Genomic DNA, 115,343 nt, shown 5'->3' on the forward strand with positions numbered 1-115,343 from the left:
CGATTTTGAAGTGTCAACCATCTCCCCGAACACCCGTCAGCTATGTCCCCGGGCTGAACACTGCGCTCGCAATGACGGAGGAGAGAGCGTTTACTCTGTCGCCACCCGCCGGCAGTGCTCCCACGCGGCGTGGATCAGGTTTTCGCTCGCCTCCGGGGTGCGGAAGGCCGAGTGCGCGGACAGCGTCACGTTCGGGATCGTGGTCAGCACGTGACCGGCGGGCAGCGGCTCGGTGTTGAAGACGTCGAGGCCGGCGTGGCGGATGTGGCCGGAACGCAGGGCGTCGATCATCGCGGCCTCGTCGATGATGGCGGCGCGGGCGGTGTTCACGAAGATCACGCCCTTGCGCATCTGCGCGATGCGCTCGCGCGACAGGAAGCCGCGGGTCTCGTCGTTGAGCAGGAGGTGCAGCGAGACGACATGGCTCTGCTGCAGCAGCGTGTCGAGGTTGACGAAGTCGACGCCCGGATGGCTCTTCGGCGAGCGGTTCCAGGCGATCACCTTCATGCCGCTGCCCGACGCGATGCGCGCGACCTCGGCGGCGATGCCGCCGAAGCCGATCAGGCCGAGCGTCTTGCCGGTCAGCTGCATGCCGTCGTCGCGCAGCCAGTTGCCGGCGCGCATCTCGCGGTCCATCTGCGCGATGCCGCGCGCCGAGGCCCACATCAGCGCAATGGCGGCTTCGGCAACCGCCGTGTCGCCATAGCCCTTGATCAAATGCACGGTGATGCCGAGCTGGCTAAGCTCCTCGGGGTTCATGTAGCTGCGCGCGCCGGTGCCGAGAAAGACGACGTGCTTGAGGCCCTTGCACTGCTTCGCGACCTCGGTGGGCAGGGCGGTGTGATCGACCACGCCGATCTCGGCGCCGTCGAGGATCGCCGGCCAGTCCTCCGGCTTGATGTCGGGGTTGAGATGCACGCGCATCTCGGGATCGCCCGATTTGCGCTGCCGCTCGAAGATCTCGGCCAGCGAGTCGTTGGCGTCGATGAATACTCCGCGCACGGATACCTCCTAGTTGTCCTGCCTGGCTAGTGCGGCAACAGAGGCGAACTCCCTCCCCCCTTGTGGGGGAGGGTTGGGGAGGGGGTAGCCCCGGGCGACACCGCCGTTGTGGACCCCCACCCCCGACCCCTCCCCGCAAGGGGGAGGGGAGCCCAGCGTGCCCGCGCTATTCAGGCTTGTGATTGATCATTGATATTGGAGTAGATTGAAGCAGTAGATCACGACGCCACGCCCGCCAGCGACAGGACGGTGTGCAGCAGGACATTCGCGCCGGCGGCGCAGTCGGATTGCGTCGCGTCCTCGAGCTCGTTGTGGCTGATGCCGTCCTTGCAGGGCACGAACACCATGGCGGCCGGCATGATCGTGTTCAGATTGCAGGCGTCGTGGCCCGCTCCCGACGTGATGCGCCGGTGCGAATAGCCGAGCGTGCCGGCGGCGCGCTCGACGGCATCGACCAGCTTCGGATCGAAATGCGTCGGCGGCTTGCGCCAGACCTGGTCGATCGCGATCTCGACGCGGCGCTTCTTCGCAATTTCACCCGCGGCCGCGCGCAGGCTGGCATCGAGTGCGTCCAGCGTATCGGCATTGGCGCTGCGGCAATCGATGGTGAAGGCGATCTCGCCGGGGATCACGTTGCGCGAGGGATTGGCGATGACGGCCTCGCCGATGGTCGCGACCGCGTTCGGCCCGAGCTTGATCGCGATCTGCTCCAGGGTCAGCGCAAACTCCGACAGCGCCAGCAGCGCGTCGCGGCGCAGCGGCATCGGCGTCGAGCCGGCATGGCTCTCGAAGCCCGTGACCTTGCCGTCGTACCAGAACACGCCCTGGCCGTGGTCGACCACGCCGATGGTCTTGTTCTCGGCCTCCAGGATCGGACCCTGCTCGATGTGCAGCTCGACGAAACCGGAGAATTTCTGCGTGCCGACGGCCGTCGCGCCGCGATAGCCGATCTCGTCCAGCGCCGCGCCCACGGTCATGCCTGCGGCATCTGTCCGCGACAAAATGTCCTCGACCGTGAAGTCGCCGACATAGGCGGCCGAGGCCATCATGGCCGGCGCGAAGCGCGAGCCTTCCTCATTGGTCCAGTTGACGATGCACAGCGGCGCGTCGGTCTCGATGCCGGCGTCGTTGAGGGTGCGGATCACCTCCAGCGCGCCGAGCGTGCCCAGAATGCCGTCGAACTTGCCGCCCGTGGGCTGGGTGTCGAGATGCGAGCCGAGCCCGACCGGCGGCTTCGCCATGTCGCGCCCCTTGCGAAGTGCAAACATCGAGCCGAGCGTGTCGACGCGCACTTCGAGCCCGGCATCCTCGCAGGCTTTCCGGAACCAGTCGCGGACCTGCTTGTCCTCCTGGCTCAGGGTCAGCCGCCGCACGCCGCCCTTCGGCGTGGCGCCGAACCTGGCGGTCTCGTGGATGCTGTCCCAGAGGCGGGCGGAATCGATCTGCAGATTGGTGACGGCGCGGCTCATGCTTGAATTCCCTGTACTCCGGCATCCTGTCCATCGCGCGCCGCGACGAGCCCGTCAACCGATGCAGAGGGATGGCTGGCCGTCTGCGCCGTCCGGACTGCGAGCTCGGCGACGCGCTCGATCGCGATCATCTCGGGCGACGACAGCCAGCTCGCGGTGAAGGTCAGCGGTGGAATCCTCAGGTCCGTCTTCAACTCCTGCAGGCGGCCGCTCTCGATCTCGTTGGCGACGATCGCGGCCGGAATGACGGCGACGCCGAGCCCCTCGACCGCCATGTGGATCACGGTCGCCAGCGAGGCGCTGGCGTGCAGCCGCATCGGCGGCAGATGCGGGCGGTTGAACAGCGAACGCACATTGTCATAGGGCTGGGTGTTGCGCGGAAAGGTGATGATCGGAAACCGCGCCATCTGCTCGGCGGTGACCACGCCCGTGCCGAAGCCGAGGGCAGGGCTGGCGAGGAAGCTGATCGGATAGTCGCACAGCACGCGGCTGCGGATGCCGGACTCGGAGGGCGCGCCCAGCGCGAAGGCGAGCTCGATCTCCTGCGCCAGCAGGCGCGCGTGCAGATGGGGCGTGACGTCGACCTCGATCTCCAGCGACAGATTCGGATAGCTCTCGTTGACGCTCTTGATCAGCCGCGGCAGCCAGTCGTGCACGATGGTCTCGGCGACGCCGAGCCGGAGCACGCCGCGCATCGCCGAGCGGTCGCCGACCTCGGCCAGCATCTCCGCGCGCAGGCCGATCAGCTTCTCGGCATAGACCAGCATCTGCCGGCCGCTCGCGGTCGGGGACGCCACGCGATGATCGCGGTTGAGCAGCTTGACGCCGAGCTCGCGCTCGAGCTGGGCGATGCGCTGGGAGATGGCGGGCTGGGTCGTATTGAGGCGCTGCGCCGCGCCGCGGAAGCTGCCAAGCTTCACGACCCAGAGGAAGGTCTCGATGGAACGGAAATCCAGCATCGCGCCCCGCTCGGATCAATTCGTCTTATCGATCCTGATTAAAAACGAAGATTAGACTTTATAGCATGGCTGATGTTCAGTGAGTTTGTCGAGATATTAGGCAAGTGGCACAAATGACTGTTTCTGCGGCAGTGCAGCAATCAGCCGGCGAGACGGATCTTCTCCCGAGCCATCGGGCCCGCCTGGACTATCGCGCGGGCAGGGGCTGGAGCACGGCGGGCGTCGCCAACGGCTTCGTCCAGGGCAATCTGGCTGTTATCCCCGAGCAGTACGCCGGCGCCTTCCACCGCTTCTGCCAGCTCAACCCGAAGCCGTGCCCGATCATCGGCATGTCCGATCCGGGCAATCCTTTCATTCCGGCGCTCGGCGCCGATCTCGACATCCGCACCGACGTGCCGCGCTATCGCGTCTGGCGCGATGGCGAGATGGTCGAGGAGCCGACCGATCTCATGGCGCATTGGCGCGACGACCTCGTCGCCTTCGTGCTCGGCTGCTCGTTTTCCTTCGAGGAGGCGCTGATGGCCGACGGCCTGCCGATCCGCCACATCGAGCAGGGCTGCCGCGTGCCGATGTATCGCACCAACATCGCCTGCACGCCGTCGGGGCCGTTCGCGGGGCCGATGGTGGTGTCGATGCGTCCGTTCAAGCCGGCGCAGGCGATCCGCGCGGTGCAGATCACGACGCGCTTTCCCGCCGTGCACGGCGCGCCGGTGCATCTCGGCCATCCCGACCAGATCGGCATCGCCGACATCAGCAAGCCGGACTACGGTGACCCGGTGCCGGTTGGCGCCGACGAAATTCCTGTCTTCTGGGCCTGCGGGGTGACGCCGCAGGCGGTCATCGCTGCGGCCAGGCTGCCCTTCGCCATCACCCACGCACCGGGCCTGATGCTGATCACCGATCTCAGGAACAAGGATCTCGCCGTCCTCTAATCAGGCAGCCATGCTGCTCATTGAGCCTTTACCGTCGACCTCAACCGCTTCATCGATGCGCTTTCATCAGAGGATCTTGCCATGACCATCACGCGCCGAAACGTCCTGCTTGGAGCCACCGCCGCCGCTGCGCTCGGTCCGATCGCCGCCCGCGCCCAGACGTCGGAAGTGAAGATCGGCGTCATCTATCCGTTCTCCGGCGCCAGCGCCCAGATCGGCGTCGACGCGCAGCGGGCGTTCGAGACGGCGGCCGAGATCATCAACGGCAAGTTCGACTACGACCTGCCGCTGGCCCGTACCGAGGGTCTGCCGGGCCTCGGCGGCGCCAAGATCAAGCTGGTGTTTGCCGACCACCAGGCCGACCCGCAGAAGGGCCGCGCGGAGGCCGAGCGCCTGATCACCCAGGAGAAGGTCGCAGCCGTCATCGGCTCCTATCAGAGCGCCGTCGCGGTGACGGCGAGCCAGATCTGCGAGCGTTACCAGATTCCGTATCTGTCGGCCGACAATTCCTCGCCGAGCCTGCATCGCCGCGGCCTGAAGTATTATTTCCGCGCCGCCCCGCATGACGAGATGTTCTCGCAGGCGATGTTCGACTTCTTCGACGCGATGAAGAAGAAGGGCACCAAGATCGACACGCTGGCCCTGTTCCACGAGGACACCATCTTCGGCACCGATTCGAGCAATGCTCAGCTCAAGCTCGCCAACGAGCGCGGCTACAAGATCGTCGCCGACATCAAGTACCGCGCCAACTCGCCGTCGCTGTCGGCCGAGGTGCAGCAGCTCAAGGCCGCCAATGCCGACGTGCTGATGCCGTCGAGCTACACCACGGACGGCATCCTGCTGGTCAAGACCATGGCCGAGCTCGGCTACAAGCCGAATGCGATCGTGGCGCAGGACGCCGGCTTCTCCGAGAAGGCGCTGTATGACGCGGTCGGCGACAAGCTCGAAGGCGTGATCTCGCGCGGCTCGTTCTCGCTCGACCTCGCCGCCAAGCGGCCGATGGTCGGCAAGATCAACGACATGTTCAAGGCCAAGTCGGGCAAGGACTTCAACGACTACTCGTCGCGCCAGTTCATGGGCCTGATCGTGATGGCCGACGCCATCAACCGCGCCAAGTCCACCGACGGCGAGAAGATCCGCGACGCGCTGGCCGCGACCGACATGCCGGGCGAGCAGACCATCATGCCGTGGAAGCGGGTGAAGTTCGACGAGAACGGCCAGAACAACGACGCCGATCCGGTGCTGCTGCAATATGTCGGCGGCAAGTTCGTCACCATCTTCCCGACCCAGGCCGCGGTGGCCCAAGCCACCTGGCCGATGAAGTAAGCGTCTTCGGCCCGAGGGGCGGGGAGACCATGGCGGAGCATCTGTCGTGCTCCGTCATTGCGGGGAGCGCAGCGACGAAGCAATCCAGGGGCCGCAAAGAAGGTCTGGATTGCTTCGCTTCGCTCGCAATGACGGGGAGCAAGTGAAGTGACAGCAGAAACAATCATCCAAAGTCTCGCCAGCGGCCTCTTGATGGGCCTGCTCTACGGGCTGATCGCCGTCGGCCTGGCGCTCATCTTCGGCCTGATGGACGTCGTGAACTTCGCCCACGGCGAGTTCCTGATGATCGCGATGTACGCGACCTTCTTCCTGTTCGCCTATTTCGCGCTCGATCCGCTGCTGTCGGCGCCGATCGTCGCCGCTGCTCTCTTCGTGTTCGGCGCGGTGGTCTATCTTCTGATTGTCAGATTTGCGGTCAGGGCGAAGGCCAATACCGGCATGGTGCAGATCTTCTCCACCTTCGGTCTCGCCGTGCTGATGCGCGGTGTCGCGCAGTACTTCTTCACCCCTGACTATCGCAGCATTCCGCACTCCTGGCTGGGCGGCAAGACGATCTCGATCGCCGGCATCTATCTGCCGCAGCCGCAGCTGGTCGGTGCCCTCATTGCGATCGCCGCCTTCGCCGGCCTGTACTTCTTCATCCACCGCACCGATTTCGGCCGCGCGCTGGAGGCGACGCGTGAGGATGCCGGCGCGGTGGCGCTGGTCGGCATCGACAAGAACAAGGTGTTCGCACTCGGCTGGGGCCTTGGTGCGGCGCTGGTCGGCCTTGCCGGTGCGGTCATGGCGATCTTCTTCTATGTCTTTCCCGACGTCGGCGCGTCGTTCGCGACCATCGCCTATGTGACGGTGGCGCTCGGCGGCTTCGGCAGCGTATTCGGCGCCTTTGCCGGCGGCATCGTGGTGGGCCTCGTCGAGGCCATCACCACGCTGATCCTGCCGCCGTCGCTGAAGACTGTCGGAATCTACGGGGTCTATCTCCTCGTCGTCTTCATCCGCCCGCGCGGCCTGTTCGGATCGATCTGATGGACAAGGCATTCATCCAACGCCGTCGGCGCGACCTCGTCCTCGCCGCCTTCCTTGCGGCCATCGCCGCCGTCGTGCCGTTCTTCGTCAAGGACGTCTACGTCCAGAACATCATGGTGCTCACCCTGATGTACGCGGCGCTGTCGCAGAGCTGGAACATCCTGTCCGGCTATTGCGGCCAGATCTCGCTCGGGCACGCGCTGTATTTCGGGCTCGGGGCCTACACCACCGCAATTCTGTTCACCAAGTTCGGCGTGCTGCCGTGGTTCGGCATGCTCGCCGGCGGTCTGATCTCGGCGCTGATCGCCATGGCGCTCGGCTATCCCTGCTTCCGGCTCGGCGGCCATTACTTCGTCATCGCGACCATCGTCATCGCCGAGATCACGCTGCTCTTGTTCCAGAACTGGGATTGGGCGGGGGCGGCACTCGGCATCGACATTCCGGTGCGGCGTGACTCGTGGCTGACCTTCCAGTTCACCCGCTCCAAGCTGCCGTACTTCTACTTTGCACTCGTGCTCGCCTGCGTCGCCTGGTTCGTGACCTGGTGGCTGGAGGATTCGAAGTGGGGCTATTGGTGGCGCGCGGTGAAGGACAACCCGGTCGCCGCCGAGAGCCTCGGCGTCGACGTGTTCAACTCCAAGATGGGCGCGGCGGCCGTCTCGGCCTTCCTGGTCGCGATCGGCGGCAGCTTCTATGCGCAGTTCGTGTCCTACATCGATCCTGAAAGCGTGATGGGATTCCAGTTCTCGCTCTTGATGGCGCTCCCGGCCGTGCTCGGCGGCATCGGCACGCTGTGGGGACCGATGCTGGGCGCGGTCATCCTGATCCCGCTGACCGAGTTGACCCGCTCCTTCATCGGCGGCTCCGGCCGCGGCGTCGACCTGATCGTGTATGGCGGCCTGATCGTTGCGATCTCGCTGGCGCGGCCGCAAGGTCTGGTCAGCCTGTTCTCCCGCAAGCCGAAGCCGGCCGTTCAGCCCGCGAGAGAGGCGGTGGCGTCATGACCGCGCTGCTGGAAACCCGTAAAATCACCCAGCGCTTCTCGGGCCTGACCGCCAACTCCGACGTCTCCATCAAGGTGGGGCATGGCGAGATCGTTGGCCTGATCGGTCCGAACGGCGCCGGCAAGTCGACCTTGTTCAACCTGATCGCCGGTGCGTTCAAGCCGACCGAAGGCGCCATCATCTTCAACGGCGAGGACGTCACCGCGCTGCCAGCCGCCGAGCGCTGCCAGCGCGGCATCGGCCGCACCTTCCAGGTGGTGAAAAGCTTCGAAAGCATGACGGTGATCGAGAACGTCATCGTCGGCGCGCTCGTCCGCACCACCAACATGCGCGAGGCGCGGCGGAAGGCGCATGAGGTCTTGGAGTTCTGTGGCCTCGGCGCCCGCGCCGATGTGCTCGCCAGCGATCTCGTGCCTTCGGAAAAGCGGCGCCTGGAAGTGGCGCGTGCGCTCGCCACTGAGCCGAAGCTGCTGCTGCTCGACGAGGTCCTGACCGGCCTGACGCCGGTCGAATCACAAAAGGGCGTCGAGCTCGTGCGCCGCGTGCGCGACACCGGCATCACGGTGCTGATGGTCGAGCATGTCATGGAGATCGTGATGCCGCTGGTCGATCGCGCCATCGTGCTCGATCTCGGCAAGGTGCTGATCGAAGGCAAGCCCACGGACGTCGTCCGCGATCCCAAAGTCATTTCCGCCTATCTCGGAGACCGCCATGCTGTCGGTGCGTGACATCACCACCGCCTATCAGGGCCTGGTTGCGATCTCGAATATCTCGATCGATGTCGAGAAGGGCGAGATCGTCTGCGTCGCCGGCGCCAATGGCGCGGGCAAGTCGACCTTGTTGAAGTCGATCGCCGGGGCCGAGCGGCCGCGTGCCGGCAGCATCACCTTCGACGGCAGCCGCATCGACGGCATGGCGCAGCACCTGATCACGGCCAGGGGCATCGCCTATGTGCCGGAGAACCGCCGGCTGTTCCCGCGGCTCTCGGTGCGCGACAATCTGCGGCTCGGCAGCTATCTCTATCGCGGCGAGGCCAACCGCGAGGAGCCGCTCGACTTCGTATTCACACTGTTTCCGCGGCTGTCCGAGCGGCTCGAGCAGCGCGCCGAGACCTTGTCCGGCGGCGAGCAGCAGATGCTGGCGATCGGCCGCGCTCTGATGACCCGGCCGCGGCTTCTGATGCTCGACGAGCCGTCGCAGGGCATCATGCCGAAGCTGGTCGACGAGATCTTCCAGGCCGTCAAGCGCATCCGCGACGCCGGCATGACCGTGCTGATCGTCGAGCAACGCATGGCCGAATGCCTGGAGATCGCCGACCGCGCCTACATCCTCCAGACCGGCCGCGTGCTGATGCAGGGCACGGCAGCGGAGATCAGCGGCAACAAGGATGTGCGGAAGGCGTATTTGGGGCTGTGAGGCGATATGTTCAATTGCCTGCTCTGCGTCGTTGTGTTCGCGGCGCGTAGCGAAGCCATCTAGAGTCCCGTCCGAGGCCCCTGGATCGCGTCGCTGCGCTCGCGATGACAGCGTTCGTGGAAGGCGCGGTGTCCGCCACAACCGTCATTGCGAGCGCAGCGAAGCAATCCAGGGGCCAAGGCAAAGGTCTCTTTGGCTAGGATGTCGAGCAACAGCGGCGACTTTTCGGTCAGCCGCCGCGGCTACACCATCCCCTTGCCGGCATCCGAGCCTTGCCGTCGCTGCCGCGCCTGCAGCACCAGGATCACCGACAGCGCGGCGAAGATCACGACGAAGGACACCGCCGATGTCAGCGTGCCCAGCGCGTAGATGTCGGGCTTGGTGACGGTCGTCGTCAGGCCCTGCAATTCCAGCGGAAGCGTATTCACCGAGCCGATCGCCTGGCTGGAGCGGGCGAGTTCGTCCCAGGACAGGGTGAAGCCGAACAGGCCGATGCCGACCACGGATGGCAGGATGATCGGCAGCACGACGTGGCGGAAGGTCTGCCAGGGCGTCGCGCCGAGGTCGCGTGCGGCTTCCTCCAGCCGGCCGTCGAAGCGGTTGAAGATCGCGAACATGATCAGGAGTCCGAACGGCAAGGTCCAGGTCAGATGCGCGCCGAGGCCCGAGGTGAACAGGCCCATCGCGGTGGTGTAGCCGTCTGCGAGCCAGCCGAGCCCGACATCGGCGCCGTGCTTGTTGACGAAGTCGTCGATCAGCCGGAACTCCAGCGCGATGCCGAGCGAGGTGATGATCGAGGGCATGATCAGGCTGGCGATCGCGGTGTAGAACAGGATCGAGGCGCCACGGAACGGCTTGCGGAACGCCATGCCGGCGGCGACCGAGAGCACCACCGTGATCACCATCACCACCAGGCCGAGCGCCAGCGAGCGCTTGAAGGCGGCGCCGATGTCGACGATGCCGCCACCGGAGAACACCTTGCCGAACCAGGTCAGCGACACCCCGTTCATCGGAAACGTCAGGCCGCCATCCGGTCCTTGGAACGACAGGATGTAGATCGCGATCATCGGCCCGTACAGGAACAGCACATAGACTGCGAAGAAGGCCGCAAGGATGTAGAAGGAGCGGGGGCGCTTGTCTCCCATCTCAGAGCTCCTTGCGCACGTCGACGATCCGCGTCAGCGCGGAGATGATGATGATGGTGATGCCGAGCAGGATCACGGCATTGGCCGCGGCGGCCGGGAATTGCAGTGCCGACAGCCGGGACTCGATGATCTTGCCGGCGGAGGCGATCTGCTGGCCGCCCATCACGCCGATGGTGACGAAGTCGCCCATCACGATGGTGATGACGAAGATCGAGCCGATCACGATGCCGGGCTTCGACAGCGGAATGACGATGTTGACCAGTGTCTGCCAGCCCGATGCGCCGGCGTCATAGGCGGCCTCGATCAGGCGCTTGTCGATGCGGATCATCGAATTGAAGATCGGCACCACCATGAAGAACGTGAACAGGTGCACCAGCGCCAGCACCACCGAAAATTCGGAGAACAGCAGCCATTCGATCGGTTTGTTGACGATGCCCACACCTTGCAGGCCCTGATTGACGAGGCCGTTGCGTCCCAGCAGCGGGATCCAGGCGATCATCCGGATCACGTTGGAGGTCCAGAACGGGATCGTGCACAACAGCGACAGCACGATCTGCCAGGTCTTGCTGCGAACGTGGAAGGCGAGGAAATAGGCGACCCAGAAGCCGATCATCAGCGTCAGGCCCCAGGTCAGCAGGCACAGCTTCAGCGTCTTCAGATAGGTCTTCAGGATCGTGCACAGCTCGGGCAGGTTCGCGACGCAGCCTTCGAAGGTGTCGGTATAGCCGCGGAAGCTGAACGCCGGGATCATCTCATATTCGTTGTAGTCCCAGGCGCTGACGACGACGACGAGCACCAGCGGCAGGAGGAAGAACAGCGCGAATACCAGCATCATCGGGCCGGCCTGCAGCCAGGCGATCGAGCGCTGGGTCAGCTTGCGGAAGGTGCTCTCCGCGGGCGCGATGGTGTCGGGCGAACTGTCGATCGTCACGGCCACGGAGATACCTGTCGTCAAGTCGCGGATGAACGGCTGAGAGGGTCTGCCGCGCCCACGAATGTCGCGGGCGCGGCAGCAATGGCGATCCCATCAGGCGGCGATGAACTCGTTCCACTTGCGGACCATGTAATCGTTCTCGTCCATGACGGCGTTCCAGCAGACGACGTTGCCCATGCGGTCCTCGTAGGAGCCGCCGTCGCGCACGGCGCCGGCCTTTTCCATCAGGGTGCCGTCGGGGGCCTTGATGTCGTTCTTCGCCGGCTTGCCTTCCATCCAGTAGCCCCACTCGTCCTCGGTCATGTTGGCCTTGGCGGTGGAGAGCACGGCCGAGTAGTAGCCCTGGCGGTTGAGATAGGCGCCGGCCCAGCCGGACAGGTACCAGTTGACGAACTCATAGGCCCAGTCGAGCTTCGGGCTGCCGCCCACCGCCTTGGAGACGCAGAAGCCCGAGGCCCAGGAGCGATAGCCTTCCTTGAGCGGCTGGAACACGCAGGGGATGCCCATCGAGCGCACCTTGGTGACGGCCGGCGACCACATCGACTGGATCACGGTCTCACCCGAGGCCATCAGGTTGACGGACTCGTTGAAGTCCTTCCAGAACGCGCGGAACTGGCCGGCCTTCTTGGCCTCGGTCAGCACCTTCATCGTCAGGTCGATCTCGGCCTTGGTCATGTTGCCCTTGTCGGCATATTTGTATTGGCCGGTCGCCTCGACGACGAGGGCGGCATCCATGATGCCAATCGAGGGAATGTTGAGGATCGAGGCCTTGCCCTTGAATTCGGGGTTCAGCAGCTCGGCCCAGGAGTTGATCGGGCGCTTGATCAGGTCGGGGCGGATGCCGAGCGTGTCGGCGTTGTAGACGGTCGGGATCAGCGTGACCCATTCGGTCGGGGTCGCCGAGAAGGTCTTGGAGTTGGCGCCGTCGAGATAGAGCACCTTCCACGGCGCGGTGCCCTGGCCGCCGATCTTCTTGCCATTTGGCAGCTCGCCCTTGGTGAAGACGGGCGTGATGTTGTCGAATTCCTTGATCTTGCGCGCGTCGAGCGGGAAGATGTTGCCCGACGGCACCAGCTTCTTGAGCGAGAAATATTCGGTGTCGAGCACGTCGAAGGAGTTCGGCTGGGTGATGACGCGCTTGGTGACGTCGTCGGTCGTCGCGGTGATGTATTCGATCTTGATGCCGGTGTCGGCGAGGCACTTCTTGGAGATCTCGTCGCCCTCGTTCACCGCGGTGCCGAGATAGCGCAGCACCTTGGCATCGGCGGCGTGGACGTAGGGCGCGCTGAGCAGCGTGCCGGAGCCGGCGAGACCGGCAACGCCCGCCGCGCCCTTGAGCAGCGAGCGGCGGCTGATGGATGTCGTCTTCGATCGATCAGTCATGATCATCTCCTTGGGAAAGAACGAGCAAACGAAAATCAGGTGACCAGCTCCGCAGCCGGAGCGGCTGCGGCAGGGCGGGGCGTCAGTGCGTCAGCGAAGGCCATGTTCCAGGTGACGACGACGCGCTCGCCGATGCTGTGGGTCTGTGCATCGAACTGATCGTCGCTGAGCTGCGCCGAGATCTCGGGGCCACCGTCGGTCGCGACCGCGACCAGCACATAGGTGCCCTGATATTCGATCTTGCTGATGGTGCCGGGCACCACCGGGCCGTCGATCGCCGCATTCGGCGCCTTGAGCTGGATGCGGTCGACGCGCACGGCGAAGGTCTCGCCGTTCAGCGGGATCACGTTGTGGCCGCCGATGAAGCGGGCGGCGAATTCGGTGCGCGGATGATTGAAGATGTCGCGCGGGCTGCCCTGCTGCTCGATGCGGCCGCCATTCATCAGCACCACGAGGTCGGACAGCGCCATGGCCTCGTCCTGGCCATGGGTGACGTGGACGAAGGTGAGGCCGAGCTCGCGCTGCAGCCGCTTCAGCTCGGCGCGCATGCGCAGGCGCAGGAACGGGTCGAGCGCCGACAGCGGCTCGTCGAGCAGCAGGATCTGCGGCGAGGTGATCAGCGCACGGGCCAGCGCCACGCGCTGCTGCTGGCCGCCGGAAAGCTGCGCCGGCAGGCGGCCGGCATAGCTCTGCATGTCCACCAGCTCGAGCAGCTCGCGTGCCTTGGCGTGGCGCTCGGGCTTGGACACGCCTTTCATCTTCAATGCAAACGCGACGTTGTCGATCACCGACAGATGCGGAAACAGCGCATAGGACTGGAACATCATCGCGGTGCCGCGTCCTGCGGGCGGCAGCTCGGTCACGTTCCTGGCGCCGACGATGATGTCGCCCGACGTCGCGGATTCGTGGCCGGCGATCATGCGCAGGGTGGAGGTCTTGCCGCAGCCGGACGGGCCGAGCAGACAGCAATAGGAGCCGGCGGGAATCCGCAGGTCGATTGCGTCGACGGCGGTGACGTGACCGTACATCTTCGTCACCTTCACCAGTTCCAAGCTCGCGCCCGCCGCCATCCGCCCTCCGTCGTCCTGTCCCGTGTCGGTCATGATCGCAGCTCGCTCCGTCGGGCGCGCGCGATCCGGCCCGTCTGATGTCTGCAACGGATATGCCAAGGGTCGCCGTGGGCGCGGAGCAGTGCGCGAAGATTGCGCGCTGGATGAGATGCGTATGCAACGCTCGAAAGGGCATTCCCCGGTCCCGGCGTCAGTCCGCTCAGATGGGCCGCCGATCCGGCCAAACAGCCGCGCCCACGCCGATGTGGAGGCATTTTGCCCTGTCCTTTCGTGCTCCGGGCGTGCTCAGCGATAGGCTGCAATCGATGGTGGAAGAGCGGGGCGCATCCTCGCGCCGCGGCAGCGATGAGCTGCCGGTGTTGTCCTTGCTCGACCGATCCGTCCCTGATTGCTACCGAAGTCGCACTTTGCCTGAATATTAGGCATCGTTGTCCTCCCGAGGCAAGGCAGCTTGATGAGCGACAAGGCGGCGCAGGCTACCTCGCATGCAGGCCGGGCTGGCGGGACGCTAGATCCGCCGTGCCCGCGATCTCGCCTGCGCGGCGGCCACCAGCATGCGCTCGGCAATGCCGCGCAGCTCGCTGACCGCGATCGGATCAGAGGCGGCGAACGCGTCATAGGAGTCGGCTGCGATCGGAAACCAGCGATAGAAGCGGGCCTCCTCGTAGAGCACCCGGGCAGCGGCATCGATCTCGGCCGGCGTTGTTGCGAAATATTGCATGCCCATCCATCCGCCGGCGGATCAGTGATGATCGTTGTGATCGGGCAGGGTGAGGCCGAAGACTTTGACCAGATCGTCGACCTGCTGCGGCGACAGATGACGCGGGTTGAGCCCGCGCAGCAGCAGATAGAGCTTTGCGGTCTCCTCGAGCTCCTCCATCGCGAACACGGCGGCTTCCAGCGTGTCACCGGACACGACGGGCCCGTGATTTGCGAGCAGCACCGAGGCGTATTTGCCGGCGAGACCCTTGATGGCATCGGCTACCGCGGGATCGCCCGGACGATGATAGGGCACCAGCGCGGTCTGGCCGCAGCGCATCAAGTAATAAGGTGTCAGCGGCGGCAGCGCGGCGCGCGGATCGATCTCCGGCAGCATCGAGATCGCGACCGAATGGGTCGAGTGCAGATGCACGACGGCGCGCGCGGCGTCGCGCGTCTGGTACAGCGCCGTGTGCAGCGGCACCTCCTTGGTCGGCGCATCGCCCGAGACCAGTCGCCCCTCGGCATCGAGCCGCGACAAACGGGCCGGATCGAGGAAGCCGAGCGAGGCATTGGTCGGCGTCACCAGCCAGCCGCCATCATCGAGCCGCACGCTGATGTTGCCGGACGACCCCGGCGTCAGTCCGCGCTCGAACAGCGAGCGGCCGAACCGGCAGATGGCCTCGCGAATCGCAGTTTCCGCCACGGGTCTTTCCTCGCATGTCGCTGTTTTGCCGCTTTGTCTCACGCTTTGGCAACGCGGCCAAGCCGTGATACCCAGAGTGCAGTCCGGGGCAACCGGACATTCTCCGGGAAACGCTTCAGGGATCTGCCGCATGCCGTCGCCATCGCAATTGAACGTCGCCGTGATCGGGCTTGGCTCGATGGGATTCGGCATGGCGACCTCGCTGAAGCGCGCAGGCTTCGAGGTGACCGGATGCGACGTCTCGGCGGACGCGGTGGCGCGTTTCGTGGCCGACGGCGGCAAGGGCGCGACGACTCCCGCCGAGGCGGCTGATGGCGCCGATATCGTGGTCAGCGTCGTGGTCAATGCGGCGCAGACGGAAGCCATCCTGTTCGGCCCGGGCGGTGCTGCCGAAACCATGCCGAAGGACGCCGTGTTCGTCTCCTCCGCGACCATGGATCCTGACGTTGCGCGGCGGCTGGCGAAGCAGCTCGAAGCCACCGGCCGGCACTACCTCGACGCGCCGATCTCCGGCGGCGCGCAGCGCGCCGCGCAAGGCGAGCTGACGATCCTGGCCTCGGGCAGCGCGGCGGCGTTTGCCAAGGCGCGGCCGGCGCTCGATGCGATGGCGGCCAAGCTCTATGAGCTCGGCGATGCCGCCGGGCAGGGCGCTGCGTTCAAGATGATCAACCAGCTTCTCGCCGGCGTTCACATCGCTGCCGCCAGCGAGGCCATCGCCTTCGCCGCCAAGCAGGGTCTCGATATCAGAAAGGTCTATGAGGTCATCACCGCCTCGGCCGGCAATTCCTGGATGTTCGAGAACCGCATGCCGCACGTGCTCGACGGCGACTACACGCCGCGCAGCGCGGTCGAGATCTTCGTCAAGGACCTCGGCATCATCCAGGACATGGCACGCAGCCATCGTTTTCCGGTGCCGGTCTCGGCCGCCGCGCTGCAGATGTTCCTGATGACGTCGGCCGCCGGCATGGGCCGCGACGACGACGCCTCTGTGGCGCGGATGTATGCGCAGGTCACCGGCACGACGCTGCCGGGCCCCTCCAAGTAGCAGCACGACGAGTCTTCACGCCATGCCCCGCTTCGCCGCCAATCTCTCGATGATGTTCACCGAGCATCCGTTCCTCGACCGCTTCGCGGCCGCCGCCAAGGCCGGCTTCACTGCGGTCGAATTCCTGTTTCCGTATGACCATCCGGCCGAGGAGGTCGGCCAACGGCTGCACGGCAACGGCCTGACCCAGGCGCTGTTCAACCTGCCGCCCGGCAATTGGGATGCCGGCGAGAGGGGCTTTGCGGCGCTGCCGGAGCGCTTCGACGATCTGAAGGCGAGCCTCGAGACCGCGCTGCCCTATGCCATGGCGACCGGCGTGAAGCGGCTGCACATGATGGCGGGGATCGCCGAGCGCAGCGATCCGAAGGCGGTGGAGGCGTACTACAAATCGGTCGCATGGGCGGCCGAGTTCTTCGCGCCCCACGGCCTCGACGTCGTGATCGAGCCGATCAATCCGCGCAACGTGCCCGGCTACTTCCTCAACGATTTCGACTTCGCCCGCGACCTGATCCGCGAGCTGAAGATTCCGAACCTGAAGCTGCAGTTCGACATCTATCATTGCCAGATCATCCATGGCGACGTCACGATGCGGCTGCGCGAGATGATGGACATCATCGGCCACATCCAGATCGCCAGCATTCCCTCGCGCAACGAGCCCGACGGCGAGGAGCTCAACTATCCGTTCCTGTTCGCGGAACTTGACCGGCTCGGCTATGCCGGCTTCGTCGGCTGCGAGTACAATCCGCGCGGCCGCACCGAGGACGGGCTCGGCTGGTTCGCGCCCTACAAGGGAGTGAAGCCGTGAGCCTGAAGCTCGGCTGCATCGCCGACGACTACACCGGCGCCTCCGATCTCGCCAACACCCTGACCCGCGCCGGCCTGCGCACGGTGCAGACCATCGGCGTACCGGCTGATGACCTCACGCTGCCCGAGGTCGATGCCGTCGTGGTGTCGCTGAAGAGCCGCTCGATTGAGGCGTCGCTTGCCGTGGCCCGCTCACGCGAGGCCGACACATGGCTGCGCGCACGAGGCGCCGACCACGTGCTGTTCAAGATCTGCTCGACGTTCGATTCCACCGACGCCGGCAATATCGGTCCTGTCATGGACGCGCTGGCGGGCGATGCCGGTGAAACGATCGTGCTGGTGACGCCGGCGTTCCCGGAAACCAGGCGGACCGTCTATCAGGGCAACCTGTTCGTCGGCGGCGTGCCGCTCAATGAGAGCCCGCTCAAGGATCATCCGCTCAACCCGATGCATGACGCCAATCTGGTGCGCGTGCTCGGCCGGCAAAGCCGACGGAAGATCGGTCTGGTCGATCTCGCCACCGTGGTGCATGGGCCGGAGGCGATCAGCCACCGGCTGCAGGAACTGGCCGGGCAGGGCATGGGTGCCGCGATCGTCGACGCCGTGTTCGATGCGGACCTGACCGCGATCGGTGCGGCCGCCTTGAAGAGCCGGGTCTCCGTCGGCGCGTCCGGCATCGGGCTCGGTCTGGCGCGCGCTTTGGTCGAGGCCGGGCGCGTGCATTCCCACGGCTTGGCGCATCACGCCGATGCCCCCGTCGGCGGCTTGGCCGCCTGCCTCGCCGGCAGCTGCTCGCAGGCGACGTTGCAGCAGATCGCGCAGGCCGAGACCATCATGCCGGTGCTGCATCTCGATGCGGCGGGTCTGGTCGCCGGTCCGGACGAGACGCAGCGCGCGCTCGCCTGGGCGCGTGAGCGCATCGCCAAGGGGCCTGTGCTGATTGCCTCCAGCGCGACGCCGGATCAGGTCAGCGCGCTGCAATCCAGGCACGGCCGCGAGGCGGCGGGGCACGCCATCGAGCAGGCGATGGCCGATCTCGCCGAGGGGCTGATCCAGGCCGGCGTGCGGCGGTTGATCGTCGCCGGCGGCGAGACCTCGGGCGCTGTCGTTGATCGGCTGGGGATTCCCGGCTTCCTCGTCGGTCCGGAGATCGCGGCCGGCGTGCCCGTGCTTCGCACGATCGGCGCCGATGCAGGCGACATGCTGCTGGCGCTGAAGTCCGGCAATTTCGGTGGGCCGCAGTTTTTCGCCGACGCGCTCGGGCTGATGCGCTAACTGCGCGTCAGCCGACTCCCGGCTGCGTCGGCCCGTGCCGGATTTTGGAACGACGTGCTTGGCCTCGGTCCCGATCTCATCATCTGCTTAGTTTGTGAGCCGTCGCTCGGCGCGGCAGCGCCGTCGTGCCGCCATAAGCATCGGGACGCACACTGAAAAAGCAGAAGTTTTTTGCGTGTAATGCCCGATAACTCCCGTAAATTAACGGTCTCTAGGGACCTCACCGCTATACCTCCAGTACGGACCGTCGCGTGACGCGTTCATCTGTGGGTAGGGCAATGAAACTGAATCGGATCGGCTACAAACTCGGGCTCGCTGGCGCCATCGGCGCATCTCTCGCCGTCGGCATGATCGCTAACCAGTTGATGGCGGAAAGAGCGGTCAACCACGCCAATCAGCAGGCCGAGCGCGCGCGGCGCGTCGTCGAGAGCGTGCTGTCGGCCAGCATCAACATGCAGCAGACCCAGCTCGGTGGCCGTTCGGCACGGCTGGCGCGTGCGCCGGCCGAGGCAGAGAAGGCCGCCGCCGACATTCAGCAGTTCTCGACCGGGATGGTGACGGACATCGACGCCGCACTCGCCAACGTGTCGACCGCCGACAATCGCGCCCGGCTGACCCGGATCAAGGAGCTGATGACGAGCTATGCCGCAGGAGCGGTCGATCTCGCCGAGGCGCAGAAGAAGTTGCTGACGCAGATCGAGAAGCGCAGTGCTGTCTCCAACGACTGGAACACCAGCCTGAAGGCGCTGCTCGCCTCGCCGTCGCTGCCGAAGCTCGCCTTCCGCGAGCGGGTCGAGCGCCAGCTTCACGCTGCCGATGCCAAGTTGAACTACATGCGGTCGCAGGCCTGGCGGTTCGGTATGACTGGCGATGCCGCGACGATCCTGACGGTGAAGCAGACGGTGCCGGGGCTGAAGAGCTCGCTGACCGATGCCCGCATGCTGGCCGACGACCGCGAGATCCAGGCCACGATCACCAAGCTCAATGGCCTCGCCTCGGACTTCGTCGCCGCGAACGACGAGGTGGTGAAGACCGAGGGGATCAAGGAGGCCGTGCTGCGCGACCGCACGCTCATCTATCTCCGCGAGGCCGGCGAGCTGATGTCCTCTGCGATCCAGGACGCGCGCGCGCGCAACGCGAGCGCGCGGTTCGAGGCAGACCAGGTCGCCGCGCAGGCGAGCTATATCACGCTGTTTGTCGGATTGGCGGTTCTGTTGTCGGTGATCGGTTCGGTCGTGTTCTCGTTCCTCGGGATCGCGCGGCCGTTGACGCGGCTGAACGCGGCGCTCGGCGAGATGGCGCGCGGCCGGCTCGACATCGCCATTCCCGGCGCATCGCGGGGTGACGAAATCGGCGATCTCGCCAAGACCGTAACGGTGATCCGTGGCAATGCGGAGGAGAAGGCGCGCGCCGAGGCCGAGGAAAAGAGCGCGCAGGACGCGATCACGGCGCGCCAGCGCAAGGCCGACATGCAGCGGCTGGCCGAGCAGTTCGAAGCCGCGGTCGGCGAGATCGTGAACACCGTCTCGTCGGCCTCGAGCCAGCTCGAGCAGTCCGCCACCACGCTGACCCAGGCCGCGACGCGCTCGCAAGGCTTGACGACGGCGGTTGCGTCCGCCTCGGAGGAAGCCACGACCAACGTCCAGTCGGTGGCGTCTGCGACCGAGCAGATGGCCTCGTCGGTCACCGAGATCAGCCGCCAGGTGCAGGAATCGGCGCGCATCGCCAACGACGCCGTCGGCCAGGCCCGCACCACGACCGGGCGCGTCAGCGAGCTGTCCAAGGCTGCCACCCGCATCGGCGACGTCGTCGAACTGATCAACACGATTGCCGGCCAGACCAACCTGCTGGCGCTCAACGCCACCATCGAGGCCGCACGCGCCGGCGACGCCGGCCGCGGCTTCGCGGTCGTCGCCTCGGAGGTCAAGGCGCTGGCGGAGCAGACCGCGAGGGCGACTGGCGAGATCGGCCAGCAGATCTCGAGCATCCAGGTCGCAACGCAGGAGTCGGTCAGCGCGATCAAGGAGATCTCCTCCACGATCGAGAAGCTGTCGGAAATCTCCTCGACCATCGCAGCCGCCGTCGAAGAGCAGGGCGCGGCGACGCAGGAGATCTCGCGCAACGTCCAGCAGGCGGCGCATGGCACGCAGCAGGTCTCGTCCAACATCGCCGACGTCGAGCGCGGTGCGGCCGAGACCGGGTCGGCCTCGGCCCAGGTGCTCTCAGCGGCACAGGCGCTGTCCGGCGACAGCAACCGTCTCAAGCAGGAGGTCGCGAGCTTCCTCGGTTCGGTGCGGGCGGCGTAACGCCGAGACGCGGAAGCGGCCAACTCGGATTGCGCAGGGGATTAAAAGGCCGGAGCATCGAACGCTCCGGCCTTTTGCGTTGTCACGCGTTGCATCGACGCCGGGAAACTAACCTGCGTAGTCAATCTGCGTTTTTAACTTGTGTTAAGAATCGGCGCGTAGGGTCCGGACGTTCGCGGCCAACGCGCAGTCGAGTCCCACGGGCAGACGGCGCTTCTCTCGTTCGGTCGCATGGCACGAGACGACGCGTCGCACGGCAAGCCGGAGCGCGTTACCGATCTGGACGGGCAACGATCAGTTTTCGATCGTTGCTCCGTATTTGCACGGACATCGTCTTAACCAGACTTAATATTGGGTTCCGTAGCTTCCACGCGTGGGCTGCGGGCCCGTTTGCGTGACGACGAGGGCGAGCCCCCCGACCGTCGACGTGATCTGTCCCCGAGCGCCCCAAGCATGAGTCGCGCCCGTGGAGACTGACATGTCGTTTGCAATGCCTCATCGCCTCAAGCTCACCATCGGGATCAAGATCTACGCCCTGATCGGTCTGAGCTTCCTCGGTCTGATCGGCCTGACTGCCTTCAATTCCCGTGAGCTCGCTGCCGGCCTCAAGCAGCAGAAGCAGCTTGAGCTGCGGCATCTGACCGAGCTCGCGCTCGCCATCTTCGCCGAGGAGCATGCTGCCGCGCAGAAGGGGACGATCTCGGTCGCCGACGCGCAGAAGCGCGCTCTGGAGCGCGCCTCCCAGCTCCGCTATGGCGGCAACGAGTATTTCTTCGTCACGGACATGACCGCGAAGATGCTGATGCATCCGATCTCGACCAAGCTGATCGGGCAGGACGTCGCGGACATGAAGGATCCGAACGGCAAGAAGCTGTTCCAAGAGATGATCGACGTGGTTCGCCAGCATGGCCGCGGCTTCGTCGACTACGATTGGCCGAAGCCCGGCTCCGAGACGCCGCAGCCCAAGCTCACCCATGTCGCAGGCTTCGCACCCTGGAATTGGCTGGTCGGGACCGGCGTCTATATCGATGACCTCTCGGCTCAGGCCTGGGCCTCGACGCGGCAGTCGTTGATGGCGGCCGGGATCGTGCTGCTGATCCTGCTCGTCGTGTCGACGCTCGTCGGGCGCGGCATCACCAGCCCTCTGCATCGCATGACCAGCGCGATGAAGAGCCTCGCCGGCGGCCGTCTCGACGTCGAGGTCCCCGGCGTAGGACGCGGCGACGAGATCGGCGAGATGGCCGGCGCCGTCGAGGTGTTCAAGAGCAATGCGGTCGCACGTCACGCGCTGGAAGCGGAGCAGAAGGAAGCCGAGCAGCGGGCGCTGGCCCGCCGCAAGGCCGACATGCACAAGATGGCCGACGACTTCGAAAGCGCCGTTGGCGAGATCGTCGAGACGGTCTCGTCGGCTTCGTCCAGACTGGAAGTCTCGGCGGATACCTTGAGCAAGACGGCGGTCCGCGCCGGCGAGCTCGCAACCACGGTGGCGGCTGCGTCGGAGGAAGCGTCGACCAACGTGCAATCCGTCGCCTCGGCCACCGAGGAGATGACGTCCTCGGTCACCGAGATCGGCCGCCAGGTGCATGAATCGGCGCGCATGGCCAACGAAGCGGTCGAGCAGGCGAAGAAGACCAACGAGCGGGTGAGCGAGCTGTCGCGCGCGGCGAGCCGCATCGGCGACGTGGTCGAGCTGATCAACAGCATTGCCGGGCAGACCAATCTGCTGGCGCTGAACGCCACGATCGAGGCGGCGCGTGCCGGCGAGGCGGGGCGGGGCTTCGCCGTGGTCGCCGCCGAGGTCAAGGCGCTGGCGGAGCAGACCGCCAAGGCGACCGATGAGATCGGCCAGCAGGTGGCCGGCATCCAGGCGGCGACACAGGAATCGGTTGCGGCGATCAGGCTGATCTCCGGCAGCATCGAGCGGCTGTCGGAGGTTTCCTCGACGATTGCAGCCGCTGTCGAAGAGCAGAACGCCGCGACCAAGGAGATCTCGCGCAACGTGCAGCAGGCGGCGCACGGCACGCAGCAGGTCTCCGTCAACATCACCGACGTGCAGCGCGGCGCCACCGAGACCGGCTCGGCCTCGACCCAGGTGCTGGAGGCGGCCCAGGGGCTGTCGACAGACAGCAACCGCCTCAAGCGCGAGGTCAGCCGCTTCCTGCAGACGGTCCGCGCGGCCTGACAGGCCGCGGCAATCTCACTAGCTCAATCAACGATCCGACCAGCGTGTCTCAACGAGTTCAAATCCCGTCATGATGGCCTTCCTTGACCTCCGGCCCCGCCACGAGGTGGTGAACCGGATGCGATCGCTCGCGACTTCCTCGGTGATCATCCTCACCCTCATGCTCACGACCTCGGTCGGTGCCGCGCCCGGCGACAACCTCGCCGTCGTGCGCGACCTCGGCGGCAGGATCGGTCCCGCCATCGGAGCGGCCCTTGCCTGCAGCGAGATCCCTCGGCCGCGGATCCAGGCCATCATCGGCAAGTTCCAGGCCGTCATCCGGGAGGTGTCGAGCGACGACGGCGATCGCAACGAGCTGACGCGCGAGTTCGACCGCTCCATCGCCGACGGTCGCGCGGCCGTGGCGAGTGGCCGCCAGGACTGCCGGCGGGCCGAGCTTCAGCTCGCAGACATCGAGCGATCGATCGGCGCGCCCGCAACGGCGGCCGGCGCGCTGCCGGACTCTGCGCCCTCCATCGCTGCGGCTGGTGCGACGAGCGCCGTGCCTGCTCCATCGGTTCGCGGCGTCACGGAGCGCGACATCACGTTCGGCAGCGTCTTGCCACTGTCGGGCGCGAACAAGGAATCGGGCCGGCTGCTCAAGGTCGGCATCGAAGCCGCCTTCAACCGCGCCAACGACGCCGGCGGGGTCAATGGCCGGATGCTCAAGCTCGTCGTCGCCGATGACGGCTATGATCCGAACCGCACGCTCGACGCCATGAAGCAGCTCTACGAAAAGGAGCGCGTGTTCGGCTTCGTCGGCAGTTTCGGGACCGCGACGGCGGCCGTCGCGATCCCATATTCGCTCGAGCGCCGGATGCTGTTCTTCAGCCCCTATACCGGTGCGAACGTCTCGCGCCACGATCCGCCGGACCGCTACGTCTTCAACTATCGTCCGAGCTATTCGGAAGAAGCCGATGCGCTGGTCCGTTACCTGGTGAAGCTGCGCCGCGTGCCGCCACGCCAGATTGCGCTGTTCGCGCAGGACGATTCGTTCGGCGATGCAGGCTTTGCCGGCGTGGCAAAGGCGTTTCGCGTCCTCGGCCTCAGCGACGCCGCGATCCTGCGCGTCAACTACACCCGCAACACCGTCGATGTGGAGCCGGCGATCAACCAGCTCAAGGCCCAGAAGGTGCCCGTCCGCGCGGTCATCATGGTCGCGACCTCGCGCGCGGCGGCGAAGTTCATCGAAAAGGCGCGCGACGCGCTTCCCGGCGTCCTCTTCGTCAATGTGTCGGCGGTCGGCGCATCGGCGCTTGCCAATGAGCTCATGCTGCTCGGTTCGCGCTACGCGGCCGGGGTCGTCGTGACCCAGACCGTTCCCGCCGTCTCCGGCTATTCGAGCGTGGTGCTCGACTACAAGGCCGCGCTGGCTCGACACTTCCCCGGCGAACCGCCGGACTACACCTCGCTCGAGGGCTACATCGAGGCGAGTATCCTGGTTCAGGCCCTGAAGCAGGCCGGTCCGCAGCTCGATACCGAGCGGCTGATCGATACGCTGGAGTCGATGCGCAACATCGATCTCGGTCTTGGCGCCTCGCTCAACTTCGGCCCCGCCGAACATCAGGCCTCGCACAAGATCTGGGGCACGGCGCTCGACGAGACCGGCGCCTATCAGCCGATCGAGCTGGAATGACGCGGCTATCGCCGGGGTGCAGCGCGGCTCCGGCGAGACCGGCTCGGCGTCGTCCCAGGTGCTCTCGGCGGCGCAAATGCTGTCCGGCGACAGCAACCGACTGAAGCTCGAGGTTGGACGTTTCCTGGACACCGTGCGCGCAGCCTGATCCCGGCGCGCAGATCCCGACCAGACCAGGGCGTGGCCGCGAGGCCGCGCCCTTTTTTCGTGGGCCGGTCGGCGCGGATGGCGGGCGAGGCAGCCGGCCAGGCGCGCGGGACCACCGATCGCCTCGGCGGGCTGTCGAAGGCCGCGACCCGCATCGGCAAAATCGTCGAGCCGATCAACATCACCGCCGGCCGAACCAACCTGCTGGCGCTCTTGCGCTTCCTGCAAACGGTTCGCACCGATTGATCCAGTTTCCTGCATCAACGGCGGCAACATGGTTGGGCCGTTCTGTCTGGCTCGTATCGAGGAGACACGCCGGCGACAGGTCTTGTGAGATTGCGGCCGTCCGTGAACGGGGTCCAGCGACCCGTATTTCAACGGTTGCGGCATTTTATCTTAGGTTAATCGGCGACTGCGACAATCGATGCATCGTTTGCAGCAAAATTAGTCATGCCGATGCCGGCATGACTCGCGGCCATCATCGTCGATTGAAAGACTCGCCATGCGTAAGAATTTGCCCGTCACCAACGTCGAGTATCCAATCACGGATGACACGCTGATCGTGTCCAAGACCGACACGAAGGGCAAGTTGACCTTCTTCAACCAGGATTTTGTCGATGCGGCCGGCTTCACCGAAGCCGAGCTGATGGGGCAGCCGCACAACATCGTGCGTCATCCGGACATGCCGCCTGAAGCTTTCGACAATCTCTGGACCACGCTCAAGGCCGGCCGTCCCTGGGTCGGAGCGGTCAAGAACCGCCGCAAGAACGGCGACTATTACTGGGTGCTGGCGACGGCGTCGCCGATCTGCAAAGACGGCCAAGTCGTCGGCTACACCTCGGTGCGCACCAAGCTGCCCGCCGACCAGCGCGCAGAGGCCGAGCAGGTCTATGCGGCGATCCGCGAAAAGCGGCCACATGGTTACAAGATCGACGACGGCATCGTCCGCCGCCGCTCGGTGTTCGACCATCTCTCGATGTTCACCGGCACGATCGCGGCAAGGCTGCGAACGCTGGTCGGATTGCAGACGCTGTTCCTGCTCGTGCTTGGTGTCATCTCGTTCGGGGAGGGCGGGCTCGCCGGAATGACCGCCGTGGCGATTGCTGCCACCGGTGTCGTGCTGTGTGGCCTGGTCGGGCTGCGCACAATGAACGTGATCGTGGCGCCGCTCGATCATGTGAACGAGACGATGGAAAGCATCACCCAGGGCAAGCTCGACACCCGCATGCACATCGAGCGCGACGACGAGATCGGCCGCGCCTTGCGTAACCTGCAGACCGTCCAGACGATGGTGCGGTTCAACGCCAGGGAGCTCGGTGAGCAGGAGCGGCGAGCAGCCGCCTCGCGCAAGCGGGAGATGTCGGAGCTCGCCAACAGTTTCGAAGGCGCCATCGGCAACATCGTCAATACGGTGTCCTCGGCCTCCAGCGAGCTCGAGAGCTCGGCCAACTCGCTGTCGAGCACCGCCGTGCGAGGGCAGGAGCTTTCCACCACCGTCGCCGCGGCCTCCGAAGAGGCGTCGGCCAATGTTCAGGCCGTCGCCTCGGCGACCGAGGAACTCACTTCGTCGGTCCGTGAGATCAGCCGCCAGGTGCAGGAGTCCGCGCGCATCGCCTCCGATGCGGTCGAGCAGGCACGCCGCACCAATGATCGTGTCGGCGAGCTGTCGAAGGCGGCGACCCGCATTGGCGACGTCGTCGAACTGATCAACACGATCGCCGGGCAGACCAATCTGCTGGCGCTCAATGCCACTATCGAGGCCGCGCGGGCGGGCGAAGCCGGCCGCGGCTTTGCCGTCGTCGCCTCCGAGGTCAAGGCGCTGGCCGAACAGACCGCCAAGGCGACCGGCGAGATCGGCCAACAGATTTCTGGCATCCAGGGGGCCACGCAGGAGTCGGTCGGCGCCATCAGAGAGATCTCGACGACGATCGAGCGGCTGTCGGAGATCGCCGCGACGGTGGCGGCCGCGGTCGAGGAGCAGGGCGCAGCAACCGCCGAGATCTCGCGCAACATCCAGCACGCCGCCGCAGGTACACAGCAGGTGTCCGCCAACATTTCCAACGTCCAGCGCGGCGCCAGCGAGACCGGCGACACCTCGGGGCAGGTGCTCAGCGCCGCGCGCCAGCTCTCCGGTGATAGCCAGCGTCTCAAGCTGGAGGTCAGCCGCTTCCTGCAATCGGTTCGCGCCGCCTGACCCAAGACATTGACGAAGCCGAGGACAGCGGCCGAGATTGGCCGCTGTCGCATCCGATAGTCGAACGACACAGCCCTAACGATAGCCGCGGACAGAGCCGACGATGCCCCCGCGAACCACGTCGACGCTCATGCGTGCGCCGTTCGTCAGGCGGCGCCCCGCTCGACCGGATCATCCCCCACCGTTGCAGACTCCCCACACCTGACGCCCCGGCCAGAAAGGCCGTTGTCGCGCCATAATCCCGCTAAGGTGCGGAGATTAACTTGTGTTAGGCATTTATTCAACCGACGGTATATTTGAGTGGCAGGCAATGTGATTGCGGGTGGTTTTTCGCGAAGGACCCTGGTGCTATCGGCCGCGACGGCCGCGGCTGCCTTGGGTCTCGATGCGGGACTAGCCGTCGTTGCCGCCAAGCCGCACCGCCGCACTGAGGATCCCGCACGCGGCTATCGCCGGATCACGATCGGCGAGGCGGAGGTGATCGCCCTCTACGACGGCGTGTGGGAAAAGCCGCACGAGGCCGGCTTCATCAGCAATGCCAGCATCAGCGACGTGAAGGACGCACTGCGCGCCGCTGGTCTGAGCCCAGCCTTCGTCCCGGTCCCGATCTCCACCTTCGTGGTGCGGCTGAAGGGCAAGACCGTGCTCTGCGATGCCGGCGGCGGTGGTCAGGTGCAGGGCTACAATTCCGACTCGATCTTCGTTTCGGGTCGCATGCTGGACAATCTGAAAGCAGCCGGCATTCGCCCGGAAGACATCGACACCATCCTGATCTCGCACTTCCATCCCGATCATATCTTCGGCCTGCTCGGCGAGAACACCGACGCGCCGGTGTTTCCCACCGCCGAGATCATCGTGGCTGCGGCCGAGTACAAATTCTGGACCGATGCATCTCTGACCAGCCGGCTGCCGCCGTGGCGGCAGGCGCTGGCGCGCCGCATCCAGAGCGTGATCCCGGGCTGGAAGAACGTGCTGCCGGTCGAGGGCGAGGACGAGGTGGTGCCCGGCATCCGCTTCGTCAGCGTCCCCGGTCATACCCCGGGGCACACCGCGTTTCATCTCGGCTCCGGAGCGGAGCAACTGATGATCTCCGGCGACACCGCCTATGTGCCGGCGTTGTGCCTGCGCCATCCGGAATGGCACGGCGCCTATGACCAGGACGGCGCGGCTGCCGAGGTCAGCCGGCGCAGATTGCTCGATCGTATCGTTGCAGAAAAGATGTTGGTTTGTGGATCTCATTTTCCGTGGGCCGCGTTCGGTCGGCTCACCCGCGATGGCGCCCATTATGCGCTCGACCTGCTCCCCGCGTGATCCCGGACCGGCCTCGGAAGAGAGGTTCGGGATCGCGCCATGACGACGCATTATGAGGTGCTCGGCGTATCGCCGCGGGCCGATCTCGACACGATCAAGCGGGCGTTCCGCCAGGCCGCCAAGGCGCACCATCCCGACCTCCGGGGCAGCGCCGATGCGGCGTCGGAGCATCAGCTCAAGCTGATCATCGTCGCCTACAACGTGTTGCGCGACGCGGGCCTGCGTGCCGAATACGACGCCCATCTCGCCTCCGAGCGCGACCGCGTCCGCCGCGAACGCTGGGACGCCATCCTGCAGTTTACCGCGGCGACCGCCGTGCTGAGCGCGGTCCTGATCGGCCTCGAGATTCTGCTGTTGCCCTCCGCCGGTGACTGGATGAGCAGGCAGGCGACGCGCTCGATCGTGACACCGTCGCCGCAGGCCCGATCGGGGCCGCAGCGCAAGGTCGCAGGTGAGACCGTCCCGGCGCCTGCCGTCCAGGATGCGACCGGAGCCGTGCTCCCGGTGCCGCCTCCGGCGGCGGAGGCCCCCGCGCCGCCTCCGCCGGCAGAGCCGAAAGCGGCAGAGCCGGTCGTCCCGGCTGCGCCGATGACCGCCGCATCCTTGGTGAAGCGCGCGATGGACCGCAGCCGACAGGGCGATCTCGAGGGCGCCGTCGCCGATTTCGACGAAGCAATCCGGCTCGCGCCCCGCAATGCCGATCTCTATCACTACCGCGCCAAGGATCTGGTCCGCATGGGCCGCTTCGACCGGGCGCTTGGCGATTATGAGCGGGCGATCCGGCTGGATCCGCACAACCCGATGCTGTTCCACGATCGTGGACTTGCGTTCCAGCGTAAGGGAGATCTCGACGAAGCCCTTGTCGATCTCGACCACGCCGTGCGCATGGGCTTCAGCGATGCCGCAACGTACAGCGACCGGGGCACGGTGTGGCTGGCAAAGGGGCACTACGACCGCGCGCTCGCCGACTTCAACCAGGCGCTCAAGCTGGATCCGGAATTGGCGGTCGCGGCCGCCCGGCGTGACGAGGCGCTCGCGCGCAAGCGCGACCAGCAATTGGCGGGCGACGACAGCGCGCCTCCGGCGGCTGCGGAGACCACGGGCACGGTGCCTGCCAACGTGAAGCCCAGGCGAAGTGGGCGCTGAGCGCCGGCCCGTGATCCGCACTCCGACATCCAGGACGCGGCGGGCAGCGTTGTGCTCACACCTGTCGGCGCGACCGTTCCATCGCGCGGCGGTTTGCGATCCAGGAGCGCGCCATGAGCGTCTACGTGTCCGTCACCGGCTTCCGCTCGCATCGCGGCCTCACGCGGCGGGCGCGATTCTGGTGGCACACGCTGCGCGCCGTCCGCCAGGCGCGTGCGGCTCCCGGGAATCTGCGCGTCGAGCTTCGTCCGGTGAATGGCATCTATCACACGCTGACGGTCTGGACCGACGAAGCCAGCATGCGCGCCTATGTCAGAAGCGGCGCGCACCGCCGCGCCATGATCGGCTTCCGCGACCTCGGTGGCGGCAGGACGCTCGGCTTCGCGGCGGAGCGCGATCCCGATTGGGAGACGGCCTATGCGCGCTGGCAGCACGAGGCGCGGGAGGTGTGAGTCGACGGAAGCGAACTAATTCGTCCGCCACTCCGGCACACCATCGGCGACCATCGTGATCGTGCCGAGCGCGCCGACCGGCGACCGGTCCTGATCCATCAGCCGCGCCAGCGTGGCTGCGTCCTGCGCCGGCACGCGCGCCAGCGTGCGCGTGTCCTGCTCGGTGCGCAGCATCACCACGCCATGCTCGACTTCGCCGTTGCGATCGAACAGCGCGGTGAAGCTCTCGACCCTGCCGCCGCCGCCGGCCTCGCTGACGAACTCCGGCGCGGCGGCGCGATGCCGATCGGCCTCGGCCTGCACGCTCACCTCCTGCGACAGCGATGACGGCGGCTCGCGCGAGATCACCAGCGCATGATGCTTGGTGACGAAGCCGCCCTGGCCGTACAGCAGGCCGCGCCTGGCGCCGCCGCGCAGCCGCCGCACCATCGCGCAGGCGGCATGCGTCATGTAGGTGTTGAGCGGCGCGCCGAAGAAGGTCAGCCCGCCGGTGACGGTCGGCTCCACGTCAGCGCCGAGGCCGAGGATCCGCCGCGCCATCTTCGGCACGCAGGGAAAGCAGCTGTAGAGCTCAATGACGTCGAACGCCGCGCCGTTGCCGCCGACGATGTTCATCGCGGCCCGCAGCACGGCGTTCTGCGGATGACTTTCGGCGAACTGATCGCGCGTGAGGTAGTCGCGCGGATCCTCCGCCGATGCGCCGCCGAGCGGATAGATCATGCGGCTGTCGGCAATGCCCGCCGCACGCGCCTTGGCCAGGCTGGTCAGGATCAGCGCCGCGCCCATGTTGACCATGGGATTGGCGACCATCAGCTTGGTGTAGGGCCAGGCGATCGGGCGGTTGTCGGCCGACGGAGTCGTGATCTCCTCGGGCGCGAAGTGCCGCTTCAGCCAGGCGTTGGGATTGTAGGCGGCAACCGCGGAAAAGCGCGACCACAGCTCGCCGGATTCGGCGAGCGCCTGCCGCGTCGTCTGGCCCCATTTGGTTGCGCTCGCGACTTCGTAGAACGGATAGACCGTGACCGGACGGAACACGCCGAGCTTCACCGCCAGCGGCTTCTGGAATGCAGCGCCGCGCTTCGGCTCCTCGACGTCATGCGCGAACGGCGTCCACGGCAGGGTCACGCCGGCGCGTTCGGCCTTGGTCGCCGTCGATTGCGCCTCGGCGCCGCAGACCACTGCGACCTCGCATTCGCCGCGCGCGATGCGCAAGGCGGCCTCGTGCAGCAAGCGGATCGGGCTCTCGCCGCCGACGGGACCGTAGTGGCAGTGCGCCGGGCTCACGCCGAGCCGCTGCGCGAGAAGCTGCTCGGGATCGCGGTAGCGCCAGCTCAGGAAGTTGACGACGTCGAGCGAGCCGGTGTCCTGGATGAGCTTGGCGCCCGCGTCATTTTCCGCGCGGCGGATCGCCTGTTCGAGCAGCGCCAGCGGCTCGAGACCGTCGCCGATGTCCTTGGGGCGATCGACGATCTCGCCCACGCCGACGATCACGGGAATGCGGTCGGGGGGCAGGGGACTTGCAGTCATCGGCGTTTCCAGGAGCCGGCCCGCGACGGACCGTCATTGTTGTCTTGTCTCCGTTCTGTCATCGCAGGTTCGACCGCGCAATGCAGAAAATGCTGATGGCGCCCGCGCGCAGCGTGGCTTCCGCTCGACGGCATATGCGCCTAAAACGCTCGCTCCTGACGCTCACGCCGGAGTCTGCCGTGTCTGAACAGAACAGCTATGTGCCGCCCAAGGTCTGGACCTGGAACAAGGCCAGCGGCGGCCGCTTCGCCAACATCAACCGGCCGATCGCAGGTCCGACGCACGAGAAGGAATTGCCTGTCGGTCGTCATCCCTTGCAGCTTTATTCTCTGGGAACGCCGAACGGCGTAAAGGTCACAGTGATGCTCGAGGAGCTGCTGGCGCTCGGCCACAGCGGCGCCGAATATGACGCCTGGCTGATCCGGATCGGCGAGGGCGATCAGTTCGGTTCGGGCTTCGTCGCCATCAATCCCAATTCCAAGATCCCGGCGCTGCTGGATCGCAGCGGGCCGGAACCGATCCGCGTGTTCGAGTCCGGCGCGATCCTGGTCTATCTGGCCGAGAAGTTCGGCGCCTTCCTGCCGACCGAGCCGGCCAAGCGCGCCGAATGCCTGTCCTGGCTGTTCTGGCAGATGGGGGCTGCGCCCTATCTCGGCGGCGGCTTCGGCCACTTCTATGCCTATGCGCCGACCAAGATCGAGTATGCCATCGACCGCTTCGCGATGGAGGTGAAGCGCCAGCTCGACGTGCTCGACCGCCGCCTGGCCGAAAGCGAGTATCTCGCCGGCCCCGACTACACCATCGCCGACATCGCGGTGTGGCCGTGGTACGGCGCGCTCGCCAAGGGCCTGCTCTACGAAGGCGGCGAGTTCCTCTCGGTGCAGGACTACAAGAATGTCCAGCGCTGGACCGACCAGATCGCGCAGCGTACCGCTGTGAAGCGCGGCCGCATGGTCAACCGCGTCTCCGGCGATCCCAAGAGCCAGCTCCACGAGCGCCACGACGCCAGCGACTTCGAGACCAAGACGCAGGACAAGATCGGGCAGGGCACGTAGTTGCGCGTGTGGGGTGCACAAAGGAGCGGCGAGCTCATCGCGGCGTGCAACAACCGTGGAGCGCGCCGTGCCCAACGTCATCCCTCGCCGGCGCCGTCGGTGGGCACGCGCCGCCTGACGGCCCCGATTGCCCGCCCCTGCGGTTCGATGCACGATTGCTCTTGTTGCACGTGCGAAGTCTCGGCCGTTGCCGCGCTGCGATGCTATGATTGCGGACGTTCGCGGCTTTTCTCGCAGTGAGAGAATGTGCAACGATCAATTCGCAGCGGCCGTGCATGCCGCTAGATTTCGATGAGAGCCGGCGGTGATGACCGCGGGTTCAAAACGACCACTCCGGAGGGAGTTGCATGATCGACAGACGTGATCTGCTCAAGGGAGCAGGGCTGGCGGCGCTGCTGGGCGGGTTTGGCGCGACTCGCGCGCTGGCCGAGGACACCGTGACGTTGCCCTTCGCCAACGGCGAGCGCCCGCTGGTGAAGTATCCGCAGAAGCGGCCGATGATCGGCCTGACCAGCCGGCCGCCGCAACTCGAAACGCCATCCGGGGTGTTCAATGACGGCGTGATCACACCGAACAATGCCTTCTTCGTCCGCTATCATCTGGCGGGCCTGCCTTACGATCTCGATCCGGACAGGTTCACGCTCGCGATCAAGGGGAAGGTCGACAAGCCGCTCAAGCTGTCGCTCAAGGACATCCGGAAGATGAAGGCGACCGAGATCGTCGCCGTCAACCAATGCTCCGGCAACAGCCGCGGCTTCTTCGAGCCGCGCGTCGCAGGTGGCCAGCTTGGCAACGGCGCCATGGGCAATGCGCGCTGGCGGGGCGTGCCGCTCAAGACCGTGCTCGACATGGCGGGCGTCCAGGCCGGCGCCAGACAGGTCACCTTCGGCGGCATGGACGGACCGGTGATCGACAAGACGCCGGACTTCGTCAAGGCGCTCGACCTCGATCACGCCATGAATGGCGAGGTGATGCTGGCCTACGGCATGAACGGCGAGGATCTGCCGTTCCTCAACGGCTTTCCGCTGCGCCTGATCGTGCCCGGCTATTACGGCACCTACTGGGTCAAGCACCTCAACGAGATCACCATCATCGACAACGTGTTCGACGGCTTCTGGATGAAATCGGCCTATCGAATTCCAGACACGCCGAACAACGCCGTGGAGCCCGGCACCACGCCGAAAGCGACGATCCCGATCAACCGCTTCACGGTCCGCTCGTTCATCACCAGCCTGGCCGATGGCGCGAAGCTCAAGGCGGGCAGGGCGATGCTGCGCGGCATCGCATTCGACGGCGGGGCGGGAATCAAGCAGGTCGCGGTCTCGACCGACGGCGGCAAGACCTGGACCGACGCCAAGCTCGGCAGGGATCTCGGGAAATATTCCTTCCGCGAGTGGAAGCTGGCGGTGAAGCTTGCCGCGGGATCCCACGATCTCAAGGTGCGTGCCACCAGCAACTCCGGCGAGACGCAGCCGGAGACGCCGCGCTGGAATCCGGCCGGCTATCTGCGCAATGTCATCGAAACCGTCCGCGTCACGGCGGCCTGAGGAGCAGCACCCATGCAGCGGACGTTTTTCCTCGTCGCCACGCTAGCCACCGGACTTGGCTGCCTTGCGGGCAGCCCCATCGCCCTGACCGCGGCGCCAGTCAACTACCAGGTTCCGCAGGAGACTGCCGCCTTCAAGCCCGGGCCCGATCTCGCCGTAGTGCAGGGCAACTGCACGGCCTGTCACTCCTCCGACTACATCAAGACGCAGCCGCCGATGCAGAACAAGAAGGAGTTCTGGCAGGCCGAAGTCACCAAGATGATCAAGGTTTATGGCGCCCCGATCGACGCTGCCGATGTCGGCAAGATCGTCGACTATCTCGCCGCAACCTACTGACGCCAGGGCCCGGCGGCCAGGGCGTTCAGCCAGCGCCCTTCGCCGGCGGGAAATCCATCCGGTCGTCGGTGCGGCAATAGCGGTCGGCGAACATGCGCCCGACAGGATGGAACAACTCCATCTCGACCCGCATCTTCTCGGTGTCCCACAATTCGTCACGGATGTGGAAGGCGAGGCCTTCGCCGAGCACCAGCACGCGATCGCCATTGACGTCGATGAGCTGCCAGGTCTTGCACTCCATCGCGAACGGCGCCTCCGCCAACCGCGGAACGCCGATCATCCGGGACGGTGTGAGCTTGAGCCCAAGGTGATCCGGCTCGCCGATCTCGGGCGGAAAGTCGCCGCCGGTCTCGTGCATCGCCTGCGCCAGGGGCTCGTCGGTGATGTGGACCACGAACTCGCCTGAGCTGCGGATGTTGACCAGCGTGTCCTTGATCCGGCCGTCCGGCCGCAGGTTGATCGCGAACACGCACAGCGGCGGGTCCTCGCCGAGCACGTTGAAGAAAGAGAACGGTGCGGCGTTGACCACCCCGGTCTCGCCTCTCGTCGTAACCCAGGCGATCGGCCGTGGCAGCACGAAGGAGGTCAGGATCTTGTAGCGCTCGCGCGGGCTGAGATCGGTGGCGAGGTATTCCATGTAGAGGCCTCTGATGCGTCGGTTCCCCGACCGTAGTGGGCCGCGACGCGATCCGGAAGCCAATAAAGCGGGCAGGGGTGCGCACCTCGGCGTCGTCGCGGGAAATTCCATGTTTCCGGGAACGGCTCCGCCAGCGCCACGTTCGGACAGCACGGCAACTACAAATGGAGGTCGCCCATGAAACCAATGATCAGTCTGATGGCTTGCGCATTCGTCGTCTCGGCCACGTCAGCGCTGGCGCAGGGCAGCCCACAGACCACGCCGCCGCCGAGTGCGCAGAATTCCGGAGCAGGCATCCAGGGCGCGCCTGGCAACAAGAACGGACCGGGCACTGAGACGAAAGGCGGCACCGTCGGCTCGTCCACGATCAACCGCCATAATCCGGACGTCAGCGCTCAGGACCCGTCGAACATCAAGGGCATGCCGGGGAATAAGAACGGCCCACCGGCCAAGAAACCGCAGGACTGACGCCTGCGATGGCAGCTGCGCGATTGCGCGGCTGCCATCGCACGCCAGCGCTGAGGTGTCGTCAGATCAGGGCAGGGCCGCTGCGCCGTTGGTCACGATCAGATTGTCGGTGTCTGCCGGGGCCAGTTCGCTCGTCGCATCGCCGCCGAGATATTTGTCGAGCGTCGCCTGGATCCGTTCCCGCGCCGTGTAGGGGCCGCGGTCGCTCATCCAGGTGTGCTGGAACTCGGTCTTGATGATGTCGATGCCGCTCTTCTTGTCGACATGCGTTGGCAGAACGCCGGGGTCGGTCTTGAACTGCGGATCATCCGAGCGGAACGACAGGATCTTGAGCTTGTCCCTGATGACGAAAGGAACGCGCAGATTGTCGAGCGTCACCACCTGCGAGACGATGTTCGGATGCTCCTTGGCGAAATACATCGCGGTATCGCCGCCATTGGAGTGGCCGACCAGGGTCAGGTGATCGTAGTCGGCATTCGGATGACGCTTCTTCATCTCGTTCAGCACGCAGAGGATGTTGGCCTCGCCTTTCCGGTAGACGTCGAGCCGGCCGACATAAGGCATCCCGACCTTGGTGACGAGCGGCGGATCAGTCGGAAGGTCCTGCTGGACGCTGGCGACAAGGTAGCCGCGCGCGGCGAACACGTTCGCGAGGAAGGAGTACTCGGTGTTCTTCACTGTGTTGCCGTTGCTGATGATGGCGACCGGCAGCCGCCACAGCCCGGCATTGGCCTTCATCTCGTAGTCCTTGCGCACGGCGACATCGACATTGATCGACCGCTGCCGCGCGGCATCGAAGAACTCGCGGCTTTCGTGCTGAATGCCCCATTTGGCCATTGCAAAGTAACCGGCCACAGCCAGGGCAGACACACAGGCCAAAACCGTCACACCGCGCTTCATGGTATCCTTCCTTGGACGTCTCTCCGTTATGTGATGGAAGACAACGCCCGGGTCACGGGGGTGTGGCAGCCAGGGGTGGATTAAATTTCCGAAATCTTGCAGTGCAGCACGGGAACAATCCGCGGTTGGTGAACCGGCGCGCCGGCTCACCTCCCACTGCGAGGAGTCAGAATGCGGTATAGCCGCCGTCGATCACGAGGCAGTCTGCGGTGTGATAGGACGACGCCTTGCTCATGAGGTAGACGGCGATGCCGCCGAAATCCGACGGCTCGCCGAAGCGGCGCACCGGGATACGCGGCATGACGTTGGCAACGAACTTCTCGTTTCCCATGATGCCTGCGGTCATGTCGCTCTTGATCCAGCCAGGCAGGATCGCATTCGCGGTGACGCCGTGGCGTGCGAGTTCGACGGCGAGCGCGCGGCACAGCGCATTGATTGCCGCCTTGGTTGCCGCATAGTGCTCGTTCCGCGCGGTGCCGAACAGCGAGGCGAGGCTGGAGGTCGCGACCAGGCGGCCGAACGGATCGCCGGCTTCGGCGCGCGCGGTCATGTGCTTGGCGGCGGCCTGGAAGGCATGGAAGACGCCGTCGAGATTGGTCGCGAACATTGTGCGCCATTCCTCCTCGCTGCGCTCGATGAAGGGCTTGCGGCCGCCGCCGCCGATGCCGGCGTTGGCAAAGCAGCCGTCGACGCGACCGAAGGTGTCGAGTGTCGCCTTCATCGCCTCGTTGACGGAAGCAGGGCTTGTCACGTCGCAGACATGGGTATCGACCCTGCCGGGCCCCGCGGCCATCGACGCCGCAGCCGCCTTGTTCTTCTCGGCGTTGCGGCCCCAGATCGAGACGTTGCAGCCACTGGACGCAAGTGCCTGGGCGATTCCGAGGCCTATGCCTCCATTGCCGCCGGTGACGACGGCCACACGGCCGGTGAGGTCGAACATGCTCATGGGGTTCTCTTGGGCGTTTCCGTGATGATGTGAGCGCGCTGCGCGCCGCTTCGGTTATTGGGATGATCCAACCATGGACAAGCGAAGCGCAAAAATCAAATATGCTGACAGAACCATGCCGCGCTTCAAATTTCCGCGGCGAAGAATGCACTGACCGAAAAGCTCTTGAGAGGAAAACATGCAGTTCAAGCACGTCACGCTCGATTTCGACGGGCCCGTCGCCGTCCTCACGCTCGATCATCAGGAGGTCATGAACGCGGTCTCGATCGACATGCTTGGCGGGCTCGCCGAGGCGCTCGACGAGATCGAGGAGAAGAAGGCCGAGGTGCGCTGCCTGGTCGTAACCGGCGCGGGGCGAGCGTTCTGCACCGGTGCCAATCTGCAGGGCCGCAATGCGCAGGCGAAGCCCGGCCGCAGCAATGCGGGCGCCGCGCTCGAGACGGCCTTTCATCCGTTCCTGCGCCGCTTGCGCAATCTGCATTGCCCGATCGTGACGTCGGTCAACGGCCCGGCCGCCGGTGCTGGCATGAGCTTCGCGCTGATGGGCGACATGATCCTGTGCGCGAAGTCCGCGTATTTCCTGCAAGCCTTCCGCCGCATCGGTCTCGTTCCCGACTGCGGCTCGACCTGGCTGTTGCCGCGCCTCGTCGGCAAGGCGCGCGCGATCGAGCTGTCGCTGCTCGGCGAGAAGCTGCCGGCCGAGACGGCGCTGCAATGGGGCCTCGTCAACCGCGTCTATGACGATGCGGCCCTCAAGGAGGAAACGATGAAGCTCGCGCGCGAGCTCGCCAACGGGCCGACGGTGGCGCTGGCGCAGATCCGCAAGCTTTATTGGGACAGCCCGGAGAACTCGTTCGAGGAGCAGCTCAACGCCGAATTCCAGTCGCAGCGCATCGCGGGCGGCACGTCGGATTTCAAGGAGGGCGTCACCGCGTTCCTCGAAAAGCGCCCGGCCAAGTTCAAGGGCCAATGATCGAGGCCGAGCTGTCGCGCTGCGTCGCCTCGTTCATGCCGGGGGCGACTGGCGTGCGCGGCGCCGCGAGACTCTCCGGCGGGGCCAGCCAGGAGACGTGGCGCTTCGACATCGTCCATCCCGGTGGTGATGTCGGCGCCATCCTGCGCCGCTCGCCGAAGGGCTACGGCGCCGCGCCCGGGCGTGCCGCCGGGCTCGACAACGAGGCGGCGCTGATGCGGCTCGCTTGTGCGGCCGGCGTGCCGTCGCCCGAGGTACTGCACGTGCTACGGCCGGAGGACGATCTCGGCGCCGGTTTCATCATGCGCCGCGTCGAGGGCGAGACCATCGCGCGCAAGATCCTGCGCGATGCTGAATTCGCCGAGGCGCGGCCGCGCCTCGCGCGCCAGCTCGGCGGCATCGCTGCCGGCATCCACGGGATTCGACGCGAGACGCTGCCCGCGTTGCGCGAGATGAACGCGACCAGGGAGATCGCGGAGCTCGCGCGCGAATATCAAAGCTTCGACTGGCCGCGCCCGGTGTTCGATCTCGCGCTGCGCTGGCTGTCGCACAACGATCCCGGCCCCTCGGCGGAGGTGACGCTGGTGCATGGCGATTTCCGCAACGGCAATCTCATCATCGGCCCCGACGGGGTGCGCGCTGTGCTCGACTGGGAGCTCGCCCATCTCGGCGATCCCATGGAGGATCTCGGCTGGATCTGCGTCAACTCCTGGCGCTTCGGCGAGATCGACAAGCCCGTCGGCGGCTTTGGCTCGCGCGAGGAGCTGTACGCGGGCTACGAGGCCGCTGGCCGCAAGGTCGATGCCGGCAGGGTGAAGTTCTGGGAGGTCATGGGCACGTTGCGCTGGGGCGTGATGTGTTGCGGCATGATGCAGCGGTTTCGCTTGGGTCCCGACCACTCGATGGAGCGCGCCATGATCGGCCGCCGCGCGTCGGAGACAGAGATCGATCTGCTGCGGCTGCTGGCGCCGAGAGGAGAGGGCTGATGCAGGACGAACCGACGCCGACGGAGCTGGTGAAGGCGGTCGCGGATTTCCTGCGCACCGACATCGCGCCGCTGATCTCCGGGCACCCGGCGTTCAAGCTGCGCGTGGGAATCAACGCGCTCGATCTGGTGGTGCGGCAGTTGACGCAGGCTGCTCCGGCGGATGCCGCGGAGCACGCGCGGCTGAAACAGCTATTGAGACGAGACGGCGACTTGCTCGAACTGAATCGTGTGCTTTCCGAGCAGATCGCCAGTGGTGCCGTCGATCTCGGCACGCCGGGACTGAAGGACCACCTCTGGCAGACCACGCTCGACAAGCTCGCTGTCGATCAGCCCAACTACGCGTCCTACAGGCGCGAGGCGGGGAGGGGCACCAGCGATGCTTAGCTCTCCGCCGTCATTGCGAGGAGCGCCAGCGCCGAAGCAATCCAGACTGCTTCGGCGGTGGGACTCTGGATTGCTTCGCTTCGCTCGCAATGACGGCGGCGGGAGCTGGACAGGCGTTGCGATCACCTCGGCCGTCGTCCCGGGGCGCGACGCAGTCGCGAGCCCGGAATCCAGACTCCCGTTCGTGGTCACGGATTCCGGGCGCGCGCTCCGTGCGCCCCGGAATGATCGCCTTGGCGATGCGCTACCGCCCCAGCCATTTCGGCGGCCGCTTCTCCGAGAACGCCTTCGGCCCCTCAATGTAGTCCTGCGACTGGATCATCGCCTGCACCGCCGGGTAGTCGCGCTGCTCGGTGATGGCCTGCTCCAGCGACACCGCGAGGCCCTTCTCGATCGCCTGTTTGGAGGCGCGGATCGACATTGGCGAGTTCTTGGCGATGGTCTCGGCCCAACGCTCCGCGGCCGCCAGCGCCTCGCCCTGCGGTACGACCTCGTTGACGAAGCCGAGCTCGTGGCCCTCGCGGGCGCCGACATGGCGGCCGGTCAGGATCATGCCCATCGCGCGCTTCATGCCGATCTGGCGCGGCAGCCGCTGCAGCCCGCCGGCGAGCGCGGCGAGGCCGACGCGCGGCTCGGGCAACGCGAAGGTCGCATTCTCGGAGGCGATGATCAGGTCGCAGGCCAGCGCGATCTCGAAGCCGCCGCCCATCGCAACGCCGTTGACGGCCGCGATCAGCGGCTTGTCGCAATCGAAGCGCGAGGTCAGTCCGCCGAAGCCGCTTTTGCCCCAGCCGCGCGCGCCGCCGGCCGCCTGCCATTTCAGATCGTTGCCGGCGCAGAATGCCTTGTCGCCCTCGCCGGTGACGATCGCCACCCATTGCTCGGGATCGGCGGCGAAGCCGTCGAACACGCGCTCGAGCTCGTAATGCGCCTCGATGTGCAGGGCGTTGTAGACCTCGGGGCGCGCCAGGGTGACGATCGTGATCGGCCCCTTGCGCGTCACTCTCGAAAACTTCAGCTCCATCGGCCGTTCCTCCTGTTTTCTGATTGGCTGTCGCGCATCAGCTTAGCGCCTGCGCAGGTGTCGCAGTCATCCAAATACGCAACGGCGCTGCGCGCCACAAGCGCGCGACGGGAGGTCGCGCCCATCAGGACCAAGAACAACAACGAAACGCACAGGGAGACACGCCATGGATTTTTCCTTGCCGAAGGAATTGGTCGCCTACCTCGACGAGCTCGATCGCTTCATCGCCGCCGAGATCAAGCCGCTGGAGCAGGCCGACGACAACATCCGCTTCTTCGATCATCGTCGCGAATGGGCGCGCACCGATTTCGAGAATGGCGGCCTGCCGCGGCATGAGTGGGAGCAGCTGCTGCGCAAGGCCAAGGATCGTGCCGACGCGGCCGGGCACCTGCGCTTTGCGATCCCGAAGCGCTACGGCGGCAAGGACGGCTCGAACCTCTGGATGGCGGTGATCCGCGAGCATTTCGCGTCGAAGGGCCTCGGCCTGCACAACGACCTGCAGAACGAGCACTCGATCGTCGGCAATCTGCCGATCGTCACCATGCTCGACCGCTATGGCCGCGACGACCAGAAAGCGATGATCGACGGCTCGATCACCGGCAAGTACCGCATCACGTTCGGTCTCACCGAGCCGCATCACGGCTCGGACGCAACCCACATGGAAACCAAGGCGGAGCCGGCCACCCGCGACAACGTCAAGGGCTGGCTGATCAACGGCGAGAAGATGTGGACCACGGGCATGCACGTCGCCACCCATTGCGCATTGTTTGCGCGCACCTCGGGCAAGGACGGCGATGCCCGCGGCATCACCTGCTTCCTGGTGCCGGCCAAGACCGAGGGTGTGAAGGTCGAGGAGTATCTCTGGACCTTCAACATGCCGACCGATCATCCGCGGGTCAGCTTCACCGACGTGTTCGTGCCGGAGGATGCGCAGTTCGGCGAAGTCGGTCGCGGCCTGTCGCTGGCGCAGTGCTTCGTGCACGAGAACCGCATCCGGCAGGCGGCGAGCTCGCTCGGTGCGGCCGTATTCTGCATCAATGAGAGCGTGAACTACGCGCGTGAGCGCAAACCGTTCGGGAAGGCGCTGGCCGAGAACCAGGCGATCCAGTGGCCGCTGGTCGAGCTGGCGACGCAGGCCGAGATGCTGCGGCTGCTGATCCGCAAGACCGCCTGGGAGATGGACCAGCTCACCCAGGCGCAGGTCGAGCACACACTCTCCGACAAGGTCTCGATGTGCAACTACTGGGCTAACCGTCTGTGCTGCGAGGCGGCCGACCGCGCCATCCAGGTTCATGGCGGTATGGGCTACTCGCGCCACAAGCCGTTTGAGCACATCTACCGCCACCACCGCCGCTACCGCATCACCGAAGGCAGCGAGGAGATCCAAATGCGCAAGGTGGCGGGCTTCCTGTTCGGGTATATGGGGGTGAACAAGAGGTGAGGCGGTTGTAGTTGGAAGGCGGCCATCGTGAGCGTCAGCCAGCAATCCAGACCTTGTTGTTTGGCCCCTGGATTGCTTCGGCGCAAGGGCGCCTCGCAATGATGGCGTGGAAGGAGCGTACCCTCTCTCCACGCCATCGCGAGCGTGGCGAAGCGATCCAGAATGTCTCAGCAAGCACCTCGTTCTTGATCAATTCACCTGCCGATCCTTGCCCGCCCAGTACGGGTCGCGCAGATTCCTTCGCAGGATCTTGCCGGACGGGTTGCGCGGCAGGGCGTCGAGGAAGTCGACGCTCTTCGGCGTCTTGAAGCCGGCGATGCGGGTGCGGGTGAAATTGATGATGTCGGTCTCGGTGGCGCGCTTGCCGGGCTTCATCACGACGATCGCCTTGACGGCCTCGCCCCATTTCTCGTCGGGAATGCCGATCACGGCGGCCTCGGCGACATCGGGGTGGTCGCAGATCGCGCTCTCGACCTCGGCCGGATAGATGTTCTCGCCGCCGGAGATGATCATGTCCTTGATGCGGTCGTGGATGTAGACGTAGCCGTCCTCGTCCATGTAGCCGGCATCACCCGTGCGCAGCCAGCCGTCCTTGCCGAGCGTGCGTGCGGTCGCCTCCGGCAGGTTCCAGTAGCCGGTCATGTTGGAGCCGGAGCGGGTGGCGATCTCGCCGACCTGCCGCGGCGGCAGCGGGTTGCCCGAGGGATCGATGATCGCGACTTCGACGCCCGGCAGCGGCTTGCCGGCCGAGCGCATCCGCTCCAGCCCTTCGACGTGATCCTCGGGCGGCAGCGCGATGATGGTGCCCGTGGTCTCGGTCATGCCGTACATCTGCACGAAGCCGCATTTGAACACCTCGATGCATTCCTTCAGCAGCGCCGCCGGGATCGGCGAGGCGCCGTAGAGCATGTATTTGAGCCGCGAGAAGTCGACTTGCCGCGCTCGCGGCTGCCGGACCACGAACTGCATCGCGGCGGGTACCATGAACAGCTTGGTGATGCCGGACTGTTCGAAGAAGTCGAGGATCTTCGTGGGATCGAACTCGCGCGCGATCACGCCGCGGGCGCCGTGGTAAAGGCTCATCAGGCCCCAGCCGGAGCCGCCGATGTGGAAGATCGGCATCGCGATCAGCGAGACGTCGTCGGTCGTCCATTTATTCCAGTCCGGCTTCTCCTCGGGATTGCCGGTGTTGACGAGGTTGAGGAAGTTGGCGTGCGACAGCATCGCGCCTTTCGGCTTGCCGGTGGTACCGGAGGTGTAGAGCTGCAGCGCGATGTCCTTCGGCGTGATCGCCTCGCCGGGAGCGTCGGCGCTCTGCGCGTCGCGCCAAGCCGTGTAGTCCTGCCATTCCGGCGCGCCGCCTTCGGTGGTGATGATGTGCCGCACGCTCGGAATCTGGTCGCGGATGTTGCGGATCATCGTGATGAACTCGGGACCGACGAACAGGGCAGGCGCCTTGCAGTCCTCGACGATGAAGGCGACCTCGGGACCGGCGAGGCGCCAGTTCACCGGCGCCATCACGACGTTGGCCTTCATGGCGCCGACCAGCAGCTCGAAATAGATGTCGCTGTTCTTGCCGAAATAGGCGATTCGCTCATGCGGCTTGATGCCGATCGCCTTCAGCGCGTTGGCAACCTGGTTGGTCTTGCGGTCGAATGCGGCGAAGCTGGTGAGGCGGCCTTCGAACTCATAGGCGGTGGCGGAGCCAAGCGCTTCCGCCTGCCTGCGCACGACGTCGACGAGCGTCGACGCTGCCGTCGTGACGGACATGTTTCCCCTCCGATTGCGTCTTGTTCTTTGTTCGATGTCTTGTCGTGGTCCTCGCCCCGGATTGCGCCGGAGCAAGCATCTCTCGATCAGTCTACAGGGAGCAGGTCGCCGATCAACAGGGTGATTGCGCCATCAGCTCGTGCGCGTCGCGCGATCCTTTTCGTTCTGCGCCTTGATCGACTCCTTGGCCTTGGTCCAGTCGTCGTCGCTCCAGTCGCGCAGCTGATAGAAGTTGCCGCCCATCGCCAGCGCCTGGGCACCGTCCATCGCGATGGTCTCGCCGTTGATCCAGTTGCAGCCGCCGGAGATCAGGAACACCGCGAGGTTCTGCAGCTCCTCCATGGTGCCGACGCGACCCATCGGGTTCATGGCCTTGGTCCGCGCGCCGGCCTCGTCACCGGGCTTGATGCGCTTGCTCATGCCTTCGGTCGGGATTTCGCCGGGTGCGATGGTGTTGAGGCGGATGCCGTAGCGGCCCCATTCAGTCGCGAGCGACATCGTCATGGCGTGGATCGCCGACTTGCTCATCGCCGAGGGCACCACGTAAGGCGAGCCGTTGCGCACCCAGGTCACCGTGATCGACACGACGTTGCCCGGCTGCTTCGCGGCGATCCAGCGCTTGCCGACGGCGTGCGTCACGTAGAACGTGCCGTGCATCACGATGTTGGCGACGGCATCGAAGCCGCGCGGGCTCAATTCCTCGGTGCGGGAAATGAAGTTGCCGGCCGCGTTGTTGATGAGATCGGTGAGACCGCCTTCCTGGAAGATGGCCTCGATCATGTCCTCCACCGCCATGGCATTGCGGATGTCGACGCCATGGCTGGTCACACGGCCGCCGTAGAGGTCCATCAGTTCGGTCGCGGTCTCGTCGCAGACGATTTTCCGCCGGCCGCAAATATGCACTTCGGCGCCGAGTTGCAGGAAGCGCGCAGCCATCGCTTTGCCAAGGCCCGTGCCGCCGCCGGTCACCAGAATGCGTCGACCTTCGAGGAGATTGTCCTTGAACATGGGAGTTTCCGCCTGACATGTTGTGAGTTAATTGGTCGATTGACTAAATCGCTCCGACAGCCTTCTGTAAAGTCACAAAGACATCCGTAGGGAGACCGCTCGATGGACAACCGCCTCGCGATCGAGATCAAGGACGGCGTCGCCGATGTTCGCCTGGTTCGCGCCGACAAGATGAATGCGTTGGACATGGAGATGTTCGAGGCGCTGGTCGCGGCGACCGACCGGCTGTCGAAGGAGAAGGGCCTGCGGGCGGTGGTGCTGTCCGGCGAGGGCCGCGCCTTCTGCGCTGGCCTCGACATGGGCCGCTTCGCGGCGATGAAGGATTCCGGCGGCAACGGCATACCCGGCGGCGAGAAGCGCGACCTCACCATTCGCACGCACGGCAAGGCCAACTTCGCGCAGCAGGCGGTATGGGGCTGGCGGCAGTTGCCGGTGCCGGTGATTGCTGCAGTGCATGGCGTCGCCTATGGCGGTGGCTTCCAGCTCGCACTCGGCGCCGACATGCGCTACGTCGCGCCGGACACCAAGATGTCGATCATGGAGATCAAGTGGGGTCTGGTGCCCGACATGGCGGGCACGCCGATCCTGGCCACCCTGATGCGCGACGACATCCTGCGCGAGTTGACCTACACGGGCCGGGTGTTCTCGCCGGAGGAAGGCCAGTCCTACGGCCTCGTCACCCGCATCTGCGCCGATCCGCGCGCGGCTGCGCTGGAGACCGCGCGTGAGATCGCGGCCAAGAATCCGGATGCGATCCGCGCCGCCAAGCGGATGCTGAACAATCTCTCGGTCGATCCGGGGCCGGCGCTGCTCGCCGAATCGGTCGAGCAGCAGAAGCTGATCGGCAGCCCGAACCAGCTCGAATCGGTGCGCGCCAACATCGAGAAGCGCGCGCCGAAGTTTGCTGACTGAGTCCGTCATTCCGGGATGCCCCGAAGGAGCAGGCCCGGAATCTCGAGATTCTCCGGTGCGCAACTGCGCACCTGAGTTCGATGCTCCGCGCAAAACGGCTCCGCCGTTTTCGCGGCGCATCGCCCCGGATTGATGGCGGAAACTCAAACCGATGCCAGATCGGATAACAAAGAAAATGGAAACGTCCTCCCTGTTCTGCGGCATCATCTCCGGCGGGCGCCGGCGCAGCCACGCCGAAATCGCCGACCGCGCCGCGCGGATCGCCAGCGGCCTCGCGCAACTCGGCGTACGCCAGGGCGATTGCGTCTGCATGCTGATGCGCAACGACATCGCCTTCATCGAGGCGGCCTATGGCGCGATGCGGCTGGGCGCCTATGGCGTGCCGGTGAACTGGCACTTCAAGCCGGAGGAGATCGACTACATCCTCAAGGACTCCGCGACGCGCGTGCTGATCGGTCACGCCGATCTGCTGCATCAGCTTCGCGGCCTGATTCCACCCGGAGGCACCGTGCTCAGCGTGCCGACGCCGCCGGAGATCCTGTCCAACTACAAGATCGGCGCGGATCTGCTCGCAACACCGGAGTTCGCGACCGACCTGGAAAGCTGGCTGACACAGCAGAGCCCGTACGAGGGGCCGCAGGTGCCGCAGCCGCAGAACATGATCTACACCTCCGGCACGACCGGTCATCCCAAGGGCGTCCGCCGCAATGCGCCGACGGTGGAGCAGGCCGCCTCGGCCGAGCGCATGCGCGCGTTGATCTACGGGCTGAAGCCGAACGCGCGCGCGCTGCTGCCGGGGCCGCTGTATCATTCGGCGCCGAACGCCTTCGGCCTGCGGGCGGGCCGGCTCGGCGGCGCGCTGGTGCTGATGCCGCGTTTCGAGCCGGAGGCGTTTCTCGACGTCATCCAGACAGAGCGGATCGATACCATCTTCATGGTGCCGACCATGTTCATCCGGCTGATGAAGCTGCCGGAGGAGGTTCGCCGCCGCTACGACGTCTCGTCGTTGCGCCATGTCATTCACGCTGCCGCGCCGTGCCCGGCCGACGTCAAGCGCGCGATGATCGACTGGTGGGGGCCGGTCATCTACGAGTTCTACGGCTCGACCGAATCCGGTGCCGTGACCTTCGCGACCTCCGAGGACGCGCTGCGCAAGCCCGGCACCGTCGGCAAGGTCTCGCCGGGCGCGGAGCTGCGCTTTCTCGGCGAGGACGGTCGCATCCTGCCGCAGGGCGAGATCGGCGAGATCTATTCGCGCATCGCGGGCAATCCGGATTTCACCTATCACAACAAGCCGGAGAAGCGTGCCGAGATCGACCGCGACGGCTTCATCACCTCGGGCGATGTCGGCTACATGGATGCCGAGGGCTACGTCTTCCTGTGCGACCGCAAGCGCGACATGGTGATCTCTGGCGGCGTAAACATCTATCCCGCCGAGATCGAAGCCGTGCTGCATGCCGTGCCCGGCGTGCATGATTGCGCCGTGTTCGGCATCCCAGATGCCGAGTTCGGAGAAGCCCTGATGGCCGTGGTCGAGCCGCAGCCGGGCGTGACGCTTGACATTGGGGAGATGAGGGCCCGGCTGAGAGCGTCGCTGGCCGATTACAAGGTGCCCAAGCACATCGAGATCCACGAGAAGCTGCCGCGCGAGGACTCCGGCAAGATCTTCAAGCGGCGGCTGCGCGATCCCCATTGGGAGCAGGCGGGGCGGAAAATATGATGATGGGCCCGCACTTGGCGGCGAAGGGAGGCGAGACCGACATTGAATAGGGCAGGCGACGCCTCTTTCTTGATCTTGCGCTGCGGTATAGATACGGCAGACTGACCCGTAAATGGGCAGCTGCTGGAGAGCGCATCCATGTCGCCGCAAGCCATGACAGAGGAAATCCGTCCCAACCGCGCCGCCGAGGCGCAGGCCATGGAGGAGGACGCGCGGCTCCGGGACGATATCCGGCTGCTCGGCCGCATCCTCGGCGATACCGTCCGCGACCAGGAAGGCGCCGAATTGTTCGACCTCGTCGAGCGCATCCGCCAGACCTCGGTGCGCTTCCACCGCGACGAGGACCGCCAGGCGCGGCGCGAGCTGGAGCAGATCCTCGACGGCATGACGACGGCTGAGACGGTCCGCATCGTCCGCGCCTTCAGCTATTTCTCGCACCTCGCCAACATTGCCGAGGACCAGAACAACATCCGACGCATGCGTGCCAGGAGCGACTCCAATGGCGGGGCCGGCATGCTGGCGGCGACGCTCGCTCACGCAAAATCCGCCGGGTTCGAGGCTTCCGATCTGCGCAAGTTCTTCTCGACGGCGCTGGTCAGTCCGGTCCTGACCGCGCACCCGACCGAGGTGCGGCGCAAGAGCACGATGGATCGCGAGATGGAGATCGCGATGCTGCTCGACCGCCGCGAGCGGATGCAGTTGACGCCGGACGAGCGCGAGGCCAATGACGAGGCGCTGCGCCGCGCCGTGCTGACCTTGTGGCAGACCAACCTGCTGCGCCGGACCAAGCTGACGGTGCTCGACGAGGTCACCAACGGCCTGTCGTTCTACGACTACACGTTTCTGCGTGAGGTGCCGCGTCTGCTGTGCTCGCTCGAGGATCGGCTCAATGACGGAGCGGAGGTGGCAGGCGATCTCGCCTCGTTCCTGCGAATGGGGAGCTGGATCGGCGGCGACCGGGACGGCAATCCGTTCGTCACCGCCGAGGTGATGCGCGGGACGCTCAAGCTGCAATCCAGCCTGGCGCTGCACTACTATCTCGAGGAACTGCATCTGCTCGGCAGCGAGCTGTCCATCGCCGCGCATCTCGCCGATGTCTCCGAGGAGCTGCGTGCGCTGGCCGAGCGCTCGCCGGACACGTCGCCGCATCGTCGCGGCGAGCCATATCGTCTGGCGGTGTCCGGCATCTATGCGCGCTTGGCGGCGACGGCGAAGAAGCTCGGTATCCAGATCAGCCGGCTTCCCGTGGCGGCGGTGGCGCCTTACGACAGCGTCAAGCAGATGCAGGATGATCTCGACGTGCTGCATCACTCGCTGATCGCCAACAATGCCGAGGTGATCGCCCGCGGGCGGCTGCGGCTGCTGCGGCGTGCAGTGGATTGCTTCGGCTTCCATCTGGCCCGGCTCGACATCCGCCAGAATTCGGCGGTGCACGAGCGCACCGTCGCCGAGCTGATCGACACCGCGATGCCGGGCATGTCCTACATGGCGCTGAGCGAGGATGCCAGGGTCGGCCTGCTTGTCAGCGAGCTGCGCAATGCGCGGCCGCTGGTGTCGCAATTCGTCAAGTACAGCGACGAGACCGTCGGCGAGCTCGCGCTGTTCCGCGCGGCCGCCGAGGCGCACGCGACGTTCGGTGCCGACGTGATTCCCCAGTGCATCATCTCGATGTGCAAGGGCATGTCGGACATGCTCGAGGTGGCACTGCTGCTCAAGGAGGTCGGCCTGATCGACCCTTCGGGCCGCTGCGCCGTCAACATCGTGCCGCTGTTCGAGACGATCGAGGACCTGCAGGCGTCCAGCGGCATCATGGACCGCATGCTGGCGCTGCACGATTACCGCCGCCTGGTCGACAGCCGCGGCGCCGTGCAGGAGGTCATGCTCGGCTATTCCGACAGCAACAAGGACGGCGGTTTCGTCACCTCGGGCTGGGAGCTCTACAAGGCGGAGATCGGCCTCGTCGACATCTTCGAGCGCCACGGCATCCGGCTCAGGCTGTTCCACGGCCGCGGTGGATCGGTCGGCCGCGGCGGCGGACCGAGCTACGACGCCATCATCGCCCAGCCGGGCGGCGCGGTGAACGGCCAGATCCGCATCACCGAGCAGGGCGAGATCATCTCCAGCAAATATTCCAACGCCGAGGTCGGACGTAACAATCTGGAAATTCTCGCCGCCGCGACGCTCGAGGCCAGCCTGCTGCATCCGCGGCAGCCGGCGCCGAAGCGCGAATATCTCACCGCGATGGACCGGCTCTCGGAGCTCGCGTTCAAGGCCTATCGCGGCCTGGTCTACGAGACCGACGGCTTCGTCGACTATTTCTGGGCCTCGACCGTCATCAACGAGATCGCGACCTTGAACATCGGCAGCCGCCCGGCCTCGCGCAAGAAAACCCGCGCGATCGAGGACCTGCGTGCGATCCCCTGGGTGTTCTCCTGGGCGCAGTGCCGGCTGATGCTGCCGGGCTGGTACGGCTTCGGCAGCGCGGTCGAGACCTGGATCGCGGAAAATCCGGAGCAGGGCATGCCGTTCCTGCGCGAACTTTATCAGGAATGGCCGTTCTTCCGCATGCTGCTGTCGAACATGGACATGGTGCTCGCCAAGAGCTCGATCGCCATAGCCTCGCGCTATGCCGAGCTGGTCCCGGACGAGGCCCTGCGCGAAAAGATCTTCGGCCGCATCCGGCGCGAATGGAATCTGGTGATCGAGACTTTGCTCGACATCACGGGGCAGGAGCGGCTGCTGCAGGGCAACCCGCTGCTGGAGCGCTCGGTGCGCAACCGCTTTCCCTATCTCGATCCGCTCAACCACGTGCAGGTCGAGCTGCTCAAGGAGCATCGCGCGCAGAACCCGGACGAGCAGGTGCTGCGCGGGATTCAACTAACGATCAACGGCATCTCGGCGGGGTTGAGAAATACGGGATGAGGGCGAGTGGCGAGTAGCGAATAGAGGGTCTATTCGCTACTCCCTATTCGCCATTCGCTATCTTCAGGGCTTCAGCGCACCCTGCGCACTCGTATAGACCGCATAGAGCGACGTCGAGCCGCAGATGTAGAGCCGATTACGCTGCTGGCCGCCGAAGCACAGATTGGCGACGGTTTCCGGAATGTGAATCTTGCCCAGCAACGTTCCGTCCGGGGCATAGCAACGTACGCCGTCCTCGTTCGGATCGCCCCAGCCGACCGAGCACCAGACCCGCCCGTCGCGATCACATCGGACGCCGTCGGAGATGCTGGGCTTAGGCATTTCGGCGAAGACCTTGCTGTTCGTCAGCTTGCCGGCGGCGTGATCGACGTCGAACACGCGGATATGCGCGGGATTGTCGGGCCCGTCAGTGAAGCCAGTGTCGATGACGTAAAGCTTCGTTTCGTCGGGTGAGAAGGCGAGCCCATTGGGCTCGACGAAGTCGTCGGCAACGACCTTGACCTCTCCCGATTTCGGATCGACCCGATAGACATTGTGCTTGTCCTGCTCGGGCGCCGCCTTGAGGCCCTCATAGAAGCCACCGATGCCGTAGACCGGATCGGTGAACCATATTGCGCCGTCGGCCGCGACCACTGCATCGTTCGGCGAATTCAATCGCTTTCCATTATAGCTGTCGGCGATGATCGTGATCGAGCCATCGAGCTCGGTGCGAGTGACCCGCCGACCGCTATGTTCACACGTGATCAGCCGTCCTTCTCGATCGATGGTGTTGCCGTTGGAATTCATCGACGGCTGCCGATAGACGCTGAGGTGACCATCGTCCTCGGAGAACCGCATGATGCGATTGTTCGGGATGTCGCTGAACAGCAGATAGCGACCGGCGGCAAAATAGACCGGGCCTTCGGCCCAGCGCATTCCGGTCGCGACGCGTTCTACGGCCATCGTGCCCGCGAAGGCAGGAAACTCCGCCGGCCCGAATGACAGCTTGGGTTTTTTCGACGACTCCAGGTGAGAGTCCGGATAGCGGCTGCCCGGCAAGGGACCGAGAGGCAGCGGATCTGTCGAGATTGTCGGTGCCCCGGTCTGGCCGAAGGGCGTGACGGTTGCAGCCGATGCTGACGTCACGGTTGCCGCGGCAGCGGCGAATGCCGCGGCTCCTTTCAGCAATCTGCGCCTGTCGAAGCCATCTGCTCCGACCAGCGAGTTCTGCGCGACGTCGTGTCGTGGAGTCGTCATATGTGTCCTCCCATTTTTTTGTTGGGAGGCGACCATACGACAGAATCGTGGCGACGTGCGGGTCGTCTCGATAAAAAACAACTTGAGAGTGTGTGCGCTGCGAATGGACTTTGCGCGCTGCAAATCTCAGATCGGGTCCCAGCCGAACACGTCGGCGGAACGATCGAGCTTGTAGAACGACGGCTTCAGTGCCGGCATGCCATGCTCCGCAATGGTCTGCGGCGTCCAGCCTTCGCCGCGGTGCACCGAGCGCAATGGGCGCGACTGGCTCATCAGGAAGATCTCGTTCATGCGAACGGCGAAGATCTGGCCGGTGACGTCTTTCGAGGCATCGCCGAGCAGATAGGCGACGACGGGCGCGATCTTCTCGGGCCCCATCCGCTTCATGCGTTCGACGCGTTCCTTCTCGGCCTCGGTCTCCGCCGGGATGGTGCCGATCATTCGGCTCCAGGCAAACGGCGAGACGCAATTGGAACGCACGTTGAAGCGGCCCATGTCGAGCGCGATCGACTTCGACAGGCCGACGATGCCGAGCTTCGCCGCGGCGTAATTGGCCTGGCCATAATTGCCGATCAGGCCCGAGGTCGAGGTGAAATGGACGAAGGAGCCGCTCTCCTGCTCGCGGAACAGCCGCGCGGCGGAGTGAGCGACATAGAACGACCCCATCAGGTGGACCTTGATGACGGCTTCGAACGCCTCGATGCTCATCTTGTGGAAGATCATGTCGCGCAGGATGCCGGCATTGTTGACCACGCCATCGAGCTTGCCGAAATGGTCGGTGGCGGCCTTCACGATCCTGCTGGCCGGGATCGCCTCGGACACGCTCTCGAAATTCGCCACCGCCGTGCCGCCGCGCTTCTTGATTTCCTCGACCACTTCCTCCGCCGGCGCTGCGCTGGTGCCCGAGCCGTCGGAGGCGACGCCGGGATCGTTGACCACGACCTTGGCGCCTTCGGCGGCGCACAGCAGCGCGATCTCGCGGCCGATGCCGCGGCCGGCGCCGGTGACGATGACGACTTTGTCCTGGAGCGATTTGGTCATGAGAGGCTCTCCTTAGCGTGATGTGCTGTTCATCCTGCCCCGTTTGCGTCAGGGCTATTGCATTTGACGAGACAGCTCAGATCAGCCGGGCTGCCTGCCGATATGTTGCTCCGTCATGCCCGGGCTTGTCCCGGGCATCCACGTCGTTCCGAGGGCGCCGGACGACGTGGATGGCCGGGACAAGCCCGGCCATGAAGACAAAACGAAAGAAAGCGACCGGAACGGCGAGCGTCGTTACCTCTCGTTGGTGAAGATGATCGTCCCCGACGCGGCGAACATGCCGCCGACGCCGTGGCACACCGAGATCTTGGCTCCGGGTACCTGCGCCGGGGCGATGCCACGCATCTGGCGCACGCTCTCCTGCAACGCATACATGCCGTACATGCCCGAATGCATGTAGGACAGGCCGCCGCCATTGGTGTTGAGCGGCAGCTTGCCGCCGGGCCGTGTGTGACCGGCTGCGATGAACGGCCCGGTCTCCTCATGCGGCATGAAGCCGAGATCACCGAGACCGAACAGCGGCAGATGCGCGAACGCGTCGTAGATCATGAGATGGTCGACGTCGGCATGGCCGATGCCGGCCTCCTTGAAGGCGAGGGGGCCCGCGACCTTGAAGGCACGCGATGAATTGAACGTCTCCATCTGGCTGACCATCGGCGTCTCCACGCTTTCGCCGGTGCCGAGAACATAGACTGGCCTCTGCGGAAAATCCTTGGCGCGATCGGCCGAGGTCAGGATCAGCGCGCCGCCGCCATCGGTGACGAGGCAGCATTGCAGCAGCCGGAACGGGTAGGCGATCATGCGCGAGTTCAGCACGTCCTCGACGGTGATCGGGTCCTTCATCATCGCGCGCGGGTTCTTTGCCGCCCATTCGCGCTGTACGACGGCAACCATCGCCAACTGCTCATGGGTGATGCCGTACGTCTTCATGTAGCGCAGCACGGGGATCGGGAACATGCTGGGCGGCCCGTAGACGCCGAACGGCGCCTCGAACTGGCCCTGCAGGCTGTCCGGCGGGATCGAGCGCGGCAGCTTGCCGATCATCGATTTGCCGCTCTCGGCGTGGGTGATCAGCACGGTCTTGCATAGGCCGGCCTCGATCGCAGCCGCGGCGTGGCGGACATGCAGCATGAAGGAGCAGCCGCCGACCGAGGTGCCATCGACCCAGGTCGGCGTGATGCCGAGATAATGACAGATCTGCTGCGGCGTCTCGACCGCGGTGGCGAAGCCGTCGATGTCCGACAGCTTGAGCCCGGCATCGGCGATGGCATTCAGCGCCGCGTCCGCATGCAGCTGGATCTGCGACATCGTCGGGATGATTCCGAGCTCGGTGGTCTCGGCCGCGCCGACCACGGCCACCTGGTTTCGACGCATGGCGCTATCCTTTCGCCGGCCGGAACAGGGGCAGGGTGATCTGCTCGTCCATTTTCTCGAATGTGACTTCGAGGGCCATGTCGAGCTCCAATGCCTCCGGTGTCTGCGGGCAGCCCGTGATGTTGCTCATCATGCGCGGGCCCTCTTCGAGCGCCACGACGGCAATGGCGTAGGGCGGCGTGAAGCCGGGCGCAGGGGGACGATGGTTGATGACGTAGCTGTAGAGCGTGCCTTTGCCCGTGGCCTTGAAGACGCTGACCTTGCGGCTGGCGCAGGCCGGACAGAATGGGCGCGGCGGGAAGTAGACGTGGGCACAGGCGTCGCAGCGCTGCAGCCGCAATTCGCCGGCGCGGGTACCGTCCCAGAAATGCTGCGTCTCGGGTGTCGGTTTGGGGCGTGCACGCATAGGCTCGGCCATCCCGGTTGATCCTCCCTGCGGCGGGCTCCGTCGCCCGCTCCTTTGCATCCGTGATGCGCCATTTGACGCAGACGCGTCAACGGTCCATCACGCCACGCATGCGGCCCTCCGGGAGGCGCAGAGGTGTTTGGACGGCAATTGCCGCCTGATGAAAATTGGTCTTTGATGCTGGGAGTATGATCGGAGCCGAGATGAAGCTGCGTGACATCGCCCATTCCAGAACCGGCGACAAGGGTGACACCTCGAACATCTCGGTCATCGCCTACGACCCCAAGGATTACCCGCTGCTGCTCGCACAAGTCACGGCCGAGCGGGTGAAGGCGCACTTCGCCGGCATTGTCCAGGGCGAGGTGGTCCGCTATGAGCTGCCCAACATTGCGGCGCTGAATTTCGTGATGAGCCGGGCGCTCGGCGGCGGGGTCACCCGGTCGCTCGCGCTGGATGCGCACGGCAAGTCGCTGAGTTCCGCGCTGCTCGATCTGGACATCGCGGCCGATGCCGCAGACACGCGATAGGATGCCATGACCGTTTCGAATCCGACCCTGGCCGCGCTGGCCGACGATCTCGCCGCCGGTCGCACCACGTCCCGCAAGCTGGTGGAGGAGTGTCTCGCCCGGATCGCCGATCCCGCCGGTGAGGGCCAGCGCGCCTTCATCCATGTCGACAAGGAGGCCGCGCTGGCGGCGGCCGACGGCATGGACGCGCTGCGCAAGGCCAATGCGGCGCCGTCGCCCTACGCCGGCATTCCGGTCTCGATCAAGGACCTGTTCGACATCAAGGGCCAGGTCACCCGCGCCGGCTCGAGGGCGCTGGAGGATTCCGCGCCGGCCGAGGCCGATGCGCCGGCGGTGGCGCGGCTGCGCCGGGCCGGCTTCGTCGTGATCGGCCGCACCAACATGACCGAGTTCGCCTATTCCGGCATCGGCATCAACCCGCATTACGGCACGCCGAAGAGCGCCTGGAAGCGCGACGTCGGCCATGTGCCCGGCGGCTCGTCGTCGGGCGCCGCGGTCTCGATCGTCGATCGCATGGCCTATGGCGCGCTCGGCACCGACACCGGCGGCTCCTGCCGCATTCCCGCGGCCTTCAACGGCATCACGGGCTACAAGCCGACGCAGGCCCGCGTGCCGCTCGACGGCGGCGTGCCGCTGTCGACCACGCTCGACAGCTTTGGGCCGCTCGCCAACACGGTCGCCTGCTGTGCCGTCCTCGATTCCGTGCTGGCCGACGAGCCGGTCCGCCCGCTCGCGTCGCGCCCGGTGAAGGGTTTGCGGCTTGCGGTGCCCACCACGGTCGTGCTCGACGAGCTCGATGTCGAGGTCGCCGAGACCTTTGAGCGGGCGCTGCAGACGCTGGCGAAGCAGGGGGCGCTCATCGAGCGTATCGAATTCCCCGAGTTCCTCGACGTCGGCCTGATCGGCATGAAGGGCGGTTTCGCCGCCGCGGAGAGCTATGCCTGGCACCGCTTCCTGCTGACAGCCAAGGGCGACGTCTACGATCCGCGCGTGTCCGTCCGCATCATGCGCGGCGAGGCGATCACCGTGCCGGATTACATCGAGATGCTCAACGCGCGCCGCTCGCTGGTGAAGCGCGCCGCTGCACGCATCGCGCCCTACGATGCGCTGGCGATGCCGACCACGGCCAACGCGCCGCCTGTCATCGCCGATCTCGCCGACGACCAGGCCTTCGCCCGCGAGAACATCCGCGCTTTGCGCAATTGCACCTTCATCAACATGATCGACGGCTGCGCCATCTCGCTGCCGGCGCACCGCCACGGCGAGGTCCCGGTCGGCCTGATGCTGGCGCAGTCCGGCGGCCACGACCGCAAGCTGCTGGAGATCGCGGCGGGCATCGAGGGCGTGGTGCGGGGCTGAGTAGGGAAAGAGCCCGGCGTTCCGACGCCGGATGGGAACCTGTCGTCGTTACGGTATCATCGACATGGATGCTACCGGAAATCGGGTGGTGCCCCGCTGGCCACTCCGTAACACTGTCGTCATTCCGGGATGCGCGCCCTTGCGCGCAGGCGCGGAATACATAACCACGACCGTGCGTATGGATTCCGGGCTCGTCGCTTCGCGCCGCTCCGGAATGACAGCTGGAATGTCCGAATGACCAGGCTCAAACAGGCTGCGCTCGACATCGATACTCCCGCCGCGATCGGGATCGACCAGCTCGATTGGGCGATGGTCGAACGCGATCTCGATTCCAGCGGCTGCGCCGTGTTGACGCAGCTGCTGTCGTCGGAGGATTGCCGCGCCCTGGCGGCGCTCTATCCGGACGACCGGCACTTCCGCAGCCGCGTCGTCATGGCGCGGCATGGTTTCGGCCGCGGCGAGTACAAATATTTCAGTTATCCGCTGCCCGATCCGATCGCGCAGTTGCGGCCGCGGCTCTATTCGCATCTGGTCGCGATCGCCAACCGCTGGAATGCGACGATGGGGATCGACATCCAATATCCCGCCGAGCACGACGACTTCCTGGCGCGCTGTCATCAGGCCGGCCAGACGCGGCCAACGCCGCTCTTGCTGCAATATGTCGAGGGCGACTACAACTGCCTGCATCAGGATCTCTATGGCGAGCACGTGTTTCCGCTGCAGGTCGCGATCCTGCTGTCGGAGCCGGGGCGCGATTTCGAGGGAGGCGAGTTCGTGCTGACCGAGCAGCGGCCGCGCATGCAGTCGCGCGCCGAGGTGGTGCCGCTCCGGCAGGGCGATGCGGTGGTGTTCGCGGTCCACAATCGCCCGGTCCAGGGCACGCGCGGCAGCTACCGTGTCAACATGCGTCATGGCGTGAGCCGGCTGCGTTCCGGCCGGCGGCATACGCTCGGCGTGATCTTTCACGATGCGAAGTAGCATATGACGGATCTGTTCGATGGATTTGAGATCGCCGGACCGGCGCGCGAGCCGCTCGCGCCCGGCGCGGTGCTGCTGCGTGGTTTTGCGCAGCCACATGCGACGGAGCTTCTGGCCGCGATCGAGGCGATCACCGCGCAGGCGCCGTTCCGCCGGATGATCACGCCCGGCGGGCACCAGATGTCGGTGGCCATGACGAATTGCGGCTCGGTCGGCTGGGTGACGGACCGCAGCGGCTATCGCTACGATCCCGTTGATCCAGACAGCGGACAGAGGTGGCCGGCGATGCCGCCGCTGTTGCGACAGCTCGCCGAGCAGGCGGCGAGCGAGGCAGGCTTTGCCGCCTTCGCGCCCGATGCCTGCCTGATCAATTGCTACGAGCCCGGCGCCAAGATGTCGCTGCATCAGGATCGCGACGAGCGCGACGTCGGCGCGCCGATCGTCTCGGTGTCATTGGGCCTTCCCGCGACGTTCCTGTTCGGCGGCCTCAAGCGCTCCGACAAGACGCAACGCTATCGGCTGGCCCATGGCGACGTCGTCGTCTGGGGCGGCCCGGCGCGGCTCGCCTTTCACGGCGTCGCGCCGCTCGCCGATGGCGAGCATGCTCGGCTCGGCCGCCGGCGCATCAACCTGACGTTCCGCCGCGCCCGATAGTCCTGGCCGCTCTGTGACGTTCCTCATTTTGCAGCGGGCATCCCTGGCTCTATGCTGCGCCCGGGAGAGGGGCCATGAGCACTGTCGAACTTGCGGACGAGCGGGCGCCTGCGGCGGCGCGAATAGGACTTCACCTTGCGCTGCTGCAGCTGGTGTTCACGCTGCTGTGGACGACCTACGTGATCTATCTGCCGAAGCTCGCCGCCCAGGCCGGCATCGCGCCCTCCGCCGTCGTTCTGATCCTGATGCTGGACCAGGCGATCTTCACATTGTCCGATACCGCGATGGGACTTGCGGCCGATCGCATCGGGCGCGCCGCCGCGCGGTTCGGTCTCTTCATCGGCCTGCTGACTGCGGTATCCTGCGCCGCCTTTGTCGCGCTGCCTTTCGTGGCGGCGTCCGCAGGTCCAGCGGTCTTCATCGGACTGATCGCGATCTGGGCGCTGACCTCGTCGGTCTTGCGCGCGCCGCCCTTGACGCTGCTCGGGCGCCATGCGGCCCGGCCGGCCATTCCGTTCCTGGCAGCGCTGGTCATGCTCGGCTATGGCGTGGCCGGCGCCGTGTCGCCCTATCTCGGCGTGATCCTGCGCGACTACGATCCGCGCCTGCCGTTCGTCATCTCATCGGCCGTGCTGCTGCTGACGGCGCTCGGTCTCTCGCGCATTCCGCAGGATAGCGGTCGGGCAGCGCAAGCAGCGGCCAAGCTCGAGCCCAGGCCACTGCGGGGACTGCCCCTGCTGTTCATCGGCGCCATGGTGATCCTCGCGCTCGGCTACCAGCTGCATTTCAGCATCAACAGCTCGGCCTTCTATCTCCGCTTCGCCAGGCCGGAGGACCTTTCCTGGCTGATGCCGGTGTTCTGGATCGGCTTCAACCTCGTGCTGTTCCCGGCCAGCGTGGTCGTCAAGCATCGCGGCGGGCTCATCGTGATGGGATTCGCCGGTCTGCTCGGTGCGCTCGCGATCGTGATCGCCGAGCTCGCGGGCGCATTGACCGTGCTGATCGTGGCGCAGTTCATCGCCGGGGCGGCCTGGGGCTGCATGATGATGAGCGCCATTTCCGCGGCGCTCGCGATCGGGACGAACGGCGCCGAGGGCAAGGTGACCGGGCTCGTGTTCTCGGCGCTGGCGCTGGCAACCTTCGCGCGGATCGCTGCCGTCGCCGGCGGTCTGCAGAAGTTGCCAGACTATGCGCCGCTGGTGCAGTGGGCGCCGGTCGCGTGCTGGCTCGTGGCCGGCGCGGGCCTGCTGGCGATGGCCGCCGCCGGATTGCAGGGACGCCGCGCGTCCCCGCCGTGAGGTCGATCAGATCCCTGGAGGCTTCGACGGATGGATGAAGGCCCAGGGCGAGACCTCGGAGTCGCGCGGCACCTCGATGTCGATCAGATATGGCCCGCCATGCGCCAGCGCCGTCTCGAGCGCGGATTTGAACTGATCGGGTGACGTGACCTTGCTGGCGGCGACGCCGAAGGATTCGGCGAGCGTGACGAAATCCGGATTGACGAGATCGGAGGCGACGACGCGGCCGTCGAAGCGCTCACGCTGGTCGCGCCGGACATTGCCATAGGAATTGTTGTTGAACACCAGGGTGACGACGCCGATGTTGTATTGCACGGCAGTCGCCAGCTCCTGCACGGCGAACATGAAACCGCCATCGCCGGTGATCGCGATCACAGGTCTGTCGGGATGCGCCACCTTGGCACCGAGCGCGGTGGGAAAACCCGCGCCGAGCGTGCCCTGATAGCCCGAGGTGATGAAGGTGCGCGGCTCGTAGACGGGAAAGCCGTACCAGGAGGCGAAGCCGACCTGCGACAGTTCGTCGGTGACGATGGCGTCGCGCGGCAGCACCTCGCGGAGCACGTTCAGATAGGCCATCTGCGGCTGTACCTTCTGGATCTCCTGCAAGGTCGCTGCGGTGACCTCCCGGATCGCGGCGCGGCGTCCCGAGCTCTTGCGGTACCCCGCCTTGCTCACAGCAGCGACGAGCGCGGCCGTGCCCGCCTTGGCATCGGCGACGATGCCGGCGTCGACGATCAGGCGCCGCATCTCCACCGGGTCGATGTCGATGCGGATCGACTTCAATCCATCCGGCTTGAACGGCCAGCGGAACGTGGTCGGCAGCTCCATGCGGGTGCCGATGCCGATCATCAGATCGGTCGCCGGCCAGAGCTTGTAGGCAGCAGCCATCGTCAGTCCGAGCTCGTGTGCATTGGAGACGATGCCGCGCCCGGACCGGAAGGCGACGACCGGCGCGTCGATCATCTCGGCGAGCTCGAGGATGTCCTCGCGCGCCTCGATTGCGCCTGAGCCGACGAAGATCATCGGCGCCTTCGCGGACGTGATCAGCCCGGCCGCCTTGGCGATGCGGTCGGGATCGGGCTGCGGCGGCGCGAACCGTGCCAGCGGCATCGCCGCGGCGGTGGCCGCCTTCTGCGTGAACACGTCCCACGGCATCTCGAGCGCAGCGGGGCCGCGCCGCCCCGACATCATCTCCTGGAACGCGCGCGCGACCTGCGTCGGCGCGCTGTCGGGGTATTCGATGCGCTCGGCCCATTTGACGAAGGTGCGCAGGGTCGCGAGCTGGTCCGGCATCTCGTGCAGATGGCCGCGGCCGCGGCCGAGATAGTCGGTCGGCACCTGGCCCGTGAGACAAAGCACCGGTTCGTTGCAGCCGAAGGCGGTGAGCAGTGCCGCGCCGGCGTTGAGCACGCCGGGACCCGGCACGACGCTGAACACGCCGGGCCTGCCGCTGGCGCGGGCATAGCCGAACGCCATGTAGCCGCAGGCCTGTTCGTGGCGGGCGCCGACGACCTTGAGCTGCGCCTGGTGGAAGGCATCGAACAGGCCATAGACCTGCGCTCCAGGCAGGCCGAACACGGTGTCGACGCCGTGGGCGACGAGCCCGCTGACGATGGCTTCGCCGCCGGTCATGGTGGTCATGCTGACATTCCGTTGCTGACTTTACAGAGCTTCGTCGACGACGCCATTGCGCAAGGTGCCGACGCCCTCGGCTTCGATCTCGACGACGTCGCCGGGCTTCAGATAACGCGGCGGATCGAACCGTGCACCGGCGCCGGTGGGCGTGCCCGTCACGATCACGTCACCGGGGACGAGCGTGGTGAAGGTCGAGATGTAGTTGATGAGGTAGCGGAAGCCGAAGATCAGCCGTGAGGTGCGGTCGTCCTGGCGCAATTCGCCATTGACGCGCGTCGTCAGCCGGATATCGGCAATCTGGCTCTCATTCGTGTAGGGCACGATCCAAGGCCCGAGGCTGCCGGTCGAATCGAAGTTCTTGCCTTGGGTGACGTTGAACTTGGCATGCCGCACCCAGTCGCGGATGGTGCCCTCGTTGCAAAGCGTGAGTGCGGCGATGTGATCCAGCGCCTGGGCCTCCGGGATGTGACGGCCGGCCTTGCCGATGATCAGCACGAGCTCGCCTTCATAGTCGAGCTGCGGCGAAGCGCAGGGACGCACCAGGGGCGTTTCATGGCCGACGAAGGAGCGCGGCGTCCGCATGAACATCGACGGATATTTCGGCGCGTCCTGGCCATCCTTGTATTCGGCATTCCGGTCCGGATAGTTGACGCCGATGCAGATGATCTTCTCCGGCGAGGGGATCGGCGGCTGCCAGGTGATCGCGTCGAGGCCGTGATCCGGCGACAAGCCGGCTGCAGCATCGATCAGCCGGGGCAGGGCGCCGGCGGCAATCGCCTCGCGCAGGGTCGGATAGTCCTTGGCAAAGCGCGCGGAGAGATCGACGAGGCCGGTGTCGGTCACGAGCCCGTAGCGGACCGAACCATCGACGGCATAGGTGGCGAGGCGAGGGGAGGTCATGGGCAGTTCTCCTTAGACGCCGAGCCGCTGGATCTTGTGGGTGCCGCGCGCGAGCGAAACGTGCTTGGTCTCCATGTAGAAGTCGAACGAATAGTCGCCGCCGTCGCGGCCGATGCCCGATGCCTTCATGCCGCCGAACGGGGTTGGCAGGTGGCGGACATTCTCCGAGTTCAGCCAGATCATGCCGGCTTCCAGCGCGTCGGCGACGCGCAGCGCGCGGCCCATGTCGCCGGTCCAGACATAGCCGGTGAGGCCGTATTGCACGTCATTGGCGACCGCGATCGCGTCAGCCTCGTCGCGGAACGGGATCACGGTGAGGAACGGCCCGAACACCTCTTCTTGCGCCACGCGCATGGTCTGGCGCGCGCCGGTCACCAGCGTCGGCTCGACGTAGTGCCCGCCGCCCGGGCCGTCGAACCGCTTGCCGCCGACGGCGATGATCGCACCGTCCTCGCGTGCAACGTCGACATAGGAGCAGACCTTGGCGAGATGCCGCTCGTGGATCAGCGGCCCGATCTCGGTGGCGGGATCGAGCGGATGACCCACTTTCAGCGCACGCACGCGCGCCGCAAGCTTGGCCGTAAAGGTCTCGGCGATACTCTGCTGCACCAGCAGGCGGCTGGATGAGGTGCAGCGCTCACCGTTGAGCGAGTAGATCATGAACACGACGGCATCGAGCGCGCGGTCGAGATCGGCATCGTCGAACACGATCACCGGGTTCTTGCCGCCGAGTTCGAAATGCACCCGCTTCAGGGTCGGTGCGCCCTGCGCCATGATCGCAGATCCCGTCGAGCTCTCGCCGACGAAGCCGATTGCCTTGATCGCGGGATGCTCGGTCAGCGCCTTGCCGGCCTCCTCCCCGAAGCCATGAACGGTGTTGAGGACGCCGTCGGGAATGCCGGCGTCCTTGGCGAGCTTGGCCAGCCACTGCGCCGTGATCGGCGACCATTCCGCCGGCTTGTGTACGACCGTGCAGCCGGCCGCGAGCGCCGGGGCGATCTTCCAGGTCGACAGCATGAACGGCGTGTTCCATGGCGTGATCACGCCGACCGGGCCGATCGGCACCCGCGTCGAGATGTTCCAATGCTCGTCGCTCGGCGTACTCAGGCCGTCACGCGCCTCGGTGCATTTGTCGGCGAAGAAGCGGAAGTTTTCCGCCGCGCGGACCGCGGCTTTGGCCATGAAGCGATAGGCCTGCCCGGTGTCGATGCATTCGAGCACGGCGATGTCGTCGGCATGATCCTCGATCGCGTCGGCCACGCGATGCAGCAGCTTGCGCCGCATCGCCGGCGCCATGTCGCGCCAGGATCTGAAGGCGAGTGCGGCCGATGTCGCCGCGCGGTCGATGTCCTCTGCATTGCCGCGAGCGACCTTGGCCAGAACAGTGCCGTCGATCGGGGACTTCGTCTCGAACGTCGCGCCCGAGATCGCCGGCACCACCTTGCCGTCGATGAAGTGGCCGATGCCCTCGTCCTTCAGCTTCGCGAGCAGGGGAGCGGCACGGTCGAGATTGGCCTTGTAGATGTCGGTCTTGGGGGTGGCCTTATCCATGGGATGCCTCCGCTTTCAGGGCGTCGTGGATGTTGTTGCGCTTCCAGCTGGTCGCGGCGTCGTTGATCTGCATGTCGAAGGACAATGCGAACTTGGTGCTTGCGAAGACCGGATCGAGATACGCCGAGAGTGCCTTGAAGACGTGCTCGCCGGCCTTCTGCCGTGCCGCGAGGTCGCGGCCTTCGCCGAGCCGCAGCAGCATGGCGAGGAAGGCGGAGTTGGGCTTGCCGTCGGCGATCGCGTAGTGCTCGCAGCGGATCGCGCGCACGCGGATGCCGCCGATCGGAAAGATCCCGGTCTCGCTGGCGGCCTTGCGGACCACTTCGCAGACGTTGGCCATCACGACAAAGGCGTCGAGATTGGCGGAGTATTCGATGCTGAAATGCGGCATGATGCGGTCGCTCCGGGGCAGGCTTCAGGCGAAGTAACAGCTCACCGTCCCATACGGGCCGTAGTCGGCCTGGATCGTGTCGCCCTTGCGCGCCTCGATCGGCCGGATGAACGAGCCGGCAAGGACCACCTGTCCCGGCTCCAGCGCGAATCCACTTGCCGCGATCTTGTTGGCGAGCCACGCAACGGCCGTTGCCGGGTTGTTCAGCACGCCGGCGGCCAAGCCGGTCTCTTCCAGTTGACCGTTCTTATAACAGAGTGCGCCGATCCAGCGCAGGTCGGCATCGAGCGGCCGCAGCGGCCGGCCGCCGAGCACGATGCCGGCATTGGCGGCGTTGTCGGCGATCGTATCGAAGATCTTGCGGGTCGCCTTGGTCGCGGGATCCACCCGCTCGATCCGCGTATCCAGGATCTCGAGTGCCGGCACCACGAAATCCGTCGCGTTGAGTACGTCGAACAAGGTGCAGTCCGGTCCAGACAGACGGTGCTTCATGACGAAGGCAAGCTCCGCCTCGATACGCGTCGCGATGAAGCGGTCGGACGGCACCAGCCCGCCATCGGCAAAGAACATGTCGTCGAGCAGCACGCCCGAATCCGGTTCATCGATGTTCAGCGCGCTCTGCATCGCCTTCGATGTCAACCCGATCTTGTGACCCTTGATGACGCGGCCCGCGGCCACCTTGATGCTGATCCAGGCTTCCTGGATCGCATAGGCATCTGCGATGGTGATATCGGGAAACTCCTGCGACAACTGCCTGATCTGGCGGCGGCTCTTTTCGGCCTGATCCAGGCGTAAGGCGCAGCTATGAATCTGGTCGCTCGCAAGAGGCATGGTCTATCGCTCAGAAAAGAGATGGCGGCAGATGATTAACATGTTAAGTTTCAGTCGGCAAACCGAAAGGACGTTTGCTGCAGTGCAAATGTTCAGAATGGCCCACGGGAGATTGAGGAGATTGATGTGAGCGAGACCAGGGCCAAGGTCGCCAGGCAGGCTGCGAAGGAAGCGCGCAAGGTGCCGATGCGCGACTTCTCGCAGTCGCTGCCGATGGCCTTGTTGCGGGCGCGTGAGGCCGTGATGCGGCAGTTTCGCCCCAATCTGCGACAGCACGGCCTGACCGAGCAGCAATGGCGTATCTTGCGCGCGCTGGCGGCGGTCGATGTGATCGAGGTGACGGAGCTGGCGAGGGTCGCGTTCCTGCTCGGGCCCAGCCTGTCCCGCATCCTGCGCGATCTCGAGGCGCGCGGCCTGATTCAGCGCGAAGTCGATAGCCGCGACATGCGCAGGGGCGTGTTGTCGATCTCGGCCAAGGGCATGAAGCTGATCGCACAGGTCGCGCCGAGCTCAGAGGCGATCTATGCATCGATTGCCAGCCGGTATGGCGCCCGCAAGCTTGCCGCATTGCACAAGATGCTGGGCGAGCTGGAGCAGAGCATCGGCGGCGATCTCGACGCCTCCGACGACGGCGATGGCTGATCTGCCGCGGACCAAGCGCAATGACGCGGTCTCATGCTTGGCAGGCCGTTCGGCGTTTTGATAAGAAGCGATGCAGTCCAGCGGAGAGGGCGTGCGTCGCAGGCATGGCAAACCATGCTAACTCTGTTTTCGCATGCTGATCGAACCCGCGAGTTGTCATGGTCACTATCAAGGTTGCGCATCTCATCGATTTCGTTGCCGACGTCTTTGAACACGCCAATTCCTCGCCGGAGGAGGCCCGCCGGATCGCGACCTATCTGACGACGGCCAACCTGACAGGGCATGACAGCCACGGTGTGATCCGCGTGCCCGTCTATATCCGTTGGCAGAAGATGGGTTCGATCGTGCCCAACCAGACCGCAGAGGTCGTGGTCGACACCCCGTCGCTGGTGGTCGTCGACGGCAAGTTCGGCTACGGTCAGACCGTGACACCACAGGCCGTGAGGATCGGCATCGAGCGTTGCAAGAAGGGCGGCTTGGCTGCGTTGGCGCTGCGCAATTCCGGCCATCTCGGCCGGGTCGGCGACTGGGCGGAAATGGCCGCCGCCGAGGGGCTCGTCTCCATTCATTTCGTCACGGCCGCAGGTTCACTGCTGGTGGCGCCCTATGGCGGAGTCGAGAAGCGGTTCTCCACCGCGCCATATTGTGTCGGCATTCCGCGCCAGGGAAAGGATCCCATCGTGCTCGATTTCGCGACCTCGATCGTGGCCGAGGGAAAGGTCTTGGTGGCGAGCCGCGGCGGCAAGAAGCTGCCCAAGGGCGCCTTGATCGATGCCGACGGGACGCTCAGCGAGGATCCGGCGGTGCTCTATGGACCCTATGAGGCCGAGGGGACGCGCGACCACACCAAGGGGACGGGAGCGATCCGCGCCTTCGGCGAGCACAAGGGCTCTGGTCTCGCCTTCATCTGCGAGCTGCTCGGCGGCGCCTTGACCGGCACCGGGGCGACGTCGGCAAATCGGCGCTTTGCCAACGGCATGCTCGCGATCTACATCGACCCGAAGGTGGTCGATCCGGCGAGCTTCTTTGATGGTGAGATCAGCCGCTATACGGATTTCATCCGGGCGACCAAGCCGGTCTCCGGCGTTGATCAGGTGCTGGTGCCGGGCGATCCCGAGCGCAAGATGCGGGCCGAGCGTACGGCCAATGGCGTGCCCTTGCCCGATGACACCTGGGCGGCAATAGTGAACACGGCACGCGAAGTGGGTGTCAGCGAAGCGAGCATTCAGCGGGCGACATCGTGAAATCAGTGTGACTGCGGGTGGTGCGAAGCATCCATGCTCAGATTGAGCGGGATTGCATTGCGTTGCGCCATCGGCGAGAACGAATTCTAACGAGACGGATCGGTTGAACAACAAGGGAAGGAAACGCAGTCGTGGCGAACAATAAGGTCAAGCAACTCTGGGCCGAAGGCAAGACGGTGGTGAATGCCTGGCTCGCGATCCCCTCGGGCTTCTCCGCGGAGGTCGTGGCTCAGTGCGGCTTCGACAGCGTCACCGTGGACATGCAGCACGGGGTGCAGGACTATCTGTCGATGGTGCAATGCTTCCAGGCCATGCATGGCCATCCGGTCACGCCGATGGTGCGCGTGCCGTGGAATGAGCCCGGCATCATCGGCAAGGTGCTCGATGGCGGCGCCTATGGTGTCATCTGCCCGATGGTCAACACAGCGCAGGAAGCGCGCAACCTCGTTTCCTATTCCAAATATCCGCCGAAGGGTGTGCGCTCCAACGGTCCGATCCGCTCGGGCATGTATGGTGGTGCGGGCGAGTATCAGAAGACGGCCAACGACGAGATCGTGCTGCTGCCGATGATGGAGACCAGGACCGCGGTCGAGAACATGGAAGCCATTCTCGATGTCGAAGGCATCGACGGCGTCTATATCGGGCCCTCCGATCTCGGCTTTTCCTATGGCCTGGTGCCGAAGCTCGATCGTGACGAGCCGGAAATCCTCAAGATCTATGAGAAGATCGTGAAGGAGTGTGGCAAGCGTGGGCTCAATCCCGGCATTCACTGCAGCGGCGCCGAGGGTGCGGTCCGCGCCATCAACATGGGCTTCAAGCTCGTGACCTTGTCGAACGAGGTCGGCCTGATGCAGGTCTATGCCCGCCAGCAGGTCGCGCAGACCCGCAAGGAATCCGGCGGCAAAGCGTAACGAGAAAGGCGAATGGCGAGGAGGGCGTAGCGAACGGGGATCCGTCCATTCGCTATGAGCCGCTCGCCATTCGCATATGTGTTCGCGATCGACGTATTGATACGAGAGAGACAGCCATGGCTCCCACCCCCGTCATCCGTCTTCATCCCGAGGACAGCGTCCTGATCGCGCGCGCCAGCCTGCCCCCGGGGCTGTCGATCGCCGATGGGGTCACCACGACCGACCGGATTCCGGCCGGTCACAAGGTCGCGGTGCGTCCGATCGCACAGGGCGAGCCCATCCGCCGCTACGGCCAGATCATCGGCTTCGCGACCGCGCCGATCGCGCCCGGGCAGCACGTTCATACGCAGAACTGCGGCATGGGCGATTTCGCCAAGGACTACGCCTATGGCGTTGACGTGAAGCCGACGCCGAATTTCGATCTTCCGGCGACGTTCGAGGGCATTCGCCGGCCCGATGGCCGGGTCGCGACCCGCAACTACATCGGCATTCTGACCTCGGTGAACTGCAGCGCGCATGTCGCGGGCCTCGTTGCCGACGTGTTCAAGCGCAATCCCTTCACCGGTGACGATCCGCTCGCCGACTTCCCGAACGTCGACGGCGTCGTGGCGCTGACGCACAAGACCGGCTGCGGCATGACGCTCGACGAGCCGCTGAAGCTGCTGCGGCGAACCCTCGGCGGCTACGCGCGGCACGCGAACTTCTCTGCGGTGATCGTGCTCGGCCTTGGTTGCGAGGCCAATCAGATCGGCGGATTGATGGAGGAGCAGAAGCTCGCCGGCCGCCTGCGCGCCATGGACATCCAGGAGGTCGGCGGCACCCGCAAGACCGTCGAGGCCGGCATCGCTTTCGTCAGGGAAGCGCTCACCGACGCCAACAGGGTCAAGCGCGAGACGGTTCCGGCCAGCGAACTGACGGTCGCCCTTCAATGTGGTGGGTCCGACGGCTATTCCGGCATCTCGGCCAATCCGGCGCTCGGTGCGGCAAGCGATCTGCTGGTGCGACATGGTGGCACAGTGATCCTGTCGGAGACGCCCGAGACCTACGGCGCCGAGCATCTGCTGACGCGCCGCGCAGTCAGCCGCGACGTCGGCGAGAAACTCGTCTCCCTGATGCGCTGGTGGGAAGAGTATACGGCGCGCGAGGGCGCGGAGATGAACGCCAATCCCAGCCCGGGCAACAAGGCCGGCGGCCTGACGACGATTCTCGAGAAGTCGCTCGGCGCGATGGCCAAGGCCGGCAGCACCAATCTGGTCGACGTGCTGCATTATGCGGAAGCCGTCACCAAGAAGGGCTTCGTGTTCATGGACACGCCCGGTTACGACCCGGTTGCGGCGACGGGGCAGGTGGCCGGCGGCGCCAATCTCGTCTGCTTCACCACCGGCCGCGGCAGCGTGTTCGGCTGCAAACCGGCGCCGTCCATCAAGCTCGCGACCAACACGCCGATGTACAAGCGGATGGAAGACGACATGGACGTGAATTGCGGCACCATCCTCGACGGCGAGGAGACGGTGCAGGAATGCGGCCAGCGCATCTTCGAATTGATGTTGAAGACCGCCTCGGGGCAGCCGACCAAGAGCGAGAGCTTCGATTTCGGCGGGGCCGAGTTCGCGCCCTGGGTGCTCGGCGCGACGATGTAGCTGGATCACTCAGCTATTCGGCGGCACCTATCTGGGCTGCGGTCCGGTGCCCCGGCATCTGATCGCAGCTGAGATCGCAAGTTAACTGAGACTGGATCGCAACTGAGATCAGATGACAGGTGAGCGCGCCGCCATGGGCTGGCCGTCGTGGGCAGTCCGTCATGGGCTGGCCCTGCCGACGCTCGCGCGACAGCGGCGCCGAGCAATTTACCGCTGGTGGCCCAGGCCGATGCCGAGCGCCAGAGCCTTCTGACGGAGCGAGCCTTCGGTCCGCTTCATCGCCTTGGCGATCTTGGCGACCGGGGTCTTGGACTTCGAGTGCTGCTTCAGCAGCTTGATGTCGGCGGGCGTGTAGGGTTTCCGCGCCAACTTCTTGGTAGCTGCCTTCTTAGCTGTCTTCGCCACTTGATTCTCCTTTTGGCAATGATGGTCCTAAATAGCATGTGTAGTCGAGCTATCAAGCGATTGCGGCAAATGCAACGCTATTAGTTCTTGTTAGTTCATTATTCGGGGTTAATCCCTGCTTTGACGTGCTGGTCAATCTTCCGTGAGCGCCTGCGCGCCGTCCTGTGGACAACTCTTGCCGACGCGGCTGGAGTGGTTGTTTGTTCCTCTCTCGTTCTTTGGGCCGGCCGGATTTGGGCGCGCAGCGGTCGGAAAGGCGACCGGTGCGTGCATCGGAAGCACCTGATGGGGGAGGATCAGCTCCTGGACGGTGCCAAATGCCGCCTTTCGGGCTTAGGATAGTTCAATAGGCAGCTCTGCCCTTTGTTAGTGCTTGATCCATAAGCACGGCAATGATCTGCTCAAAAAAGTTGCTGGAGCGCCGAAACCTCGTGTCAATCTACGTCGCATTACATCACGTCACTCATTACAAATATGATCGTCCGGTCGAACTGGGCCCGCAGACCATCCGCCTGCGTCCTGCACCACATACCAGGACCCCCGTGCTGAGCTATTCGCTCAAGGTCACGCCGCCCAACCATTTCGTGAACTGGCAGCAGGATCCGCAAGGCAATTGGCTGGCCCGCTACGTTTTCCCCGAGAAGGTGAACGAACTCAAAATCGAGGTCGACTTCACGGCGCAGATGACCGTGATCAATCCGTTCGACTTCTTCGTCGAGCCTTATGCCGACAGTTTTCCCTTCGCCTATCCGGAGGGCCTCAAGGTGGAACTGGCGCCCTATCTCGAGACGATCGAGCCGGGGCCGTTGTTCGCGGAATACTTGAAGTCGATTCCCCGCGATGCGGACAACACGGTCAACTATCTCGTCGAACTCAATGCGCAGTTGCAGAAAAAGATTCGTTATATCATCCGGATGGAGCCTGGCGTTCAAACGCCGGAGGAGACGCTGTCGTCGGCCGCCGGCTCCTGCCGCGACTCGGCGTGGCTGCTGATCCAGACGCTGCGGCATCTCGGGCTCGCCGCCCGCTTCGTCTCCGGCTATTTGATTCAGCTTCGTCCCGACATCGATCCGATCGAGGGGCCGGTCGAGGTCGAGAATGATTTCACCGATCTGCATGCCTGGGCCGAGGTCTATCTGCCCGGCGCTGGATGGATAGGCTTCGACGTCACCTCGGGCATGCTGGCGGGCGAAGGACACATCCCCGTTGCTGCGACTCCCCACTATCACTCGGCCGCGCCGATCAGCGGCAGTGCCGGAGTTGCCGAGGTCAACTTCAACTTCGAGATGAATGTGAGGCGCATCCGCGAAGCGCCGCGGATTACCCGGCCATTTTCGGATGAGGCGTGGGACCGGCTCGACCGCCTCGGCGAAGCCGTCGATGCCGATCTCGCCGAAAACGACGTGCGCCTCACGATGGGCGGCGAGCCGACCTTCGTGTCGATCGACGACATGGAATCGGCGGAGTGGAATACGGCTGCCGTCGGCCCGGCCAAGCGCGGGCTCGCGGACAGCCTGATCCGGCGTCTGCGCGCGCGTTTCGCGCCCGGTGGCCTGCTGCATTACGGACAGGGCAAGTGGTATCCCGGCGAAAGCCTGCCGCGCTGGGCGTTCGGACTGTATTGGCGCAAGGATGGTGAGCCGATCTGGCGCAATCCGGATCTGATCGCCAGCGTCGATGGCCCGCGCAGGGCGACGATCCAGGATGCGGAGCGTTTCCTCGACACGGCCGCCGAGACGCTCGGGCTCGAACCGGACTACGTGCTGCCCGCGTTCGAAGATCCCGCGCATTGGCTGCAGAAGGAAGCCGCACTGCCCGAGAACGTCGATGCGCTCGACTCCAAGCTCGCCGATCCCGAGGAACGCGCGCGGATGGCGCGGGTGTTCGATGAAGGGCTGCACATTCCGCGCGGCTTCGTGCTGCCGATCCAGCGCTGGAATGCACAGCCGCGGCGCTGGCGCAGCGAGCGCTGGGGCCTGCGGCGCAAGCGGCTGTTCCTGATTCCCGGCGACTCACCGCTCGGCCTGCGGCTGCCGATCGGCTCGCTGGCCCACATTCCGCCGGAGGATTTCCCGTACATCCACGAGCAGGACCCGATGGAGCAGCGCGGGCCGCTGCCGATGTTCACGCAGGGGCGTCCGGTGATCGTGCCGCAGGTACCGCCGCTGCCGAAGCTCCATCGCGCGCCGAAGCCGCAGCAGGACGTTCAGTATCAGTACTGGGGAGGGCTCGGCGTCCGCACTGCGATGTCGGTCGAGATCCGCGATGGCATTCTCTGCGTGTTCATGCCGCCGGTCGAAACCATCGAGGACTACCTGGAGCTGGTCGCAACGGTCGAAGCGACGGCCGAGTCGATGCAGATCAAGGTTCACGTGGAGGGCTATGCACCGCCGTTCGATCCGCGCATCGAGGTCATCAAGGTCACGCCCGATCCCGGCGTGATCGAGGTCAACATCCAGCCGGCCGCGAGCTGGCGGCAATTGGTCGACATCACTTTCGGGCTGTATGAGGATGCCGAGAAGGTGCGGCTCGGCGCCAATCGCTTCCTGATCGACGGCCGCCACACCGGCACCGGCGGCGGCAATCATGTCGTCGTCGGCGGCAGCTCGCCGCAGGATTCGCCCTTCCTGCGTCGCCCCGATCTGCTGAAGAGTCTCGTCCTGTATTGGCAGCGGCACCCGTCGCTGTCTTATTTGTTCTCCGGCATGTTCATCGGGCCGACCAGCCAGGCTCCGCGCATCGATGAGGCGCGCCACGACAGCCTTTATGAGCTCGAGATCGCGCTCGCCAACGTGCCTCGGATCGGGCAGAGCGTGCCGCTGTGGCTGGTCGACCGGCTGTTCAGGCATCTGCTCGTCGACATCACCGGCAATACCCACCGCTCGGAGATCTGCATCGACAAGCTGTACTCGCCGGAGGGACCGACGGGCCGGCTCGGACTCGTGGAGTTCCGCGCGCTCGAAATGCCGCCCGATCCGCGCATGTCGCTGGCGCAGCAGCTTCTCATCCGTGCGCTGATCGCCAAATTGTGGCGCGAGCCGCAGGACGGCCGGTTCGTGCGCTGGGGCACGGCGCTGCACGACCGCTTCATGCTGCCGCACTTCATCTGGGAAGACTTTCTTGATGTCCTGGATGAGCTGCGGTCGTCCGGCTACGACTTCTCGCCGGAATGGTACCAGGCGCAGCTCGAATTTCGCTTTCCGACCTTCGGCCGCGTGCAGCATGGCGGCGTGACCCTGGAGCTGCGGCAGGCGCTGGAGCCCTGGCACGTGCTGGGCGAGGAGGGCGCCGCGGGCGGCACCGTGCGCTATGTCGATTCCTCGGTCGAGCGACTTCAGGTCAAAGCCGAAGGTTTCATCGAAGGCCGCCACCTCATCACCTGCAATGGTAGGAGGATGCCGATGACCTCGACCGGACGGTCGGCGGAAGCGGTGGCGGCGGTTCGTTTCAAGGCATGGCAGCCGGCCTCCGGCCTGCACCCGACGATCCCGGTGCATGCGCCGCTGACCTTCGACCTGATCGACACCTGGAACGGCCGTTCGCTGGGCGGCTGCGTCTATCACGTCGCCCATCCCGGCGGCCGCAACTACGATACCAAGCCGATCAACTCCTACGAGGCGGAGGCACGGCGGCTCGCCCGCTTCCAGGATCACGGCCACACTCCGGGACGAATCGCGCTGCCGCCGGAGGAACGCACAAATGAATTCCCGATGACCCTCGACTTGCGCAGGCCGCTCCTGCATTGATGGCACGGAGTTTGTGCGGAGGACCAGGGTATGGACGGCTCGAGCGGCCAGGACCAGGGAGCGAGCGCCGCCGGTCGGCCGGCGGCACGTTCTCCGCTGCGCCGGGCCGAGCATTGGGCCCGCGACTATGCCCGGCTCCCCGGCATCCCCGATGAGTTCATCGGGGCCGACGGCCGTCCGCGACCGGTCTGGACCCGCTTTGCCGAGACCTTCGCCGCACTCGCGCCGAGTGACATCGAGCGCCGCTTCGCCTCCGCCGATCGCCATCTGCGCGAAGCCGGCGTCACCTATCGCTCGCCGGGCGACAACGCCGAGCGATCGTGGCCGCTGAGCCATCTGCCGCTGCTGATCGACGAGTCCGAATGGGCGCAACTGTCCCAGGGCATCGTCCAGCGCGCCGAACTGTTCGAACGGGTGCTGCAGGACATCTATGGCGAGGGACGGCTGGTGGCGAGCGGCGCGCTGCCGGCAGCCGCCGTCGCCGGGTCCAGCGAATATCTGCGCCCGGTCTGCGGCGTCAAACCGCCCGGCGGCCGCTTCCTCAGCATCTACGCCGCCGATATCGGCCGCGGGCCCGACGGCGGCTGGTGGGTGCTCAACGACCGCACCCAGGCGCCGTCCGGCATGGGCTATGCGCTAGAAAATCGGCTCGTGCTGTCGCGCGCCTTCTCCTCGATCTACAAGTCCATGAACGTGGAGCGGCTCGCGCCGTTCTTCGAAGCATTCCGCGATGCTCTGCGCGCCAGCGCCGATCGTGACGAGCCGCGCATCGGCGTGCTCACGCCGGGCATGTTCAGCGAGACCTATTTCGAGCACGCGACGCTGGCGCGCTATCTCGGCTTCCTGCTGGTCGAGGGCGACGATCTCGCCGTCAGCGGCGACCGCGTGCACATCCGCACCGTCGCCGGCCTGAAGCGCGTCGACGTGCTGCTGCGGCGGCTCGATTCCAACTCGCTCGATCCGCTCGAACTCGATGCCGGCTCGCGACTCGGCGTCGCCGGCCTGATGGACGTCGTGCGCAAGGGCGGTGTGGTGATCGCCAACATGCCGGGTTCTGGTGTGCTCGAGGCGCGCGCGCTGCTCGGCTTCCTGCCGAGCCTTGCGCGGCGCGTGCTCGGTGAGGATCTCAAGATCCCGCACATCGCGACCTGGTGGTGCGGCCAGAAGTCCGCACGCGACGAGGTGCTGTCGCGGCTCGAGGAGTTCGCGATCGAAGGCGCCTATGGCCGCGCCGTGCCGGGCTTCGCAAGCAGCGGTCCGGTGCTGGCTAGTGAGCTCTCGGCCGCCGAGCGCGAGCGGCTGCGTGCTGCGATCAGCCAGCGCGGCATCGATTATGTCGGCCAGGAGGTGGTGCGGCTGTCGACCACGCCGGTGTGGGAGGACGGTCGGATCGCGCCGCGGCCGTTCGTGCTGCGGGTGTTCGCGGCCGCCACGCCCGACGGCTGGACCGTCATGCCCGGCGGCTTCTGTCGCATCGCCGACAAGCTCGATGCGCGCGCGGTGTCGATGGGCGACGGCGCGCGCGCCGCCGACGTCTGGGTGGTCGCCGACAAGGCGGTGGCGGCGCGCACCTTGCTGCCGCGCTCCGACAACGTGCGGATACGCCGCATCGCCGGCGTGCTGCCGAGCCGCGCCGCCGACAATCTGTTCTGGCTCGGACGCTATCTGGAGCGCGCCGAGGCCACCGTGCGGCTGATCCGGGCGCTCGCAGCCCAGCATCGTGATCCCGGCAAGGGATCGCCGGCGCAGCTCAACACCTCCGAGCGCATCCAGCGGCTGTTGCTGGCGTGGGGCGCGGTTGAGCAGACCTCGCGCAGCAAGGGATTCCAGGTGGCGGCCGAGGCCCTGCAGGCCGAGGCGCAGTTCGGCTCGGCGCTGTCGCTGCTCAGATCGGCTCAGCGCACCGCGACCTCGCTGCGCGAGCGCCTCTCGCCCGACGCTTGGCAGGTCATCACCGAGATGCCGAATCGCCTGGCGCAGGAGGCCGAGGATGAGGACGCCGTCGTCAGCATCGCCGAGCTCACGCTCGACCGGCTTGCGAGCTTCGCCGGCCTTGCCCAGGAGAACATGAACCGCGCCGCCGGCTGGCGCTTCCTCGACATGGGGCGCCGCGCCGAACGCGCCATCAACACCGCGCGGTTCGCGCGCCAGTTCGGCTATGACGAGGCGACGCCCGAGGATCTCGACGTCCTGCTCACGCTGGTCGACTGCCAGATCACCTACCGCTCGCGCTATTTGATCGGCCCGTCGCTGGCGCCGATCCGCGATCTCGTCGTGCTCGACCTCTACAATCCGCGCTCGGTCGCGTTCCAGGTCGAGCTGCTCAACGAGCACATCGCGAGCCTCCCGGTGCTGAAGGAGAACGGGCTGATCGAGCGGCCGCAACGCCTCGCGATCTCGCTGGGCGCGCGGCTGACCGCGGCGGAGGCGGCCCATCTCGATGGCCGCACGCTGTTTGCACTGGAGCAGGACCTGCTCAATCTGGCGGAGGCGATCGGTCAGCACTATTTCCCGCACGGTCCGAACGCGACGCGGCCGGAAAAGCTGACGGGCCTCGCGTGATCTACGACATCCGGCATGTCACGACCTATGAGTATGAGAGCGCCGTCAGCTTTGCGCGCTGCTCGCTGCGGCTGGAGCCGCTCAGCGGCGACGGCCAGGAGTTGATCTCGCACAGCGTCGACATCCGGCCGCGGCCCTCGGAGCGGACGGCGCGGCGCGATTTCTTCGGCACACTGACCGAGAGCATCGTGATCGATACCCAGCACCGCCACCTGCGCATCGACTCGCGCTCGCGGGTGAGGCTGTCGCGCACACCGCCGGAGCGCGATGCGCCGAGCGCGGCCTGGGAGGACGTGCGCGATGCCGCCTTCGAGGCGACGAGCCTCGGCCCGTCGTCGCCGATCGGCTACGTCTTCGCCAGCGCGCTGGTGCCGGTGCTGGAGCCGGTGACGGACTATGCCGCGGCAAGCTTCTCCGCCGAGACGGGGATCGTAGCCGGCGCCGCCGATCTGATGCGGCGCATCCGCAAGGAGTTCAGATACGATCCGAAGGCGACCGTGATCTCGACCCCGCTGCGCGAGGTGTTCGACAATCGCCACGGCGTCTGCCAGGACTTTGCTCACGTCATGATTGCCGGCCTGCGCGGTCTCGGTCTCCCCGCGGCCTATGTCAGCGGCTATCTGCGCACCATCCCGCCCGAGGGCCGGCCGCCGCTGCAGGGCGCCGACGCCACCCATGCCTGGGTATCGCTGTGGTGCGGCGACGACCTCGGCTGGATCGGGTTCGATCCGACCAACGATCTCCTGGTCGGCAATGATCACATCATCCTCGGCATGGGCCGCGACTTCTCCGACGTCTCGCCGGTCGATGGCATCATCGTCGGTTCGCGCAGGCAGAAGCTCGGCGTCGCCGTCGATGTCGTGATGGTCGAGTAGGGTTCCCTGACCGGGAACGGTCGGAACATTTTTCCCGCATCGCACTTGATCCGCCCGAGGGGCCCGAATGGGGGCTGGCTGACCCTTTCGAGCGATGGAGTGATCGACATGAAACGTGTTGCAATCGTCATTGGCCTGGTCGGCGCCTGCGTCGCCGGCAGCGCCTCGGCCCAGCCGAGTGCGAACCTCACCGGCACCTACCGCTGCATCCAGATGTGCCGCGACGGCATGATCGGCGCGCCGGCCTTCGTGACGCAGAACGGCGATGCCGTGAACCTGACCACCGAGACCGGCGAGTCCCTCCAGGCCTGGCCGGACTGGAATGCTCCCAATAGCCGGCTGTGGATCGACGCACGTGACGAAAGCGCGGTGTATTCGCCCGACGGCATGCGCATCCAGTTCGACGACGGCCGTGTCTGGGAGCGCGACCTGCCGCCGCCGCTCATCGTCCGCCGCGCGCCGGTGGTGTACGGGCGATAAGCGATCGCCATTGCTATCGAGGCTCTCGCGCACGCGGGGGCCTTGATTTGCGGGTGAGATGAACGGTGCCGGCCTCACGATCCAGTACTCGCCGGAAGGGGTGATGAATCGAGACGCCGCGGCGTACCGGATGCCCGCCTGCGCGGACATGACACGGGGTACGGGGCGGCGTTCTCGCGACACGATCTGTCCGAGTCATGAAGGATAGCTCGAACCCTCTGAGAACAAGAGGGCGCAGGGAATGCCGGGTGATGGCCTCACCCATGGCCCGCCTGCGAAAAGAATGCAGGCGGCAGGTACCACAGGTGCAGCCGGATCAACCCGGCATTCCCTGCGCGATGGCTTTACGGCTTATACGTGGTCTCCCTGGTGCGCCGGGCTTTCTGGCCACCATCCCCAGCGCGATCGTATTGCGCCAGGTTGACACCAGCATCGGGGTGTCGGGACATCACGACTTCACCGTGCGCATCATGCCGTTCGTCCGCGCGACTGATCACGCTGCAGCACCACACGCCCACCGCTCCCCAGGCTCCACGTTCGTGACGACCGCGATACGCCCCTCTCACGAGCCCGGGTTGGCCGGAAACATCGGTCTGATTTGCCCGACGAGGCAAGTGGGCAAGCGTGCGACAAACTGGCACGACGGGCAATTCGGGCATGGCGGATATGCGCGATCTATTAGTTGTCGTTCAGACAGCGAGCGGCATGCTCAATCCGGCACCAGCAGAGAAGCTCAGCACTTCCGCATCTGCAAACAATGCTCTCGCCCCTCGACATCAGTCCGAAACGACTCGATGAAGCCGCCCTGGCGCTGGGTCACATACACGGTCTTGCCGTCGGTGCCGCCGAAGGCGAGGTTGGTCGGCTCCTTGGCTTTCAGCGCGATCTCCCGGATCATGCGCCCATCCGGCGCCAGCATGGCGATGCTGCCCTTGAGGATGCGCGCGACCAGCAGCCGGCCGCTGGCGTCGGTGCGCAGTCCGTCGATCGTGTTCGGCTCGAAGGTCTTGATCAGCTTTGGCCGTGTCAGCGCGTCGCCGTCGATCGCATAGGACCAGAGCTCGCCGCTGTTGGATTCGCCGACATAGAGCGTGCGGCCGTCTGGGCTGAGATCGATGCCGTTGGCGGTGCCCATGGCACGCGGCGCCGACATGGCTGCGCCTTGCAAGGATCCGTCGGGTCCTTTCGCGATCCGCCAGATGCGGCCGCTGCGCGCCTTCCAGTTGGGATCGCTCGCATAGATCGTGCCGTCGCGCGCCAGCGTGATGTCGTTGGGCTGGCTCATGTCATCGGCATGGAAGACGAGGCGGGGCTCGGTCGTGCCGGGGGCGATGGCGAAGATGTTGTGGCGCTTGTAGTCGGCGACGAACATCGTGCCCGTGGCGTCGATGCGGATGGCGTTGCCAATGCTGTTGTCGGGCAGCTCGGTGAACTTTTCGGAGGCCGTCGCCCCCGGCGCGAGCTTGCCGATCGTGCCGGCCTTGCCGAGATTGACGACGAACAGATTGCCGTCGCGGTCGACGGCGGGCCCCTCGATGCCGAAGGTGTATTCGCCGGATGGAGTGAGCTGGGTGCTCTCGAACAGTTTTGGTGCGGCGAGGGTGGGCGCGCTCGCAAGCAAGAGCATGAGAACAGTCGCCAAACCCGAGATGCGTAGGGTGGACAAAGGCGCAGGGCGACGCCGCTTGCGCCCGAACGCACGCTCGTGCGCGCCGTGCCCACCAGCATCAGCGCCGGTGCGCGCGGCCGGTGGGCATGCGCCGCCTGCGGCGGTCGCTTTGCCCACCCTACGGCCCATTGCAAGCCGGTCAGAGCGGCACCAGAAACTGCTGTTGGATGTAATAGCCATTGTCGTCCGCACAGGTGCCGTTGAGGTAGGTATCGGCGGGCCGGAAGAAACGGCTGAAGCCGGGCTTATTGACGGCAGACCTCTCGGTCATCACGACGACCTTGCCGAACGGGATCTCGCCGCATTCGCGGCCGTCGCCGGCGAAGAACTTGCGATGCGGAGGGCCGCCCGGTTTCACCCGCATCCTGGTTCCTGGAATCATACGCGCGACCAGATCGTCCGCCACATCAAGTACCCTGGCGTAGCCTGGTTCCGTCTTGATGAGGTTGGCGCCCGGCGGCATCTGCCGCTCGGCACCCAATCCGCGCAATCGTTGACGCAGCCGGCCGGCTTCGGGATCGCCCGGATAGATCCAGCCGTCTTGCGCCAGCATGAAGCGCAGCACGGCGCGGTCCTTGTCGTCATCGGATTGCCCGGCCTTGAGGCCGAAATCCGAATGGCAGCCGCTGCAATGTTTTTCGATCAGGCTCCTGCGCACGGTCGTGAGCCGCGCGCGACTCGCCGCGTCCTGCATCACGAAAGCCGCAAGCCGGTCGATCAGCGCCTCGCTCCTGATGTCGCAGGGCAGGGGTTCGGGGGCAGCCTCGCCAGAGCGGTCGATGCGGATCACGGTCTGGTTCTTGTCCTCGACCAGCCAGATCGCGCCGTCGTCGGCGATGGTCATGCCGACCGGCGCGCCCTGCGGCCGGATGCCGTTGACGCGATGCCACCCCGTGATGATCTCGTCGAACGCCGCGGCCGGCGCGGGACCGGCTGCGGTCTGGAAAGCGCGGGTTGGCTCGGCGGCGCAGCTCACATGGTAGCCCACCGGCGCCGGGCTCAGCTTGGGCAAGCCGTGGTCGTCGACCTCGAAGGCGAGTAGCCGGCTGCCGGTCGGCCGATAGCCATGCAGGCCGACCAGCAGCTTGCCCTTCAGGTCGTCGAAGCGATCGCCGGTGTAGTAGAGCATGCCGAGCGGCGCGCCATGCGGCGGCAGCAGCGACCAGGGCTGCTTGTAGAGCGTGGTGGTGTTGCAGAGGTTCTTGAGCGCGCCGGACTGCAGCACACGCTTGAATTCCGGGCTCGGCGTCGTCAGGTCGTAGCAATAGGGCCAGCCATAGTGGCGGCCTTGCTCGATCGCGTTGATCTCCTCGTTGGGCGCGAAGATGTCCTGCAGGTCGCGCGCGTTCTCGCCTTGCAGGAACGCGGTGCCGGGATCGGGAAAGCGCGGATGCAGCGCCAGCGCCATCGAGTTGCGCAAGCCGCGCGCGAACACCTCATGAGGCGGAGCGGAATCGCCGGGTTTCAGCGCTGGAAAGAGGCCGCCGGCGGGCGGCGTGAACAACCAGATGGAAGCCAGCGGCGAGGTGCCGTCGCCCGCCGCGCAGGGGCGCGTGATCGGCGCCGGCGACAGGCAATTGTCGCTGTGCGAGCCGATGTTGACGAACAGCCGCCCGTTGCGGTCGAAAGCGAAGGCCTTCAGCGGATGCGCACTCTCCGCGATCCGGGTGCCGTCCGGCAAGGTCAGGCGGCGCCCAGGCAGATCGCGGATGATGGTCTCGATGGTCGCTCTCGGGTTCGCGGCGAGCGGATCGAAGCGGAAGATCGCGGTGTCGGTCGAGGCGTAGATCCTGCCGTCGAGGCCCGCGGCGAGGCCGAATGGATAGGACAGTCGCGTGACCGCCTCGCGGATGCGCTGGCCCGCGGGCGCTACGGGATCGAGGATGAGGAGGCGGCCGTCGTCATGGCCCCAGCCGCCCATGTCCGCGACCACGAACAGTTGATGGCCGGGAATCTGCACGATGCTGCGGGGAAATCGCAGGCCGTCGTCGCGACTGGCGACGAGGCCGGCGCAGAAGCCGGGCTTCATGTCGATCTGGAGGCGCGGAAAGGTGAGGGCGCCGTCGCCGCAACTGGCCGGGCCGAGCGCGTAGCCGCTGCGGATCGTCGCGTCGTCGGCGTGGCCAGCTCCGATGCCGATGAGCATGGCGGTCGCGACGGCTGCAAGACTGTGCCACGACCATTCCATGCGTCGGTCCCGCTCAGTGAAGCAGATTGTATTGGATGATGTAGGCGGCGGCGCCGGCAAAATAGCCGAGCAGGGCGATGCCGCTGATGCGGCGCACGTACCAGAAGAAGTGGATGTTCTCGAGCCCCATCGCGGCGACGCCGGCCGCCGAGCCGATGATCAGGATCGAGCCGCCGGTGCCGGCGCAGTAGGCGACGAACTCCCACAGGAAACTGTCCGGCGGAAACTGGCTCAGGCTGTACATGCCCATGGATGCTGCGACCAGCGGCACGTTGTCGATGACCGCGCTGGCGAGGCCGAGCACGATCACGATCAGGTCGAGCCGGCCGACGGTGCGATCGAGCCATTGCGCCAGCGCCTCCAGGATGTGGGTGTGCTCCAGCGCCGCGACGGCCAGCAGGATGCCGATGAAGAACACGATCGAGGGCATGTCGATCCGGGTCAGCGCATGCACGAGCGTCAGGCGCTGCTTCTGCTCCGAGGCCTTCTCGCGATGGATGATCTCGCCGACCATCCAGAGCAGGCCGAGCCCGAACAGGATGCCCATGAACGGCGGCAGATGCGTCACCGCCTTGAACACCGGCACGGCGACCAGGATGCCAAGGCCCATGAAGAACATCAGATTGCGCTCGAACGGCAGGATCGGGCTGATCGAGGCGAGGCCGGCGCTCGCGGGCGGCACGAGCTGCTTGCCGCGCAGCGTGACGCTGACGACGGCGAGCGGCACCAGCAGGTTCAGGAGCGAGGGGATGAAGACCGACTTCATGATCGCGAGCGGCGTGATCTGGCCGCCGATCCACAGCATGGTGGTGGTGACGTCGCCGATCGCCGACCACGCGCCGCCGGCATTGGCGGCGATCACGATGATGGCGGCGAACACGAGACGATCTTCGTCACGCCCCGACAGCTTCTTCATCAGCGACACCATCACGATCGCGGTGGTGAGGTTGTCGAGCATGGCGCTGAGGAAGAAGGTCACGAAGCCAACCAGCCACACCAGCGTGACCTGATTGCGGGTGCCGATCAGCGAGGTCACGACCTCGAAGCCGTTATGGGCGTCGATGACCTCGACGATGGTCATCGCGCCGATCAGGAAGAAGATGATCTGGGCGGTCGAGGCCACGGACTCGTTGAGCTCGGTCGCGACCGCCGGAGCCGTCCCGCCCATGACGGCATAGACGGTCCACATCAGGCCGGCGCCGACCAGGGCGGTGGCCGCCTTGTTGATCCGGAACGGGTGCTCCAGCGCCACCACGGCATAGGCGAGCGTGAAGACGGCGACGATGGCAGCGGTCATGGGTGAGGCATTCCGGGCTTGATCGGCGGACGGGCGGGATGGGAACTGCCCAAGATATGACCGATCGGCGTCCGGCCAGCAAGCCGTGAGCGCTGTTCAGACCGGCGAACGCCGGATTAGACCAGGGCCGACGCGATCGCGTCGGCGTGGCTCCGGATGGCGCGGATCTCCGCCGCGCTGCGGCGCTCGAGATTGGCGTACTGGTTGCGCATGCGACCATTATTGGCGAAGCGCCGACGGTGCTTGGCAAGGAAGCTCCAATACAGCGTCGTGAACGGGCAGGCCCTGTCGCCGGTCGCCTGCTTCGGATCGTAGCGGCAGTTGCGGCAATGGTCGCTCATGCGGTCGACGTAGTGGCCCGACGCCGCATAGGGCTTGGTGCCGACCACGCCGCCGTCGCCATGCTGGCTCATGCCGAGCGTGTTGGGCAGCGACACCCAGTCGATGGCGTCGTGAAACATCGACATGTGCCAGAGGTGGACATCGTAGGGCCGGACGCCGAGCAGCATCGCGAACAGGCCGAGCACCATCAGCCGCTCGATGTGATGCGCATAGGCATGGTCGATGGTGTGGCCGATCGCCTGCGCCAGGCAGCGCATATCGGTCTCGCCGGTCCAGTAGAAGCGCGGCATCGGCAGGCTGGCGTCGAGCGCGTTCTCATCGGCGTAGTGAGGCATGCGCTGCCAATAGATGCCGCGCACGAATTCCCGCCAGCCGATGATCTGGCGGACGAAGCCCTCGAGCGCGTTCAGCGGCGCGTTGCGGCTCTGAAGCGCGGCCGCGACCACCTCGCGCGGATTCAGCATGTGCAGGTTCAGCGCGCCCGACAGCCGCGAGTGATACAGGAACGGTTCGTCGCTCAGCATCGCGTCCTGATAGGTGCCGAACAAGGAGAGGCGCCAGGCGACGAAATCGGAAAGCTCGGTCAGCGCGTCGACGCGCGACACCGGCAGGTCGAAGCGGTCGAGCTTGCCGGGACTGTTGGAGAAGCGCGCCGCGACCAGCTTGAGCACGTCGCGCGTGATCGCGTCGGGCGCATAGGATCTGGCGACGGGGATCGGCGGGCGCGACTTGCCGAATCCCTTGCGGTTCTCGGCGTCGAAATTCCAGCTGCCGCCGACCGGGCGGCCGCTCTCGTCGATCAGGATGCCGGTCTTGCGCCGCATCGCGCGGTAGAACGTCTCCATGATCGGGCGCGGATGGCGCTCGGTGAAGGCGTCGAACTCCTCCGCCGTGCACAGGAAGTGGCGGTCGGCGCGGATGTCGGGCCGCTGCGGCAGCTTGCGCAAGCCCTCGCGCACGCGAAAATCGCCGGGCTCCAGCACGATGGTCGCCGCAGGCCGCAGCGCCGCCTGATGCCGCGCGATCTCGCTGTCGAGTGCGCCGGTGTTGGCGGGATCATCGAGCCGGACGTAATGGACGGTGCGGCCGCGGCTCTCGAGATCGGCGCGGAAGTGGCGCATCGCCGCGAAGAAATACGCGATGCGCATCTTGTGCTGCGGAACGTAGCTGGCCTCGTCGCTGACCTCCATCTGCAGCACGGCGTCCTGCTCCGGGTCGAAGCCGTCGAAGGCCGCCGAGTCCGCATCGAGCTGGTCGCCCAGCACGATGACAAGGTGTCTTACGGCACGTGTCCTGGTCATGGGACCTTGGTCATCACGCCATGCAGCCGATCAGGCGGTCGCCGCGGTAACCGCGTGGGCCTGGCCAAGACAGTCCTTGCGCACCGTGAGCAGGCTGCGATGCAGCCAGGTCTTGATGGTGCCGACCGGCACGCCAAACCGTTCCGACAGACGCGTCCGGCTTTCGCCCTCGAGATAGGCGAGCGCCAGCAGCTGTCGGCGTTCCTCCGGCAACCGCTCAAGCGCCTCGCGGGCGATCGGTTCCGCCAGCGCGTAGTCGAATTCGTCGGCGGCGCTGTCGGCGGGATCGGGGATCGCGAGGGCCTCATCGAGCTCCGAGGTCGGCACGCCGGTGGCGCGCAGCGCGTCGATCGCGGTGTTGCGCATGATGCTGCACATCCAGGTGATGGGCGAGGCGCGCGTCGGGTCGAAGCTCGTGGCATGCCGCCAGATCTTCAGGTAGCCATCCTGCAGGATGTCGTCGAGATCAGCCGCGGACGGCAGCAAGGCGCGCACGGTCTTCCGCATCTTCAAGATCGTTGCAGCATGGAGCTCGGCAAAGGCTTGCTCATCGTTGCGTCCGGCACGGGCCAGCAGGCTGCCAAGATGCGCGACGCAACCCTTCTGATCCGCGCTTGCTGATCGCATCATTCTCCTCCATGCGCTCTCTCTGAACGGAAACGGGTCAGAGTCAGATGCGGATCACCGCCAGCGTGCTGTCGGTATCGCGCGGAGGGAAGTGGCGAATCGTCCAGCCGATCTAGCTCGTCTTGATTGCTCCGCGGCGGCTCGCCACGATGCGATCAGAGCTCAGAGCCGGACGAAGGGGCTGATGAGGCGGCCGAGCAGGCCGTGCATGCGCAGGTCGCCGGTCATGGCGACGAGGCAGAGGCAGGGGCCCTCGTCACCGACCACCGGACGATGGTCGACCTCGTCGTCGCCATAGTCGAAGTCGCCGGGTCCGTAATAGCCGCCGAGATGGCTGAAGCTGCCCTTCAGCACGCAGGTCAGCTCATTGCCGGAATGCGTATGCTCCAGCATCCGCGCCCCTGGCTCCGAGCGCAGCAGGAAGGCGCGCGATTTGCCGGTGCCAGGCAGCAGGATCGGGCGCATGCTGATGCCGGGTGCCACGCGCCGGCGCTTGCCGATCTTGCAGCGCTTGACCATCTCGGGCAGGTCCGCGAGCTCGGGATCGTGCTCGGCGACCTCGCTCACCTGCGGCGCCGCCTGCGGGCGTCGATCGATGCGGGCCATCACGGCATCGAAAGCGTCCGCGCCCGTCGCGATCGGCTCGGCCGCGTCCAGCGAGGCGCCGGCGAGCTGCTCGATGGCGCGGACGAAGCGCTGGCATCGGCCGCAATCGGCGACATGGACACCGACGACCAGCCGCTCGGCCTCGTCGAGCGCACCAGTGGCGAAGTCGGCCAGCAGGTCTTCCGGCGGGTGGTGGCTGATCGTCATGTCGCGTCGTCCAACAGGTCTCTCAGGCGATTCATCGCCAGTCTGATTCGTGACTTTACCGTACCCAGCGGCAGGCCGAGCACCGCCGCGATTTCCGAATGCGGTCGTTCCTCAACGAACGACAGGCGGATCACGGTGGATTGCTCCGCCGATAATCTTTCGATCGCGGCCGCTACCCGTGTGGCATCTTCGACACGCGAGACGATCTGGTCGGCTGCGGGCGTCGGATCGGCTTCCTCGTCGCGCCCCACTTCTCTGCTCAGCCGGCTGTCGCGGGCGGCCTTGCGCACGGCGTCGATCCGCTGGTTGCGCGCGATCGTGAAGATCCAGGCGGCCGCGCCGGCCGTCGACGGATCGAATTGCCCCGCCTTCGTCCACACCGCCACCATGGTGGATTGGGCGATTTCCTCGGCGTCGTCGGCGTTGCAGCCGGTCTTGATGAGGAAACCTTTGATGCGGGGCGCAAAATGCGCGAACAGGGCCTTGAACGCCTCGCGGTCGCCGCGCGCGGCGACGCGTCCGATCAATTCAGCCCAATCCACAGTCGCCTTCGGCCCTCTGCTCACATTCACCTTGGTACGGGCGCCCAAGGCCCGTGCAAATCGATGCCGGGACGATGCCACGTTCCATTGCGCTAATCCAGCCGCTCTCATCGCGTGGTCATGGTCCCCGGCACGCATGCTTGATCCCGGATAACGTGGCTCATGGACGGCTGGATCACAGCGGGCGGACGATTTTCCGTGCCCCTCAATCCTTCAGATCGGAATTGACCATCGCCAGGAACTCCTGGCGGCTCATCGGGTCGGTGCGGAAGCAGCCGAGCATGCGGCTGGTGGTGAGATCGACGCCGTGCTTCTTGACGCCGCGCGAGCTGATGCAGTGATGGGCTGCCTTGATCACGACCGCCACGCCCTGCGGCTGCAGCACCTCGTCGATGATGTTGGCGATCTCGGCGGTCATGCGTTCCTGGATCTGCAGCCGGCTGGCATAGGCCTCGACGACCCGGGCGAGCTTGGAAATCCCGACCACGCGGTTGCGCGGCACGTAGCCGACCCAGGCGCGGCCGATGATGGGCGCCATGTGGTGCTCGCAATGGCTCTGGAACGGGATGTTCCGCAACAGCACCATCTCGTCGTAGCCGGCGGTCTCCTCGAACGTCTTGCGCAGATACTCCTCGGGGTTCTGCTCATAGCCGGAAAAATAGCTCTTGTAGGCCCGCGCGACGCGGGCCGGGGTCTCGGAGAGACCCTCGCGTGACGGGTCCTCGCCGATCCAGGTCAGGATGGTGCGGATGGCGTCCTCGACGTCATCCTGGGTGACCGCAACCGGGTCGCAGGCGAACGGAAGTTTCTTGGCTGTCTGGCGCACGATGGCTCTCCAAAAACCAAGAAACGGTTCCGGTGTCGGAACGGATCACGTCTTGTGGGGGCGATTTCCGCAACCGATGGCTCGCCGCCGTCAGCTCGCCTTGCGCAGCCGCATCTCCGCAGACGGACCCGAGCGGAGGTTCTGGAAGAACTTCTCGACCTCGTTGGCGAGCGTCTGCGCGGTCGCGTTGAGGTCGCCGGACGCCGACAGGACGGAGGCGGCGGCTGTCGAGGTCTCGCTGATGGCGTCGCGGAGCGAGTCGATGTTCATGACCAGCGTCTGGTTGCCCTGGGCGGTCGACTGCGCGTTGGTCGAGATCTCCCGCGTCGCCTGGTCCTGTTGCTGGATGGCATTGGAGATGTTCGAGGTGATCTCGTTGATGCCGCGGACCGCCTGGCCAATCTCGCGGACGGCGTCGACCGCGGTCTTGGTCGAGGCCTGGATCAGGCCGACGTTCTGGCTGATCTCCTCGGTCGCCTTGGCCGTCTGCCCGGCCAGCGCCTTGACCTCGTGAGCGACCACGGCAAAGCCACGGCCGGCCTCGCCGGCGCGGGCGGCCTCGATGGTCGCATTCAGCGCGAGGAGATTGGTCTGCTCGGCGATGGTCTGGATCAGGGTCAGTACGCCGTCGATGCGCTGGGTGGCGGCGGCAAGGCCCTCGATCTCCGTGACCGACTTCTCGGTGCGTTGGCCGGTCTGCTCGACGGCGCCGGCCGACTGCCGGATCTGCCGGCCGATCTCCTCGACCGACGTCGACAGCTCCTCGGCGGCGCTGGCGACGGCGGAGACGTTGGTCGAGGCCTGCGACGTGGCGCCGGCCGCGGTGACCGCGCGCTCGTTGGCATCGGCCGTCAGCCGCGTGATCATCTCGGCGGTTTGGCGCATCGCGGCGGCGTTCTCGGTGACGGTCCGCATCACGCTGCTGATCGCGGTGCGGAATTGCTCGACCGCGGTCTCGATGTGGCGGGCCCGGGCTTCGCGGATTTCCGAGTCCTGCGAGACCTGGACATTGAGGTCGCGGTTATGGGCCATCGCCTGCTGGAACACGCCGATGGCGCGGGCGAGCTCGCCGATCTCGTCGGCCCGTCCGGCATGCGGCACCTCGACGTTCTCGGCGCCGGTCGCGACCTGGCGGATCGTATCGGTGATCTGCGACAGCGGCCGAGCGATCGAGCGGGCGATGATCACCACGCCGGCTGCGACCAGAACCAGCATCAGGCCGCCAAGGCCTGTCAGCACGAGCGAGAGCTTGTTGTTCAGCGCCGTTTCCTCGGCGATCTTTCCTGCGCGCTCGACATAGACTTTGGACAGCGCCTCGAGATCCGTGTTGAGCGCCTTGCGCACGGAGCGATTGGCATCGTTGTCGCCCCACTCGCGTCCCGCAGCCGGGCTGATTTCATTGGCGCGGCGGACCAGTTCGGCGCGGAATTCGACGAATTGCTCGATCCGCTTCTTGAATGTTGCGAATTGCTGGGCGTCGTCGGCCTGGACGATCGCCTGCCACTTGTCGACGACCTTCAGGATCTCGGCGTTGAACTTGAGCAAGCCGTTGCCGTATTGCTTCACGACGGCCGGGTCTGTCGACATATAGACGCCGCGCGACTCCATGACGACGGCATAGACGAGGCCGTTGACCAGCTGAACGTTGTGAGCGGCGAGATTGGCTGTCTCGATGGCTTTGATGAGCTCCGTGGCCCGCCGCGAGTTGTAGTCGGACAGCCAGGTGATTGCGGCGGTCAATAGCGCAAACAATGCAAAGATTGCATAGAGCTTGACTGCGATGGACTGGCGCGTGGCCGTCTTCGTTGACGTCGGGCGTGAGGTCATGAGGTGAGATACCGCAAGTTTTTGCTACGACGGAGGAGGCGCTTGATTGTTAATAGTTATGCAAAACCTTCATGGAGAAAGCGTTAAGTGGACATCGTCAGTATTATGCAACCACAGCGTACTTTGCTTGGCGTTTCAATCGATTAGTTGGTGCTCCGCAGCAGGGGCGGGCGCCGGGGCATCCGGTCGACTACGGAGGGCATGCGCCATTTCGAGGCCCCGCGTTCCCCTGCAAATGCATTGCAAACCAGTGGCCGCGCGCACGCGCGCTCCGCAATTGGTTCGCCGGTCGGAGACAGGCGGGAGCAGTCGTCGCGCTCGACCGATCAATTATCCATCCGATTGGAACTTTGGATCGCCCTTCGCATTCCGCCATCCGTATTGCGATGCATCGGATCAGGTCGCCTCGTCAGGACGCGTCGGATCATGCCAGGCAGCGTGAGCATCTGGCACGCGGCGGGGACGTCGCGCCTTGCGACAGGAGCGGAAGGCGCGATCGCACTCAACTTTTCCGGAAGGGGTAGCGAAGCCTTATCTTCGGCCGTAAGGTAACCGGTTAGCGGGTTGTCGCGAGGGGCAGTCGATGAGATTCGAGGGCATCGAAACGGTACGTCGCATTCTCTGTGTGTTTCCGCGCTACACCTCGTCGTTCGGAACCTTCGAGCATGCCTATCCGCTCACCGACGGCATCCAGGCCTTCATGCCGCCGCAGGGGCTGCTGCTGATCGCGGCCTATCTTCCAGGTTCCTGGCAGGTGCGCTTCATCGATGAGAACATCCGCCCGGCGCAGGACGAGGATTTCTCATGGGCCGAAGCGGTGTTCGTCAGCGGCATGCACATCCAGCGTCAGCAGATGAACGACATCTGCCAGCGGGCGCACGCGTTCGACCTGCCGGTCGCGCTCGGCGGCCCCTCGGTCAGCGCCTGTCCGGACTACTACCCGAGCTTCGACTATCTGCATGTCGGCGAGCTCGGTGATGCGACCGACGAGCTGATCGCGCGGCTGGCGCGGGATCCGTCACGGCCTGCGCAGCAGGTCGTGCTGCGGACCAACGAGCGGGTGGCGATGACCGATTTCCCGGTGCCGGCCTACGAGCTCGCCGAGGTGAAGAAGTACTTTCTCGGCAGTATCCAGTATTCCAGCGGCTGCCCCTATCAGTGCGAGTTCTGCGACATCCCCGGCCTCTATGGGCGCAACCCGCGCATCAAGTCGCCGCAGCAGATCATCGCCGAGCTGGACAAGCTCAGGGAATGCGGCGTCACCGGCTCGGTCTATTTCGTCGACGACAACTTCATCGGCAACCGCAAAGCCGCGACGGAGCTGCTGCCGCATCTGATCGAATGGCAGAAGCGCACCGGCTATGTGATGCGGCTCGCCTGCGAGGCCACGCTCAACATCGCCAAGCGGCCCGAGATCCTGGAGAAGATGCGTGAGGCCTATTTCATCACCATCTTCTGCGGCATCGAGACGCCCGATCCGGATGCGCTGACGGCGATGCAGAAAGATCACAACATGATGGTGCCGATCCTGGAGGGGATCAGGACCATCAACAGCTACGGCATGGAGGTCGTCTCCGGTATCATCATGGGGCTGGACACCGACACGCCGCAGACCGCGGACGCGCTGCTGCAGTTCGTCGAGGAGAGCCGGATCCCGCTGCTTACGATCAATCTGCTGCAGGCGCTGCCGAAGACGCCCCTGTGGGATCGCCTCGAGCGCGAGGGCAGGCTGGTCCACGATGACGGTCGCGACTCCAACGTGAAATTCCTGATGCCCTATGACGAGGTGGTCACGGCGTGGCGGCGCTGCATGGAGGTGGCCTATGAGCCGGAGCGGCTGTTCGCGCGCTACAAGCACCAATGCGACACCACCTATGCCAACCGCATCGAGGTACCGGTCAGCGACGAGATGAAGAGTTGGCCGAACATCAGGCGCGGCCTGGTCATGATGGGCAAGATCTTCTGGAAGGTGGGCGTGCTCGGCGACTACAAGCGGCCGTTCTGGCGCTTTGCCTGGAGCCAGCTCAAGCGAGGCGAGATCGAGAATTTCATCGCCGTGGCGTTGATCGCGCATCACCTCATCATGTTTGCGCGCGCCGCCTCGCGCGGGCATCAGAACGCGTCGAACTACTCGATCCGGCTGCGCGAGGCCGCCCTTCCCGCAGGGTGATGGTCCTCTGTGGAACTGGGGGCGGCGGGTGGTGCTCGCCAGCACCGGCTCGCGGCCTGCCCAGAGCAAGGGACGGCTCGGTCGGATACCGGTCCTTGAGTCGTTCAGGTTTCGAGGCCCCGCGTCCGTCGGGGCCATCCACGCTCTTTTCAAGCACGGCAGAATCGTGGCGTGATCGGAAGCCGTGGCGGCTCGCCGTATTGTGTGGCCGCGCATGGTTGCGGTCGGGGAGTGAACCCTGCTAGATCGCCTCGACGAATTTTCACGTGTTTTCAAGGATTAGCTTGGGCTGCGGGCCACAATGCGGTCATCTCTGCTTCGCTGAGCGGCCTTATTTCTGCCCTATGCGCTCAGGCCCTCAGAATTGGGCCGCACCCCAACCACTGGACACCGCATGCTGGAAGTCAGGCACGACAACGAAGTCCATGTCGAGAAGGTCGAGCACCGGCCGGCCGACAGCATCGCTTTTGGCATCGAACGACTCGGCCTCCTCGCGGTCAAGGCGCCGATCTTCTCCTGCGTCGTCCTGCTCGTCCTCATCGTGGCGGCGGTGTTCGGCATCAAGCGCATCCAGATCGACGATTCGCTCAGCCAGCTGTTTCGCTCCGACAGCAAGGAATTCCACCAGTACGAGGAGGTGACGAAGAAGTTCCCGGCCGAGGAATTCGACGTCCTCGTCGTGGTCGAGGGCCAGACCTTGCTGGCCCGCCAGAACCTCGAGAAGCTTCGTGACTTCGTGACCGACCTGCAACTGGTCGAGGGTACCCGTGGCCTGGTGTCGCTGTTCTCGGCCCGTCAGGCGCCGGCGCCCGGCAAGCTGCCGGCAGCGCTGTTTCCGTCGGATCTGCCGGAGGGCGAGGCCTACGACAAGTTCATCGAAACGGTGAAGTCGAACGAGATCATCCGCGGCAAGCTGTTGTCGGAGGACGGCACGCTCGCCCTGATCGTGCTGTCGCTCGAGCCCAAGGTGGTCGCCTCGAACGATCTCGGGAAGGTGGTGGGCGACATCCGGAAGCTGATGGCGGAGGACCTCGCCGACACCGGCCTGAATTTCCAGCTTTCCGGCGTGCCGGTCATGCAGCTCGAGATCCGCAACGCGGTGGAACGCGACGGGCTGACCTACAACATTCTCGGCATTCTCGCCGGCTGCATCATCGCCATCATCTTCTTCCGCAAGGTCTCCTTCATGATCGCAGCGGCGTTTCCGCCGCTGATCGCGATCATGCTCGCGCTCGGCGCGCTCGGCTGGGCCAATTTCAATCTCAACATGTTCCTGAACGTGATGACGCCGCTCATCATGGTCATCAGCTTCTCCGATTCGATGCAGCTTACCTTCGCCGCCCGCGACCGCCTGATCGCGGGTCAGGACAAGGTGACGGCGTTCAAGAACGCCGTGCTGGTCGTCGGCCCGGCTTGCGTGCTGACCCACGCCACCGCCGGCATTTCCTTCATCGCCCTGCAGTTTTCCGACAGCGACCTGATCCGCAAGTTCGGCGAGGCGGGGCTCGCAGCCACCATCATCGCGCTGGTCGCGGTGCTGTCGCTGGTGCCGGTGTTCGGCGTGCTGCTGGTGCGCAACGAGAAGACATTCGCGGTCAAATTCCAGGGCGCCGACGCCGGCGTCCAGGCGCTGCGCAATTTCTGCTACTGGATCGCGGTGCGCATGGTCGGCCGTCCCGGCCTGTTCAGCCTGATCGCGGTGGTGTTCGTCGGCTCGCTCGCGGTGGTGTATTCGACCCTGGAGCCGCGCTATCGCCTCGCCGACCAGGTGCCGGACAAGCAGCAGGCGGTTGCAGCAAGCAACCGGCTTGATGCCAAGCTGACCGGCGCCAACCCGGTCAACGTGCTCATCCAGTTTCCGAAGGGCGCCTCGCTCTATGCGCCGGAGACGTTGCAGACGATCGCCGACGTCCATGCCACCGTCGAAAAGACTGCTGGTGTCGGCAACGTCTGGTCGGTCGAGACGCTCCGGCGCTGGCTGGCCGAGAAGGCCGGCTCGTCGGATACGGCGACGTTGCAGGAATACGTCAATCTGATCCCCGAGCACCTCGTGCGCCGCTTCATCGACAAGGAGCAGGACGCCGTCGTGGTCGCCGGCCGTGTGCCGGATGTCGATTCCAGCCAGCTGCTGCCGGTGGTCGACAAGCTCGACCGCGAGCTCGATGCGGTGAGAAAGAAGCATCCCGGCTATGAAATCGCCGTTACCGGTCTCGCCGCCATCGCCGCGCGCAACTCCGCCGGCATGATCGAAAAGCTCAACCATGGGCTGACGATCGAGTTCGCGCTGGTGGCGATGTTCATCGGGCTGGCCTTCCGGTCCTGGGTCGTCATGCTCGCCTGCATCCTGCCCGGCATTTTCCCTGTCGTGATGTCGGGCACCGTGCTGTGGGCAATGGGTGAGGGGCTGCAATTTGCCAGCGTGGTGGCGCTCACGGTCTCCTTCGGCCTTGGCCTGTCGGCCACTATCCACTTCCTGAACCGGCTGCGGATGGAAAGCGCGCCCGGCGTCAGTGCCGCGGTCGCGGTGGAGCGTGCCACCGTACTGGTCGGACCGGCGCTGATCCTCACCACCGTGGTGCTGGCCTGCGGCCTGGTCGTCACCGTGTTCTCGGATCTGCCGTCGCTGCGGCTGTTCGGTTGGCTCAGCGCGTTCTCGATGGTGGCGGCGCTGTTTGCCGACCTCTTCATCCTCCGCCCGACCGCGATGTTCCTGATCAACCTGTCGCAGAAGCTGAAGCGCAAGCCGCTTTAGCCCAGGCTGTTGCGTAAACCAGGGCCGTCATCACCGGCGAAAGCGTGTGATCCAGCACGCCGCGGCCTATCGGTTCAATCAGGACAGCCTCTGGAATACTGGAGCGCCCGGTCCCGTCTGCGCCTTCGGCTTCGACGCGGCTATGAGTTCAAGGGCGCGCCGGAGCTTTAGCGAAGGCGGCAAGCCGGGCGACGACAGCGGCGGGTCTCATTCGTATCCGACGGCTGCGGAAGCACCGCAAAACAAAACGGCCCTGACATTGTCAGGGCCGTTTGCGCATTCGACTGCCCGTGAGCGCGCGACGCGCTCCGGTCCAAGGATCAGGTCTTCGACATCGTGATGTTGACGCCGCGGATCTCGCCCTTGGAGGAGATCTGCACGACCTGCTTGTTGCCGCTGGTCCTCAGGGTGATGCTGGCGGCGAAGCCGGCGGCCTGCACGAACACGTCGATCTGGCCGTTGCCGGCGGTGCCCTGCAGCTCGCCGTTCACGTTGCGGCTGGATTCGCTCCAGTTGCCGGAGATGCGATCGCCCTGGCTGGTGACGTCACTGGTCAGGAGGAACTTGTAGCTGTCGCTGGCGCATTGCAGGCTCTGCTTCAGATTGGCGCCGGCCACCTTGTAGCTGGCCTTGCAGCGGATGCGCTCGGTGGTGCCGTCCGACAGCGCGACCGTGCCGTTGCCCGACCACGAGCCGTCGAAGCCGGCGAACGGGCCCGACTGAGCCTGAACTGCGGTCGCCGCCACGAACAGTGCCGCTCCGAGACCGGCGGCCTTGATGACGTGCCCCGAGAAAGATGAGCCGAACAGTTTCATATCGAGTTTCCCATCCAAAATGACACCGCTGTGTCGGCGTATGCCGCCGCTTCGAACACTTGGTGTTCTCGCCGAAGGTTAGGTTCAAATGACGGCCGGTCGGGCGCTGCGACCGGATGCCATGATGCCCGCCGACGCCGTGCGACCGGTCGGCGCCGAATGGTCGTCCTCGCAAGACGGCTGCACGCAAGCCGCCTCGACGGCGCTGCATCTAACGGTCCGCGCGGCATGCTTGCAACAGCCAAATGCGAAAAACGTGTTCCGAGAATAACGCCCTAGTATCAACGCCTTGTTTGTGCCAAAGCTGTGATCTCCGAGCTTGATCCGCTCGGGATCATAGGGCGCAAATTTGGCCGCATTTGGCAGCGTACCTCCGGCGCTGGGGGGCTTGCGGTCCTTGCCAAACCAAACAGGTGTTTCCCGGGCAGCATCGGCGATCCGGGAGGTCTCCTCTGCTGTCAAAATGAAGGAACACGATGCGTAAGATTTTCCTGGCACTTTCCCTGCTGTCGTCGGTGTCCGTTTCCACCGGTGCGTTTGCGCAAGGCCGCGGCGGCACGCCCGAAGAGCAGGCGGCCTGCACGCGTGACGTTCAGAAGTTCTGCCGTGCCGTCATCGATCAGGGTGACTTCACCATTCTGGCGTGCCTCAAGGAGAACCGGCCCAAGATCAGCCCGGCCTGCGACCAGGTGCTGAAGACCCACAACCAGTAAGCGGTTGCCGTTCGGAACGGTTGTTTCCGAACTCCCTTGGTTAACGACCGCCGGCCCGCCCCTCAGGGGAGGCCGGCGGTTCGGTCCTATGGGCTGCCCGACATCGATTGCATTGGTTTTGGCGGGATCTTCGCCTATATGGGGCGAGCAATCCGTTCGCATGAGCGAAGCGGCGGGCATTGTTTTCGGTAGCGCCCTTTCAACCTGATAGCTGTTTCGTCCATGACCACCGCGAGCGATTTGCGATCCGGCAAGACACACCGGGACGAGAACTTTCCGGTGGCGTCGTGGATCATCCGTCCCGAGCACCGGGGGCTGATCCTCGCCTTCTACAATTTCGTGCGCACCGCCGACGACATCGCCGACCATCCGAGCCTGCCGGGCGACGAGAAGCTGCGGCTGCTCGATCTGCTCGAAGCCGAGCTGACCGGGACTGGCGAAACCCAGGACGTCGCCGTCAGCCTGCGCCGGGCGCTCGCCGAGCGCGGCATGCCGCCTCGGCACGCGCTCGATCTGCTGGTCGCCTTCCGGATGGACGTGACCAAGCTGCGCTACGAGAACTGGGACGAGGTCATCCACTACTGCCGCTACTCGGCGATGCCGGTCGGCCGCTTCATGCTCGACGTGCACGGCGAGTCCACCGCGACCTGGCCGGCCTCGGACGCGATCTGTGCGGGCCTGCAGATCAACAACCACCTGCAGGACTGCGGCAAGGACTACAAGGCGCTCAACCGCGTGTATCTGCCGCGCGATGCGCTGGCGGAAGCCGGTGCCACCGTCGAGATGCTCGGCGAGGCCAAGTCGCCGCCGCCTCTGCTGGCCTGCCTGCAGAGGCTCGCGGTGCGCAATGCGGCGCTGCTCGATGAGGGCAGGGACCTCAACAGCGGCGTCAAGGATTTCCGCTTCGGACTGGAGATCGCCGTGATCCAGGCTTTCGCCGACCGCATCGTGGCGTTGCTGAAGGTGCGCGATCCGCTGAGCGAGCGCGTGCACCTGTCGCCCGTCGGCATGCTCGGCCTCACCTTCACGTCGGTCATGGGCGAGATCGGCCGCCGCGTGGCCGGGCGTCATCCCGTCACCAAATCGGCAGCCGGCGCATGACCCTCGAGGCAACCGCAGACAATATCGATCACGGCACGGCAGCCTCCGGCAGCTCGTTCTATGCCGCCATGCGCATCCTGCCGCGCGCCCAGCGCGACGCGATGTTCCAGGTCTACAGCTTCTGCCGCGAGGTCGACGACATCGCCGATTCCGACGGCCCGCGGCCCGAGCGGCTCGCGGCGCTGCAGAAATGGCGCGACGACATCGACGCGCTGTACCAGGGCAACCCGCCGCCGCGGCTGCGCGACTATGTCAGCTCGGTGAAGACCTTCGGGCTGAAGCGCGAGGACTTCCTCGCCATCATCGACGGCATGGAGATGGACGTGCCGCAGGAGATCCGCGCGCCGGATCTCGCGACGCTCGACCTTTATTGCGACCGCGTGGCGAGCGCGGTCGGCCGCCTCTCGGTGCGCATCTTCGGCATGCCCGAGGAGGACGGCATCCTGCTTGCCCATCATCTCGGCCGCGCGCTGCAGCTCACCAACATCCTGCGCGACATCGACGAGGACGCGGCGATCGGCCGGCTGTACCTGCCGCGCGAGGCGCTGCTGTTCGCCGGCATCACCGGCGACGATCCGGCCAAGGTCACGCAGGAGCGCGCGCTGCCCAAGGTCTGCAACTCGGTTGCGGTCAGGGCCAAGACGCATTTCGAGAAGGCCGACGAGATCATGCGGCGAAATCGCCGGCGCGCCGTGCGGGCGCCGCGGATCATGTCAAAATACTATCGTGCCGTGTTCGACCTCTTGCTCGAGCGAGGCTTCGCGCTGCCGCGCGAGCCCGTCCGCGTGAGCAAGCTCACGAAGATCGGCATCATCCTTCGTTACGCAATCATCTGATGCAGAAGACAGCTCACATCATCGGCGCCGGCGTGTCCGGCCTTTCCGCCGGCGTGCGGCTCGCCAATGCGGGCTACATCGTCCATGTCCACGAGGCGACGCAGCAGCTCGGCGGCCGCTGCCGGTCCTATTACGACGCCGCGACCGACCTGGTGATCGACAACGGCAACCATTTGCTGCTGTCGGCCAATCATCACGTGCTGTCCTATGCCCGCGCGATCGGCTCGGAAGCGGGGCTGGTCGGGCCGGAGAAGGCGCAGTTCGCCTTCGTCGACATCCGGAGCGGCCAGCGCTGGCTGCTCGATCTCGGCAACGGCCGCCTGCCGCTGTGGGTGTTCGACGAGGGCCGCCGCGTGCCGGATACCAAGCTCGGCGACTACCTCGCGCTGTCGCCGCTGATCTGGGCCGGTACGTCCAGGACGATCGGCAGCACGATTCCCTGCAAGGGTACGCTGTATGACCGTCTGGTGCAGCCGCTGCTGCTTGCGGCGCTGAACTGCGATCCGCCGGAAGGGTCGGCGGGGCTGGCCGGCGCCATCGTCCGCGAGACCTTGCTCGCCGGCGGCCAGGCCTGCCGGCCGCTGATCGCGCGCGACGGCCTGTCGGGCGTGCTGATCGATCCGGCCGTGAAATTCCTGGAAGGCAAGGGCGGCAGCGTGCGGATCGGCCGCGAGCTGCGCGGCCTCGACGATGCGGGTGGTCGCGTCACCGGGCTCAGGTTCGGCGGCGATGAAACCGTCGCGCTCGGTCCGTCCGACGTCGTGGTGCTCGCCGTGCCGCCGCGGCCGGCGATGGCCCTGCTGCCGGGGCTCACGGGGCCGACGAAATATCGTGCCATCGTCAATGCCCATTTCCGCATCACGCCGCCGCGCGATGCACCAGCTCTTCTCGGGGTTGTCGGCGGCCTGGTCGAGTGGCTGTTCGCCTTCCCGCAGCGGCTCTCGGTCACCATCAGCAATGGCGATCGCCTCGTCGACGTGCCGCGCGAGGAGCTCGCCGCCGCGATCTGGGCCGACGTCTGCAAGGCCGCCGGGATCACGGCGGAGCTGCCGCCGTGGCAGATCGTGCGCGAGCGTCGCGCCACCTTCGAGGCGACGCCCGAGCAGAACGCGCTCCGACCGGGAGCGAAGACGGCGTTCGGCAATCTCGCTCTGGCGGGGGACTGGACCGATACCGGCCTGCCGGCAACCATCGAAGGCTCGGTGCGCTCCGGCGACCGCGCTGCGAATCTCCTGCTCGGGCACGGCTGACCGGCGCAGGGGCGGCCGAATCTGCCCGCGCCGTCATGCCGCTTGCCGTGAGTCTCACATTTTCGTGGCGTAGTTCTTGCTTGAAGTTCCACGCCCGGTGGCACCGGCGCAATCTGTTCCAGGACGGAACAGGGATCGGCGGGGCCAAATGGCAACACCGGGCAAAAAACGCATCAGGTGCGGGTGCAGTGCGGCGCAAACGGGGTTTCCTCGCGGATTTTTTCTGCGTAATCCTCGGTTTGTTAAGGCCTTTCCGCTCTGGCGCCGCCGTGGCTGAGGCTTTGGAACAAGAGACGGAGACGTCGGATCACGCGACGTCCGAGAAGGTGTCAGGGGTCGGATTGTGAAGTTGGGGATGGGGGACGACACGTCCGCGGATCGCCCGATTGATTCGCGGCCGGTCTTGGTCGTGACGGGCTTGGTGCAGGAGGCCCGGATTGCTGCCGGGCCCGGCATGATGGTGATCTGCAGCTCGAGCGACCCCAGGCAGTTGCGCTCGCTGCTCACCGTGTTCGATCCGACCTCGATCCGCGGCGTCGTCAGCTTCGGCGTGGCCGGCGGTCTCGATCCGAGCCTCAAGGCCGGCGACATCGTCGTCGCCACCGAAGTGACCGCCGGCGATGCCCGCTGGCTGTCGGGCCTGTCGCTGCGCGAGGAGCACATCGCCCGCGCCGCCCTGAAGAAGCGCCGCGTTGTGCGCGGCGTGCTCGCCGGGGCCGAAGAGGTGGTGGTGGCCCAGGCCCGCAAGGCGGCGCTGCGCATGAAGACCGGCGCGGCCGCGGTCGACATGGAGAGCCACATCGCCGCCGCCTATGCCGCCGAGTACGGGCTGCCGTTCGCGGCGCTGCGGGTGATCTCCGATCCCGCCCATCGCACCCTCCCGTCGCTTGCCAAGGACGCCATCAAGCCCAACGGCGACATCGACCTGCCGATGATCCTGCGCGGCGTCGCTCGCAATCCGGCCGTGCTGCGCGGCCTGGTGTCGACGGGCATCGAGTTCAATCGCGCCCTGCGCTCGCTGCGCGGCGCCCGCGACCTGCTGCTGAGCGGCATGCTGGCAGCTGAGCATTTCCTCGAGACCGAGACGCTCGCCGCTGCCGAGGCGTGAGCCGTTTGCTCATCGCGGAGCGTAGCGTCCATCCCGATCCACAGATCAGTTCAATGAAAAAGGCCGCCGATCACTCGGCGGCCTTTTGATTGATCAGAGCCGTGAAGATCAGGCGGCCGTCGAGGCCTTCTGCTGCGCCTCGATCGCCTCGTCGTGACGGATCTCGGAGAGGCGCTTCTGCACCTCCGACGAGAACACGTACTGCGCCGGGCGCTGCTTGGAGAGATCGATCTCCGGCGCCATCGGACCCTCGGTCTTGATGCCACGCAGCGACACGAACATCGCCTTGATCGGGTTGGTCAGCGCCGCATTGGCGGCGGTGGCCTCGTAGCCGCAATGCGCCATGCAGTCGGCACACTTCTCGTACTTGCCGGTGCCGTAGGAGTCCCAGTCGGTGGTCTCCATCAGCTCCTTGAAGGTCTTGGTGTAGCCTTCGCCGAGCAGATAGCAGGGCTTCTGCCAGCCGAAGATGTTGCGCGCAGGCATGCCCCAGGGGGTGCACTCGAACTCCTGGTTGCCGGCCAGGAAGTCGAGGAACAGACCGGAATGCATGAAATTCCACTTCTTGCCCTTGCCGAGCTTGAAGACGTCGCGGAACAGCTGCTTGGTCTTGGTGCGGTTGAGGAAGTGCTCCTGGTCCGGCGCGCGCTCATAGGCATAGCCGGGCGACATAGTCACGCCGACGCCGAGCTCGGTCGTGAAGTCCAGGAACTTGGCGATCTCCTCGGCGGGATGGCCGTCGAACACCGTGGCGTTGACGTTGACGGTGAAGCCGCGCGCCTTGGCGGCCTTGATCGCGGAGACGGCGCGGTCGAACACGCCCTTCTGCGACACCGCCTTGTCGTGATGCTCGCGCAGGCCGTCGAGGTGCACCGAGAAGAACAAATACGGCGACGGCTCGAACAGGTCGAGCTTCTTCTCCAGCAGCAGCGCGTTGGTGCAGAGCGAGACGAACTTCTTGCGGGCGACCAGGCCGCGCACGATCTCGCCGATCTCCTTGTGGATCAGCGGCTCGCCGCCGGGGATCGCGACCATCGGCGCGCCGCACTCGTCGGCCGCGTCCCAGCACTCCTGCGCGCTCATGCGGCGGTTGAGGATCGCGTCGGGATAATCGATCTTGCCGCAGCCGGCGCACGCCAGGTTGCAGCGGAACAGCGGCTCCAGCATCAGCACGAGCGGATAGCGTTTCCGGCCGAGAAGCTTCTGCTTCATCAGATAGGCCCCGATACGCAGTTCCTTATGGAAGGGGATTGCCATTACGTCTCTTCTTTCTGGACCAAACGAGGACCGATCAGCCCGCGACCAATTCGGCCGGCAGGCGGAATTCGATGTTTTCTTCCCGCCCCGGGACCACCGCGACCTCGACCGGTCCGATGCGCCGCAGGGCTTCGATGACGTCGTCGACGAGAACTTCGGGAGCCGAGGCGCCGGCGGTGATGCCGACGGCCTTGGCATCCTTCAGCCAAACCGGATCGAGCTCGCTGCCATCAGCGATCAGATAGCTTGCGACCCCGGCCTCGGTGCCGATCTCGCGCAGTCTGTTCGAGTTGGAGCTGTTGGCGGCGCCCACCACCAGGATGACGTCCACCAGCTTGCTTAAGTCCCTTACCGCAGATTGCCGGTTCTGTGTCGCATAGCAGATATCCCGGATATCGGGACCTTGAAGGTCTGTAAAGCGGGCTTGAAGGGCTAAAATGATGTCTCTTGTGTCGTCCACGCTGAGCGTGGTCTGGGTAATATAGGCCAGCGGGGTATCGACCGGCAGGGGCAGGGTGGCCACATCGGCCACGTTCTGCACGAGGTGGACCGGGCCGGGAACCTGGCCCATGGTTCCCTCGACCTCCGGGTGGCCGGCATGGCCGATAAGTACCAGGGTACGGCCTTTGGACATGTAGCGCTTGCCCTGGTTGTGGACCTTGGTCACCAGCGGGCAGGTGGCATTGAGCACCGGCAGCCCGCGGGCGGCCGCTTCCTCCTCCACCGTCCGGGCGACGCCGTGGGCGCTGAACACGGTGACGGCGCGCGGGGGGACCTCGGAGAGGTCCTCGACGAAGATGGCGCCCTTGGCCTTCAGGCTCTCGACCACGTGCTTGTTGTGGACGATCTCATGACGCACATAGACCGGCGGGCCATACTTCTCCAGCGCGCGCTCCACGATCTCGATCGCACGCACGACTCCAGCACAAAAACCGCGCGGCTGCGCGAGATACACCTGCATTGGACGTCCAGCCACGTTGCCTCACTTTCGACCTGGCACCTCCGTGCGTGCGACAGGGTTGCAATAATCGCACCAGCGAATGCCCAATGGCCCGCCACACGGATGGAAACGCAGGACTTTGTGTCAAAAATCGAGCGAAGAAGAAAGCCGGTCTGCAAGTGGCTCGCATGTGACACGTCGCACACAGCCCGCAATAGGTCACCGGTAATTTAGTAATTATAAATTAGATCAATCAATTGAGTTGGTTATGCTCTCACTCGTTCGTCACTTTACCGCCGAGAACAGCCGCTATATCAGCCGCCCCGACGGTTCCGTGCATCGTTCGACCTGATCCGCCGTCGACGGACCATCCTCGTCTTCAAGGTTGGGCCAGGCCGGGTCGGGGCGCCGCTCAGGATGTGTGCGTCCGGGGCTCGCCCTGATCGGGGAACTCCGCCATGAAGCGGACGTTTCCGCCCAGCTCTCTAAACATTAGAAAGTCACGAAGTGCTGACCACGTTTGTCGTCTCGATCGTCAAGGCCTGCACCCGGTTTGCCTGGCCGACATTGATTGCGGCCCTGCTGCTCTCCGTAGGTGCGGGCTTCTATACGGCGCGTCATTTCTCGATCAATACCGACATCAACAAGCTGATTTCGCCTGATCTCGACTGGCGCAAGCGCGACCAGCAATATGAGCAGGCCTTCGATCGCGATCGGATGATCCTGGCGGTGGTCGAAGCGGCGACGCCCGAGATGACAGGTGTGGCGGCCGATGCGCTCGCCAAGAAGCTCAAGGGCGACACCGCGAACTTCTCATCGGTCGAGTTGCTCGGCGGCGGCGAGTTCTTCGCCAGGAACGGCCTGCTGTTCCTGCCGACCGAGGAGGTCAAGCAGCTCACGGACCAGTTCGCGGCGGCAGCGCCGCTCGTCGAGATCATGGCCGGGGACCCCTCGATCCGCGGCCTGACCGGTGCGCTGGAGACCGGCCTTGCCGGCGTCAAGCGCGGCCAGGTCAAGCTCGACAATGCCGCACGGCCGTTCGACTACATCTCCCAGACGGTGGAGACCGTGCTCGACAAGGGTGATGCGACCTTTTCCTGGCGCCAGCTGATCTCCGACAAGCCGCTCGAAGACAGCGACAAGCGCGCCTTCATCCAGTTCAAGCCGATCCTCGACTACCAGGCCCTGGAGCCCGGCAAGGCCGCCACCGATGCGATCCGGCAGGCCGCGGCCGAGCTCGATTTCCCCAACCGCTTTCACGCGCGCGTGCGGCTGACCGGTCCGGTGCCGATCGCCAACGAGGAATACGCCACCGTGCAGGAGGGCGCCGTCGTCAACGGCATCGGCACCGTGGTCGTCGTGCTGATCATCCTGTGGCTGGCGCTGCATTCGGCCAAGATCATCTCGGCCGTGTTCATCAACCTGTTCATCGGCCTCGCCCTCACCACGGCCGTCGGCCTGATGATGGTCGGCTCGCTCAATCTGCTGTCGGTTGCGTTCGCCGTGCTGTTCATCGGCCTGGGCGTCGATTTCGGCATCCAGTTCAGCGTGCGCTACCGCTCCGAGCGGTTCAAGAACGACAATCTGCCGGAGGCGCTGGCGGAAGCCGCGCGCCGCTCCGCGGTGCCGCTGTCGCTCGCGGCGATGGCGACGGCTGCCGGCTTCCTGTGCTTCCTGCCGACCGACTACAAGGGCATCTCCGAGCTCGGCGCCATCGCCGGCGCCGGCATGATCATCGCGTTCCTGTCGTCGATCACGGTGCTGCCGGCGCTGCTGAGGATTCTCAATCCGCCCGGCGAGAAGGAGCCGGTCGGCTATGCCTTCCTGGCGCCGGTCGATCATTTCCTCGAGAAGCACCGCGTGCCGATCATCGTCGGCACGCTCGGCCTGGTCGTCGCCGGCCTGCCGCTGCTCTACTACATGAAGTTCGACTTCAACCCGATGAACCTGCGCAATCCGCGCGCCGAGTCGATCGCGACCTATCTCGACCTGCGAAAGGATCCGAACACGGGCGCCAACGCGATCGACGTGCTGACGCGCTCCGAGACCGAGGCCAAGGCGATCGAGGCCAAGCTCGGGAAACTCCCCGAAGTGGCGCGCGTGATGTCGCTCGACAGCTTCGTTCCCGAGGACCAGCCGGCCAAGCTGAAGCTGATCGCGCAGGGCGCGAAGGTGCTGGGGCCTGCGCTCAATCCGGATCAGGTCGATGCGGCGCCGAGCGACAAGGAGAATGTCGACGCCCTGAACTCGACCGTCGACAATCTCCGGCGCACCGCGGGCGAGAGCAATGGGCCGGGCGCGGTCGCGTCGCGGCGGCTCGCAGATGCGCTTGCCAGGCTCGCGGGCGCGAGCGAGGCGGTTCGCAACAAGGCACAGGCGGTGTTCGTCGAGCCGTGGAAGATCACGCTGACGCAGCTCAGCGCCACCCTGCAGGCGCAGCCGGTCAGCCTCGCGAACCTGCCGCCGGAACTGGTGTCGCAGTGGAAGAGCAAGGACGGACTGATTCGGGTCGAGGCCCAGCCCAAGGGCGATCCGAACGACAACGACAATCTCAGGCGATTCGCCAACGCCGTCCTGACGGCCGAGCCCAACGCGATCGGCGGGCCGGTCTCGATCCTGAAGTCTGGTGACACGATCGTAAAGGCATTCATCCACGCCGGCATCTACTCGCTGGTCGTGATCAGCCTGCTGCTGTGGGTGACCTTGAAGCGCTTCACCGACGTGCTGATGACGATCGTGCCGCTGCTGGTCGCAGGCGCCGTGACGTTGGAGATCTGCGTGCTGATCAAGCTGCCGCTGAACTTCGCCAACATCGTCGCTCTGCCGCTTCTGCTTGGCATTGGCGTCGCGTTCAAGATCTACTACGTGGTGGCGTGGCGCGGCGGCCGCACCAATTTGCTCCAGACCAGCCTGACCCGGGCGATCTTCTTCAGCGCGCTGACGACGGCGACCGCATTCGGCAGCCTGTGGCTGTCGAGCCATCCCGGCACGTCCAGCATGGGCAAGCTGCTGGCGCTGTCGCTGGTCACCACGCTCGCCGCCGTGCTGCTGTTCCAGCCGGCCCTGATGGGCAAGCCTCGCGAGGTCAAGGAGCAAGAGGGCTCTTGATCACCGAATAGAAAAAGCGGCCGATCTCTCGGCCGCTTTTTTGTTCGGGTGACGGACGCCAACTAGCGGGCGCGCGCAATATCGGGCAGCAGGCAGATATCGCCGACCTGGTCCGCGGGCTTGTGTCCCGGCTTGGCCGATGCGGTTGCGCCACTGCCGACGCCGGTCGTGGTCTTGGCCGCCGGGGCAGGGGCCGGCGCGATTGGTTTCTGTGTACCTTTGGCCATGCTGTTTACGGGGCTCGACGGGATCGGCGGAGCAACCCGCGTCCAGGTCTCGCCGCCGCACAGGAAGCCGAGCACGCAGCCCTTGATCTCCAGGTGATCGGGGTCGACCGGCGTGATGGTGGAGCTGTAGAGCTGCCCATCCTTGGCGTTGTAGACTTGGCCTTCCCACGCGTCTGCGCCGGGCTTCTTCTTCATGTCGATCAGGATCGGCATGCCGAGCGTCGGCCGGCTCTGGCGGGCCGGATCGGGGTTGTTGCTGTCGCGTCCGCCCGGGGTCTTCTCCCAGGCCACGACGCCCCACATGCTGCCATTACATTGTGCGACTCGGATGTTAGCGACGCCGTCGGCGACCCGCCAGTCGCCGGTGGGGTCGGCCGCGAGCGCGGAAGAAATTCCTGCTGCGAACACGACTGCGGAGTATGCTAGTGTCGTCGACATGAGATATCTAAGGCGATGCAACATTGGCAGAAACCCGTGCTTGCTTTGATGGTGCGAATGAGGGCAAAACGCCGCATTGCGCGTTTTCAGTTGACGTCACGTCCATCAACCGAAGTATGTAGCCGATGCTAAAACCCAATCTAGACGTTTCCGAGATGTTTGTGGAGCGCCAAGCGCAGCGCAGCACGATGCACTCTCGGCATCTGAACGAGCAGCTTGTCCGCGTTCTAAAGACGATTGGATATGATGTTGGGTTCCAGAAGGGACAAGGGCAATATCTCTACGATCGTGATGGCGCCCGTTATCTTGACCTGCTCAGCGGTTTTGGCGTCTTTGCAATCGGCCGCAATCATCCGACGCTGCGCGCCGCGCTGAAAAGCGTCCTCGACACCGATCTGCCGAATCTCGTTCAGCTCGACGTCTCGACCTTGGCGGGCGTTCTTGCCGAGCGGCTGCTGGAATATGTCCCGTATCTGGACAAGGTGTTCTTCGCCAATTCCGGCGCCGAGACGGTGGAAGCCGCGATCAAATTCGCGCGTGGCGCGACCGGCCGGCCCGGCATCGTCTATTGCGGGCACTCCTATCACGGTCTCACCTACGGCGCGCTGTCGCTGACCGATGATTCGAACTTCCGCAACGGCTTCGAGCCGCTGCTGCCGGGCTGCACGGCGATCCCCTTCAACGATCTCGCCGCGCTCGAGCAGGCGCTGTCGTCGCGCGAGATCGCAGCGTTCATCGTCGAGCCGATCCAGGGCAAGGGCGTCAACATGCCCTCCGACGAGTTCCTGCCCGGCGCCGCGGCGCTCTGCAAGAAATACGGCACCATCTTCATCGCCGACGAGATCCAGACCGGCATGGGCCGCACCGGCCGGTTCCTTGCGGTGGAACATTGGAACGTCGAACCCGACATGGTGCTGCTGTCGAAGGCGCTGTCCGGCGGCCATGTCCCGGTCGGCGCGCTGCTGACGCGCAAGCAGATCTTCGACAAGATCTTCAACCGCATGGACCGCGCCGTGGTGCACGGCTCGACCTTCGCCAAGAACGACCTCGCGATGGCTGCCGGCATTGCCACGCTCGAGGTGATGAAGGCCGAGAAACTGGTGGAGGCCGCCGCCAAGCGCGGCGCCGAGCTGCGGCTGGCGCTGACGAGGATGGTGCCGGGCTACGAGCTGCTCAAGGAAGTGCGCGGCAAGGGACTGATGATCGGCGTCGAGTTCGGTCCGCCGAAATCGCTGCGCCTCAAGGCGTCGTGGACCATGCTGGAGAGCGCCAACAAGGGCCTGTTCTGCCAGCTCATCACGGTGCCGCTGTTCAAGGATCACAAGATCCTGACCCAGGTCGCCGGCCACGGCTTGCATACGATCAAGCTGCTGCCGCCGCTGACCATCACCGAAGAGGACTGCGCCTGGATCGAGCGCGCCTTCGACGACGTCATCGCGCAGAGCCACAAGGTCCCCGGCGCGATCTGGTCGCTCGGCAAGACCCTGGTCGACAACGCGATCCGCAAGTCGGCGTGATGTTCGCATCGGGTGGGCAAAGGCGCGTGGCGCCGTGCCCACCGTTTCAGTTCGTCTCCGGACAGACCGTGGGCACGCTTCGCTCGCAATGACTGAAGCGCAAGAGCGCGTCACCCCTCCTTGTTCGCACCCATCGCGCGCTCGAACCGCTCGCCGAACTCGTTGAGTTCGTCGGCGCCGATATCGCTGACCGCCCAATAGCTCAGGCCGCGGTCGCGCCAAGAGCGAATGTTGAAGCCCTGGATCGTGTCCATCCGTGCGGCGCGGCGCTCGGTGGACGAGGTCTGCGCCACGAACAGATTGATCACGTGCTGGCGGCGGCGATAGACCACCGCGCCGATCGCGCGTGCGTCGACGTAATCGAGCCGCCCGCCGATGAGGGTGAAGCCCTGCGCGGTCAGGTCGATCACCGGCGGCGCGACGTCGAGCTTGCCGTTGAACCAGGGCTTCACGGTGTGCTGGTCGGTCGAGATGACGTCGGTGAGGTGGCCGGCCTGTAGCGAGCGCAGATGCGCCGAGACGATCTCGGCCTCGATCCGCTGCTGGTCGTCATTGCGCAGCACGATGGCGACGAGGCCGGTGGCGGCCAGCGCCGACACCGCCGAGCCCAGGGCGAAGCCTCGCAGCAGCGTGCGTCGGCTCGGCGGCGCGGCTAGCGGCGTCACGGCAGACGGCTGAGCCGCGGGCAGAGCGGCCTCGATACGCTGGCGCAACGCAGATGGCGCCTTGAACGTGAGCTCGGCGCCGGCGAGCGCCTGCTTCATCTGTCTGATCGCAGCAAGCTCCGCGGCGCAGCGCGGGCAGGTCGCAACATGGGCTTCGACCTCACGAGCGTGGCCGGCATCGAGCTCGCCATCGGCCAGCGCGTGGATCAGGATCTCGGCTTCATCGCAGGTCATGGCTTAAGGCTCCTCCTGCGCGAGCCAGGCGGCGCGCAGCATCGCGCGGGCGCGGGCAAGACGCGACATCACGGTGCCGACCGGCACGCCGGCGGCCTCCGCGATCTCGCGATAGGACAGATTGTTGACCTCGCGCATGACGAACGTCTCGCGAAACGGCTCGGCCAGCGTGTCGATCAGCCGGCGGATCGCCGAGGCATCACGTTCCCGCAACACGGCGCCTTCCGGCGTCTCGGCGCTCTCCTGCCACAGCGGGGGCTGCTCGGCCGCTTCCGGCGCGTCATCGAGCGCCTTGACCGGCGCGCCGGCCCGGCGCGCGAATTCGGCGTGGCAGACATTGCGCAGGATCGCGAACAGCCACGGTTTCATCGCCGGGCCGCGATAGGTGTCGAAATGCTTCAGCGCGCGCAGGTAGCATTCCTGCACCGCGTCCTCGGCGTCGGCGGCGTTGCGCAGCAGATAGCGCGCCAGCGTGTAGGCATCGTCGAGATAGGGCAGCGCCGCCTCGCGGAAGCGTCGCGCCTTCTCGGGATCGTCACTGGCTGTCGTCACCGGCGAGGTCTCCGGCCCGGTTCGCGGTCGCACGGCGCGGCCGGCGGTACGCCGCCGACCGGCCCATCCGACGATGCTCATGCCCTGGTTCGCGATGCTACTCAACCTTGATCAGCCCCGTCATGTGCGGATGCAGCGAACAGAAATATTTGTAGTCGCCGGCGGCTGCGAACGTGAAGGAGAAGCTGTCGTCGGTGTCGAGCGTTTTCGATCGGTATTTCCCGGCCGACACCACCGTGTGCGGAATGTCGTCGTGGTTGGTCCAGGTGACGGTGTCGCCGACCTTCACCGTCACTTCGGTCGGGGTGAAGGTGAAATTGTCGATCGTGACCTTGATGGTCTCGGCGCGCAGCGGCGTGGCGCAAACAAGCAGTACGGCGGCCAAGCCGGCACCGCGAAGAACAGGCTGGATCATCGCGTTTTCGTCCCTCAGCCCGCAAGCGGCGTGTCGATGATCGCGAGCCGCTCGTCACCGACCTTGAAGTCGATGCTGGCAATGCCGAGCAGGCTGCGCAGCCTGGCGTCCTCGACCTTCATCGGGCCGGGCGAGGGCGCCGTGCCCGGCGCCGGCTGCGGAAAGGCGGTCGAGCGCGCGGTATGGAAGGTGACGTTGCCTTCGACCTTCTGCATCACCTGATGGATATGGCCGTTCAGCACCGTCACCGAGCCGAAGCCCTTCAGGCTGTCGAGCGCGCGCCCGCCATCCTCGGTCCCCCAGCCCCATTGCGGATACACCGTCCACAGCGGGATGTGCGCGAACACCACGATCGGCGTCGATTTCGAGCGGCCCTTGAGATCCTGCTCGAGCCAGGCAAGCTGCTCGGCGCCGAGATTGCCGAGCCCGCCGGCCTTGAGATCGACCACGTTGACGAGCCCGACGAAGTGCACGCCATTGGCATCGAACGAATACCAGCCGGCACCGCGCGTGCCCTTGCCGTAGCGCTCCTTGTAGAGCTTGACGTCCTCGTCGAGGAAGTCGTGCTCGCCCGGCACGTAGTGCACGTCGAGCCTGGACTGCGAGATGATGCGGTCGGCATCGTCGAACTCAGCTGCCTTCGACAGATGCGAGATGTCGCCGGTATGGATCATGAAGGCGGGCTTCACCGGCATCGCCTTGATGCGGTTGACGGCCTCCTCGAGCGTGCCGGTCGCGTTGGGATTGGCTGGCTTGTCGAAGCCGACATGGCTGTCGCTGATCTGCAGGAAGGTCAGGCCGGGCGCGGGCTGCTCGGCCGCCCGCGCCGCGTCGACCAGGCCGAGCGAACGTGGCACGCCGCCCGACAGCGTCCAGAGCACGCCCGTGCCCGCCCATGTCATGCACTCCAGCACCTTGCGGCGGCTGACGCCGTTCTCGTCATGATCACCAAGGCTCATCGTCATCTCCCGTTGCCCGTCATCGGGCTTGCGGGTGAGAAGAGCGGTCGCGGCCCGGTTTTATTCCCGGCTTCTCGCGATCGAAACGCGATGACGTGTTCGTGATCATGCCGGCCATGGCCGGCGGCTCACCTGGTCACGCAGGATGTGGCGCAGGGCCGCGCGAATGACATGAGCGGCGCGCGCCGCCGAGGGGCGGCTGATGGACTGGATGCGACGTCGATGCATGAGCGCGTGACCCCGACCCTGCAACGAACCGAGACGTCGCGCGATCGGATCGTGCCGCTCGACCGCGCCAGGACCTTCATCACGCTCTCGGTCGTGCTCTATCACTCCGCCATCAACTACACCGATTTCGGCCAGGGCGGCGACCGCATGCACTGGCTCGGCTTCGATCTCGTCGCGCTGTTCAACGACAGCTACTTCATGTCGTGCATGTTCTTCATCTCCGGCCTGTTCGTGCCGGCAAGCCTGGCGGGCAGGGGCGCGTCGGACTATGTCGGGCGCCGTGCGCTGCGGCTCGGCGTGCCCTATATCGTGTCGATCTTCGTGATCATGCCGATCGCCTACTACCGCTACTACGTGGCGGAGGATCAGTTCAGCGCGGTGTGGTGGCGGATGATCAGCGAGGGGCCGTGGCCGTCCGGCTCGGCCTGGTTTCTCGGCGTGCTGCTGGGGTTTGATATGCTGGCTGCGTTCGTCTGGGTCCTGGCACCGCAGGCGGTCGGCGCACTCGGGCGTTGGGCGGGAATGGTGCTGCACTATCCGCTCACTGGCTTCCTGATCTTCCTCGTGATCGCCAACCTGGTCTATCTGCCGCCGCATCTCGGCTTCGGTGACGGATTCTGGTTCATGCCCGGACATTTTCCGCTGCCGCTGCAGGCGAGCCGGGTGCTGCTCTATCCGGCCTTCTTCGTCGGCGGCGTCGCGATCGGCGCAGCCGGGCTGCGGACGGGGCCGTTCGCAGCCGACGGCGCGCTGGTGCGGCGCTGGTCGATCTGGTTCGGTCTTTCCTACGGCTGCTATGGCGCGATCCTGTTGCTGGCCTACGCGCATCACAACTGGATCGCCGATTTCGATTCCCCGCCACCGTGGTGGCGCGCGGCCTATGGCATGGCGGTGGCGAGCTTCTGCGCCGCGATGGCGTTCGGCGTGCCGACCTTCTTCCTGCGCTGGGCGAAGGCGCCGCTGACGCTGATGGATCGCCTGCAGCCGTCGGCCTACGGCATCTACCTGCTGCACTTCCTGCCGCTGCTGTGGCTGCAATATCTGGTCTACGACCCGGCGTGGCCGGCGGGAGTGAAGTTCGCGATCGTGCTGATCGGCACGCTGTCGGTGAGCTGGCTCGCCGCAGCACTGTTGCGCCGGGTTCCGCTGGTGGCGCGGATCATTTGAAGCTGAACCTCTCTGACGTCAAAGGCCACCGTTCATTGATGATGTCATTGCGAGCGAAGCCGACGAAGCAATCCGGAGTCGGGACGAGGCTCTGGATTGCTTCGCTTCGCCGCTTCGCTCCCAATGACGGCAGCGGTGGTTTTTGGACGTGAGCGCCTAGCGCCCATCCTCCAAGATCATCGACGCCGCCTTCTCCGCGATCATCGCCGTCGGCGTGTTGGTGTTGCCTGACGTGATCGTCGGCATGATCGAGGCATCGGCGACGCGCAGGCGGTCGATGCCGCGAAAGCGCAGCCGCTCGTCGACCACGGCCATCGGATCATCAGCGGAGCCCATCTTCGCCGTGCCGACCGGATGAAAGATCGTCGTGCCGATGTCACCGGCGGCCTTGGCCAGCGCCGCGTCGTCATCGCCGACGGATGGGCCGGGCAGATATTCCTCCGGCCTGTAGGCGGCGAGCGCATTCTGCTTCATCAGCCGGCGGGTGACGCGGATGGCGTCGGCCGCCACCTGGCGGTCGTCCTCGGTCGCCAGGTAGTTCGGCGCGATCGATGGCGCCTCGTCTATCCCCGCCGACCTGATCCGGACCGTGCCGCGCGAGGTCGGACGCAGGTTGCAGGCGCTGACCGTGATCGCGGGAAAGTGATGCAGGGGATCGCCGAACTTGTCGAGCGACAGCGGCTGCACGTGGAACTGGATGTTGGCGCGGTCGCGCGTCGCATCCGAGCGCGTGAAGATGCCGAGCTGCGACGGCGCCATGGTCAGCGGCCCGCGGCGCCGGAACGCGTAGTCGAGCCCCATCAGGCCGCGCCGCACCAGCGAGTAGTACGTCTCGTTCAGCGTCTTCACGCCCGTGACCTTGTAGATCGCGCGCTGCTGCAGATGGTCCTGCAGATTGCGTCCCACGCCCGGCTTGTCGAGGGCGACATCGATGCCGAGCGCGCCGAGCCAGTCGGCCGGGCCGATGCCCGAGCGCTGCAACACCTGCACCGAGCCGATCGAGCCGGCGCTGAGGATGACCTCGCCCCTGCTGCGCGCCTCGATGGTCTCGCCGTTCTGCCGGTAGCGCACGCCGACGGCGCGGCCGTTCTCGACGATCAGGCGGTCGACGAGGACGTTGGTTTCGAGCCGCAGGTTCGGCCGGTTCAGCGCCGGCTTGAGGAAGCCCCGCGCGGAAGACCAGCGCCGGCCGCGCTTCTGGTTGACGTGGAAATAGCTGATGCCTTCATTGTCGCCGGTATTGAAGTCGGGGATGCGGCGGAGGCCCATCTGCTCGGCGGCGTCGCCGACCGCGTCCAGCACCGCCCAGGACAGCCGGGGCGCCTCGATGCGCCAGCCGCCGCCGGTGCCGTGATGCTCGCTCTCGCCGAGAAAATGATCCTCCAGCCGTTTGAACACCGGGAGCACGTCGGCATAGCTCCAACCGGCGAGACCGAGCTGGCGCCAATGGTCGTAGTCAGCGGCCTGGCCGCGCATCGAGATCATGGCGTTGATCGCCGAGCAGCCGCCGATCACCTTGCCGCGGGGGTAGGCCAGCGAGCGGCCGTTCAGCCCCGGCTCGGCCTCGGTGCGAAACATCCAGTCCGAGCGCGGATTGCCGATCGCGAAGAGGTAGCCGACCGGAATATGGAACCAGATCCAATTGTCATTGCCGCCGGCCTCGAGAATCAGGACGCGGCGCTTCGGATCGGCCGACAGCCGGTTGGCGAGGATGCAGCCGGCGGTGCCGGCGCCCACCACGATATAGTCGTAATCCCCCTCGAGCTGTCTCGGCATCGGCATTCCCTTCCCATCGTTGCCAGCTTTTAGTCAGCCCGGACGGGGCCGGACAAGCGCCACGTTCATGGCTGGTTGACCGAGCCATGAGACGGGCGCAGCCCTTATCTTGGGCGGTGCGGCTTTTGCATGCTAAACAGGCGCAAAGTCCCATCGGAGTTACGAGATTCCCCATGCCCATCGTCAACCGCGTCGCCGATCTGCAGCCCGATATCCAGGCCTGGAGGCGGGATATCCATTCGCATCCGGAGCTGCTCTACGACGTGCACCGGACGGCGGCCTTCGTCACCGAGCGGCTGCGCGAGTTCGGCTGCGATGAGGTCGTGACGGGCCTCGGCAAGACCGGCGTGGTCGGCGTCATCAAGGGCCGCAAGCCCGGCCACGGCGAGGTGAGGGTGCTCGGGTTGCGCGCCGACATGGACGCGCTGCCGATCGAGGAGGCGACAGGGCTGCCCTATGCCTCGAAGACCCCGGGCATGATGCATGCCTGCGGCCACGACGGTCATACCGCGATGCTGCTCGGCGCCGCGCGCTATCTCGCCGAGACCCGCAACTTCGCCGGCGAGGTCGCGGTGATCTTCCAGCCCGCCGAGGAGGGCGGCGGCGGTGCGGACGCGATGATCAAGGACGGGCTGATCGACCGTTTCAAGATCGACCAGGTTTACGGAATGCACAACGGGCCCGGCCTGCCGGTCGGCGCGTTTGCCATTCGCCAGGGCCCGCTGATGGCATCGACCGATGCGGTCGACATCACGATCGAGGGCCATGGCGGTCATGCCGCCAAGCCGCACAATTGCATCGACTCCCTTCTGGTCGGCGCCCAGCTTGTCACCGCGCTGCAGCAGATCGTGTCGCGCAGCGTCGACCCGCTGGAAGCCGCGGTGTTGTCGATCTGCGAGTTCCACGCCGGCAATGCCCGCAATGTGATTCCGCAGAGCGCGGTGCTGCGCGGCACCGTGCGGACGCTGACGCCGAAGGTACGTGAGCTGATGGAGAAGCGCGTGCGCGAGGTCGTGACCGGCGTCGCCCAGATGACCGGCGCCAAGATCGACCTGAACTATGCACGCGGCTATCCTGTCGTCATCAATCACGCCGAGCAGACCGAGATCGCGATCCGCGCCGCCAAGGAGGTCGCGGGCGACGCCAATGTGCACGAGATGCCGCCGATGATGGGCGGCGAGGATTTCGCCTACATGCTCGAGGCGCGCCCCGGCGCCTTCATCTTCGTCGGCAATGGCGACAGCGCCGGCCTGCATCACCCCGCCTACAACTTCAATGACGAGGCGATCGTCTACGGCACCTCGTTCTTCATCAAGGTGGTGGAGAATACGCTGGCGGCGTGAGGCTCGCGGCCGCGTGCAGCGGCACCGCCGCGATCAGGCACGAAAGTGGACTGGCAGGGCCCGTGCGATGAGCGCGGGCCTTTTGCTTTCCATATGCACGTCGAGCTTCATGAGCTACGCGAGAATGTGCGCTGCCGCGGAATGAGGTGCGACAATATGCCTGGCGGGTGACATCCGAGAGCGCAAGACGTCATCACGCGTGGTCACTGCCGGCCTGAGACGACCGCAGTGCGTCGCTCATTCGAGCAATCAACAGGTGTATCTGACAAACTACTCTATTGTTAAAGAACTAGCTTCATGTTAGTTTTTTTCTGGCTTCGACGACTGGCGAATTGGGACAGCCTGAGCGAAGTGCTTAGCACAGCTACATTGCTTCAGGTTCTGTGAGTTCAGGGCGCGAGATCACAGAGCTTGTACCGGGACGTTGCTATTTCCTTTCTGAACGATGGCGGTTCTCAACCGACTGGGAGTATAGGAATGGCTGATCGCGATCCGGCGGAAATGCGCAAGAAGGTCGATCTGGCGCTGAAATCCGTAGTCGACTCAGAGATCGCACGCGCGTCTCTGAAGATCGACATCATGGCAGAAGGCGTTCCATTCTCGCGTGGAGCGATCTTCAGCAAGACCAATCCATTCTCGCGCGGCATCGTCTTCAGCCGCCTTGCGGCGATGGAGCGTCCGGACGAGATGGAACGTGAAATCGCCAACGATCCCGCGGTGTTGGGGGCTCTTGCGGAGCGTCTCACGCAGGTACGGGCGGTGAAGGACCTCAAGGGTCAATTTAGCGTGCCGCAGGCGGGGGGCGCGCCGAAATCGGTCAGGTGAATGGATCGATCGTTCGGCTAAGACGGAGCGAAGCGGGCCTGCGATGTCGGATCTTTCCGACGTGACGTGTCGTGGGCCCGCCCGCGACTCGCTGGTGCGGATGACGGGCAATGGTCGCCGTCATCAGCGTGACCTTTCCTGATAGCTGCTCTTGATTCCGGCATCGGTTGCGGTCCTGTCTGACGGCGGGACAGCTTGCGGCCGGCTTCGTTGGCGTATTTCCGGAGGCATGCTCGATCATGAGTGACGCGTGGACCTGGCGACCGTCGAAATCTGCCTGGCATGAAAAATTCAACGACAGGATCCTGAGATGGCAGCCGGAGGATCGCCTCGGCCTCGACTGCGAGCCGCTCAAGGCGTCGCTCATCGAAGCCAACGCGCGTGAAGCGGACTGGCTTCGTCATCCCTGCATGAACTCCATCACCTATGAAGGGCATGACAAGAGCCCGCAGCGTGATCTGCAGGTGGCGATCTGGACGGCGGCGAATGCGCCGACCGCATCCACGTCGCTGACGACGCCGGAGCCGTTGACCTTGTGGTCGCCGGTCGGAGGCTACCGGATCGAGGCCGGCAGCTATGACCTGAACGAGCTCGCTGGGCTGCTCCCGATGAAGGAATGGCCCTACGACATATCGGTCGACGTGGGGTGCCACTCCCTCGGAT

The 115,343-nt window shown here is 65.6% G+C and carries 98 protein-coding genes (1 of these 98 running past the window's edge); 54 read left to right on the forward strand and 44 right to left on the reverse strand.

Going from position 1 to position 115,343, the window contains the following annotated elements; translation table 11 throughout:
• Positions 1–90: 90 nt before the first annotated feature.
• The 3 genes from QW861_RS31415 to QW861_RS31425 all read right to left on the reverse strand — a co-directional run bounded on the left by QW861_RS31415 (position 91) and on the right by QW861_RS31425 (position 3,430).
• A complete protein-coding gene (locus tag QW861_RS31415) occupies positions 91–1,002 on the reverse strand; it encodes an NAD(P)-dependent oxidoreductase (protein ID WP_315749149.1) in 912 nt (303 codons plus the stop codon).
• Positions 1,003–1,220: 218 nt separating this feature from the next.
• Positions 1,221–2,471 (reverse strand): Zn-dependent hydrolase, encoded by a 1,251-nt coding sequence (locus tag QW861_RS31420; RefSeq protein WP_315749150.1) that lies wholly within the window; start codon positions 2,469–2,471, stop codon positions 1,221–1,223.
• Complete coding sequence (locus QW861_RS31425) at positions 2,468–3,430, reverse strand: LysR family transcriptional regulator (RefSeq protein ID WP_315715785.1); 963 nt, start codon at positions 3,428–3,430, stop codon at positions 2,468–2,470. The genes QW861_RS31420 and QW861_RS31425 overlap by 4 nt, the downstream gene beginning before the upstream one ends.
• Before the next feature lie 113 nt (positions 3,431–3,543).
• On the opposite strand from QW861_RS31425, the gene QW861_RS31430 reads away from it, so the two are divergent.
• From QW861_RS31430 to QW861_RS31455, 6 genes are all read left to right on the forward strand, one after another.
• The gene (locus tag QW861_RS31430) at positions 3,544–4,362 is read left to right on the forward strand and encodes a putative hydro-lyase (RefSeq protein WP_315749151.1); all 819 of its coding nucleotides are present in this window, start codon (positions 3,544–3,546) and stop codon (positions 4,360–4,362) included.
• Positions 4,363–4,443: 81 nt separating this feature from the next.
• A complete protein-coding gene (locus QW861_RS31435) occupies positions 4,444–5,688 on the forward strand; it encodes an ABC transporter substrate-binding protein (RefSeq protein WP_315715787.1) in 1,245 nt (414 codons plus the stop codon).
• A 147-nt stretch (positions 5,689–5,835) separates the two neighbouring features.
• A complete protein-coding gene (locus tag QW861_RS31440; protein WP_315715789.1) occupies positions 5,836–6,714 on the forward strand; it encodes a branched-chain amino acid ABC transporter permease in 879 nt (292 codons plus the stop codon).
• Positions 6,714–7,718 carry a branched-chain amino acid ABC transporter permease gene (locus QW861_RS31445; RefSeq protein ID WP_315715790.1) on the forward strand — a complete coding sequence of 335 codons (1,005 nt, stop codon included), beginning with the start codon at positions 6,714–6,716 and terminating at the stop codon, positions 7,716–7,718. Before QW861_RS31440 ends, QW861_RS31445 begins: the two co-directional genes overlap by 1 nt.
• Complete coding sequence (locus QW861_RS31450) at positions 7,715–8,446, forward strand: ABC transporter ATP-binding protein (protein WP_316193932.1); 732 nt, start codon at positions 7,715–7,717, stop codon at positions 8,444–8,446. The genes QW861_RS31445 and QW861_RS31450 overlap by 4 nt, the downstream gene beginning before the upstream one ends.
• Positions 8,430–9,134 carry an ABC transporter ATP-binding protein gene (locus QW861_RS31455; protein ID WP_316164359.1) on the forward strand — a complete coding sequence of 235 codons (705 nt, stop codon included), beginning with the start codon at positions 8,430–8,432 and terminating at the stop codon, positions 9,132–9,134. Before QW861_RS31450 ends, QW861_RS31455 begins: the two co-directional genes overlap by 17 nt.
• Before the next feature lie 242 nt (positions 9,135–9,376).
• On the opposite strand, the gene QW861_RS31460 is transcribed toward QW861_RS31455, so the two are convergent.
• From QW861_RS31460 to QW861_RS31485, 6 genes are all read right to left on the reverse strand, one after another.
• Positions 9,377–10,279 carry an ABC transporter permease gene (locus tag QW861_RS31460; protein ID WP_316193933.1) on the reverse strand — a complete coding sequence of 301 codons (903 nt, stop codon included), beginning with the start codon at positions 10,277–10,279 and terminating at the stop codon, positions 9,377–9,379.
• A gap of 1 nt (position 10,280) precedes the next feature.
• The gene (locus QW861_RS31465) at positions 10,281–11,216 is read right to left on the reverse strand and encodes an ABC transporter permease (protein WP_316193934.1); all 936 of its coding nucleotides are present in this window, start codon (positions 11,214–11,216) and stop codon (positions 10,281–10,283) included.
• 90 nt (positions 11,217–11,306) lie between these two features.
• Positions 11,307–12,596: a PotD/PotF family extracellular solute-binding protein gene (locus QW861_RS31470; protein ID WP_315714958.1), complete on the reverse strand. Its 1,290-nt coding sequence runs from the start codon at positions 12,594–12,596 to the stop codon at positions 11,307–11,309.
• A gap of 35 nt (positions 12,597–12,631) precedes the next feature.
• Positions 12,632–13,666 (reverse strand): ABC transporter ATP-binding protein, encoded by a 1,035-nt coding sequence (locus QW861_RS31475; protein ID WP_315826484.1) that lies wholly within the window; start codon positions 13,664–13,666, stop codon positions 12,632–12,634.
• A gap of 508 nt (positions 13,667–14,174) precedes the next feature.
• Complete coding sequence (locus tag QW861_RS31480; protein ID WP_316164362.1) at positions 14,175–14,387, reverse strand: hypothetical protein; 213 nt, start codon at positions 14,385–14,387, stop codon at positions 14,175–14,177.
• Between the two features lie 21 nt (positions 14,388–14,408).
• Positions 14,409–15,071: an aldolase gene (locus QW861_RS31485; RefSeq protein ID WP_316164363.1), complete on the reverse strand. Its 663-nt coding sequence runs from the start codon at positions 15,069–15,071 to the stop codon at positions 14,409–14,411.
• 130 nt (positions 15,072–15,201) lie between these two features.
• On the opposite strand from QW861_RS31485, the gene ltnD reads away from it, so the two are divergent.
• From ltnD to QW861_RS31540, 11 genes are all read left to right on the forward strand, one after another.
• Entirely contained in the window at positions 15,202–16,116 is a 915-nt protein-coding gene (gene ltnD / locus QW861_RS31490) for an L-threonate dehydrogenase (RefSeq protein ID WP_316188164.1), read from the forward strand.
• 22 nt (positions 16,117–16,138) lie between these two features.
• The gene (gene otnI / locus QW861_RS31495) at positions 16,139–16,921 is read left to right on the forward strand and encodes a 2-oxo-tetronate isomerase (protein WP_316193935.1); all 783 of its coding nucleotides are present in this window, start codon (positions 16,139–16,141) and stop codon (positions 16,919–16,921) included.
• The gene (otnK, locus tag QW861_RS31500) at positions 16,918–18,195 is read left to right on the forward strand and encodes a 3-oxo-tetronate kinase (RefSeq protein WP_315826371.1); all 1,278 of its coding nucleotides are present in this window, start codon (positions 16,918–16,920) and stop codon (positions 18,193–18,195) included. The genes otnI and otnK overlap by 4 nt, the downstream gene beginning before the upstream one ends.
• A 278-nt stretch (positions 18,196–18,473) precedes the next feature.
• The gene (locus QW861_RS31505; RefSeq protein WP_316193936.1) at positions 18,474–20,501 is read left to right on the forward strand and encodes a methyl-accepting chemotaxis protein; all 2,028 of its coding nucleotides are present in this window, start codon (positions 18,474–18,476) and stop codon (positions 20,499–20,501) included.
• A 478-nt stretch (positions 20,502–20,979) separates the two neighbouring features.
• Positions 20,980–22,683 carry a methyl-accepting chemotaxis protein gene (locus QW861_RS31510; protein ID WP_315714951.1) on the forward strand — a complete coding sequence of 568 codons (1,704 nt, stop codon included), beginning with the start codon at positions 20,980–20,982 and terminating at the stop codon, positions 22,681–22,683.
• Positions 22,684–22,801: 118 nt separating this feature from the next.
• Positions 22,802–24,358: an ABC transporter substrate-binding protein gene (locus QW861_RS31515; RefSeq protein WP_315749168.1), complete on the forward strand. Its 1,557-nt coding sequence runs from the start codon at positions 22,802–22,804 to the stop codon at positions 24,356–24,358.
• 180 nt (positions 24,359–24,538) lie between these two features.
• Positions 24,539–24,751 (forward strand): hypothetical protein, encoded by a 213-nt coding sequence (locus QW861_RS31520; RefSeq protein ID WP_409998600.1) that lies wholly within the window; start codon positions 24,539–24,541, stop codon positions 24,749–24,751.
• Positions 24,752–25,007: 256 nt separating this feature from the next.
• The gene (locus QW861_RS31525; protein ID WP_315749170.1) at positions 25,008–26,699 is read left to right on the forward strand and encodes a methyl-accepting chemotaxis protein; all 1,692 of its coding nucleotides are present in this window, start codon (positions 25,008–25,010) and stop codon (positions 26,697–26,699) included.
• Between the two features lie 345 nt (positions 26,700–27,044).
• The gene (locus QW861_RS31530; RefSeq protein ID WP_315714948.1) at positions 27,045–28,010 is read left to right on the forward strand and encodes an MBL fold metallo-hydrolase; all 966 of its coding nucleotides are present in this window, start codon (positions 27,045–27,047) and stop codon (positions 28,008–28,010) included.
• A 39-nt stretch (positions 28,011–28,049) separates the two neighbouring features.
• Complete coding sequence (locus QW861_RS31535) at positions 28,050–29,156, forward strand: tetratricopeptide repeat protein (protein ID WP_315749172.1); 1,107 nt, start codon at positions 28,050–28,052, stop codon at positions 29,154–29,156.
• A 113-nt stretch (positions 29,157–29,269) separates the two neighbouring features.
• Positions 29,270–29,608 (forward strand): antibiotic biosynthesis monooxygenase, encoded by a 339-nt coding sequence (locus QW861_RS31540; protein ID WP_315749174.1) that lies wholly within the window; start codon positions 29,270–29,272, stop codon positions 29,606–29,608.
• 15 nt (positions 29,609–29,623) lie between these two features.
• On the opposite strand, the gene QW861_RS31545 is transcribed toward QW861_RS31540, so the two are convergent.
• Positions 29,624–31,135: an acetyl-CoA acetyltransferase gene (locus QW861_RS31545; protein WP_316193937.1), complete on the reverse strand. Its 1,512-nt coding sequence runs from the start codon at positions 31,133–31,135 to the stop codon at positions 29,624–29,626.
• Between the two features lie 134 nt (positions 31,136–31,269).
• On the opposite strand from QW861_RS31545, the gene yghU reads away from it, so the two are divergent.
• The 3 genes from yghU (at position 31,270) to QW861_RS31560 (ending at position 34,073) form a co-directional block, all read left to right on the forward strand.
• A complete protein-coding gene (gene yghU / locus QW861_RS31550) occupies positions 31,270–32,190 on the forward strand; it encodes a glutathione-dependent disulfide-bond oxidoreductase (protein ID WP_410051844.1) in 921 nt (306 codons plus the stop codon).
• 347 nt (positions 32,191–32,537) lie between these two features.
• Positions 32,538–33,737, forward strand: coding sequence for a molybdopterin-dependent oxidoreductase (locus QW861_RS31555; protein ID WP_316193938.1), 1,200 nt, complete (start codon positions 32,538–32,540; stop codon positions 33,735–33,737).
• Between the two features lie 12 nt (positions 33,738–33,749).
• Positions 33,750–34,073 carry a cytochrome c gene (locus tag QW861_RS31560; RefSeq protein WP_316170577.1) on the forward strand — a complete coding sequence of 108 codons (324 nt, stop codon included), beginning with the start codon at positions 33,750–33,752 and terminating at the stop codon, positions 34,071–34,073.
• 25 nt (positions 34,074–34,098) lie between these two features.
• Here the strand turns inward: QW861_RS31560 and QW861_RS31565 are convergent, their stop codons facing one another.
• Positions 34,099–34,710, reverse strand: a complete 612-nt coding sequence (locus tag QW861_RS31565) for a flavin reductase family protein (RefSeq protein WP_316164373.1) — start codon at positions 34,708–34,710, stop codon at positions 34,099–34,101.
• Positions 34,711–34,887: 177 nt separating this feature from the next.
• Here QW861_RS31565 and QW861_RS31570 point away from each other — a divergent pair, with 177 nt between their 5' ends.
• Positions 34,888–35,178 carry a hypothetical protein gene (locus QW861_RS31570; RefSeq protein WP_316193939.1) on the forward strand — a complete coding sequence of 97 codons (291 nt, stop codon included), beginning with the start codon at positions 34,888–34,890 and terminating at the stop codon, positions 35,176–35,178.
• 66 nt (positions 35,179–35,244) lie between these two features.
• Here the strand turns inward: QW861_RS31570 and QW861_RS31575 are convergent, their stop codons facing one another.
• Both QW861_RS31575 and QW861_RS31580 read right to left on the reverse strand, forming a co-directional pair.
• The gene (locus QW861_RS31575) at positions 35,245–36,078 is read right to left on the reverse strand and encodes an alpha/beta hydrolase (RefSeq protein WP_315714939.1); all 834 of its coding nucleotides are present in this window, start codon (positions 36,076–36,078) and stop codon (positions 35,245–35,247) included.
• A 166-nt stretch (positions 36,079–36,244) separates the two neighbouring features.
• Positions 36,245–37,024 carry an SDR family oxidoreductase gene (locus QW861_RS31580; protein WP_315749184.1) on the reverse strand — a complete coding sequence of 260 codons (780 nt, stop codon included), beginning with the start codon at positions 37,022–37,024 and terminating at the stop codon, positions 36,245–36,247.
• 178 nt (positions 37,025–37,202) lie between these two features.
• Here QW861_RS31580 and QW861_RS31585 point away from each other — a divergent pair, with 178 nt between their 5' ends.
• The 3 genes from QW861_RS31585 to QW861_RS31595 are packed head-to-tail and all read left to right on the forward strand — an operon-like array spanning position 37,203 to position 39,369.
• Positions 37,203–37,997, forward strand: coding sequence for an enoyl-CoA hydratase/isomerase (locus tag QW861_RS31585; RefSeq protein ID WP_315749186.1), 795 nt, complete (start codon positions 37,203–37,205; stop codon positions 37,995–37,997).
• Positions 37,994–38,983 (forward strand): phosphotransferase family protein, encoded by a 990-nt coding sequence (locus tag QW861_RS31590; RefSeq protein ID WP_316193940.1) that lies wholly within the window; start codon positions 37,994–37,996, stop codon positions 38,981–38,983. Before QW861_RS31585 ends, QW861_RS31590 begins: the two co-directional genes overlap by 4 nt.
• Entirely contained in the window at positions 38,983–39,369 is a 387-nt protein-coding gene (locus tag QW861_RS31595) for a DUF6285 domain-containing protein (protein ID WP_316193941.1), read from the forward strand. The genes QW861_RS31590 and QW861_RS31595 overlap by 1 nt, the downstream gene beginning before the upstream one ends.
• Before the next feature lie 244 nt (positions 39,370–39,613).
• On the opposite strand, the gene QW861_RS31600 is transcribed toward QW861_RS31595, so the two are convergent.
• The gene (locus QW861_RS31600; protein ID WP_316193942.1) at positions 39,614–40,393 is read right to left on the reverse strand and encodes an enoyl-CoA hydratase-related protein; all 780 of its coding nucleotides are present in this window, start codon (positions 40,391–40,393) and stop codon (positions 39,614–39,616) included.
• Positions 40,394–40,559: 166 nt separating this feature from the next.
• On the opposite strand from QW861_RS31600, the gene QW861_RS31605 reads away from it, so the two are divergent.
• Positions 40,560–41,834, forward strand: a complete 1,275-nt coding sequence (locus tag QW861_RS31605) for an acyl-CoA dehydrogenase family protein (protein WP_316193943.1) — start codon at positions 40,560–40,562, stop codon at positions 41,832–41,834.
• 189 nt (positions 41,835–42,023) lie between these two features.
• On the opposite strand, the gene QW861_RS31610 is transcribed toward QW861_RS31605, so the two are convergent.
• Together QW861_RS31610 and QW861_RS31615 are read right to left on the reverse strand one after the other, a co-directional pair.
• A complete protein-coding gene (locus tag QW861_RS31610; protein WP_315826367.1) occupies positions 42,024–43,604 on the reverse strand; it encodes a fatty acid--CoA ligase in 1,581 nt (526 codons plus the stop codon).
• Positions 43,605–43,736: 132 nt separating this feature from the next.
• A complete protein-coding gene (locus tag QW861_RS31615; protein WP_315749193.1) occupies positions 43,737–44,612 on the reverse strand; it encodes an SDR family oxidoreductase in 876 nt (291 codons plus the stop codon).
• Between the two features lie 102 nt (positions 44,613–44,714).
• Between QW861_RS31615 and QW861_RS31620 the strand changes: the two genes are divergently transcribed.
• The 3 genes from QW861_RS31620 (at position 44,715) to ppc (ending at position 50,166) form a co-directional block, all read left to right on the forward strand.
• Positions 44,715–45,524: a crotonase/enoyl-CoA hydratase family protein gene (locus QW861_RS31620; RefSeq protein WP_316193944.1), complete on the forward strand. Its 810-nt coding sequence runs from the start codon at positions 44,715–44,717 to the stop codon at positions 45,522–45,524.
• 175 nt (positions 45,525–45,699) lie between these two features.
• Positions 45,700–47,244 (forward strand): acyl-CoA synthetase, encoded by a 1,545-nt coding sequence (locus tag QW861_RS31625; RefSeq protein ID WP_316193945.1) that lies wholly within the window; start codon positions 45,700–45,702, stop codon positions 47,242–47,244.
• A 138-nt stretch (positions 47,245–47,382) separates the two neighbouring features.
• Complete coding sequence (gene ppc / locus QW861_RS31630; protein WP_315749197.1) at positions 47,383–50,166, forward strand: phosphoenolpyruvate carboxylase; 2,784 nt, start codon at positions 47,383–47,385, stop codon at positions 50,164–50,166.
• A 63-nt stretch (positions 50,167–50,229) separates the two neighbouring features.
• Here the strand turns inward: ppc and QW861_RS31635 are convergent, their stop codons facing one another.
• The 4 genes from QW861_RS31635 to QW861_RS31650 form a co-directional block, all read right to left on the reverse strand.
• Complete coding sequence (locus QW861_RS31635) at positions 50,230–51,108, reverse strand: SMP-30/gluconolactonase/LRE family protein (protein WP_315714998.1); 879 nt, start codon at positions 51,106–51,108, stop codon at positions 50,230–50,232.
• 420 nt (positions 51,109–51,528) lie between these two features.
• Entirely contained in the window at positions 51,529–52,443 is a 915-nt protein-coding gene (locus tag QW861_RS31640) for an SDR family oxidoreductase (RefSeq protein ID WP_315749198.1), read from the reverse strand.
• 234 nt (positions 52,444–52,677) lie between these two features.
• Entirely contained in the window at positions 52,678–53,817 is a 1,140-nt protein-coding gene (locus tag QW861_RS31645) for a thiolase C-terminal domain-containing protein (RefSeq protein ID WP_315749200.1), read from the reverse strand.
• Positions 53,818–53,821: 4 nt separating this feature from the next.
• Positions 53,822–54,235 carry a Zn-ribbon domain-containing OB-fold protein gene (locus QW861_RS31650; RefSeq protein ID WP_315749201.1) on the reverse strand — a complete coding sequence of 138 codons (414 nt, stop codon included), beginning with the start codon at positions 54,233–54,235 and terminating at the stop codon, positions 53,822–53,824.
• Between the two features lie 191 nt (positions 54,236–54,426).
• Between QW861_RS31650 and QW861_RS31655 the strand changes: the two genes are divergently transcribed.
• The 5 genes from QW861_RS31655 to QW861_RS31675 all read left to right on the forward strand — a co-directional run bounded on the left by QW861_RS31655 (position 54,427) and on the right by QW861_RS31675 (position 59,039).
• Positions 54,427–54,750 (forward strand): hypothetical protein, encoded by a 324-nt coding sequence (locus tag QW861_RS31655; protein WP_315749203.1) that lies wholly within the window; start codon positions 54,427–54,429, stop codon positions 54,748–54,750.
• Positions 54,751–54,756: 6 nt separating this feature from the next.
• A complete protein-coding gene (locus QW861_RS31660; RefSeq protein WP_315749204.1) occupies positions 54,757–56,109 on the forward strand; it encodes an amidase in 1,353 nt (450 codons plus the stop codon).
• A 234-nt stretch (positions 56,110–56,343) separates the two neighbouring features.
• Positions 56,344–57,087 carry a 2OG-Fe(II) oxygenase gene (locus QW861_RS31665; protein WP_315749205.1) on the forward strand — a complete coding sequence of 248 codons (744 nt, stop codon included), beginning with the start codon at positions 56,344–56,346 and terminating at the stop codon, positions 57,085–57,087.
• Between the two features lie 3 nt (positions 57,088–57,090).
• On the forward strand, positions 57,091–57,741 hold the full coding sequence (gene alkB / locus QW861_RS31670) for a DNA oxidative demethylase AlkB (RefSeq protein WP_315714921.1): 651 nt from the start codon (positions 57,091–57,093) through the stop codon (positions 57,739–57,741).
• Positions 57,742–57,815: 74 nt separating this feature from the next.
• Positions 57,816–59,039, forward strand: a complete 1,224-nt coding sequence (locus QW861_RS31675) for an MFS transporter (protein WP_315714920.1) — start codon at positions 57,816–57,818, stop codon at positions 59,037–59,039.
• 6 nt (positions 59,040–59,045) lie between these two features.
• Here the strand turns inward: QW861_RS31675 and QW861_RS31680 are convergent, their stop codons facing one another.
• Genes QW861_RS31680 through hpaH form a run of 5 tightly spaced genes read right to left on the reverse strand, consistent with a single transcriptional unit; the run spans position 59,046 to position 64,347 of the window.
• Positions 59,046–60,680 (reverse strand): thiamine pyrophosphate-dependent enzyme, encoded by a 1,635-nt coding sequence (locus QW861_RS31680; RefSeq protein ID WP_315749207.1) that lies wholly within the window; start codon positions 60,678–60,680, stop codon positions 59,046–59,048.
• Positions 60,681–60,701: 21 nt separating this feature from the next.
• The gene (locus QW861_RS31685; protein ID WP_315749209.1) at positions 60,702–61,574 is read right to left on the reverse strand and encodes a fumarylacetoacetate hydrolase family protein; all 873 of its coding nucleotides are present in this window, start codon (positions 61,572–61,574) and stop codon (positions 60,702–60,704) included.
• Between the two features lie 12 nt (positions 61,575–61,586).
• Positions 61,587–63,125, reverse strand: a complete 1,539-nt coding sequence (hpaE, locus tag QW861_RS31690) for a 5-carboxymethyl-2-hydroxymuconate semialdehyde dehydrogenase (protein ID WP_315749210.1) — start codon at positions 63,123–63,125, stop codon at positions 61,587–61,589.
• On the reverse strand, positions 63,118–63,516 hold the full coding sequence (locus QW861_RS31695) for a 5-carboxymethyl-2-hydroxymuconate Delta-isomerase (RefSeq protein ID WP_315749212.1): 399 nt from the start codon (positions 63,514–63,516) through the stop codon (positions 63,118–63,120). Before QW861_RS31695 ends, hpaE begins: the two co-directional genes overlap by 8 nt.
• A gap of 24 nt (positions 63,517–63,540) precedes the next feature.
• Complete coding sequence (gene hpaH, locus QW861_RS31700; RefSeq protein ID WP_315749214.1) at positions 63,541–64,347, reverse strand: 2-oxo-hept-4-ene-1,7-dioate hydratase; 807 nt, start codon at positions 64,345–64,347, stop codon at positions 63,541–63,543.
• A gap of 186 nt (positions 64,348–64,533) precedes the next feature.
• On the opposite strand from hpaH, the gene hpaR reads away from it, so the two are divergent.
• The 4 genes from hpaR (at position 64,534) to QW861_RS31720 (ending at position 68,784) form a co-directional block, all read left to right on the forward strand.
• Positions 64,534–64,989: a homoprotocatechuate degradation operon regulator HpaR gene (hpaR, locus tag QW861_RS31705; protein WP_409977900.1), complete on the forward strand. Its 456-nt coding sequence runs from the start codon at positions 64,534–64,536 to the stop codon at positions 64,987–64,989.
• Positions 64,990–65,147: 158 nt separating this feature from the next.
• Positions 65,148–66,233 (forward strand): malate/lactate/ureidoglycolate dehydrogenase, encoded by a 1,086-nt coding sequence (locus QW861_RS31710; RefSeq protein ID WP_315749216.1) that lies wholly within the window; start codon positions 65,148–65,150, stop codon positions 66,231–66,233.
• A 131-nt stretch (positions 66,234–66,364) separates the two neighbouring features.
• A complete protein-coding gene (locus tag QW861_RS31715) occupies positions 66,365–67,144 on the forward strand; it encodes an HpcH/HpaI aldolase family protein (protein WP_315749218.1) in 780 nt (259 codons plus the stop codon).
• A 116-nt stretch (positions 67,145–67,260) separates the two neighbouring features.
• Positions 67,261–68,784: an altronate dehydratase family protein gene (locus tag QW861_RS31720; protein WP_315749220.1), complete on the forward strand. Its 1,524-nt coding sequence runs from the start codon at positions 67,261–67,263 to the stop codon at positions 68,782–68,784.
• 207 nt (positions 68,785–68,991) lie between these two features.
• On the opposite strand, the gene QW861_RS31725 is transcribed toward QW861_RS31720, so the two are convergent.
• On the reverse strand, positions 68,992–69,189 hold the full coding sequence (locus tag QW861_RS31725; RefSeq protein WP_008964013.1) for a hypothetical protein: 198 nt from the start codon (positions 69,187–69,189) through the stop codon (positions 68,992–68,994).
• Between the two features lie 431 nt (positions 69,190–69,620).
• On the opposite strand from QW861_RS31725, the gene QW861_RS31730 reads away from it, so the two are divergent.
• From QW861_RS31730 to QW861_RS31745, 4 genes are all read left to right on the forward strand, one after another.
• Positions 69,621–72,935, forward strand: coding sequence for a transglutaminase family protein (locus QW861_RS31730; protein ID WP_316193946.1), 3,315 nt, complete (start codon positions 69,621–69,623; stop codon positions 72,933–72,935).
• A 30-nt stretch (positions 72,936–72,965) separates the two neighbouring features.
• The gene (locus QW861_RS31735; RefSeq protein WP_316193947.1) at positions 72,966–75,497 is read left to right on the forward strand and encodes a circularly permuted type 2 ATP-grasp protein; all 2,532 of its coding nucleotides are present in this window, start codon (positions 72,966–72,968) and stop codon (positions 75,495–75,497) included.
• Positions 75,494–76,372 carry a transglutaminase family protein gene (locus QW861_RS31740; RefSeq protein ID WP_316193948.1) on the forward strand — a complete coding sequence of 293 codons (879 nt, stop codon included), beginning with the start codon at positions 75,494–75,496 and terminating at the stop codon, positions 76,370–76,372. The genes QW861_RS31735 and QW861_RS31740 overlap by 4 nt, the downstream gene beginning before the upstream one ends.
• Positions 76,373–76,471: 99 nt before the next feature.
• Positions 76,472–76,852, forward strand: coding sequence for a hypothetical protein (locus tag QW861_RS31745; protein ID WP_315714907.1), 381 nt, complete (start codon positions 76,472–76,474; stop codon positions 76,850–76,852).
• Positions 76,853–77,585: 733 nt separating this feature from the next.
• Here QW861_RS31745 and QW861_RS31750 read toward each other — a convergent pair.
• The 9 genes from QW861_RS31750 to QW861_RS31790 form a co-directional block, all read right to left on the reverse strand.
• Positions 77,586–78,479: an SMP-30/gluconolactonase/LRE family protein gene (locus tag QW861_RS31750; protein ID WP_315714906.1), complete on the reverse strand. Its 894-nt coding sequence runs from the start codon at positions 78,477–78,479 to the stop codon at positions 77,586–77,588.
• 181 nt (positions 78,480–78,660) lie between these two features.
• Positions 78,661–80,709 carry a PQQ-dependent sugar dehydrogenase gene (locus QW861_RS31755; protein ID WP_316193949.1) on the reverse strand — a complete coding sequence of 683 codons (2,049 nt, stop codon included), beginning with the start codon at positions 80,707–80,709 and terminating at the stop codon, positions 78,661–78,663.
• A 13-nt stretch (positions 80,710–80,722) separates the two neighbouring features.
• Positions 80,723–82,006, reverse strand: a complete 1,284-nt coding sequence (nhaD, locus tag QW861_RS31760) for a sodium:proton antiporter NhaD (protein WP_316193950.1) — start codon at positions 82,004–82,006, stop codon at positions 80,723–80,725.
• Positions 82,007–82,122: 116 nt separating this feature from the next.
• The gene (locus QW861_RS31765) at positions 82,123–83,649 is read right to left on the reverse strand and encodes a cryptochrome/photolyase family protein (RefSeq protein WP_316193951.1); all 1,527 of its coding nucleotides are present in this window, start codon (positions 83,647–83,649) and stop codon (positions 82,123–82,125) included.
• A 30-nt stretch (positions 83,650–83,679) separates the two neighbouring features.
• Complete coding sequence (locus QW861_RS31770) at positions 83,680–84,276, reverse strand: RNA polymerase sigma factor (RefSeq protein ID WP_316193952.1); 597 nt, start codon at positions 84,274–84,276, stop codon at positions 83,680–83,682.
• Between the two features lie 162 nt (positions 84,277–84,438).
• Entirely contained in the window at positions 84,439–85,089 is a 651-nt protein-coding gene (locus QW861_RS31775; protein ID WP_315749232.1) for a ChrR family anti-sigma-E factor, read from the reverse strand.
• Positions 85,086–85,631, reverse strand: coding sequence for a sigma-70 family RNA polymerase sigma factor (locus tag QW861_RS31780; protein WP_315714900.1), 546 nt, complete (start codon positions 85,629–85,631; stop codon positions 85,086–85,088). Before QW861_RS31780 ends, QW861_RS31775 begins: the two co-directional genes overlap by 4 nt.
• A 205-nt stretch (positions 85,632–85,836) precedes the next feature.
• Positions 85,837–86,457 carry a GTP cyclohydrolase I FolE gene (gene folE / locus QW861_RS31785; RefSeq protein ID WP_315714899.1) on the reverse strand — a complete coding sequence of 207 codons (621 nt, stop codon included), beginning with the start codon at positions 86,455–86,457 and terminating at the stop codon, positions 85,837–85,839.
• 90 nt (positions 86,458–86,547) lie between these two features.
• Positions 86,548–88,284 carry a methyl-accepting chemotaxis protein gene (locus QW861_RS31790; protein ID WP_315749234.1) on the reverse strand — a complete coding sequence of 579 codons (1,737 nt, stop codon included), beginning with the start codon at positions 88,282–88,284 and terminating at the stop codon, positions 86,548–86,550.
• A gap of 583 nt (positions 88,285–88,867) precedes the next feature.
• Here QW861_RS31790 and QW861_RS31795 point away from each other — a divergent pair.
• A complete protein-coding gene (locus QW861_RS31795) occupies positions 88,868–90,454 on the forward strand; it encodes a B12-binding domain-containing radical SAM protein (RefSeq protein WP_315714897.1) in 1,587 nt (528 codons plus the stop codon).
• A 394-nt stretch (positions 90,455–90,848) separates the two neighbouring features.
• Positions 90,849–93,206, forward strand: coding sequence for an efflux RND transporter permease subunit (locus QW861_RS31800; RefSeq protein WP_316193953.1), 2,358 nt, complete (start codon positions 90,849–90,851; stop codon positions 93,204–93,206).
• Between the two features lie 320 nt (positions 93,207–93,526).
• On the opposite strand, the gene QW861_RS31805 is transcribed toward QW861_RS31800, so the two are convergent.
• Positions 93,527–94,021, reverse strand: coding sequence for a hypothetical protein (locus tag QW861_RS31805; protein WP_315826344.1), 495 nt, complete (start codon positions 94,019–94,021; stop codon positions 93,527–93,529).
• Between the two features lie 476 nt (positions 94,022–94,497).
• Between QW861_RS31805 and QW861_RS31810 the strand changes: the two genes are divergently transcribed.
• The 5 genes from QW861_RS31810 (at position 94,498) to QW861_RS31830 (ending at position 99,029) form a co-directional block, all read left to right on the forward strand.
• Positions 94,498–94,734 carry a hypothetical protein gene (locus QW861_RS31810; protein ID WP_315714894.1) on the forward strand — a complete coding sequence of 79 codons (237 nt, stop codon included), beginning with the start codon at positions 94,498–94,500 and terminating at the stop codon, positions 94,732–94,734.
• 222 nt (positions 94,735–94,956) lie between these two features.
• Positions 94,957–95,835, forward strand: coding sequence for a squalene synthase HpnC (gene hpnC / locus QW861_RS31815; protein ID WP_316193954.1), 879 nt, complete (start codon positions 94,957–94,959; stop codon positions 95,833–95,835).
• Entirely contained in the window at positions 95,832–96,671 is an 840-nt protein-coding gene (hpnD, locus tag QW861_RS31820; protein ID WP_315714892.1) for a presqualene diphosphate synthase HpnD, read from the forward strand. Before hpnC ends, hpnD begins: the two co-directional genes overlap by 4 nt.
• On the forward strand, positions 96,671–97,921 hold the full coding sequence (gene hpnE / locus QW861_RS31825; protein WP_316193955.1) for a hydroxysqualene dehydroxylase HpnE: 1,251 nt from the start codon (positions 96,671–96,673) through the stop codon (positions 97,919–97,921). Before hpnD ends, hpnE begins: the two co-directional genes overlap by 1 nt.
• Positions 97,922–98,264: 343 nt before the next feature.
• Entirely contained in the window at positions 98,265–99,029 is a 765-nt protein-coding gene (locus QW861_RS31830; RefSeq protein WP_409977888.1) for a phosphorylase, read from the forward strand.
• A gap of 108 nt (positions 99,030–99,137) precedes the next feature.
• On the opposite strand, the gene hpnH is transcribed toward QW861_RS31830, so the two are convergent.
• Together hpnH and ispH are read right to left on the reverse strand one after the other, a co-directional pair.
• The gene (hpnH, locus tag QW861_RS31835) at positions 99,138–100,286 is read right to left on the reverse strand and encodes an adenosyl-hopene transferase HpnH (RefSeq protein WP_315714889.1); all 1,149 of its coding nucleotides are present in this window, start codon (positions 100,284–100,286) and stop codon (positions 99,138–99,140) included.
• 34 nt (positions 100,287–100,320) lie between these two features.
• Entirely contained in the window at positions 100,321–101,247 is a 927-nt protein-coding gene (ispH, locus tag QW861_RS31840; RefSeq protein WP_315714888.1) for a 4-hydroxy-3-methylbut-2-enyl diphosphate reductase, read from the reverse strand.
• A gap of 486 nt (positions 101,248–101,733) precedes the next feature.
• Here ispH and QW861_RS31845 point away from each other — a divergent pair, with 486 nt between their 5' ends.
• Positions 101,734–104,334, forward strand: a complete 2,601-nt coding sequence (locus QW861_RS31845) for an MMPL family transporter (protein ID WP_316185209.1) — start codon at positions 101,734–101,736, stop codon at positions 104,332–104,334.
• A gap of 62 nt (positions 104,335–104,396) precedes the next feature.
• Here the strand turns inward: QW861_RS31845 and QW861_RS31850 are convergent, their stop codons facing one another.
• Positions 104,397–105,023: a DUF2147 domain-containing protein gene (locus QW861_RS31850; protein WP_409977889.1), complete on the reverse strand. Its 627-nt coding sequence runs from the start codon at positions 105,021–105,023 to the stop codon at positions 104,397–104,399.
• Positions 105,024–105,124: 101 nt separating this feature from the next.
• On the opposite strand from QW861_RS31850, the gene hpnO reads away from it, so the two are divergent.
• A complete protein-coding gene (gene hpnO, locus QW861_RS31855; protein ID WP_315714885.1) occupies positions 105,125–106,516 on the forward strand; it encodes an aminobacteriohopanetriol synthase HpnO in 1,392 nt (463 codons plus the stop codon).
• A gap of 110 nt (positions 106,517–106,626) precedes the next feature.
• On the opposite strand, the gene QW861_RS31860 is transcribed toward hpnO, so the two are convergent.
• From QW861_RS31860 to QW861_RS31875, 4 genes are all read right to left on the reverse strand, one after another.
• Positions 106,627–107,415: an anti-sigma factor gene (locus QW861_RS31860; protein ID WP_316193956.1), complete on the reverse strand. Its 789-nt coding sequence runs from the start codon at positions 107,413–107,415 to the stop codon at positions 106,627–106,629.
• A 3-nt stretch (positions 107,416–107,418) separates the two neighbouring features.
• Positions 107,419–107,967 (reverse strand): sigma-70 family RNA polymerase sigma factor, encoded by a 549-nt coding sequence (locus tag QW861_RS31865; RefSeq protein WP_315749251.1) that lies wholly within the window; start codon positions 107,965–107,967, stop codon positions 107,419–107,421.
• 97 nt (positions 107,968–108,064) lie between these two features.
• Positions 108,065–108,382 carry a cupredoxin family copper-binding protein gene (locus tag QW861_RS31870; protein WP_315749252.1) on the reverse strand — a complete coding sequence of 106 codons (318 nt, stop codon included), beginning with the start codon at positions 108,380–108,382 and terminating at the stop codon, positions 108,065–108,067.
• A gap of 14 nt (positions 108,383–108,396) precedes the next feature.
• A complete protein-coding gene (locus tag QW861_RS31875) occupies positions 108,397–109,341 on the reverse strand; it encodes a metallophosphoesterase family protein (RefSeq protein ID WP_315749253.1) in 945 nt (314 codons plus the stop codon).
• Between the two features lie 222 nt (positions 109,342–109,563).
• Between QW861_RS31875 and QW861_RS31880 the strand changes: the two genes are divergently transcribed.
• Positions 109,564–110,736 (forward strand): acyltransferase, encoded by a 1,173-nt coding sequence (locus QW861_RS31880; protein ID WP_315749255.1) that lies wholly within the window; start codon positions 109,564–109,566, stop codon positions 110,734–110,736.
• Between the two features lie 156 nt (positions 110,737–110,892).
• Here QW861_RS31880 and QW861_RS31885 read toward each other — a convergent pair whose 3' ends face one another.
• The gene (locus QW861_RS31885; RefSeq protein ID WP_315749256.1) at positions 110,893–112,512 is read right to left on the reverse strand and encodes a GMC family oxidoreductase; all 1,620 of its coding nucleotides are present in this window, start codon (positions 112,510–112,512) and stop codon (positions 110,893–110,895) included.
• 173 nt (positions 112,513–112,685) lie between these two features.
• Between QW861_RS31885 and QW861_RS31890 the strand changes: the two genes are divergently transcribed.
• The 3 genes from QW861_RS31890 to QW861_RS31900 form a co-directional block, all read left to right on the forward strand.
• The gene (locus QW861_RS31890; protein WP_315749257.1) at positions 112,686–113,855 is read left to right on the forward strand and encodes a M20 aminoacylase family protein; all 1,170 of its coding nucleotides are present in this window, start codon (positions 112,686–112,688) and stop codon (positions 113,853–113,855) included.
• Positions 113,856–114,332: 477 nt separating this feature from the next.
• Positions 114,333–114,680 (forward strand): hypothetical protein, encoded by a 348-nt coding sequence (locus QW861_RS31895; RefSeq protein ID WP_315714878.1) that lies wholly within the window; start codon positions 114,333–114,335, stop codon positions 114,678–114,680.
• Positions 114,681–114,919: 239 nt separating this feature from the next.
• Positions 114,920–115,343, forward strand: partial view of an aKG-HExxH-type peptide beta-hydroxylase gene (locus tag QW861_RS31900; protein WP_315714877.1) — the beginning only. It continues 608 nt past the right edge of the window; 424 of the gene's 1,032 nt are visible here — the first part of the coding sequence; it begins with the start codon at positions 114,920–114,922; the stop codon falls past the right edge of the window.

The sequence above is a fragment of the Bradyrhizobium sp. SZCCHNRI1029 genome (genome assembly GCF_032487555.1).
In the GTDB taxonomy this organism is placed as follows: Bacteria; Pseudomonadota; Alphaproteobacteria; order Rhizobiales; family Xanthobacteraceae; genus Bradyrhizobium.

Coding starts and splice junctions, on each gene's coding strand:
- QW861_RS31420 (WP_315749150.1), bottom strand. CDS start 2,471: ATGAGCCGCGCCGTCACCAATCTGCAGATCGATTCCGCCCGCCTCTGG.
- QW861_RS31425 (WP_315715785.1), bottom strand. CDS start 3,430: ATGCTGGATTTCCGTTCCATCGAGACCTTCCTCTGGGTCGTGAAGCTT.
- QW861_RS31430 (WP_315749151.1), top strand. CDS start 3,544: ATGACTGTTTCTGCGGCAGTGCAGCAATCAGCCGGCGAGACGGATCTT.
- QW861_RS31435 (WP_315715787.1), top strand. CDS start 4,444: ATGACCATCACGCGCCGAAACGTCCTGCTTGGAGCCACCGCCGCCGCT.
- QW861_RS31445 (WP_315715790.1), top strand. CDS start 6,714: ATGGACAAGGCATTCATCCAACGCCGTCGGCGCGACCTCGTCCTCGCC.
- QW861_RS31450 (WP_316193932.1), top strand. CDS start 7,715: ATGACCGCGCTGCTGGAAACCCGTAAAATCACCCAGCGCTTCTCGGGC.
- QW861_RS31455 (WP_316164359.1), top strand. CDS start 8,430: ATGCTGTCGGTGCGTGACATCACCACCGCCTATCAGGGCCTGGTTGCG.
- QW861_RS31460 (WP_316193933.1), bottom strand. CDS start 10,279: ATGGGAGACAAGCGCCCCCGCTCCTTCTACATCCTTGCGGCCTTCTTC.
- QW861_RS31470 (WP_315714958.1), bottom strand. CDS start 12,596: ATGACTGATCGATCGAAGACGACATCCATCAGCCGCCGCTCGCTGCTC.
- QW861_RS31475 (WP_315826484.1), bottom strand. CDS start 13,666: ATGGCGGCGGGCGCGAGCTTGGAACTGGTGAAGGTGACGAAGATGTAC.
- QW861_RS31480 (WP_316164362.1), bottom strand. CDS start 14,387: ATGCAATATTTCGCAACAACGCCGGCCGAGATCGATGCCGCTGCCCGG.
- ltnD (WP_316188164.1), top strand. CDS start 15,202: ATGCCGTCGCCATCGCAATTGAACGTCGCCGTGATCGGGCTTGGCTCG.
- otnI (WP_316193935.1), top strand. CDS start 16,139: ATGCCCCGCTTCGCCGCCAATCTCTCGATGATGTTCACCGAGCATCCG.
- QW861_RS31505 (WP_316193936.1), top strand. CDS start 18,474: ATGAAACTGAATCGGATCGGCTACAAACTCGGGCTCGCTGGCGCCATC.
- QW861_RS31510 (WP_315714951.1), top strand. CDS start 20,980: ATGTCGTTTGCAATGCCTCATCGCCTCAAGCTCACCATCGGGATCAAG.
- QW861_RS31515 (WP_315749168.1), top strand. CDS start 22,802: ATGCGATCGCTCGCGACTTCCTCGGTGATCATCCTCACCCTCATGCTC.
- QW861_RS31525 (WP_315749170.1), top strand. CDS start 25,008: ATGCGTAAGAATTTGCCCGTCACCAACGTCGAGTATCCAATCACGGAT.
- QW861_RS31535 (WP_315749172.1), top strand. CDS start 28,050: ATGACGACGCATTATGAGGTGCTCGGCGTATCGCCGCGGGCCGATCTC.
- QW861_RS31540 (WP_315749174.1), top strand. CDS start 29,270: ATGAGCGTCTACGTGTCCGTCACCGGCTTCCGCTCGCATCGCGGCCTC.
- QW861_RS31545 (WP_316193937.1), bottom strand. CDS start 31,135: ATGACTGCAAGTCCCCTGCCCCCCGACCGCATTCCCGTGATCGTCGGC.
- yghU (WP_410051844.1), top strand. CDS start 31,270: ATGCGCCTAAAACGCTCGCTCCTGACGCTCACGCCGGAGTCTGCCGTG.
- QW861_RS31555 (WP_316193938.1), top strand. CDS start 32,538: ATGATCGACAGACGTGATCTGCTCAAGGGAGCAGGGCTGGCGGCGCTG.
- QW861_RS31560 (WP_316170577.1), top strand. CDS start 33,750: ATGCAGCGGACGTTTTTCCTCGTCGCCACGCTAGCCACCGGACTTGGC.
- QW861_RS31565 (WP_316164373.1), bottom strand. CDS start 34,710: ATGGAATACCTCGCCACCGATCTCAGCCCGCGCGAGCGCTACAAGATC.
- QW861_RS31570 (WP_316193939.1), top strand. CDS start 34,888: ATGAAACCAATGATCAGTCTGATGGCTTGCGCATTCGTCGTCTCGGCC.
- QW861_RS31575 (WP_315714939.1), bottom strand. CDS start 36,078: ATGAAGCGCGGTGTGACGGTTTTGGCCTGTGTGTCTGCCCTGGCTGTG.
- QW861_RS31580 (WP_315749184.1), bottom strand. CDS start 37,024: ATGAGCATGTTCGACCTCACCGGCCGTGTGGCCGTCGTCACCGGCGGC.
- QW861_RS31585 (WP_315749186.1), top strand. CDS start 37,203: ATGCAGTTCAAGCACGTCACGCTCGATTTCGACGGGCCCGTCGCCGTC.
- QW861_RS31590 (WP_316193940.1), top strand. CDS start 37,994: ATGATCGAGGCCGAGCTGTCGCGCTGCGTCGCCTCGTTCATGCCGGGG.
- QW861_RS31595 (WP_316193941.1), top strand. CDS start 38,983: ATGCAGGACGAACCGACGCCGACGGAGCTGGTGAAGGCGGTCGCGGAT.
- QW861_RS31600 (WP_316193942.1), bottom strand. CDS start 40,393: ATGGAGCTGAAGTTTTCGAGAGTGACGCGCAAGGGGCCGATCACGATC.
- QW861_RS31605 (WP_316193943.1), top strand. CDS start 40,560: ATGGATTTTTCCTTGCCGAAGGAATTGGTCGCCTACCTCGACGAGCTC.
- QW861_RS31610 (WP_315826367.1), bottom strand. CDS start 43,604: ATGTCCGTCACGACGGCAGCGTCGACGCTCGTCGACGTCGTGCGCAGG.
- QW861_RS31615 (WP_315749193.1), bottom strand. CDS start 44,612: ATGTTCAAGGACAATCTCCTCGAAGGTCGACGCATTCTGGTGACCGGC.
- QW861_RS31620 (WP_316193944.1), top strand. CDS start 44,715: ATGGACAACCGCCTCGCGATCGAGATCAAGGACGGCGTCGCCGATGTT.
- QW861_RS31625 (WP_316193945.1), top strand. CDS start 45,700: ATGGAAACGTCCTCCCTGTTCTGCGGCATCATCTCCGGCGGGCGCCGG.
- ppc (WP_315749197.1), top strand. CDS start 47,383: ATGTCGCCGCAAGCCATGACAGAGGAAATCCGTCCCAACCGCGCCGCC.
- QW861_RS31635 (WP_315714998.1), bottom strand. CDS start 51,108: ATGGCCGTAGAACGCGTCGCGACCGGAATGCGCTGGGCCGAAGGCCCG.
- QW861_RS31640 (WP_315749198.1), bottom strand. CDS start 52,443: ATGACCAAATCGCTCCAGGACAAAGTCGTCATCGTCACCGGCGCCGGC.
- QW861_RS31645 (WP_315749200.1), bottom strand. CDS start 53,817: ATGCGTCGAAACCAGGTGGCCGTGGTCGGCGCGGCCGAGACCACCGAG.
- QW861_RS31650 (WP_315749201.1), bottom strand. CDS start 54,235: ATGGCCGAGCCTATGCGTGCACGCCCCAAACCGACACCCGAGACGCAG.
- QW861_RS31655 (WP_315749203.1), top strand. CDS start 54,427: ATGAAGCTGCGTGACATCGCCCATTCCAGAACCGGCGACAAGGGTGAC.
- QW861_RS31660 (WP_315749204.1), top strand. CDS start 54,757: ATGACCGTTTCGAATCCGACCCTGGCCGCGCTGGCCGACGATCTCGCC.
- QW861_RS31665 (WP_315749205.1), top strand. CDS start 56,344: ATGACCAGGCTCAAACAGGCTGCGCTCGACATCGATACTCCCGCCGCG.
- alkB (WP_315714921.1), top strand. CDS start 57,091: ATGACGGATCTGTTCGATGGATTTGAGATCGCCGGACCGGCGCGCGAG.
- QW861_RS31675 (WP_315714920.1), top strand. CDS start 57,816: ATGAGCACTGTCGAACTTGCGGACGAGCGGGCGCCTGCGGCGGCGCGA.
- QW861_RS31680 (WP_315749207.1), bottom strand. CDS start 60,680: ATGACCACCATGACCGGCGGCGAAGCCATCGTCAGCGGGCTCGTCGCC.
- QW861_RS31685 (WP_315749209.1), bottom strand. CDS start 61,574: ATGACCTCCCCTCGCCTCGCCACCTATGCCGTCGATGGTTCGGTCCGC.
- hpaE (WP_315749210.1), bottom strand. CDS start 63,125: ATGGATAAGGCCACCCCCAAGACCGACATCTACAAGGCCAATCTCGAC.
- QW861_RS31695 (WP_315749212.1), bottom strand. CDS start 63,516: ATGCCGCATTTCAGCATCGAATACTCCGCCAATCTCGACGCCTTTGTC.
- hpaH (WP_315749214.1), bottom strand. CDS start 64,347: ATGCCTCTTGCGAGCGACCAGATTCATAGCTGCGCCTTACGCCTGGAT.
- hpaR (WP_409977900.1), top strand. CDS start 64,534: ATGCGCGACTTCTCGCAGTCGCTGCCGATGGCCTTGTTGCGGGCGCGT.
- QW861_RS31710 (WP_315749216.1), top strand. CDS start 65,148: ATGGTCACTATCAAGGTTGCGCATCTCATCGATTTCGTTGCCGACGTC.
- QW861_RS31720 (WP_315749220.1), top strand. CDS start 67,261: ATGGCTCCCACCCCCGTCATCCGTCTTCATCCCGAGGACAGCGTCCTG.
- QW861_RS31735 (WP_316193947.1), top strand. CDS start 72,966: ATGGACGGCTCGAGCGGCCAGGACCAGGGAGCGAGCGCCGCCGGTCGG.
- QW861_RS31750 (WP_315714906.1), bottom strand. CDS start 78,479: ATGCTCTTGCTTGCGAGCGCGCCCACCCTCGCCGCACCAAAACTGTTC.
- QW861_RS31755 (WP_316193949.1), bottom strand. CDS start 80,709: ATGGAATGGTCGTGGCACAGTCTTGCAGCCGTCGCGACCGCCATGCTC.
- nhaD (WP_316193950.1), bottom strand. CDS start 82,006: ATGACCGCTGCCATCGTCGCCGTCTTCACGCTCGCCTATGCCGTGGTG.
- QW861_RS31765 (WP_316193951.1), bottom strand. CDS start 83,649: ATGACCAGGACACGTGCCGTAAGACACCTTGTCATCGTGCTGGGCGAC.
- QW861_RS31770 (WP_316193952.1), bottom strand. CDS start 84,276: ATGCGATCAGCAAGCGCGGATCAGAAGGGTTGCGTCGCGCATCTTGGC.
- QW861_RS31775 (WP_315749232.1), bottom strand. CDS start 85,089: ATGACGATCAGCCACCACCCGCCGGAAGACCTGCTGGCCGACTTCGCC.
- QW861_RS31790 (WP_315749234.1), bottom strand. CDS start 88,284: ATGACCTCACGCCCGACGTCAACGAAGACGGCCACGCGCCAGTCCATC.
- QW861_RS31795 (WP_315714897.1), top strand. CDS start 88,868: ATGAGATTCGAGGGCATCGAAACGGTACGTCGCATTCTCTGTGTGTTT.
- QW861_RS31800 (WP_316193953.1), top strand. CDS start 90,849: ATGCTGGAAGTCAGGCACGACAACGAAGTCCATGTCGAGAAGGTCGAG.
- QW861_RS31805 (WP_315826344.1), bottom strand. CDS start 94,021: ATGAAACTGTTCGGCTCATCTTTCTCGGGGCACGTCATCAAGGCCGCC.
- QW861_RS31810 (WP_315714894.1), top strand. CDS start 94,498: ATGCGTAAGATTTTCCTGGCACTTTCCCTGCTGTCGTCGGTGTCCGTT.
- hpnC (WP_316193954.1), top strand. CDS start 94,957: ATGACCACCGCGAGCGATTTGCGATCCGGCAAGACACACCGGGACGAG.
- hpnD (WP_315714892.1), top strand. CDS start 95,832: ATGACCCTCGAGGCAACCGCAGACAATATCGATCACGGCACGGCAGCC.
- hpnE (WP_316193955.1), top strand. CDS start 96,671: ATGCAGAAGACAGCTCACATCATCGGCGCCGGCGTGTCCGGCCTTTCC.
- hpnH (WP_315714889.1), bottom strand. CDS start 100,286: ATGGCAATCCCCTTCCATAAGGAACTGCGTATCGGGGCCTATCTGATG.
- ispH (WP_315714888.1), bottom strand. CDS start 101,247: ATGCAGGTGTATCTCGCGCAGCCGCGCGGTTTTTGTGCTGGAGTCGTG.
- QW861_RS31850 (WP_409977889.1), bottom strand. CDS start 105,023: ATGTTGCATCGCCTTAGATATCTCATGTCGACGACACTAGCATACTCC.
- hpnO (WP_315714885.1), top strand. CDS start 105,125: ATGCTAAAACCCAATCTAGACGTTTCCGAGATGTTTGTGGAGCGCCAA.
- QW861_RS31860 (WP_316193956.1), bottom strand. CDS start 107,415: ATGACCTGCGATGAAGCCGAGATCCTGATCCACGCGCTGGCCGATGGC.
- QW861_RS31870 (WP_315749252.1), bottom strand. CDS start 108,382: ATGATCCAGCCTGTTCTTCGCGGTGCCGGCTTGGCCGCCGTACTGCTT.
- QW861_RS31875 (WP_315749253.1), bottom strand. CDS start 109,341: ATGAGCCTTGGTGATCATGACGAGAACGGCGTCAGCCGCCGCAAGGTG.
- QW861_RS31880 (WP_315749255.1), top strand. CDS start 109,564: ATGCATGAGCGCGTGACCCCGACCCTGCAACGAACCGAGACGTCGCGC.
- QW861_RS31885 (WP_315749256.1), bottom strand. CDS start 112,512: ATGCCGAGACAGCTCGAGGGGGATTACGACTATATCGTGGTGGGCGCC.
- QW861_RS31890 (WP_315749257.1), top strand. CDS start 112,686: ATGCCCATCGTCAACCGCGTCGCCGATCTGCAGCCCGATATCCAGGCC.
- QW861_RS31895 (WP_315714878.1), top strand. CDS start 114,333: ATGGCTGATCGCGATCCGGCGGAAATGCGCAAGAAGGTCGATCTGGCG.